The following is a 115,343-nucleotide window of genomic DNA, read 5'->3' as shown; positions in this document are numbered from 1 at the left end:
AGCTGGGCCACCACGCTGTCGGGGCCGAGCCGCACGTAGTCGGTGCCGCACACCAGCCGCACGATGCCGCGGTGCGCCACCGCGACGCCCTTGGGCCGGCCGGTGGAGCCGGAGGTGTAGACGACGGTCGCCACCCGGTCGCCGCCGCCGTGGCCCGCCGCGTCCACCGGGCCGGCCGGTCCGGCGATCTCCTCCAGGGGCATGCCCTGTCCTGCGGCGAGCGGCAGTCCGGCCAGCAGGTGGCGGTGCCCGAGCACCACGCCCGCGTCCGTGTCGGCCAGCATGAACGACAGCCGCTCCGCCGGGTACGACGGGTCGAGCGGGACGTACGACCCGCCGGCCCGCAGGATGCCGACGATGGCCGCGACCAGGTCGGCGGAGCGTTCGGCGCAGAGCCCGACCAGGTCGCCAGGCCGCACCCCCGCCGCGCGCAGCCGGTGGGCGACCGCGCCCGCGCGCTCCCACAGGTCCGCGTAGCTCAGCCGGGTGCCGCCGTCCACCACGGCCACGCTGTCCGGCCGCGCCCGCACGTGCTCCGCCACCAGCTCGTCCAGCGACCGCTCCAGCGGCGCCGGGCGCAGCGTGGCGTTCCAGCCTTCGATCTGCGCCCGCTCGGCCGGGGCGGCCAGCGGCGCGGCGGCGACCGGGGCCCGCGGGTCGGCGACGACCTGGTGCAGGGCGGTCAGGTAGTAGTCGCGGACGCGGCGGATCTGCTCGGGCGCGAACTCGCCGGAGTGGAAGTCGAGCCCCATCAGCAGCCCTGCGCCCGAGCGCGGGTTGCGCAGGAAGCCGCAGACGAACGGGTAGTTGGTCGGCTCGACCCGCACCGTGGTGAAGGCGTCCAGCTTGGGGTCGACGAAGGAGAGCTCCCCGGTGTCGAGCACGTTCTTGAGCACGTGGAAGTGGTTGTAGACGAAGTGCGTCTCGTACAGCGGGCCGCCGCCCGCGAGCTGCTGGATCTGCGACATGGGGAAGCGGCGGTGCGGCAGCAGGGCGTTCTCCTCCTCGAAGACGGCCCTGATGAGGTCGGCCCAGGTGCCGCCGACCCGCGCCCTGATCGGCAGCGAGTTGAGGAACAGGCCGCGCGACTCGGTGCCGTCCGCCTCCTCCAGCCGCCCGTTGAACGCCATGCCGGTGACGACGTCCTCGGTCCCGGCCAGGTAGGCGAGCACGCGCAGGTGCACGGCCAGCAGCACGCTCTTCAGCGGCACCCCGAGCTGCTCGGCGGTCCGCTCCAGCCCCTGGCACAGCCCGGCCGGGATCTTGGTCTCGCGCCAGGCGTAGAACTCGCTGCTGCCCTCGGGAAGGGTCCAGTCCTCCACCGCGTACGCCGGGTCCGTCTCCTCGGCGGGGCAGTCGGCGGGCCAGCGGGGCAGTTCAAGCCGCTCCAGGCCGGCCAGCCGCTCGCGCCACCAGGCCCGCTCGTCGCCCGACTCCACCGCCTGGCGTTCGGCCTCGACGAAGTCACGGTAGGTGGAGGCCGGAGGCGGCCCGGCCGCGGCGGCCGGGTCCTTCAGCAGCGCGAGATACCGCTCCAGGATCTCCGCGATGGTGGAGTGCAGGCTCCAGCCGTCGAGGATGGCGTGGTGCTCGACCAGCGTCCACTGGAAGGTGTCGTCGCCGCGCCGGTGCACGAAGAAGCGCCACAGCGGCGGCCTGGCCAGGTCGAAGGGGCGCTCGCGTTCCCGGTCGACCAGCTCGCCGATGACCCGCCCCTGCTCCTCGGCGCTCAGCCCGCGCAGGTCCGCCACCTCGATCGGCAGCTCGGCGGCGCGGTGGACGAGCTGCAGCATGTCGCTGTAGCCGCTGAGGTGGAAGGAGGTGCGCAGGATGTCGTGGCGCGCCACCACCTGCGCGGTCGCCTCGCGGAACGCGCGCTCGTCCCACGGCGCCCGCAGGTGGAAGCTGTCGACGTTCTGGTAGAGCATGCGGTCGTCGGACTCCATGTGGAAGACCATCCCGACCTGCAACGCCGCCATCGGGTACGCGTCGGCCACGTCCTCGGGCAGCCTGGCCCGGTCCTCCTCCGACACCAGCGCGTACCGCTCCCGCGCCCGCTCCACCGGCGCGGCGGGCGTGATGTCGGTGGCCAGTTGCGCCACGGTCGGCAGCTGGAAGAGCCGCTGCAGCTCGAAGTCGAGGCCGCGCTCGCGGGCCAGCGCCAGCACCTGGACGCTGCGGATGGAGTCGCCGCCCAGGTGGAAGAAGTTGTCCGTGACGCCCACCCGGTCCAGTTCGAGCACCTCCGCCCAGACGCCGGCCAGCACCCGCTCGGTCTCGGTGCGCGGCGCGACGTAGGCCCTGCCCAGCGCGGGCCGCTCCTCGGCGGGGTCGGGCAGCGCGGCCCGGTCGATCTTGCCGTTGCGGCTCTGCGGCAGCTCGTCGAGGATGACCACGACCGAGGGGATGAGATGCGCGGGCAGCCGGGGCTCCAGGAACTCGTGCACGTCCTCGACGCTCAGCTCGCCGCGCGACTCGACGTAGGCGACCAGGCGCCGCTCCGGCGAGCCGTACGCGACCACGACGCACCGGCTCACCCGGGGGTGCTCGCAGACGGCGGCCTCGACCTCGCCCGGCTCGATGCGGAAGCCGCGGATCTTGAGCTGGTGGTCGGCGCGGCCGTGGAACTCCAGGGTGCCGTCGGGCCGCCAGCTCGCCAGGTCGCCGCTGCGGTACATGCGCGCCCCCGGCCGGCCCGAGAACGGGTCGGGCAGGAAGCGTTCGGCGGTCAGGCCGGGCCGCTTCCAGTAACCCCGGGCCACGCCGTCGCCGCTGACGTGGATCTCCCCGATCACCCCGGCCGCGACCGGCTGCCCGTCGCGGTCCAGGACGTGGATGCCCAGGTCGGCCAGGGGCACGCCGATCGGGCTGGTCCGCGACGCCAACAGGTTCCCGGTGAGCGGGGCGTAGGTGCTGTGCACGGTGGTCTCGGTGATGCCGTACATGTTGACCAGCCGCGGCGCGTCCTCGGGATGCCGCTGCCACCAGCGGCGCACCGAGTCCCGGTCGAGCGCGTCACCCGCGAAGACGACCAGCCGCAGCGCCAGCTCGGCGGCCCGGCGCTCGTCCACGCCGACGAACTGGCGGAAGACGGCCGGGGTGGCGTTCAGCACGGTCACCCGCTCGCGGGCCACGAGGTCGTAGTAGGCCTCGGGCTCGCGGCTCTCCCAGTGGCTGACCACGACCAGCCGGCCGCCGGTGCCCAGGCAGTTCCACACCTCCCAGACGGAGACGTCGAAGGAGCTGGAGTGCAGGAGGGTCCAGACGTCCGCGGGGCCGAAGCCGTAGTCGGACTGGGTGCCCGCCAGCAGCCGGACCACGTTGTGGTGGGTGACCATGACGGCCTTGGGCGCGCCGGTGGAGCCGGAGGTGTAGATCAGGTACGCGAGATCGTCCGGGCCGGGTCCGGCGACGGGGTGGCGCGCCTCGGCGGCCGGGGTCTCGGCGGCCGTCGCGTCGGCCAGGACCGTGCGGTAGTCCCCGTCCGGCAGGTCGACGCCGCGCTGCGTGACCACGATCCCCAGCTCTGCGTCGGCCAGCATGAACGCCAGCCGCGCCGCCGGGTAGGCGGGGTCGAGCGGCACGTAGGCCGCGCCGGTGCGCAGGATGGCGAGCATCCCGACGACGAGCTCCGCGCTGCGCCGGCAGGCCAGGCCGACCAGGTCGCCCGGCCCGGAGCCCAGCCGCGCGGCCAGGGCGCCCGACCGCTCCCACAGCTCGGCGTAGGTGAGCCAGAGCGGCCCGTCGGTGACGGCGACGGCGTCCGGCCGCGCCTTGACCTGCTCGGCGACCAGGCCGGGCAGGGTGGCGCCGGGTTCGATCCGGCGGGCCGGGCCGGACCAGCGCCCGATGAGCCGCCGCTCGGCATCCGGCAGCGCGCTGATCCGCGAGACGGGCAGGTGCGGCGCGGCCAGCAGCCCGGCGAGCGCGGTCTGCCACTGCTCGGCCAGCCGCCGCGCGGTCCCGGCGTCGAACAGCGCGGTCGCGTACTCCAGCTCGACGCGCAGCTCGCCGTCGCAGTCGATCACGGTGACGGTGAGGTCGAACTTGGCGGTGCCGGTGTCGGCGGGCAGCTGCGTCGCCTCGGCCGCGCCCAGCCGCCAGCGGGCGCGCTCCTGCCGGTGCAGGCCGAACTGCACCTGGACCAGCGGCGGGTATGACAGCTCGCGCTCCGGCTGCAGCACGTCGACCAGCGCCGCGAACGGCACCTGCTGGTGCGCCTGCGACTGCGCCGACGACTCGCGCACCCGCTCCAGCAGTTCGGCGAAGGTGGGGTCGCCGCTCAGGTCGGCCCGGATGACGAGGGTGTTGACGAAGAAGCCGACGAGGTCCTCCAGCTCGGGGGCCGGCCTCCCGGCCACCGGCGTGCCGATCACCAGGTCGGTGCGGCCGCTCCAGCGGCCGAGCACCAGCGCGAAGGCCGAGAAGAGCACCTCGAACACGGTCGCGCCGGTGGCCCTGGCCAGCTCGCGGACCCGCTCGGGTGCGGGCAGCCGGAAGTGCTCGGTGGCGCCGTCGTACTCCTGGAGCGGCGGGCGGCGGCGGTCGGTGGGCAGTTCGAGCAGCGGCGGGAGGCCCTCCAGGTGCTCGCGCCACCAGGCCAGGCCCTCCTCCAGCGGCCTGGCGCGCTCCCACGCCGCGTAGTCGGCGTACCCGACGGGCGACGGGGCGGGCTCGCCGCCCGCCAGCTCCTTGAGCAGCAGGTCGAGCGACCAGCCGTCGACGGCGATGTGGTGGAAGGAGAGCCAGAGCAGGTGGTGCTCCGCGGTGCGGCTGATCAGTCCGGCCCGCAGCAGCGGCGCCGCCGCCAGGTCGAAGGGCTTCCTGACCCGCTCCCCGGCGAGGCTCGTGGCGGTCTGCCAGTCGGGGGCGCGTTCGTGGCTCCACGGCACGTCGGCCCGCTCGTGCACCCGCGTGCGCGGCCGGCCGCCGGCGTCGGCGACGAAGGCGGTGCGCAGCACGGCGTGCCGGTCGGCCAGCCCCTGCACGGCCTGGCGCAGTTCTTCCGCGTCGGCGGGACCGCGCAGCTCCAGCAGCACGGGCACGTTGTAGAGGGGGGTGCCGGGCCGCCACTGGTCGAGGAACCACAGCCGCTCCTGGCCCGATGACAGCGGATCGTCGCCCGGCCGCCTGGGCGGCACTGTGGGCGCGGCGGCGGCCGGACCGGCGAGGCCGGCCTCGGCGAGCAGCTTGTCGATCAGCAGTTCTCGTGCGCGGTCAGTGTGCATCTGCGATCTCTTCCTCCGCGCCCACACGGGCGTGCCGTACCTGCAGGACGATGGCGGCTATCCGGTCCAGCCGGTCGGGGTCCGGCTCGCGCAACGCGGCGGCCAGCCCCCGGACCGTCTTGTGCCGGAACAGGTCGCGGACCGACATCGAGGTGCGCAGCGCGCGCTCGGCCCGGGTGGTGACCTTGACGGCGTGCAGCGAGTGACCCCCGAGCTCGAAGAAGTCGTCGGTGACGCCCAGCCGGTCCAGGCCGAGCACCTCGGCCCAGATCTCGGCGAGCAGCTCCTCCACCGGACCCGCGGGCGCGACCGTCGCCGCCGCCGAACGCCGCTCCTCCGGCGCGGGCAGCGCGGACGTCTCGACCTTGCCGTTGGGGTCGAGCGGCATCCGGTCCACCAGGACCACGTGCGCGGGCACCAGATGGCCGGGCAGCTCGCGGGCCAGGTCCTCGCGCACCGCCCCGGCCGTCAGCCCGACGTCGCCGCCGGGCTGGACGTAGGCGATCAGCTCCACCGGGCCGTCCTGCGGGCCGCGCGCGACGACGACGCAGGCCCGCACCCCGGGCAGCGCCGACAGGGCCAGCTCGACCTCGCCGGGCTCGACGCGGAAGCCGCGGATCTTCAGCTGCCGGTCGATGCGGCCGAGGAACTCCAGGGTCCCGGCGGGCGTCCAGCGCACCAGGTCGCCGGTGCGGTAGAGCCGTCCCGGCCCGCCGGAGAAGGGATCGGGGACGAAGGCGCGGGCGGTCGCGCCCGGCCGCCGCCAGTAGCCCCAGGCCACGCCGGGACCGCCGAGCCACAGCTCGCCCGGCACGCCCACCGGGGCGAGGTCGCCGGTTTCCAGGTCGACCACCCGGGCGGTGGTGCCGGAGATCGGCCGGCCGATGGGCCCCCGGGTGGTGGGCGGCTCGGTGAGCGGCTGGCAGGTGGAGAAGGTGGTGACCTCGGTCGGGCCGTAGACGTTGTGCAGGGCGCGCGGGCCGCGCCCGCCGCGCAGCACCTCACCCACCCGGGCCACGTCGAGCGCCTCGCCGCCGAAGCAGAGGTGGTCGACGGTGGCGAAGGCGTCCGGCTCCTCGCCGGTGACGGCGTTGAACAGGGCGGTGGTGAGGAAGAGCGTGGTGACGCGCTCGGCCCTGATCAGCTCGGCCAGCGCCGGCGGCGACAAGGCCGTCGCGGGCGGCACGACGACCACCCTGCCGCCGTTGGCCAGCGCTCCCCAGACCTCGAAGGTGATGGCGTCGAAGGAGGCGTTGGACAACTGGGCGAGCACGGTCGTGGTGTCGAGCGGGACGTAGTCGGCGCCGCGCACCAGCCGGACGATGCCGCGGTGCGGGACCACGACGCCCTTGGGGCGGCCGGTGGAACCGGAGGTGTAGATGACGTAGGCGGCGTCCTCGGGCCGGATCGGCACCTCGGGTCCGGCCGCCGGGCTCAGGTCGTCGACGGGGATGGTCTCGATCCCGGTACGAGGGAGCGCGTCCAGCAGGTCGCGGTGGCCGACGACGGTGCCGACGCCGGTGTCCTCCACCATGAAGGCCAGCCGGGCGGCCGGGTAGGAGGGGTCGAGCGGCACGTAGGCCGCGCCGGTCCGCAGGATCGCGAGCATGGCGACGATCAGGTCGGCGCCGCGGTGGCAGGCCAGACCGATCAGCCGGCCGCGGCCGGGGCCGAGCCGCGCGGCCAGCGCGCCGGACCTCGACCAGAGCTCGGCGTAGGTGAGCTTGACGCCGCCCGCCGAGACGGCCACCGCGTCGCCCCGGTCGGCCACCTGCCGCGCGACCAGCTCGGGGACCGTACGACCGGCGTCCGTGTCCGCTGTCTCCTCGGCGCGTGACCAGCCGGTCAGCCGGCGTCGCTGGTCGGCGGGCAGCGACCGGACTCGCGACACCGGCTCACCGGGGGCCGCCAGCAGCCCGCGTACCAGCTCCAGCCACTGCGTCACCAGGCGGTCGGCCGTCGCCGCGTCCCACAGGTCGGCGGCGTACTCCACCTCCAGCAGCATCTCCCCCGGCGCCTCGTGCAGGGTGAACGTGAGGTCGAACTTGGCGGTGCCGGTATCGGTGTGCCGCAGCCGGGCCGCCAGCCCGTCGGCCAGCTCCCACTGGTGGTGCGAGGGCCGGTAGTGCGCGAAGGCCACCTGCACCACCGGCGCGTGGCTCAGCGCCCGTTCCGGCTGCAGCGCGTCCACCAGCAGGGCGAACGGCAGGTCCTGGTGGCCGAGCGCGGCCGTCGCGCTGTGCCGTACCCGCTCGACGAGCTGCGCGAAGCTCGGATCGCCGGCCACGTCCGCGCGGACCACCAGGGTGTTGACGAAGAAGCCGACGAGCGGCTCCAGCTCGGGCAGCGGCCTGGCCGCCACCGGCGTGGCGACGGGCAGGTCGGTCCGGCCCGTCCAGCGGCGCAGCAGCAGCGCGAACGCCGACAGCGCCACGTCGAACACGGTCGCCGACCGCGACCGCGCGAAGTCCGCCAGAGCCTCGGCCAGGTCCGGCGGCAGCACCCGCCGCCGGGTGCCGCCCCGGAAGCTCTGCACCGCCGGGCGCGGCCGGTCGCCCGGGAGTTCCAGCACCGGCGGCAGCCCCGCCAGGTAGGAGCGCCACCACCGCAGGTGGTCGGCGACGGGACGGCCGCGCTGCCAGGCCGCGTAGTCGGCGTAGCCGTACCCGTCGAGCGGCGGCAGCGGCAGCCCGCGGTAGGCCGCGCCCAGGTCGTCGAGCAGGCGGCCCAGCGACCAGCCGTCGACGGCCAGATGGTGGATGCACATGTGCAGCAGGTGCCGGTCCGCCGCGACGCTGACCAGTCCGCCCCTGATCAGCGGCGGCACGGCGAGGTCGAACGGCTCGGCGACGTGCTCGCGCACCAGCCGCCAGGCGTGCGCCCAGTCGCCGGCCTCCTCCCGCCGCCACGGCACCCGGGCGTCGCGGGTCAGCGGCCTCGGCTGCCCGTCCACGCTCTCGAACGCGGTACGCAACGCCGGATGGCGGTCGGCCACCCGTTGCAGCGCCTCGCCCAGCCGGTCGGGGTCGGCCGGGCCGGTCAGCTCCAGCACCAGCGGCACGTTGTGGAGCGCGGTGCCGGGGCGCCACTGCTCCAGGAACCACAGGCGCTCCTGCTCCGGCGACACCACCGCGGGCCCGGCGGCGCCGGTCAGCGGGCGGTCCGGGCCGGCCGCCGCGCGTTCGACGACCTTGGCGCACCTGGCCAGCGTCGGGGCGCTGAACAGCTCGTCGAAGTGCACCTCGACGCCGAAGGCGGCCCGGATCCTGCTCAGGGCCATCGCGGCCAGGATGGAGTGGCCGCCGATGGCGAAGAAGTCGTCGTCCACGCCGACCCTGGGCACTTCCAGCACCTCGGCCCAGATGTCCGCGAGCCTCCGCTCGGTGGGCGTGCGCGGGGCGACGTAGGCGATCTCGTCCCAGTCCTGGAGGGCCGTCACCGGCTCGGCGGCGAGCACCACGTCCGCCAGCGGCGTGTCCGGCTCCTCGGCCAGCAGCCGCAGGAGCGTCTCCAGGCGGTCCAGGTGCCAGCGCATCGCCGGCTCGGTGTAGCGGTCGGTGTCGTAGTCGCACTCCAGCAGCCAGCCGTCGGCGGCGGCGCGCAGCAGGAACACGCAGTCGCAGTCGCGGAGCTCCAGCGACGCCCGCGCGGCCTCGGCCCGCTCGATCCCGGCCGCCACCAGGATCCGGGGCTCGCCGTCCCGGTCCGGCAGGTCGCCCAGCCGGGCGCCGCCGGCCGGGAACAGGTCGCCCAGGCGGGTGCCGTCGTGCACGGCGGCGCGGAGGACCTCCAGTCCGGCGCCCGATGCGCCCACCGTGACCTCGTCCGAGTCCGGTGTGGCGATCAGCGCCAGGGCCGCCGCCGCCAGCCAGGCCAGTGGCGTCCCCGGCGGGGCCGGGGCGGTGAACCCGGCCGACAGGTGACCGCGGACGTAGCCGGGCCGTGCGGTGGGCGCGACGTCGGGCGGGAGCGTGGTCGCGCGGTTCACGACGCGCTCCCCGGCAGCACCACGTGATCGCCGATGATCAGCCGGTCCAGGCCCGCGCGCAGGAAGGTGTCGACCGCCTCGCGCGGCGTGCGCACGATCGGCTGGCCGCGCATGTTGAACGAGGTGTTCAGCAGCATGGGCATCCCGGTACGGGCGCCGAAGGCCTCCAGGAGCCCGTGCAGGAGGGGGTTGGCGTCGGCCCCGAGCGCCTGGACCCGGGCGGTGCCGTCGACGTGGGTGACGGCGGCCAGCCGGTCGCGGTGCTCGGCACGGGTGCGGGTGGTGAACAGCATGTGCGCGTACTGCCGTTCGCGCCCGCGCCTGATCTCGAAGAACTCCGACGCCGCCGCCTCCGTCACCACCGGGGCGAAGGGCCGGAAGTCCTCCCGTTTCTTGATCAGGTTGTTGATGTGGTCGCGCATCCGCGCCTCGCGCGGGTCCGCCAGGATGCTGCGGCAGCCCAGCGCGCGCGGCCCGAACTCCATGCCGCCCTGGAACCAGGCCACGACCTCGCCCCGCTCCAGCGCCTCGGCGGTCTCCGCGAGCAGCTCCGCCTCGTCCGTCACCCGCCGGGCGCGGACGTCCCGCCTGGTCGCCAGGTGCCCGGCGATCTCGTCGGGCTCGTACGCGCTGCCCCAGTACGGCATCCGCATCGGGCGGATAGGCGTCTCCGGCTTGCGCGTCGCGTGCAGGTACAGCGCCGACCCCACCGCCGTGCCGTCGTCGCCCGCGCCCGGCGGCACGAAGACCCGGTCGAACAGGCGGCTGCGCAGGATGAGCCCGTTGGCCGTGCAGTTGAGCGCGACGCCGCCCGCGTAGCAGAGGTCCCGCAGCCCGGTCTGGCGGCGGAAGTGCCGCAGCACGTGCAGCAGGCAGCGCTCCAGCGCCGCCTGCGCCGCCGCCGCGAGGTCCATGTGCCGCTGCTCGATCGGCCCGCCCGGCTCCCTGGCCGGGCCGAACGTCTCCTCCAGCACGGCCAGCACGCCGCGGTGGGTCTCACGCTGCAGCAGGTCGCCGTCGCGGGCCAGCACCGGGAGCGCGAACTCGGGGCCCAGCCGCAGGTGGACCATCCGCCGCAGGTCGCGCTCGTAACGGGTGCGGTCGCCGTACGAGGCCAGGCCCATCATCTTGTACTCGTCGAGGGCCATCTCGAAGCCGAGATACAGGGTGAACACGCCGTAGAGGGTGCCGAGCGAGTGCATGGCCGGGACCGTGTGCAGCGTCTCCAGCTTGCCGCCGGTCCCGGAGAGCACGGTCAGGCTCTCGGTCTCGCCTCGGCCGTCGGCCACGAGCACCAGGCAGTCGTCGAACCCGCTGGCGTAGTACGCGCTGGCCGCGTGGGCGAGATGATGCGGTACGGGCGCGAAACGGGGGCGCACCGCCGCGTCCGGGAAGTGCTCGGCGAACCAGTCCACCTGGCGTTCCGGGTCGTACACCTCCGCGTACCGCCTGGCCAGATAGCCGTCGCCGGTTTCCAGCTCGGAACGCTCGTGGGCGAAGCCGTGGCCGATCAGGTCCAGGTCGTCCAGGCCGAGCCCGCCCCGCTCCAGGCAGAACCTGATGGCGTTGACCGGGAAGCTGCCGGTGGTCTTGTCGCCGGTGAACCGCTCCTCGGCCGCGGCGGCCACGATCTCGCCGTCCACGACCAGGGCCGCCGCCGAGTCGCGGCCCTGGCTGATGCGGTACTCCCGCTCGGAGAGGCCGGGCAGTTCCCGGCGCTTGAACTCCTCGGAGCCGTGCAGGCCGCTGATACCGAGGATTCTCATCGCGCCTCCATGAGGGTTCCCGCGTGCACCTGGAGCGCGGTCCGGTCGATCTTCTGGCTGCCGGTCAGGGGGAGGGCGGGCAGGATGACGACGTGCTGGGGCATCAGCGCGCGCGGGAGCCACTGCTCCAGGTGCTCGCGCAGCTCGGCCCCGCGGGTGCTGTCCGCCTGCGCGTACAGGACGAGCCGCTTGTCGTTGGCGCCGTGCTCCACCACCACGGCCGCCGCCCTGACGACCTGGGGGTGCCGTTCGGCGACGGCCTCGATCTCCTCCAGCTCGATGCGCTGGCCGCGCAGCTTCACCTGGTGGTCGACGCGGCCGTGGTAGGCGAGCGTGCCGTCCGGGCGCCACGCGCACAGGTCGCCGGTCCGGTACACCCGGCCCAGCTCGGGATGCTCCTGGAAGACGGCCGCCGTCCGCGCGGCGTCGCCGATGTAGCCGAGCGCGAGCTGCGGGCCGCTCAGCACCAGCTCGCCGATCTGCCCGACGGGGGCCGCGCGGTCCCACCGGTCGAGTACGGCCGCGCGGATGCCGGGCAGCGGCCTGCCGATCGGCACCGGGTCCGCCGGCGGGTCGGGCACCCGGTGGAGGACCGTGTAGATGGTGGTCTCGGTCGGCCCGTAGCCGTTCCACACCCGGGCCCCGGTGCGCTGGAGCGCGGCGACCAGGGTGGCGCCGAGCGCCTCGCCGCCCGCGATGACGTCCGCGCCGGCCAGGCTGCCCGGCTCCAGGTACGGCACGGTCATCCGCCAGGTCGTGGGCGTGGCCTGGACCAGGTCCAGGCGTCTGCCGGACAGCCGGGCCGCCAGCCGTTCCGGGTCCCGCTGCAGGTCCTCGTCGACCAGCAGGAGGCGGCCGCCGGTCGCCAGCGGCAGGAAGATCTCCATGGTGGACATGTCGAAGGTCAGCGTGGCCATGCAGGTGACGTGCGGGCGGTCCGCGCCGATCAGGTGGGCGATGGCGCCCACGCAGTGCCGCAGCGCTGCGTGCGGGATGGCGACCGCCTTCGGCGTGCCGGTCGAGCCCGACGTGGACAGCGCGTACGCGACCCCGCCGAGCTCCACCGGGAAGCCGGGCGGAGCACCCGCGGCGCCGGAGGCGGGCACGTCGGCGCCGAGAGGCCCGCCCGCGCCGGACGCGTCGGTGCCGGGCGGTGTGCCCGGGGTCGCCGGGACGGTGTCCAGGGTGAGCATGGCGCATCCGGGCACGTCGGCGCCGGGGGGCAGCACCGCGTGGGCCGCGCCCGCCGTCTCCAGCTGGCGGCTCAGCCGCAGCGGCGGGTGCGTCGGGTCGAGCGGCAGGAATCCGGCCCCCAGCGACCACGTGGCCAGCAGCGCCGCGATGGTCTCGATCCGGCGCGGCAGGCCGATGCCGACCAGGTCGCCCCGCCCCACCCCGGCCCGCGCGAAGCCCGCGGCGATGGCCGAGGTGAGCTCGCCGAGCTGCCGGTACGTGACGGTCCTGTCCTCGTGCTCGATCGCCACCGCGTCGGGCCGGGAGACCATGTGCTCCCGGATCATCGAGGCCACCGTGCGGTCGGTGTCCCAGGACCGTCCGGCGTGGGCGCCCGCGACGACGCGCTCGTCCTCGTCGCTCCACAACCACGCCCGCCCCGCCGGTTGCTCCGGGTCCGCGGCGAGCGCCGCGGCCAGGTGCCCGCGCAGCAGGGGCTCCGCCTCGACGGAGCCCGCGCCGAGATCGGCCACGAGCGTCCGCCCGCCCGCCGTCACCGCCACCACCGGGCCGGCCGCCCCGGGCACGGTCGCGACCTGCCCGGCGATCGCGCTCAGCGGCGCCCGCCACGGCAGCCGGACTTCCCGCCCGCAGATCTCGCCGCTCAGCTCATCCGCGCCGTCCTGGCGGGCGAGAACCACCAGCCCGGCCGCCGCGATAACCGCACCGGAAGGGACGTCGAGTTTATCCGCAAGCCGTTCCGCGGCCTCGAATATCTGATTTTCCATGTGGACTACGCCAATTCAGAGAGAGGGAATTCCACGAAACTCCGCGTGCCGAGCAGAAAGCTATAGGCCGGCGAGCCCGGCCACGAGCAGGCAGGCAGCAAGGTGGCAAGTTCGCGCCAGGTTCGGCCAGGCGGCCCTCGGCCGGTGTTACAGTGACGCCCGATAAGCAGCCGCGATGGGAAGAGAGCCGGAAATGGCGCAACTACTCAAGCGTCCGCAGATGCGCTACTACATTCTCGGTGACGTGCTTTCCAACCTCGGCGACTATGCGCTTTTCCTGGCCATGGCCATCTGGGTGAAAACACTCACGGGAAGCACGCCGGCCGCCGGGCTGGTGATGTTCGCGTTCGCCGGCGGCAGCCTGGTGCTGCCCCTGTCAGGTCTCCTGGTGGACCGCTTCCGCCGCCGCCCGCTGCTGGCCGCCTCGTACCTGTCGTCGGCGGCCGTCGTGCTGTTGCTCCTGCTGGTCGAGGACCGGGACGACGTCTGGCTCGTCTACGTGATCATGTTCCTGTACGGCGCGCTGGGCAGCGTCACCGGACCGGCGCAGAATGCCTTCCTGCCCACCGTCGTCCCGGAGGACCAGCTCGGCGACGCCAACGGCGCGGTGCAGTCGATGCGCGGTCTCCTCAGGGTGTTCGCCCCGATCATCGGCGCGGGGGTGTTCGCCTGGCAGGGCGCCCAGGTGGTCGTGGTGATCGACGCGGTGGTCTTCGTCGTCGCGGCCGGGGCCGTGCTCCTCATCCGGGTCTCGGAGCCGCGCCCCACCAGGACCGGTCAGCCGCTGATCGCCGAGACCACGGGCGGCCTGCGCTTCTTGCGCGACGCCGCCGTCCTGCGCAGGCTCGTCATCGCCTGCGCGCTCACGATGCTCGTCATCGGCTTCTTCGAGTCCATCGCCATCGCCGTGGTCACCGACGGCCTGGCGCTGCAGGCCACGTTCCTCGCGGTGCTCGCCGGGGCGCAGGCGGTCGGCACCATCGCCGGCGGCGCGGTCGCGGGCGGGGTGATCCGCCGCGCCGGCGAGCGCGGGCTGGTGGTCATCGCGCTCGTCATGGTCGGGGCGAGCAGCCTGCTGCTGACCGTGCCGATCGTCCCGGTCGTCATCGCGGGCATGCTGGTGCTGGGCGTGGCGGCGCCGTGGATCGTCATCGGCGCCACCACCTCGCTCCAGCGGCGCACCCCGGAGGACCTGCGCGGACGCGTCTTCGCCGCGTTCGAGTTCGGTGTGACGGTGCCGCAGGTCGCCTCCATCGCCGTGGGCGCCAGCTTGATCGCGGCCCTCGACTATCGGGTGATGCTGGGCGTCGTCTGCGCGGTGGTGCTGCTGGCGGCGGTCGTCCTCGGCACCGGCCGCCCGGACGAGCCACCGCCCGCGGAATCACCCGACGCCGAGCCCGGCCCCGAGCAGGACGCCGAGCCGACCGCCGTATCGAACGCCGAACCGACCGCCGAACCGGCCACCGGATCGACCGCCGGATCGACCGCCGGGCAGGACGCCCCCACCCGCTGAGGCGTCCGGCTCAGGGCAGGTCCGCCACCAGCTCGCGGGCCGGCTTGCGGACGCCGGTGTAGAAGGGGATCTCCAGCCGGGTGTGCCGGCGGGCCTGGGCGCCGCGCAGGGTGCGCATCAGGTCGACGATGCGGTGCAGTTCGTCGGCCTCGAAGGCCAGCATCCACTCGTAGTCGTTGAGCGCGAAGGACGAGACGGTGTTGGCCCGCACGTCGGGGTAGTCGCGCGCCATCCGGCCGTGCTCGGCGAGCATCGCCCGCCGCTCGGAGTCCTCCAGGAGGTACCACTCCAGGGAGCGGACGAACGGGTAGACGCACACGTACGCGCGCGGCTCCTCCTCGGCCAGGAAGGCCGGGATGTGTGACTTGTTGAACTCGGCGGGCCGGTGCAGCGCCATCGCCGACCAGACCGGGCGGCTGTGCCGGCCGAGGGCGGTGCGGCGGAAGCGGGAGTAGACGTCCTGCAGGGCCTCGGGCGTCGGCGCGTGCCACCAGAACATGTAGTCGGCGTCGGCGCGCAGGCCGGCCACGTCGTAGAGGCCGCGGGTGACCACGTCCTTGCCCGCGGCCTGCTCCAGGAGCTCCTCGACCTCGGCGCCGACCTCGTCGCGGGCGCCGGTGAGCGGCTCGCTCGCCTGGAACACCGACCACATGGTGTAGCGGATCACCTGGTTGAGATCGCGGGCCTTGGGCCGCGCTGCGTCCTGCGTCATGACTCTGATTCTCCTCGCTGGGACAGGTGGTCCAGGATCCGGGAGGCGGCCGTGCGAGCGGTCGCGATGCAGGCGGGGATGCCCAGCCCGTCGTAGGCCGCCCCGCAGACCGCCAGCGCCGGCTGCCCGGAGACGGCGGCGTGCACGCGCGCCACCCGGTCGATGTGGCCCACGTTGTACTGCGGCAGGGCTCCGCCCCACCGGGTGACGCGGGTGTCGAGCGGGAGCCCGCGCGCTCCCATGACCTCGCTCATCTCGGCCATGGCCAGCGAGACCAGCTCCGCGTCGTCGCGCTGCAACAGGTGCTCCTCGCCGATCCGGCCGATGGAACAGCGCAGCAGCACCAGGTCGCGTGACAGGTGAGGCCACTTGACCGAGCTGAACGTGACCGCCTTGACGACCCGGCCTTCGACCGGGGGCACCAGGTAGCCGCTGCGCGCGGGCCGCTCGGGGAAGGCCGCGGCGGGGTAGGCGAGGGTGACGACGGCCATGCTGGCGTACTGGATGCGCGCCAGCTCGGTCGCGGCGCCCGGCACCTCGTCCTTCAGCAGGCGGGCGGCGGCGGGCGCGGGCACCGCGATGATCACCGCGTCGGCCTCGACGGTCTCCGGCCTGGGCACCGGCCCGGTGACGAGCCGCCAGCCGTGCTCGGTGCGGTGCAGCTCGCGTACGGTGACGCCGGTCCTGACGTCGGCCCCGGACGCCTTGGCGACGGCCTCCGGGAGGCTGCCCATGCCGGCGCGGAGCGTGGTGAAGACGGGGCCGGCGTCCTTGGGCGCCTCCTGCGCGATGTGCCGGGCGGCGGCGAGCAGGGAGCGCTCGGAGCGGGCCGCGGCGGCGACCCGCGGCATCGTCGCCTCCAGCGACAGCATTTCGGAGCGTCCCGCGTACACGCCGCCGAGGAGCGGCTCGACCAGCCGGTCGAGCACCTCGCCGCCCACCCTGGCGCGGATGTAGGCGGCGACGGACACGTCGGTGCGGACCAGGGTGGCAGGGAAGATCTGGTCGAGCGGCACCCGCAGCAGGCCGCCCGGCGACAGGATGCCCGACTTGGCCAGCTCGGCCAGGTCGGACGGCACGCCCATGATCTGGCCCTTGGGCAGCGACCTCAGCACGCCTCTGCTGTAGATGGCCGACGAGGCGGTGCCCGGGTGCACCAGGTCGTCGCCCATGCCCACCGCCCTGGCCAGCTCCTTGCCCTCGGGCCGTCTGGCCAGCATGGCCTCCGCGCCGACGTCGAGGCTGACCCCGGCCACCTCCGTCGCGTACAGCTTGCCGCCGACGCGAGAGGCGCCGTCGAGCACCGTCACCTTGATCTGCTCGCCCGCGCCCTGCTTGAGGTGCCACGCGGCGGCCAGGCCGGAGATGCCACCGCCGATGACGGCGACGTGTGCGCGATTCCCTTCCACGCTTCCTGACGCTACCGCCTCCCGGTCCCGGTCAGGAGATCGGGGGACACGCGGATCAGGGCCCGGCGAACAAGGCCCGCACGGCGGCCGTGCGCTCGTCGTCCCACGTGACGCCGGGGTCGGGTTCGAGGAAGGTGACGCCGATGCCGGCCGCCGCCAGGCCGATGAGCGACCAGTCGGCGGGCGCGGAGGCGCCGGCCGGGTTGGCGGGCACCCGGCGGGTGAGCAGCTCCGGGTCCGGCAGGGCCATCAGGACCAGCCCGCGCATGCTCGCGCAGGCCAGGGTCGCGATGAGCGGGAAGCCGCCGCCGGCCTCCGGGCGCGGCCGGTAGCCCAGGGCGGTCGCGACGAGCTCCCAGCCGCGCGCGACCCGGTCGACGAACCGCGACTCGGACCGCCGCAGCGCCTCCCCCACGTCGGCGCGCAGCTCGCCGTCGGGCAGGCTGAGGAACGTGGCCTGAAGTGCCAGGTAGGTGCGCCACCCGGCGGAGCGGTGGATGGCCTCGAAGTCGCCCGCGGCGCTCACCCGCAGCAACTCGGTGATCAGGTCGTGCCTGCCCCGCGGGGTGGCCAGCTCGGCGGCGCGCCCGTCGAGCACCGAGCCGAGCAGCCGCCGGGTGGCCTCCTCGTCGACCGCGGCGGCGGGCGCGGCGCCGCGCGCCAGCTCGCGCAGCAGGTCGGCGTGGAAGAGGTCCTTGTACGGCCAGCGCCGGTAGACCGCGGTGCGTGACACCCCGGCCCGTTGGATGACGTCCTCGACGCTGATGTGGTCGAGACCGACGGTCAGCCCGTCCTGCTCGACCAGGGCGAGCGCGGCGTCGAGCATCCGCCGCCGCGTCTCCTGGTCGCTCAGGCGCGGCCTGCGGCGGGGGGCGGGCTCCGGCATGGACGCTCCCTGGGCGGCTTGGTACGTTGCTTCGATGAGACATGGTATCCCAAGTTTCTTCGTCTTAATGCTGGTGCTCACCGTGCCCTTCCTCGCCGTGGACGCGGTGAGCGGAGCGCGGATCCTGCCCGGGCTCCCCCTGGCCGCGCTGGCGTTCGTCTGCCCGGCGGTCGCCGCGCTCTGGCTGGAGTACCGGCGGTCCGGGCCGTCGGGCGCGCGGGCGCTGCTCGCCCGGGCGTTCGACGGTCGGCGGGTCAAGGCCACGATCTGGTACGTCCCCGTCCTGCTGCTGTATCCGGCCGTCGTGACGGCGTCGTACGTGGTGCTGCGGCTGACGGGGGCAGGCGTGCCCGACCCCGACTTCTCGCTGACGCTGACGGTGCTGCTCGCGCTCGGGTTCTTCGCCGGGGCCGTGTGCGAGGAACTCGGCTGGTCCGGGTACGCCACCGCGCCCCTGCGGGAACGGTGGGGCCCGCTGGGGGCCGCGCTCGTCCTGGGAGCGTTCTGGGCGGTGTGGCACTGGCCGGCGCTGCTGCTGGTGCAGCGCCCGGTGTCCTGGATCGCCTGGTGGTCGCTCGGCACCGTCGCCATCCGGGTGATCATGGTGTGGTTGTACGGCCGGACAGGGGACAGCGTCTTCGCCATGGCGCTCTTCCACATGACGGTCAATCTCGGCTGGCAGCTGTTCCCCGTGAACGGGTCCCACTTCGACGTGCGGCTCGTCTCGACGATCACCGCCGCGGTCGCCGTGGCCGTCGTCGCCGCCGGAGGCCTGCGGTCGCGACACCGAGACGTGATCGTACCGTGATGGTCCCGATCAAACCCCGGCCCCGGCCGGAGCCGTCTACCGGTCATGAGGACAAAGCAGACGATCGCCGCGCTGGTGGCCGGGTGCGCGGCCCTGCTGATAGCCGGATGCGGTGGCGGCGGCGGGTCGGCCGATTCGGCCGGGTCCGCGGAAGCACCCGCCGCCGCCCCGGTCCAGGAGTCGCAGGCCCTGAACGCCGACGACGGCGAGGCCAAGGACGCGGCGGAGCGTAACCCCGCCTCCGGGGTGGAGGTCACCCGTCAGGAGCGTCAGGTCATCTACACCGGCCGGATGACGGTCCGGGTGAAGGACGTCGCCGCGGCCGCCCAGCAGGCCAAGGACGTCGTCACCGAAGCCGGCGGCCATCTGGCCAAGGAGGAGAGCCGCTCGTCCGAGCACTCCAACGCGTCGGCCGAGATGGAGTTCAAGATCCCGCCCGCGAAGTACCCCGAGGTGCTCACCCGGCTCGGCCGGGACCTCGGCGAGCGGCTGTCGCTGAACCAGCAGACGGAGGACGTCACCCTCAAGGTGGCCGACGTGGAAAGCCGGGTGAAGTCGGCCGAGCGGTCACTGGAGTCGCTGCGCACACTGCTGACCAAGGCGAACACGATCGGCCAGGTGCTGGACGTGGAGCGCGAGATCGCCACGCGTGAGGCGGACCTGGAGTCGCTGCAGGCCCAGCGGAAGACCCTCGCCGAGCAGACCGCCATGGCCACGCTCACGCTGCGCCTGGTGGGCCCGGCCGCGGCGGTGACGACGCCGTCGGACGAGCCTCCCGGGTTCCTCGGCGGCCTGCAGGCGGGCTGGGAGTCGCTGGTGGACTTCCTGCTGGTGCTGGTGACGGTCCTCGGCGCCCTGCTGCCGTGGCTCGTGGTGATCACCCCGCTGGTGCTCCTGGCCATCGTGGCCCTCCGGCGCCGCCGCCGCAGAACCCCCCGCCCCCCGACCCCGGACCCCGACCCCTCCACCGCCTGAGCCACCCACCTACGCCCCGGCACCAGCCCCCACCCTCCTGTCGAAGTAGCCAAAGGGGGTGGGGCGGTCAGCGCCCGACCCGGTAGGGCTGGAACGGTCGGCGCCCGGACGACCGGAGCCTGGGCAGTCAGGGACCGTGGCGGGCAACACCCTGGCGCGCAGCGCTCCCGGCATGCAACACCCCGGCCGCCGGCGCCCGGGTGGCGCGGCCTGGGCAGTCAGCGTCAGGAGGTGTGGATCAGGTCGGTCAGGCGCTTGAGTTGGTCGGGGTCGGTGGAGGGGAGGACGCCGTGGCCGAGGTTGAAGACGTGGCCCTCGGCCGCCGCGCCGCGGCGCAGCACCTCGCGGGCCTTGCGCTCGACGACCTCCCACGGGGCCAGCAGGATGGCCGGGTCGAGGTTGCCCTGCAGGGCCTTGCCGGGCCCGACGCGGCGGGCGGCCTCGTCGAGCGGCACCCGCCAGTCGACGCCGACGACGTCCGCCCCCGACTCGCCGAGCAGGCCGAGCAACTCGCCCGTACCGACGCCGAAGTGGATGCGCGGCACGCCCAGCTCTTCCAGGCCCGCGAAGATGCGGCGGGTGTGCGGCAGGACGAACTCGCGGTAGTCCTCCGCCGCCACCGCGCCCACCCACGAGTCGAACAGCTGGACGGCGGAGGCGCCGGCCGCGATCTGGAGGCGCAGGTGTTCGAGGACGATGCCGGCCAGCCGGTCCATGAGGGCGTGCCACAGCTCGGGCTCGCCGTACATCATGGCCTTGGTGCGGTCGTGGTTCTTGGACGGCCCGCCCTCGATCAGGTAGGAGCCGAGCGTGAACGGGGCGCCGGCGAAGCCGATCAGCGGGGTGTCGCCCAGCTCGCCGACCAGCGCCTCGATCGCCTCGGTCACGTACGGGACGTCGCCGGGCTCCAGCGGGCGCAGCGCGTCGAGCCCGGCGCGGTCGCGGATCGGGTCGGCGACGACGGGGCCGACGCCGGGCTTGATGTCGAGGTCGACGCCGATGGCCTTGAGCGGCACCACGATGTCGCTGAAGAAGATGGCCGCGTCGACGCCGTAGCGGCGGACCGGCTGCATGGTGATCTCGACGATCAGGTCGGGCGTGGCGCACGCGGTGAGCATGGGCACGCCCTCGCGCACCTTGAGGTATTCGGGCAGCGAGCGCCCGGCCTGGCGCATGTACCAGACAGGGGTGTGCGGAACCTCCTGGCGGCGGCAGGCGCGCAGGAAGGCGGAGTCGGCGAGAGTCACCCCTCAAGGGTGCCATGGCGGGCTCGCGGTCCTGCCATCGGCGCGTTGTCGGGAAAATCCCGTCGGCCACCCCCCGATCCATGATCAGATGTGGGGGTGGACGTTTCATCGCCGGCCCTCGGAGTCGAGGCCATCCCAAGGGACGGCTGGTTGCCGGTCCCAAGGGGGCCAATTGTCGGCAAAGGCACCGCGCGGCATCGATTCGGCATCCACTTTCGGGACACGCCGAGCGCGTTGCGCGGAAATGTCAGTCGCTCGTGCCAACGTCGGAGCCACGACCCGAAGAAAGGCCCCGGTTCGATGACTGGTGCGATGACAGCGTTGTGGAGTTCCGCGGAGTGCCGCAGCGGGCACTGCGCGTCCTGCGCCGGAGAGCGGCTGTTCGAGCAGCCCGGCTGCGCCGACGGGCACGAGCCCGGCGAGTGCCCGGAGTGGGCCTGCGTCTCGTGCGGCCACGCCGTCATCCTCGGTTCTGCCCAGACCACTCGCCCGGTCCGCCAGCTGGCGACGGTGTGACCGCGCACGATGAGCACCCCCGTGGTCCCCTTCCGCCCCGCTTCGACCTACTCTTCGACTATGACCCTCGGTGACCGGCCGCCGGCCCCCGCGGCGTTCCGTCGCGCGGCCGAGAGCCTGCGGCTGGCCGAGGTCAGGCCGGAGATCGAGCTCGAGGAGCTGCCCGCCCCCCAGCGCCTGGCCCCCCACTCGGCGGCCATCGGCGCCTCGGTCTACCGCGACGACGACGAGCTCGCGGTCGGCCGCCTGATCCTGCTCTACGATCCAGACGGCCAGCGCGGCTGGGACGGCCCGTTCCGGCTCGTGGCCTACGTACGGGCCGACATGGAGCCGGAGATCACCTCCGACCCGCTGCTCGGTCCGGTGGCGTGGAGCTGGCTGACCGAAGCGCTCGACGCCCATCACGCCGACTACTCCGCCGCCGGCGGTACCGTGACAAGAGCGGTGTCCGAGGGCTTCGGCAACAAGGCCGACGACCCGGTCACCACCGAGCTCGAGTTGCGGGCGTCCTGGTCCCCCGCGCAGGAGGACCTGTCCGGGCATGTCGCCGCCTGGTGCGACCTCATGTGCGTGGCGGCCGGGATCCCGCCGCTCCCCCCTGACGTGGCCGCCATGCCTCGCAGACGCGAAGATCCGGAGAGTGACCGAACGACGTGAGGGCACCAGACAACACAGCAGCGGTGTCATGAGGGTGGTGACCTCGTGACCGAAGAGCGAACCGTCGTCCCGCTCCTTGAGCCGCGCGACGGCATCCCGCCGATCGTCGCCGACCCTGACGCCTACGCGCGCACCGTCGAGGCGTTCGCCTCCGGCGCGGGGCCGGTGGCGGTCGACGCCGAGCGCGCCTCGGGCTACCGCTACGGCAACCGCGCCTACCTCGTGCAGTTGCGCCGCGACGGCGCCGGCACGGCGCTGATCGACCCCGTCGCCTGCCCCGACCTGTCGGCGCTCGACACGGCCGTCGCCGAGGCGGAGATCGTGCTGCACGCCGCGTCCCAAGATCTGCCGTGCCTGCTGGAGCTGGGGTTCCGGCCGCGCTACATCTTCGACACCGAGCTGGCCGGCCGGCTGCTCGGCTACGAGCGGGTGGGGCTCGGCACGATGGTGGAGACCGTGCTGGGGCTGCGGCTGGAGAAGGGCCACTCGGCCGCCGACTGGTCGACCAGGCCGCTGCCCGAGGCGTGGCTGCGCTACGCCGCGCTCGACGTGGAGGTCCTGGTGGAGCTCCGCGACGCGCTCCACCGGGAGCTGACAGAGTCCGGCAAGCTGGAGTGGGCGCGCGAGGAGTTCGAGGCGGTGCTCAACACGCCGCCGCCGGTGCCGCGCGCCGACCCGTGGCGGCGCACCTCCGGCATCCACAAGGTGCGCAACGTGCGCGCGCTGGCCATCGTGCGCGAGCTGTGGACGATGCGCGACCGGATCGCCCGCGAGAACGACCTGGCTCCGGGCCGGGTGCTGCCCGACGCGGCGATCGTGACGGCCGCGCTGGAGGGCCCGCGCACCAAGAAGGCGCTCACCGAGATCTCCGCCTTCACCGGGCGCAGCGCCCGCCGCCACATGAACGACTGGCTGGCGGCCGTGGCCAGGGCCCGCGCCCTGCCCGACAGCCAGCTCCCGCAGCCGAGCACGGCCGGTGACGGGCCGCCGCCGGCCAACCGGTGGCCCGACCGCGACCCCGCGGCGGCCAAGCGGCTCGCGGCGGCGCGCGCCGTGGTCGCCGCACTGGCCGACGAGCACCACATGCCCATGGAGAACCTGTTGCAGCCCGACGCGGTGCGCAGGCTCACCTGGGAGCCGCCCGAGCTGATCACCGACGAGAGCGTCGGCGCCCGGCTGCGCAAGCTGGGCGCCCGCGAGTGGCAGCTCGCCCTCACCGCCCGCCCCCTCGCCACGGCACTGGCCAGGCTGGAGCCCCTGAGCGAGCCCTGACAACCCCTCCAGGCCGGGGCCCCTGAGCGAGCCCTGACAACCCCTCCAGGCCGGGGCTCGTGAGCGAGCCCTGACAACCCCTCCAGGCCGGAGTCCGTGAGCGAGCCCTGGCGGCCTCTACCAGGCTCTATCGAGCTGGAGTTCCGTGGAGCGGCTCTTGACGCCTCAGGCAGCTCCGCCGTACGGTTCGGGAAAGCGCTTTCCGTGAAAGGATCCCCATGAGCGTGCGCACCATCGGCGTCGTGATGAACGGCGTCACCGGACGGATGGGCTACCGCCAGCACCTGGTCCGCTCCGTCCTGGCGATCAACGAGCAGGGCGGCGTGACGCTCTCCGACGGCAGCCGGGTGACCCTGCGGCCGGTGCTGGTCGGCAGGAACGCCGACAAGGTCGCCCGGATCGCGGCCGCCCACGGCATCCCCGACCACACGACCGACCTCGACGCCGCGCTGGCCGACGACGACAACCTCGTCTACTTCGACGCCCAGGTCACCTCGGCCCGGGTCAAGGCCGTGCTGAAGGCCATCGACGCGGGCAAGCACGTCTACGCCGAGAAGCCCACCGCCGAGTCGGTGCAGGAGGCGGTCGCGCTGGCCGAGGCCGCCACGGCCAAGGGCGTCAAGAACGGCGTGGTGCAGGACAAGCTGTTCCTGCCGGGCCTGCTGAAGCTCAAGCGGCTGGTGGACGGCGGCTTCTTCGGCCGGATCCTGTCGGTGCGCGGCGAGTTCGGCTACTGGGTGTTCGAGGGCGACTGGCAGGAGGCGCAGCGCCCGTCGTGGAACTACCGGGCCGAGGACGGCGGCGGCATCGTGCTCGACATGTTCCCGCACTGGCACTACGTGATGGAGAACCTGTTCGGCCGGATCACGTCGGTGTACGCGCACGCCACCACGCACATCCCGGAGCGGGTGGACGAGCGGGGCCGGCGCTACGCGGCCACGGCCGACGACGCCGCCTACGGGATCTTCGAGCTGGAGGGCGGCGCCGTCGCGCAGATCAACTCCTCCTGGACGGTCCGGGTCAACCGGGACGAGCTGGTGGAGTTCCAGGTGGACGGCACGCACGGCAGCGCCGTCGCCGGCCTGCGCAACTGCCGGGCGCAGCACCGCGCCGCCACCCCCAAGCCGGTGTGGAACCCCGACCTGCCGGTGACCGCCCGCTTCCGTGACGACTGGCAGGAGGTCCCGGACAACGCCGAGTTCGACAACGGCTTCAAGATCCAGTGGGAGCTGTTCGTCCGTCACGTGCTGGAGGACGGGCCGTTCCCGTACGATTTCGCCTCGGGCGCGCGCGGCGTGCAGCTGGCCGAGCTGGGCCTGCGCTCGTCGGCCGAGGGGCGCAGGATCGAGGTGCCGGCACTGTGAGGATCGACCTGCCCGGCGGCCCGTACACGCTGCGCGAGCCGGTGACGTGGCCGTCCGGCGGCGGCCCGGCGACCAGCCGCGTGGTGTACGCGGCCGCGCACGTGGTGGCCGACCCGCTGGGTGACAACACCCCGGGCGCGCCGGCCGCCGTCGACTGGGACGCCACCTTGCGCTTCCGCCGCCATCTGTGGTCGTACGGGCTGCGGGTCGCGGACGCGATGGACACCGCGCAGCGCAACATGGGCCTGGACTGGACCGCCACCCGCGAGCTGATCAGGCGCAGCGCCGCCGAGGCGGGCACGCTGGGCGACCCGGCGGAGCTGGTCGCGTGCGGCGCCGGCACCGACCACGCGCCGGACGCGGCCGACCTGGACACGATCACCGCCGCGTACGCCGAGCAGCTGGAGACGGTCCAGGAGACCGGCGCCGGAGTGATCATCATGGCGTCCCGTCAGCTCGCCGCGGTCGCCACAGGGCCGCAGGACTACCACCGGGTGTACGGGAAGCTCTTCGGGCTGGCCGACCGGCCGGTGATCCTGCACTGGCTGGGCGAGATGTTCGACCCGCGGCTGGCGGGCTACTGGGGGTCGCGCGACGTCGCGGCGGCCACGGAGTCGTTCCTGGAGCTGGTGCACGCGCACGCCCCGATGGTGGACGGGGTGAAGGTCTCGCTGCTGGACGAGGCGCACGAGGTGCGGCTGCGCGCCGCGCTGCCCGCGGGCGTCAGGCTCTACACGGGCGACGACTTCAACTATCCGTCGCTGATCAGAACGGGTTCGCACGCGCTGCTGGGCATCTTCGACGCGATCGCGCCGGCCGCCGCCGCGGCGCTGCGGGCGCTGGACGCCGCCGAGTCCGCCGCCGACGAGCGGGACAGGGACCGGCTGCTGGCCTCGTACGAGGAGATCCTGGCGCCGACGGTGCCGCTGTCGCGCAAGATCTTCGAGACGCCCACGTTCCACTACAAGACCGGGATCGTGTTCCTGGCCTGGCTGAACGGTCACCAGGACGCGTTCGCGATGGTGAACGGCGCGCAGTCGGCCCGGTCGCTGACCCATTTGACGGAGGTGTTCCGGCTGGCCGACCGGGCGGGGCTGCTGGCCGACCAGGAGCTCGCGGTGCGCCGGATGCGGGCGCTGCTGGAGGTGAACGGGCTGTGAGCCTGTCGCTGAACCAGTGGACGACGCGGCGGTGGTCGCTGCCCGAGGCGGTGGACGGCTGTGCCAGGCACGGTCTGGAGGCCGTCGGCCTGTGGCGGGAGAAGGTGGCCGAGACGGGCCTGGCGCGCAGCGCCAAGCTGGTGCGCGAGGCGGGGCTGCGGGTCTCGTCGCTGTGCCGGGGCGGTTTCCTGACGGCGGGCGGGCTGCCCGGCGAGGAAGGCCGGCGGGCGTTCGCCGAGGCGCTGGAGGACAACCGGCGAGCCGTGGACGAGGCCGCCGAGCTCGGCGCGGCCTGCCTGGTGATGGTGGTGGGCGGGCTGCCCGGGGTGCGCCCTGGCGAGCCGCTGCCGGCCGGGTTCTCCCGTGACGTGGCCGGGGCGCGCGAGCGGGTGGCCGAGGCGCTCGCCTCGCTGGCGCCGTACGCGGGAGAGCGCGGGGTGAAGCTGGCCCTGGAGCCGCTGCACCCGGTCTACTGTCCGGACCGGGCCGTGCTGTCCACGCTCGGGCAGGCGCTCGACCTGGCGCTGGCGTACCCGGAGGAGCAGGTCGGGGTCGTGGTCGACACCTTCCACGTGTGGTGGGACCCGGCGCTGTACGAGCAGATCGGCAGGGCGGGCCGGCGGATCGCGTCCTACCAGGTGTGCGACTACCTGCACCCGCTGCCCGCCGACGTGCTGCTGGGCCGGGGCATGATGGGCGACGGGGTGATCGACTTCCCGCCGATCAGCCGGGCGGTGGCCGCCGCCGGATACGCCGGTGACGTCGAGGTGGAGATCTTCAACGCCGACGTCTGGGCGGCGGATCCGGACGAGGTGGTGGCCACGATGAAGGAGCGCTACGCGAGCGTGGTGACGGGGTGACGCTCACTCGTCGACGGTGACGGTGCCGGCGGCGCCGTTCATCGTCACCGTGTCGCCGGAGTGGATGCGGTGGGTGGCGTCGGGGACGCCGACCACGGCGGGGATGCCGTACTCCCGCGCCACCACCGCGCCGTGCGACATGGCGCCGCCCATCTCCATGACCAGGCCGCCCGCGGTGAGGAACAGCGGGGTCCAGCCGGGGTCGGTGGACGGGCAGACGAGGATCTCGCCTGGCTCCAGGCGGGCGCCGACCGGGTCGAGCACGACCCGGGCCGTCCCGGTGACGGTGCCGGACGACGCGGGCGTGCCGATGATCGCGCCTTCGGGCACCCCGATCCTGGCCACGGCCTCGGGTTCGGTGCCGTCCGACAGCATGATCCGCGGCACGTGCCTGCGCCGCCGCTCCCGCTCGCGGACCTCCCGGCGGGCGGCGACGGTCTCCCGGAGCCCCTCGCCCGTGCCGGCCACGGCGGCGTCCAGCTCCGCGTAGTCCAGGAAGAACACGTCGTCAGGCGCGTCCAGCACGCCCTCGCCGGTCAGGTGGCGGCCCACCTCCAGCATGCTCGCGCGTACCCCTGCCAGGACCTTGACCAGGTAGAACTTGGGCAGCTCGCGCAGCCCCACGAGCCGGCGGGCCCGGCCCAGGGCGAACCGGACGACAGCGGCCCGGATCCGGCCCCGGCGGCGGGCGGCGGCCACGGCGTCCTCCACGGCCTGCCGGGCGGCCGTCTCGCCCTTGGCGAACAGCGCGTCGGGGGCGAGTCCGGCGCCGGTGTCCATGCGCAGGTAGTTGGAGAGCGCGCCGAGGATGTGGCCGGGCTCGTCCGACCAGCGCGGCACGCCGAGGTCGATCTCGGCGACGCCGCGGTGCCCGTACACGTCGAGGAAGGCCGCGATCTCGCGCTGGGCCGTGGGAGGCAGCGTGCCTGCGCGGTAGCGGCGGACCAGTTCGTCCACCGGCTCGCTGAGGAACGGCTCCGGCTCGATGCGGGTGGCGAGCAGCCACAGCTCCAGGTCCATCTCGGTGGTCGGGTTGTTCGGGACGCTGCGGAGCACCTCCTGCAGCTCGCCCAGCGGGGTCCCGGACAGCTTCGCCGCCAGCCCGTACAGGCCGTAGCCGGTGAGCGCCATCGGCATGATCGACACGATGGCGGGGAAGGCGGTGGAGAGCAGCCGCTCGGCGTGCCGCAGCCGCTCCCCGGGGGTGGCCGTCGCGGGCGGCGCGAGGTGCGCGTCGAGGTCCTGGCCGAGCTTGCGGGTGTACGCGAGCGCCCGCTCCGGGCGGGTGAGCGCCTGGAACACCTTGGCGGGCACCCGCCGCCGGCGGGCGAACCCGGCCACGGCGCGCAGGAACGGGCGGCGCGAGGTGTGCACCATCGACAGCCGCGGGTCCTCGATCAGGTCGCGCACCAGCGCCTCCGCGCGGGCCTCGCCCACCCGCAGGATCCGGGGCGCGATCACCCGGCCGACCCGGCTGCGCAGCGGCGCCGTCATGTCGATCCAGAGCCGCTCCCCCGCCGCGTGCAGCACCGGCGGCCCCTCGCGCGGGTCGGCGGGCGGCCGCCCGAACGCGGTCGCCGCCCCCGCGCCCAGCAGCTTGATCGACGCCACGCCCAGCGGCGTGATCGGCCCCATGACGCCCTGCGCCACGTTGACCGAGATGTACACCCGCAGGCCGTCGCCCCGGGGCTCGGGCAGCGGGTGCAGGGTGGTGATCGGCCTGGACTGGGTGAGCCAGAGCTCGCCGTCCGCGTCGATCGCCCACTCGGTGTCCTGCGGCGCGCCGTAGTGCTCCTCGACCCGCGCGCCGAGCGCGGCCAGCGCCCGCACCTGGTCGTCGGTCAGGCACAGCCCGCCGGGCTCGGGCGTGTCGACCCGCTCGGTGCCGCCTCCCGGCAGCGCCCGGATGAGCAGCCGCTGGTCGCCCGCGCGGCGCTCACGGATCTCTCCGGTGCGGGCGTCGGCGACGAACCGGTCGGGGTTGACCGCGCCCGACACGACGGCCTCGCCGAGACCGCGGGCGGCGTCGATGACCGCCTCCCGCCGCCTGCCGGTCACCGGGTTCGCGGTGAACATCACGCCGGCCACCCGGGCGTCCACCATCGCCTGCACCACGACGGCCAGGCTGACGGCGGCGTGGTCCACGTCGTTGGCCTCGCGGTAGGCGACGGCCCGGTCGGTCCAGAGCGAGGCCCAGCAGCGGCGCACCCCGTCGAGCACCTGCTGCGGGCCGGTCACGTTGAGGTAGGTGTCCTGCTGGCCCGCGAAGCTGGCGAACGGCAGGTCCTCGGCCGTCGCCGACGACCGCACCGCCACCGGAGCCCAGCCGCCCTCCACCGCCGCGCCCGCCGTCTTCGAGAGCTTCTCGTACGCGTCCGTGACGGCCTGGGCGATGTCCGGCGGGACGGGGGCGGCGAGCAGCCGCTCGCGGACCTTCGCCGCGAGCCCGTCGCCGCCCGCGGCGATCAGCCCGTCCAGCCCCGCCTCGTCGGCGACCCGCCGGTAGGCGTCGGTGGTCGCCACCAGGCCCGGCGGGACGGGCAGGCCCGCGCCGATCAGCTCGCCGAGATTGGCGGCCTTGCCTCCCGTCTCCGCGAGCATGCCGCCGTGCACCTGGGAAAGGTCAAGCACCATCGGTCCTCCCGCCCCTCGTCCGGTTGATTCGAGTCTTCACCTTCGGGGCGGGAAATTCAACAATTGATGAACATTCAGATGACCAGAGGAACTCCGTCCAGGTCCCAATCGAGATCCACCGGGATGCCCAGCTCGGCGAGCGCCGTCGGGCCCACGTCCACCAGCCGGGGCCGCACCAGCGACAGCCCGCCCAGGTCCGAGCCCAGCCGGGCGGCGATCACGAACACCCGGCGCTCCTCGTCCGAGGCGCCGCCGTGGCCGCCCTGGTCGACGTGGCCGTGGTCGGTGGTCACCAGCACCGTCCAGCGCTCCTCCCCGTACGAGGGACGGGCGCGGACCGCGTCGACGAAGCGGCCCAGGGCGGCGTCCTGGGCCATCAGCGCGGCGGTGTACTCGGGGCAGAGCGGCCCGAGTTCGTGCGCCACCTCGTCGGTGTCGCCCAGGTAGACGAACGACAGGTCGGGCCCGGCCTCCGCCAGGTGGCGCTCGGCCTCGGCGGCGACCCGCTTGTCGGCGCCGGCGAAGGTGAGCGCGTATCCGTCGAGCACGAGGCGGTGGCCGATCTCGCGGCCGAAGGCGCCGTGCTCGTCGAGCGCGGCCCAGGAGAAGAACGCCGCGGTCGACAGGCCGGGCCGCGCCTCCTGTGCCCGCGTCAAGAAGTCCGGATATTTCGTGAACTGGGCTCCTGCGAACCCGTTGTCCACCACGCCGTGCTTGTCCGGCCACACCCCGCTGGCGATCGACGACCATCCCGGGCCGGAGTCGGTCCTGGCCCTGATCACCCGCTCGCCGGGCGGCGCCGGCTCCGCCGGTGGCTCCGGGACGACCTCGCCGGGGGACTCGGTGCGCGGGGCCGCTTCTTCCCCGTACGGCAGCAGGCTCGTGCCGTACGCGCCCGCGGACATCAGCGACGTCAGGACCGGCGGGCGCAGCGCGCGCAGCCGGTCGAAGCGCAGGCCGTCCATTCCGACGACGAGCACCTTCTTGTGAACCTGGGACATTCCACTATCTAAGCGCCAAATCGCCGAACCCACACGGCGGCCCCCGGCAAGATCTCCTCCACCGGCGCGACCTGCGGATACCAGGTGCGCTCCCACTCCAGCGACACCCAGCCCCGGTAACCCGCCGCGCGCAGCAGCTCGCCCGCCTCGTCCAGCGGCACCGAACCGGACCACATCGGCACCGGGGTCGTGTCGGTGGCCGAGACCGCGTCCTTGATCTGCACGTAGGCCAGGTAGGGGCCGAGCGCGGCGAGCGTGGCGGCCGGCGGCTCGCCGTTGCGCCACGGGTGGAGCACGTCCCACAGCGCGCCGGTCGTCGCGGGCGTGCCGGCCTCGGCCAGCAGGGCGGCCACCGCGGCCCCGGTCGCCATCTGGTCGTGGGTCTCCACCAGCACCCGCACGCCCAGCTCCGCCGCCGTACCGGAGACCGCCTCGATCCGGCGCGCGCCCACGGCGGGGTCGTCGCCGCGCGGGAACACCCGCACCCCCGGCGCGCCCAGGTCGGCGGCGAGCTCCAGGTCGGCGCGGAGCGCCCCGGCCACCGCGTCGTCGTCCCCCGGCGCGCAGACGCCGACGTATCCGGCGAGCGCCGCGATCTCCAGCCCCGCGTCCTCGACCCGGCGCCGCACCGACGCGCGCTCCCCGCGGCCGAGCCCGGCGTGCACCCCGGTGTCGGGGTGCAGCCGCAGCTCCAGCCCCGCGCATCCGGCCCGGCGGCCGAGCTCGATCGCCTCGTCGAGGCCGGCCCCGGGCATGCCCAGGGTGCTGAAGGCCAGTCGCATCACGCACGCTCCCCCGTCATCGCAGGTCTCTCACGCTCTCGCGGAGCACGACCTCGCCGGCCACCTGCTCCACCACCACGCCCTCGTCCGTGGTCAGCGCCAGCTCCAGGGCCCGTGCGCCCATGTCCTTCAGCGGCAGCCGGACCGTCGTCAGCGCGGGCACCTGATCACGCAGCGTGGCGATGTCGTCGAACCCGGCCACCGACACGTCCTGCGGCACCCGGACGCCGCGCTCCCGGTAGGCCGCGAGCGCCCCGACGGCCATCACGTCGTTCACCGCGAACACGCAGGTGGCGTCGCCGGTGCGCTGGGCCGCCGCGTAGCCGCCGTCGCGGTCGAACGGCCCGTGCACGACGAGCGGCTCCGGCAGCCCGAGCTCCCGCAGGGCCGAGGCGAACCCGGCGCACCGGTCGGCTGCCGTCATCAGGTGGGGCGGCCCGGCGAGCACGGCGAAGCGGGTGTGGCCGAGCCCGGCCAGCGCGCGGGCCAGGGCGGCGGCGCCCTCCCGGTTGGCGGGCGCGACGGTGTTCGCGCCCAGCATGTCCTGGCCGACGCAGGCCACCCGCCCGCCACCCGCGCGGTACGAGTCCAGCTCGGCGATCAGGCGGCCGGTGACCTCGGGGTCGGCCACCCGCGACCCGGCGAGCAGGACGGCGCGGACCCGCTGCGCGTGCAGCGCGGACACGTACGCGATCTCCTGCTCGGGGTCGCGGTGGGTGGTGCCGACCATCACCAGCAGCCGCTCGCCCGCGGCGGCCCGCATGGCGCCGTCGGCCAGCGCCGCGAAGTAGGGATCGGTCAGGTCGTGGACCACGATGCCGATCACGTTGCTCGCCCCCCGGGCGAGCGTCTGGGCCGCGGTGTTGGCGCGGTAGCCCAGTTCGTCGGCGGCGCGCTCGACGCGCACCCGCAGCGCCGCGCCCACCTGGCGGGTGCTCCCGTTGAGCACCCGCGAGGCGGTCGCGAGTGAGACGCCCGCCTGCTTGGCGACGTCTTCCAGCGTGACCACGAGACCCCCCAGGAAAGCGGATTCCAGGATGCCCGACGAGCACCCGGAACCGCATCCTTACATGTCTCAGGCCCAGGGGAACAGGATGTCGAACAGGCCCCGCCTGGTCTCCTCCGGCTCCGGCGCCTCGGTCGGGGTTTCGCCGACCGGGTCGCCCGCGGTGTCCTCCTCCGTCTGCCGCGGTTCGGGCCGGGCGCTGGTCTCGGCCTCCTTGATCTCGTCGACCGGCGACCGGGTCTCCCGGCTCGTCGGCTCGGACTGCGGCTCGGCGGTCCGGGTGCGCGTCCGGGTGGGCCGCGGCTCGGGGTCGGTCTCCTCGGCGGCCGTGCGGGTCGGGCGCACCCGGGTCGTCGGCGGGGTGGTGGCCGGGGTCTCGGACCTGGTGGCCGACGGCTCGGGGGTGGCCGTGTCGATCGCCTCGTCGATGGGGGCGTCCGCCTCGGGCTCCTCGTCGGCCGAGGGGGTGCTCAGGTCGCCGACGCCGGCGCACCGCCCGCCCGCGCACGGGTCGTCGGCGGTGGCGCCGGTGAACATCCAGCCCGCGCCCACGCCCAGCACCACCACGGCCGCGGCGGCCGCGAGCAGCAGCCTGGTGCGGCGGCGCACCTCGCCCTCGCGGTGGTCGTCCTCGGTGGCGCCGGTCCAGCCGGAGCCCAGGAAACCGGCCCTGGGCTGCTCCTCCGGCTCCTCGTAGGCCCGGTCCAGCGGCAGGTAGCCGTCCACGTCCTCGCCTCGGCGGGGATCGCTCGGCTCGTCACCGGTGTACGCCGGAGCCTGGGAGTCGTCGTACGAACCGGTCAGTCCCTCCTCGTACACGCCTTCCGCGTACGCGGGCTCGGCCTGCGGCTGGGAGGGGGCGGCGTTGTCCGGAGGCAGGATGTACGTGTCGTTGCCCGCGACCTGGACGGCGGGCTGCTCGTCGGTGTCGTCCGTGCTCCAGCGCGGGGACAGGACATCGCCGGTCAGATCCGGGTTCCCCGGCCGCCCCTGCCCGTCGTCGAAAGACCTGTCGTTCTCATCGCGCGCCACGCTGAAACCTCTCACAAGTACGAATACGGAGTGCAACCTTTCCTAACAGATTTAACCAACATCTGTCCGGAAATTTCACATGTTTCCCGAAGACTACGTAGCGTCACATACGCCCCTGTAGTGCTCTTGTGTCCCTTGTGACGCGGAGGCCCGCCGGTCAGCGGACGGCGGCGAGAAGGGCGTCGAGCGCGGCCTTGACGCGCTCGGGCGTCACGTCCTCGCGCAGCCGGTGCGCCAGCAGCGGCGCGGCGAAGGGGGCGAGCAGCGCGTCGGCCAGCGGGGCGGCGTCGGCCCCCGGCGCGGCCTGGGCGACCAGCATCGCCAGGTGGGCGTGGTGGGCCCGGTAGGCGCCGCCGAACCGGGCCATCGGCGCGGCGGTCTCGGCCATCAGCAGCAGGTCGAGCTGGTCGACCGTACGTTCCAGCAGGGCGTGCAGGAAGGCGCGGATGCGCTCGCGTGGCTCGGCCCCCGGCCCGAGCGGCGGCGGCCCGGCGATGAAGGCTTCCTGGAACTCCCGCTCCCGCGCGTCGATGAGCGCGTACGCGAGCCCGGAGCGGTCGCCGAAGCGGCGGTAGAGCGTGCCGACGCCGACCCCGGCGGCGGCCGCGACCTCGGCCATCGACAGGCCGCCCACCCCCCGCTCGGCGACGATGCCGGCCGCGGCGGCGAGGATCTTCGCCCGGTTGCGGGCGGCGTCGCTGCGCTCGCGTCTCACGGCGTCCATCCTCCCACCCGAGACAAACGGAATGCGTTCCGGCTACTATCTCAAGCGGAACTGATTCCGCTTTATTGGAGGATTCATGGGGCACAAGGTCGCTCTGATCACCGGAGGCAGCCGGGGGATCGGCGCCGCCATCGCTCGCCGGCTCGCCGCCGACGGGTTCGACGTGGCGATCACGTACGCCACCGCGGCGGACCGGGCGGCGGCCGTGACCGCCTCCGCCGAGGCCCTGGGCCGCCGCGCGCTGGCGGTCAGGGCGAGGGCCGAGCACGCGGGCGAGGTGGTGGCGGCCGTCGAGCACACCGTGGCCACCCTCGGCAGGCTCGACGTCGTGGTCGGCAACGCGGGCATCGCCCCGTTCGGGCCGCTGGCGGACGTCACCCTGGAGGAGGTGGACCACGCGCTGGCCGTGCACGCCCGCGCGTCCTTCGTGCTGGCCCAGGCCGCGGCGCGGCACCTGCCGGAGGGCGGGCGCGTCATCACCATCGGCAGCAGCCTGGCCGAGCGTGTCCCGTACCCGGGCTGGACCCTGTACGCGATGACCAAGTCCGCGCTCATCGGCCTCACCAAGGGCCTGGCCCGCGACCTCGGCCCCCGGGGCATCACCGCCAACCTCGTCCATCCCGGCTCCACCGACACCGAGATGAACCCCGCCGACGGCCCGGACGCCGACGGGGAGCGCGCGTACACCGCGCTGGGCCGCTACTGCTCCCCGGAGGACATCGCCGCGACCGTCGCCCACCTCGCCGGCGAGGGCGGCCGCAACATCACCGGCGCGGCCATCCCCGTGGACGCCGGCGTCACCAGCTGACACGCCGGTGTCAGAAGCCGACCGACCTGCCGGGGCTCCAACTCGCTGAAACCGGGACGTCACGGACCGTCGTCCCGCATCATGACGTCCATGCTGCCGACCGAGACCGCGCCCCTCCCGGGCGCTCCCCCGGGCGCGAAGGCCGTGGCCGCGCTGCGGAGGCGGGCGCGGGCCGCGCGGCGCCGCGCCGGTGCCGCCATGACCGTCGCGCTCCTGATCACGCCCGCCGCGCAGTTGCTCGCCGAACGGGCGACCGGCGCGTGGGTCACCCCGTCGGCCGTGCTCGCGCTGGCGTCGTTCACCGGCGCGACGGCCGCGATGGCGGTCACGCAGGCGCTCTGGGGCTCGCGGGCGCGCGCCGCGCGACGCCGGGAGCGCGAGCTGTACGCGACGCCGCCGCCCGCGCCGCTGCGGCCGGCGATCCGGCTGGGGATGGCGTCCGCGTGGGCGGTGGTGCTGCTGCTCGGCGGTACGGTGCCATCCCTGTTCGGCGAGTCCGGTGTCGCCGCCGGGCTGGAGAGCGCGATGACGGCGCTCGGCTGGGCCGCGGCGGGCGCCGGGATGTGCTTCGCCGCCTGGTGGGCCGGGGAGGTGGCGGTGACGGCGGCGCGCGCCGTCCGCCTCGGGACGGCGCCCGGCGACCCCTGGGACCCCGACCGGTCGCCCGGCGGCGGCCGGCACGCGACGCCGAGCGGCCGGACGTGGCGCGCGGCCCTGCGGAGAACGGGGGTCGTGGTGGCCGTGGGCGGGGTGCTGGGGACCCGGGGCCGTGTGTGGGAGCTGGGCCCGGTGGCGATCTGCGCGCTCGTCGCCGTGGGCCTCGCGTGCGCAGTAGTTACTGACGAGTAGCATAGGGGCGGAAGCTGTCCAGCAACGAGGAGCTGATCCGTGCCTTCCTCTCGTGACGTCGTGTTCGTCGACGGCGTGCGCACGCCTTTCGGCAGGTCGGGGCCGAAGGGGCTGTACGCGGAGACCCGCGCAGACGACCTGGTCGTGCGCGTCATCCGCGAGCTCATGCGGCGTAACCCCGGCCTGCCGCCCGAGCGGGTGGACGAGGTCGCCATCGCCGCGACCACCCAGATCGGCGACCAGGGCCTGACCATCGGCCGCTCGGCCGCGGTGCTGGCCGGGCTGCCGAAGACGGTGCCCGGTTACGCCATCGACCGGATGTGCGCGGGCGCCATGACCGCGGTGACCACGGTCGCCGGCGGCATCGCCTTCGGCGCCTACGACGTGGCCATCGCGGGCGGCGTCGAGCACATGGGCCGCCACCCGATGGGCGAGGGCGTGGACCCGAACCCGCGGTTCCTGTCGGAGAAGCTGGTGGACCCGAGCGCCCTGGTCATGGGCATGACGGCGGAGAACCTGCACGACCGCTACCCCAGGATCACCAAGGAGCGCGCCGACGCGTACGCGGCGCTGTCCCAGGAGAAGGTCGCGAAGGCGTACGCGGACGGCAAGATCCAGCCCGACCTGGTGCCGACGGCCGTGCGCACGGCGGAGAAGGGCTGGGGCCTGGCCACCCAGGACGAGGCGCCGCGGCCGGGCACCACGGTGGAGGCGCTGGCCGCGCTGAAGACGCCGTTCCGGCCGCACGGCCACGTGACGGCCGGCAATTCCTCCGGCATCAACGACGGCGCGACCGGCTGTGTCGTGGCCGCCGCCGAGGTCGCCGGGGAGCTCGGCCTGACGCCGAAGATGCGGCTCGTCTCGTACGCGTTCGCGGGCGTGGACCCGGAGGTCATGGGCGTCGGCCCGATCCCGTCCACGGAGCGCGCGCTCCGCCTGGCGAATCTCGAAATGTCGGATATTGGGCTGATCGAGGTCAACGAGGCGTTCGCCGTCCAGGTCCTCGCCTTCCTGGAGCACTTCGGCCTCGCCGACGACGACCCCCGGGTCAACCCGTACGGCGGCGCGATCGCGTTCGGCCACCCGCTGGCCTCCTCGGGCGTGCGGCTGATGACGCAGCTCGCCCGCCAGTTCGGCGAGCGTCCCGACGTGCGCTACGGCATCACCACCATGTGCGTCGGCATGGGCATGGGCGGCACCGTGATCTGGGAGAACCTGGCATGACCGACGTTGACACCTGGCGCAGGCTGCTGACCGAGCGCTCCACGGACGAGGTCGTCACCAAGGCCCTGGTCCGCGACGTGGAGCTGCCGGGCGGCGCGGGCACGATGGCGCTGATCACGCTCGACAACGGCTTCGACCACACCAAGCCCAACACGTTCGGCCCGCACGGACTGCTCGCGCTCAACGGGGCGCTGTCGGAGATCTCCGCGCGTACGGACCTGGCGGCGGTGGGCGTCACCGGCAAGCCCTTCATCTTCGGCGTCGGCGCCGACCTGAAGGGCGCGGCGACGCTGACCACCCGCGAGGAGGCGCTGGCGATCGGCGCCCTGGGCCACTACGTCTTCCGCCGGCTGGGCGAGCTGGACGTCCCGTCGTTCGCGTTCGTCAACGGCGCGGCCATGGGCGGCGGCCTGGAGGTGGCGCTGCACTGCACTTACCGCACCATCTCCTCGGGCGTGCCCGCGGTGGCGCTGCCTGAGTGCTCGCTCGGCCTGGTGCCGGGCTGGGGCGGCACGCAGCTCCTCCCCCGCCTGATCGGCCCGGCGAACGCGATCAAGCTGATCGTGGACAACCCGCTGGCGCAGAACCGCATGACCCGGGGCCGCGAGGCGTTCGAACTGGGCCTCGCCGACGCGCTGTTCGAGCCCGCCGACTTCCTGGAGGAGTCGCTGCGCTGGGCCGCCCGGGTGCTCACCGGCGAGGTGACGGTCGAACGCGCCGACCACACCGCCACCGACTGGGACAAGCCGATCGGCGACGCCCGCTTCCTGGTCGACATGAAGCTGCACGGCGCCGCCCCCGCGCCCTACCGGGCGCTCGACCTGATCGCGCTGGCCCGTACCGCCTCCCGTGACGAGGGCTTCGCGGCCGAGGACGAGGCGCTCGCCGACCTGCTGCTCGGCGACGAGCTGCGGGCCGGCCTGTACTCCTTCGACCTGGTGCAGCGGCGGGCCAAGCGCCCCGCGGGCGCGCCCGACCCGTCCCTGGCGCGCAAGGTGACCAAGGTCGGCGTGGTCGGCGCCGGCCTGATGGCCTCGCAGATGGCGCTGCTGTTCGCCCGCCGCCTGGAGGTCCCGGTCGTGCTGACCGACCTCGACCAGGGCAGGCTCGGCAAGGGCGTGGGGTACGTGCACGCCGAGGTCGACAAGCTCCTGGGCAAGGGTCGCGTCTCGCCCGACCAGGCCAACCGGCTCAAGGCGCTGGTGACCGGCTCGCTCACCAAGGACGCCTTCGCCGACGCCGACTTCGTGATCGAGGCGGTGTTCGAGGAGCTCGCGGTCAAGAAGAAGGTCTTCGCCGAGGTGGAGGCCGTGGTGCGGCCCGACTGCGTGCTGGCCACCAACACCTCCTCGCTCAGCGTCACCGAGATGGGCGCGGAGCTGGCCCACCCGGAGCGGCTGGTCGGCTTCCACTTCTTCAACCCGGTCGCGGTCATGCCGCTGCTGGAGATCGTCCGGGGCGGCGCGACCGACGACCCGGCGCTGGCCACCGCGTTCGCCGTCGGCAAGGCGCTGAAGAAGTCGTCGGTGCTGGTCAAGGACGCTCCCGCGTTCGTGGTCAACCGGCTGCTCACCCGGTTCATGGGCGAGGTCATCGGCGCCGTGGACGAGGGCACCCCGCTGGAGACGGCCGAGCACGCGCTGGACGGGCTCGGGCTGCCGATGACGCCGTTCGCGCTGCTGCAGCTCGTCGGACCGGCGGTGGGCATGCACGTGGCCGAGACCCTGCACGAGGCGTTCCCGGACCGGTTCCGCGTCTCGGCGAAGCTGGCCGCGCTGGTCGCCTCCGGCAAGCCGGGCGTCTACCGGCCGGACTTCTCGCTGGACGAGGAGGCGGTGGCGCTCTTCGCGGGCGGCGACACCCCGTCCACCGCCGATCAGGTACGCGACCGCGTGCTGAAGGCGCTGGCCGAGGAGATCCGGATCATGCTGGACGAGGGCGTGGTGGCCGCGCCGCAGGACATCGACCTGTGCATGATCCTCGGCGCCGGCTGGCCGTTCCATCTGGGCGGGATCACCCCGTACCTGGACCGCGCCGGTTACTCGGCGTCACGCTTCCTGCCGCCCGGGGTCGCGTCGCTCCCGGCTTGACCTGCCCTTGGGGAGGTCCGCCCGGCGGGCCTCCCCTGCCCTCATCACTCTCCGTCGTAGCCTCGGATGCCGTGCCACGAAGGGAGAAGATCATGATGAAGGCGGTGGGCGCGCTCGTGCTGAGCGGAGCCCTGCTGGCGGTCCCGGCCCCGGCCATCGCGGAGAGCGCGCCTGGAGCGGTCCTGCGGGTCCTGGTCGCGGTCAAGGACGGCGCCACGCGTGAGGCCCGGCTCACCTGCAACCCGGCCGGAGGCGACCACCGGTCCCCGCGCAAGGCCTGCGCGCTGCTGCGGCGCGTCGGCGGCGAGCCCGCCCGGCTGGACGTCCACGCCGACGCCGCCTGCACGCGCGAGTACCGGCCCGCGGCCGTGGTGGTCACCGGCCGCTGGCGCGGCCGGCCGGTCTCGTTCGGCCGGATGTACTCCAACATGTGCCTGCTGAAGGCGGCCGGCGGAGCGGTCTTCTCGCCCTGAGCGAACCGGGCGGCCCGGGGGCGGCTCCGGCCGCCCCTCAGGACGGCTGCCGGGGCGGAGCCCCCGCCTCGCGGGCCATCCTGCTGTGGCGGTAGCCGTAGGTGAAGTAGAGCACCGCGCCGACCACCATCCAGACGAGGAACCGCAGCCAGGTCTCGACCGGCAGGTTGAGCATCAGGTAGAGACAGGCGAGCACCGACAGGATCGGCAGCACCGGCACCAGCGGCGCCCGGAAGGCCCGGTGCAGGTCGGGCCGGGTACGCCGGAGGATGATCACACCGGCGGACACCACGACGAACGCGAAGAGCGTGCCGATGTTGACCAGCTCGGCCAGCGCGCTCAACGAGATGAACCCGGCCAGCGCGGCGGCCACCACGCCCACGATCAGGGTGAGCAGCGCGGGCGTGCCGGTCCGCGGGTGGACCTTGGCCAGCGGGCGCGGCAGCAGCCCGTCGCGGCACATCGCGAACAGCACCCGGGTCTGCCCCAGCATCAGGATCATCACCACGGTGGTCAGACCGGCGATCGCGCCGATGCTGATGAGCGCCGCCGCCCAGTTCTGGCCCACGGCGGTGAACGCGTCGGCCAGCGGGGCCTCGGAGCTCAGCTCGCTGTAGCGCTGCATGCCCACCACGACCAGCGAGACCGCCACGTACAGAACCGTGCAGATGGCCAGCGAGCCGAGGATGCCGCGCGGCAGCGCGCGCTGCGGTTCGATGGTCTCCTCGGCGGCGGTGGCCACGATGTCGAAGCCGATGAAGGCGAAGAACACGATGGCCGCCGCCGAGAACACGCCCATGACGCCGAACGCCACCGGCGTGATGCCGAACAGCACCTGGATGAGCGGGGCCTGCACGCCCTCCACGGTCGCGGTCGACTCCGGCGCCGGGATGAACGGCGAGTAGTTGGCCAGGTTGATGAAGAACAGCCCGGCCACGATCACCAGCAGCACGACCGAGATCTTGATGATCACGATGATCAGGTTGACGCGGGACGACAGCTTGATGCCGGCGATCAGGATCGCGGTGAGGATCAGCACGATCACGACCGCGGGGATGTCGACCACGGCGTCCTCGCCCGCGATCGACGCGGGCAGGTCGACGCCGATCGAGCGGAGCAGCGCGCTGAAGTATCCCGACCAGCCGACGGCGACCACGGCGGCGGCCAGCGCCAGCTCCAGCAGCAGGTCCCAGCCGATGATCCAGGCGGGGAACTCGCCCAGCGTGGCGAAGGAGAAGGTGTAGGCCGACCCCGCCACCGGGATCGTGGAGGCGAACTCGGCGTAGCACAGCGCCGCCAGCGCGCACACGACGCCGGCCACCACGAACGAGACCGCCACCGCCGGCCCGGCCATCTCCTTGGCGACCTCGCCCGTCAGCACGAAGATGCCGGTGCCGATGATGACCCCGATGCCGAAGACCGTCAGGTCGACGGCGGTGAGGCGCTTGCGGAGCTGGTGCTCGGGCGCCTCGGTGTCGCGGATCGACTGCTCGACACTCTTGGTGCGAAAGATGTCCACGGTCGGCGATCCTTCCCGGGCCCGGGGCGCTCATGCGCGGAGCGGGATCCGCCAGGGGAATCCGCTCGTCAGCCGTACTCGACGGGTCTTTCCCCCGTATCGCCGACGTAACCCGGGAAGGCCGCGCACCCCTACGAGGGGCTGACGACCGGGGAGCTCCGCCTGGCCACGGCCTCGGTGATCTGGCGGGCGAGGTCCTGGCCGGTGAGCCCGACGCGGCCGAGGATGGCGGCCCGCTTGGCGTGGTCGAGGAAGCGCTGCGGGATGCCGAAGTTACGCACCGGGACGTCCACGTCGGCGTCGCGCAGCAGGCGGGAGACCGCGTCGCCGACGCCGCCGACCCGGCCGTTGTCCTCCACGACGGCGACGAGCCTGCGCCCGGTCGCCGCGCCGATCAGAGCCTCGTCGAGCGGCTTGACCCAGCGCGGGTCGACCACCGTGGCGGTGATGCCCTGCGCGTCGAGCAGGGTGGCGGCCTCGAGGCAGGCGTGCGCCATCGGGCCCACGCCGACCAGCAGCACGTCGGGGTCGTCGGCGCCGGACTCGCGCAGGACGTCCATGGCGCCGAGCTTGCGCACGGGCTCGACGGTCTCGGCGACCGGGCCCTTGGGGAAGCGCAGCACGGTCGGCCCGTCGGTGACGGCCACGGACTCGCGCAGCAGCTCGGTGAGCCGCTCGCCGTCGCGCGGGACGGCGATGCGCAGGCCGGGCACGACCTGGAGGATGGACAGGTCCCACATGCCGTTGTGGCTGGCGCCGTCGTCGCCGGTCACGCCGGCCCGGTCGAGCGCCACGGTGACGGGCAGCCGGTGCAGGGCCACGTCCATGAGCAGCTGGTCGAAGGCGCGGTTGAGGAAGGTGGCGTAGACGGCCACGACCGGGTGGAGGCCGCCCATGGCCAGGCCGGCGGCGCTGGTCAGGGCGTGCTGCTCGGCGATGCCGACGTCGTAGGTGCGGTCGGGGAAGGCGTCGGCGAAGCGCGCCAGCCCGGTCGGGTGGAGCATCGCGGCGGTGATGGCGACGACGTCGTCGCGCTCCTTGCCGAGCCGGACCAGCTCGTCGCTGAACACGTCGGTCCAGATGCGGCCCTTGGGCTTCTCGGCGCCGGTCGCGCGGTCGAAGGCGCCCGGGGAGTGGAACTGGTCCTCGTCGTGGTTCTCGGCGGGGCTGTAGCCGCGGCCCTTCTGGGTGAGCGCGTGCACGATGACCGGGCCGCGGAAGCCGCGCGCCTTGCGCAGCGCCGCCTCCATGGCCTGCTCGTCGTGGCCGTCGATGGGGCCGACGTACTTCAGGCCGAGGTCCTCGAACATCACCTGCGGGGCGATGACGTCCTTGACGCCCTTCTTGAGACCGTGGAGCGCGTCGTAGAGCACGGGAACGTTCCCCAGCTTGTCCTTGACGAACTCCAGCATGTCCTCGTAGCGGCGGTCGACCCGCAGCGACGACAGGTGGGAGGCGAGGCCGCCGATGGTCGGCGAGTAGGAGCGGCCGTTGTCGTTGACCACGATGACGACCGGCAGGTCCTTGACGGCGGCGATGTTGTTGAGGGCCTCCCAGGCCATGCCGCCGGTGAGCGCGCCGTCGCCGATCACCGCGACGGCGGTGCGGTCGCGCTCGCCGCGCAGCTTGAACGCCTTGGCCAGGCCGTCGGCGTAGGACAGGGCGGTGGAGGCGTGGGAGTTCTCCACGAAGTCGTGCTCGGACTCGGCCTGGCTGGGGTAGCCGGACAGGCCGCCCTCCTGCTTGAGCGCCTCGAAGCCGGCCGCCCGGCCGGTGAGCAGCTTGTGCACGTACGCCTGGTGGCCGGTGTCCCAGATGATCGGGTCGCGGGGGGAGTCGAAGACGCGGTGGACGGCGATGGTGAGCTCCACCACACCGAGGTTGGGGCCGAGGTGGCCGCCGAAGCGCGCGCAGGAGTCGACGAGCAGGTCGCGGATCTCACCCGCGAGCCGCGGCAACTCTCCGGCGGCGAGCCGTTTGACGTCGTGCGGTCCTCTGATCGAGCCCAGCAACCCGCTCACGGATCGGACCCCCCTCTGCTCTTGTTCGCCGACGGGTCGAGTCTAGTTCGCGGATGCCGCACCAGACCCATCGACTCAAATCCACACACATTTGTCAGCTCTTGACCTAGTCTTTGGCACATTATGAACACTCTCCCCATGAAGAAACTGGCGTCCCTCACCGCAGCCGGCGTGGTCATCGCGCTGGCCGGCACGGGGACGGCGGTGGCCCAGACGCACGGCGTCCAGGCCGGACAGCAGGTCAAGCAGCAGGTCTCCACCCAGCGGCTCGCCACGCAGCTGGTCTCCACTCAGCAGGCCAACCCGCGGGGCAAGACCGCGGCCACGCGCAACCCGCTCTACCGGTCGGGCCGGCTCACCGGCACGAACTGTTCCCCGGGCGGGATCCAGCGCGGCAGCACCGCCGCGTACAAGCGCTTCCTCCAGCGGATGACGAACTGCCTCAACCGGGCGTGGGGCAACCAGTTCCGCAAGGCCAAGCTGAGCTTCAGCAAGCCGCGCCTGCGGATCGTCACCCGCAAGGTCAACACCGCCTGCGGGCGCTGGGTGTCGGGTGCGGCGGGCGTGTACTGCAGCACCAACCGCACCATGTACATGCTGATCACCAAGCGTGAGCTGCGCGACCCGTACCCGGCGGGCATCGCCAGGCTGATGGCCCACGAGTACGGTCACCACGTCCAGACGGTCTCCGGCATCGGCAGCTACTACTACCCGGCCAGGGCCCGCGCCGGCCGCTCGGCGGGGCTGCTCCTGTCGCGCCGCCTGGAGCTGCAGGCCGAGTGCTTCTCCGCGGTGTTCATGCGGACGATCAGCAACTCGCTGCCGGTGACCCAGCAGGACTGGGACCACATCGTGAGCTGGTTCCGCGAGAACGGCCACAAGGGCTGGGCGCAGAACGACCACGGCAAGGGCCGCAGCCAGGCGTTCTGGATGGAGCGGGGCTTCAACTCCGCCCAGCCGGGCTCCTGCAACACCTGGTCCGTGTCGTCCAGGTACGTCGCCTGACGCACTGACGCGCGGCCGCGCCTCACCGGCGCGGCCGCCCCTGGCCCAGGGCAGGACGAAAGCCGAGATTACGCAAACAAATCACCATGAATTGGTCTAGGATCCGCGATCGTGCGTATTCCCCTTGTCGCAGTGGCTGCTTGCATGATCGCGGGTCTGGGCCTGACAGGTACGGCCGCGGCCGCCACCACGACCCCCGGCACGGCCACCGGCACCGCCGCGACCGCGTCGCTGCCGGCCGTGCTCACCAAGAACAGGATCTACCGGTCGGGCACCGCGGGCCCCCTCTCCTGCCCGGCCCCCGAGATCCGGCCCGGCAGCGCCGCCTCGATCAAGCGGTTCCAGCAGGCGCTGGCCCGGTGCGCCAACCGCTTCTGGGCCACCCGCTTCAAGGCCGCGGGTCTGCGCTACAGCCCGCCCAAGCTGCAGATCACCACGGGAAGCCGCTCGGTCTGCGGGACGATCACCGCCAACGGGGCGCAGTACTGCCCGCAGCAGCGCACGGTCGCGATCCGGATCATGAAGCGTGACCTGCGCGACCAGATCATGATGAACCTCGCCCACTCCGTCGCGCACGAGTGGGGCCACCACGTCCAGGAACTCACCGGCATCCTCGACGCCCAGAACACGCTCTACTGGCGCTCCGGCAAGACCCAGCGCGCGGCGCTCAGCCGCCGGCTGGAGATGCAGGCCGAGTGCTTCGCCGGTGTCTTCTACCGTTCCACCCTCGACTCGCTCAGCTCGGAGATCACCTGGGTCCAGTGGATCGACGGGGTGAAGCAGAGCCGCGAGAGCAAGGTCCACGGCAAGCCGCGCAACCTCGCCTACTGGCAGGACCGCGGCTACGACGCCGCCTCGGCACGCGCCTGCAACACCTGGACCGCGCCGAACGCCCGCGTCTCCTAGCTGCCGGCCCTGGCCAGCACCTCCAGCGGGTCCGCGAGCACGTGGGCGAAGGCCAGCTCGGCCGCGCCCACCAGCGTCGCGTCGTCGGCCAGCGCCGAGGTGCGCAACCGCAGCCGCTCGCGCTGCGGCGCCATCGCGTGCAGGGTGAGCTGGCTGCGCACCCGCGCCGCCGAGCCGAGATAGATCTCCCTGAGCATGCCGCCGAAGATGAGCATCTCGGGGTTGAAGATGTTGATCAGGTTGGCGACGCCCAGGCCGAGCCAGTCGCCGACCCGCTTGAGCGCCTCCTGGGCCACGATGTCGCCCCGGTCGGCGGCGTCGACCACGGCGCGCACCGCCTCCCGGCCGTGCTTGCCGCTCTGCGCGTCGCCGTTCTGCGCCTCGCCGTTCTGGCCGGCCTGCGTCCTTCCGGCCGCCTCCAGCAGCGCCCGCTCCCCCACCTCGGCCTCCAGACAGCCGTGGGAGCCGCAGCCGCAGGCCCGGCCGCCGGGGTTGACGACCATGTGGCCGACCTCGCCGCCGTAGCCGTCGTGGCCGCCCAGCAGGTGGCCGCCGGCGATGATGCCGCCGCCGATGCCGACGTCGCCGTGCAGGTAGATGAGGTCCTTGACGGACACGCCCACGCCCCGGCTGTGCTCGGCGAGCGCGCCCAGGTTGGCGTCGTTGCCGACGCTCACCGGCAGACCGAGGCCGAGCCTGCGGCCCAGCTCCTCGCCGAACGGCACCTCCCGCTCGGGCGTCATCAGGTTGGGGCCGAAGGTGATGACGCCGTCGCCCTTGCGCACCCCGCCGGACACCGCCGCGGCGGCGCCCACGCACACGGTGTCGGGCCTGGTCTTGCGGCGCATCTGCCGGGCGAACCCGGCCAGCACCCCCACCAGTTCCCCGAGCTCGAACGGGCCGCGCGCGCGTGGCAGCTCCCGCCGGTCGAGGATCACCCCGCCCAGCCCGACCCGGGCCGCCGCCAGCCGGTCGGGCCCCACGTCGAACGCGAACACGTACACCCGCGACGACTCGGGCCGCACCACCAGGGAGGGCCGCCCGGCGCGCCCCGTCTCGCGGGGCAGCTCCTCGCGCACCAGCCCGGCGGCCGTCAGGTCGGAGGTGAGCGCCATGATGGTGCTGCGGTTGAGCCCCATCCGGGAGGTCAGCTCGGCACGCGAGATCGGCCCGCCCAGATGGACGTGACGCAGCAGTGCGCCGAGGTTGTGACGCCTGATGTCCTCCTGGGACGGGCCGGCTCGCATCGTCTGTGGTTCCTTCAACGGGTGAAAGTCGCTGATCACCTTAGACCAGCGGCGGAGGCCCGTTTACGCGCGATGGCGTCCACGCCCGCGGCGAGGAGCAGCACGGATCCGGTCACCAGATACTTCACGCTCGCGCCGTACCCCATGAGGCCCATGCCGTTCTCGATCACCGCGACCACGGCGCCGCCCAGGATGGCGTCCAGCACCCGCCCCTTGCCGCCGAACAGGCTGGTGCCGCCGATGACGGCCGCGCCCACCGCGTAGAGCAGCACCGAGCTGCCGCCGGTGTTCGGGTCGACGGAGCTGGCCCTGGAGGCGGCGATGATGCCGCCGATCGCGGCCATGGAGGAGCAGATGACGAACGCGCTGACCTTGATCCGGTCGACCGGGATGCCGGCCCGGCGGGCCGCCTCGGCGTTCCCGCCGACCGCGTAGATGTGCCGGCCGAACGCGGTACGTTGCAGCACGAACGTCCAGAGCACCAGCAGCGCCAGGATCACCGGCACCACGATCGGCACCCCGGTCAGCGAGGTGAGCAGCGGGTTGCGGCTGCGCTCCAGGTTGAGCACCCACACCGCGAGCCCGCCGATGACCACCAGCGCGCCCACCCGGGCGGCGATCAGCGACATCGGGTCGGCGATCAGGCCGCGCGCGGCGCGCCTCCTGGAGCGGAAGAGCTGGATGCCCGCGTAGATCGCCACGCAGAAGGCGAAGAGCGCCCAGCCGAGCCACGGCGGCAGGTTCCTGGTGGCGATCGCGACGATCACGTCGTCCCTGATCGAGATGTTCGTGCCCTCGTCCACCAGCAGCAGCACCACGCCCTGGAAGGCGAGGAAGGCGGCCAGCGTCACCACGAACGACGGGATCCCCACTTTGGCCACCAGCCCGCCGAGCGAGGTGCCGATGACCACGCCGGTGAGGATGGCGGCCAGCACGCAGACGTACCACGGCAGGCCCATGTTGGTGAGCGTCACCGCGAGCACCGCGGCGCAGACGCCGCTGGCGAAGCCCGCCGAGAGGTCGATCTCGCCGATGAGGAGCACGAACACCAGGCCCATCGCGATCACCGTGATGGCGGCGCCCTGGGTGAACAGGTTGGCGAAGTTGATCGCGGTGAGGAAGGCCGGCCGGGCGATGGCGAACACCGTGCAGAGCACGATCAGGCCGAGCACCGCGGGCAGCGCGCCCATGTCGCCGCCGCGCACCCGTTCGGCGTAGGCCCGGGCGCTGTGCCCGATCGACGGCGACTTCGCCGCGGTGGCGATGACGTCTCCGGGGAGTTCCTTGACCTTGTTCATTGCTTGATCCCCAGGTCTCCGCTGCGGCCGGATGTGATCAGTTCGACGACCTGCGCGTGCGTCACGTCGGCGGTGCGGACCTGGGCGGCCATCCTGCCGAGGTAGAGGGCAGCGATCCTGTCGGACACCGCGAACACGTCGTTCATGTTGTGCGAGATGAGCACGACGGCCAGGCCCTTGTCGGCCAGCCTGCGCACCAGTTCGAGCACCTGGGCGGTCTGGGCGACGCCCAGCGCGGCCGTGGGCTCGTCGAGGATGACGACCTTGCTGTTCCACAGCACGGCCTTGGCGATGGCGACGGTCTGGCGCTGGCCTCCGGACAGGCTGGAGACCTGCTGCCTGATCGACTTGACGGTGCGGACCGACAGGCCGGTCAGCGTCTCCTGGGCCAGTTCCTCCATCGCGGCCTCGTCCAGCATGATGCCGCGGCGGCGTTCGCGCCCCAGGAACATGTTCTGGACGATGTCGAGGTTGTCGCAGAGCGCCAGGTCCTGATAGACGATCTCGATGCCCAGCGTGGCGGCGTCGCGCGGGCCGTGCACGTGCGCCGGCTTGCCGTCGAACAGCAGCTCGCCCGCGTCGATCGGGTAGATGCCGCCGATGCACTTGACCAGCGTCGACTTGCCGGCGCCGTTGTCGCCGACCAGCGCGGTCACCTCGCCGGCGTGGGCCGAGAAGGCCACGTCGTGCAGGACTTGTACGGGGCCGAAGCTCTTGTCGATCCCGCGTACTTCGAGCAGGGGGGTCATGGGGCTCCCTCACGAGGGGCACGGCTCGCGCCCCGGGGCGCGAGCCGTGTCCTGTGCCGGTTCTACTGGATTCCCGCCTCGGTGCACTTCTCGGCGAACTCGCCGGTGCACAGCTCTTCCTTGGTGACGTAGCCGTCCGCCACGACGTCCTTGACGTTGTCGGCGTAGATGGCCTGCGGGTCCAGCAGCTCCGCGGGGACGTCCTGGCCCGTCTCGGGGTCCTTGACGCTGCCGCTGGCCGCCGGCTTCTCGCCCTTGGCCAGCGCGACCGCGAGCTTGGCGGCCGCGTCGGCCTCCTTCTTGACGGCCTTGTAGACGGTCATGCACTGGTCGCCCGCGAGGATGTTCTGCAGGCCCTGCACGGTGGCGTCCTGGCCGGTGACCGGGACCTTGCCGTTGAGCTTGTTCTTCTTCAGCACGGTGATGGCCGCGTTGCCGAGGCCGTCGTTCGCGGAGAGCACGCCGGCGATCTTCGGCTCGCTGGTGAGCATCTGCTCGAAGAGCGTGCCGGCCTGGGTGTTGTCCCAGTCGGGCACCGACTGCTCGGGGCCCTTGACGTACTCGCCCGCGTCGAACTTCGGCTTGAGCACGCCGTCGTAGCCCTGCTTGAACAGCGTCGCGTTGTTGTCGGTCGGCGAGCCGTTCAGGTAGGCCACGATGGGCTTCTCCGCGCCCTGGTCGGTCAGGCACTTGACCAGGCCTTCGCCCTGGAGCTGGCCGACCTTCTCGTTGTCGAAGCTGACGTAGTAGGCGGCGTTGCCGCCCAGCGTCAGCCGGTCGTAGTCGATGGTGGCCACGCCCTGCGACCTGGCCTTGTCGATGACGGTCTTGCCGGTGCCGCTGTCGAGGTTGACGATCATCAGGACGGTGGCGCCGTTGGTGATCATCTGGTCGGCGATGGTCTGGAACGCGGTCTTGTCGTTCTGCGCGTTCTGGATGTCGTACTCGACACCCGCGGCTTCGAAGGCCTCTTGCAGATACTTGCGGTCCGCCGTCTCCCAGCGGGCCGACGACTTGCTGTCGGGCAGGATGACGCCGATCTTGCCGGCCGCCTGCTGGGAGGCGGTGGCCTGTGCCGTGGAGGTCGAGGAAGTCTGACCGCTTTCGCCCCCGCAGGCGGTAAGACCGAGAGCAAGCGCGGCCGCCGTGGCGGTCAGGCTGAGGATCCCCTTGCGCATGGTGCAGGGTCCTTTCTTCCGGAGGGGCCCGGATGAATGTTGTTTGCGGCAACGTATTCCGGTACAGCCTGCTTTGGAAGACCTCTCGGAGGGGTAGTTTGTTGTTTCCGGTAACAATCCAGAAACGCCACGGACGCCGAATCGACACCTGCTCGCGACTGTGGGAGCGCCGGCGATGGTCGGCCCCACGTGTCCGCCAGGGAAGGGACGACGTGGCCGGGCGAGAGTGAGAAAGGAAAACGTACGTTCCTGTTCGCTCGCCCATCCCGGCGACGCGTCCGAGTCATTACGCTGGCAAGACGGCGACCGACGATGATGCAGGCGGGTTCCGCCTGGGGCGCGGGCCCGGTCACTGCTCTTCTTCGGGAAAGGAATCACGGTCACGGCGGCGGGGGCGACGGCGGCGCGCCTCATCGACGGCCATGGTCAGCGCGATCACGGCGGCGGACAACTCCGCCAGACGGGTGAGGAGATCGATGACACTCATGCGGCGATCGTGCGACTCCACACCAGCGCTGTTCGGCGGTTCCTTCTCGGCGTCGCGGATGATCCGCAGCTCAGCGAGGTGCTGCCGGGCACAGGAAAGTGTCCGGACCGGACCCGGCCGGACACCCCCGGGCGGCATACGGTGACCGGCCGGCCGGATGACCCTCGCAGTCGGTTCTCCGCACGGTTCCACGAGGCGCTCGGACTCTGTGGCCGGACCGGTTCCGAGATCGCCCAGCGGACCTCCGACATCCTCGCGCAACGGGCGAGCCTCGCCGGAGGCGGTGCCTCCGCACGCACGACGGCCGGAAGGAGGCGGGTCGACCGGAAACGGATCAGCGACTGGTCCAACGGGCGGGACCTGCCAGGTGATCAGGAAACCCTGGAGGCCGTGGTCAAGGCATTGCTCGAAGCCATGCGAAGGCAGCAGACCCAGGGCAGGATCGACCCCGCCGCGCTCACTCCCGGCCTGCTGGAGGAACAGGCATGGATGACATGGTGGCGCGCGGCCCGCGGCGCCCCCAAGCCGGAGCTGTGGCTGACGGATTATCTTCAGGCCGTACGCGAGGCCGCGGAGTCCCATCCCTACCCCGGACTGCTGCCCCACGCCACCCTGCCGTCACTGTCGCAGGTGTATGTCCGGCAGCGAAGCCGGCCGCGGCCGGCCCCCGACCACGCCGGCGTCGGCACCCCGGCCGACACGGGGATCGGCACCGAGACCTCGCGTGCGGAGAGCGCGTCCGACGACGTTCCAGCAGAGGCTCGGCCGGCGGCCGAGGCGATCCTGTCGGCCGATCATGATGTGCTGCTGCTGGGCGGTCCCGGCGCGGGCAAGTCCAGCCTGTTACGCCACGCCCTGATCACTCTGGCCACGGGTGGGCCGGCCACCGGTGTCGAGGAGATCCCGGTCTACGTGCCCGCCTCTTACCTGACCACAAGGGGATCGTCGTTCGCCGAACAGTTGGCCGCCGCGGCTCGCGATGATCTGTCGGGGCGGCGGGTGCCGCCCTTCTCGGCTGAGGTCTTCGACCGGCCGCCCCGCCCCGCGGCACGCTGGCTGGTCCTGGTCGACGGCCTCGACGAGATCACCGACGTACGGCAGCGGGTCCAGCTGAGCCGGCAGCTCCGCGAGAACCGGAGGGGTCCTCATCGGTTCGTCCTGACCAGCCGCCCGCTCCCCGACCGCGAACTGGAGATCCTGGAACAGCACCCGCACCTGCGCACGTACGAACTGCTGCCGTTCGACTCCCAGCAGTTGCGGGATTTCGCCGACAGCTGGATGCGCACCGCCCGGCTTCCGGATCCGCAGGCGAGTGTGCGAGCCTTTCTGGCTCAGGTGGACGCGCCACCGCTGGCCGAGCTGGCCCGCACTCCGTTGCTGGCCACCATCTTGTGCCAGCTCCACGCCGCGCGACCGGACCGAGCCCTGCCCCGGGACCGCTACAGCATCTACGAGAGCTTCCTCGGCTTGCTGCGGCGACGACTGCATGATCCGGAGATTCCCGGTCTGCCTGACGCGATCCTCGCCGCCCTGGCCGACGCCGCCACTGGACAACACCGGGCGAGCGGCGGCAACGCACCGCCTGACCTGCTGACCGCCGTGATGGACGCCACCGACGACCTGTGCCCGTCTCATCTGCGGATGCTGCCGCGCGATTGGGCAGCCCGCCGTGAGGACCTGCTGCGGCGCACCGGTCTGGTCACCGTCCGCGACGGCGGTTACGCCTTCATCCACGAGACGATCGGCGAATACCTGACGGCCAGGCACGTGGCCGTCGACGCCCGGCTCAGCAGGCAAGCCTTCAACGCGTTGTTCGGCCGGCGCGGCACCGTGACCCCGAAGGCGCTGTCCTCCTATCACCTTTTTCTCATCGCTGCCTGGTGCGGCAATCCGCCACCGCCAGGCCGGCCTCCCCTGCTGACGGCTACTTTGAACCGCTTGGCCGCCGGCCGTGACGGTATCTGGTGCGTCGCTCAGCTCGCCGCTGACCAAGTGGCGCTTGAGCCACACGTCGTCGAGTCGGCCACCGGCGCTCTGAAGGCGCTGGCCGCTGACTCCGCGCTGGACGGCAATGACCGTGTGAAGGCGGCTCGGGCGCTGGCGGCGATGGGTGACGCGCGGACCGCCGAGACATGGGCCGCGTTGGCCGCTGACGCAGCATTGGACCGGTTGTACCGCGGCTGGGTGACGAAGGCCTTGGCCGAGGGAGACGTTCCCCAGGGCCGTGAACTGCTCGCCGAGCTGGCCACGAACCCCACCGCGGACGACATCTGCCGCGTCGACGCGGTCGAGGCGCTGGAGAAGGCGAGTGATCCACGGGCCGCCCCGCTATGGAGCAGGCTGGCCGCCGACCCCACTGTGAAGGGCTTTCACCACTTCAGAGCGGCAGCGAGAGTGGCGAGAGCGGGTGATCCACAGGCTGCGGCGTTGTGGGTCAGGCTGGCCACCGACCCCGCCCTGGACGACGACGCCCGCGTCGCGGCGGCTTCGGTCTTGTCCCAAGCGGGCGATCCGCGGGGCCGTGACCTGCTCGCCACGCTGGCGACCGATCCCGCCTTGGAGGGGATGTACCGCGGCCACGCGGTGCGGCAATTGGAGGAGGCAGGAGATCCGCAGGCCGCCACGCTATGGCGCAAGCTGGCCACCGACCCCACCCTGGACGACTATCACCGCGTCAAAGCAGCAGAGGCTCTGGCCGAGATGGACGATCCGCGGATCATCGAGCTCTGGGCCGGGCTGGCCGGCGATTCCACTCTGGACGGCAGTTACCGCGTCGCGGCGGCACGGGAGTTGGATCAAAGAGGCGACCCCCGAGGTCGTGACCTGCTCGCCGCGTTCGCCGGCGACTCCACCTTGGGCGGCCTCGCCCGTGTGGATGCGGCGTATGCCCTGGTCAAAGTGGATGATCCGCAGGGTCGTGACCTGCTCGCCACGCTGGCGGCCGATCCCGCCCTGGATGGCTTCTGCCGCATCTGCGCGCGGTTGCTGGCCAAGGAGGGCGAGACGCGGGCCGTCGAGTTGTGGGCCACGCTGGCCTTTGCCGTCGCCGAACCCGTCCTGGACGACTTCAGCCGCCGGGAAGTCGCCGAGGCGCGGGCAGAGCTGAGCCGGCCGCAGATCGTCGGCCTGTGGGTCGCGCTGGCCACCGACCCCGCTCTGAGCGGCCCTGATCGCGCCTGGGCCGTGCACCTGCTGGGCCAGGCCCATCGGTGGAGCCGGTGGCGCAGCCGCATCACCGCCTGGATCGTCAGATGCACCGGCCGGCTGTGCGCGGTGACTCTGCGGGATTCGCCAAAGCCCTGATCAGCGGGACCGGGCCCGCGGGCGCCTCCGGAGGCGATCAGGAGTCCTGCCAGTACCCCACGAGACCCGCGTACGCCGGTGAGGCGGTGAGCAGGTCCCGGTGGGTGCCGACCTGGGCGCGGGTCCCGTCCAGCATCAGGATCCGCCGGGCGCGGCAGGCCGAGCTGATGCGGTGCGCGATGACGACGAGGGTGCGCCCGGAGGCGGCCAGGGCCTCCTCCGCCCTGGCCTCCGCGGCGGGATCGAGGTGGCAGGTCGCCTCGTCGAGCACGAGCACGGTCGCCGCCGAGAGCTGGACCCGGCAGAGCGCGATCAGCTGGCGTTCGCCCGCGGACAGGGCGGGCCCGCCGACGCCAAGGGCGGCGTCGTACCCGCCGAGCCGCTCCACCAGCGGGCGCATGCCGAGCGCGGACACGGCCCGGTCCAGGTCGGCCTGCTCCGCCTCGGGCCGCAGGTAGACGAGGTTGTCCCGGAGGGTGCCGGTGAACACGTATGCCTCCTGCGGGATCAGCGCCATCGAGCGGCGCAGGTGGGCCTCGTTGATCTCGGCGAGGTCGACGCCGCCGAGCCGCACGGTGCCGTGCCGCGGGCGGGCCAGCCCGGTGAGGAGGGCGGCGAGCGTGGACTTGCCGATCCCGCTGGCTCCCACGATCGCCAGATGGTCCCCCGCCGGCACGGTCAGCGTCAGGTCGTCGATCACCGGCTCGGCCTTGGGCCCGTAGGCGAAGGTCAGCCCGGTCACCCGCAGGTCCCCGGCGTCCGGCCGGGCGTGCCCGCGCCGGGCCGGCGGGGCGGGGAGCGGGCTCGTCTCCGCGATCCTGTGGAGCAGCACGCCCAGCTGCCTGGCCCAGGTGGCCACGGTGCCGGTCAGCGACCGCAGCGCCGGGTCCAGGCTGCCGACCAGGTAGGTGGCCGCGCCGACCAGTTCGCCCGAGGTCAACCGGCCGGAGGCGAGCAGCCACGGGGCCAGCAGCAGGATCAGGATCACCGGTACGGTGCCGCCCACCGCCATGATCACCCCGCGGACCGACGAGGTCCGCGCCATCGCGAGACCGGCCCGCGCCTCCGCCGTGACCGCCCGTTCCACCGTGTCGCGCGCGACCGGCTCGGCGCCGCACGCCACCACGTCGCGCAACCCCTCGAAGACGCCGGTGGCCTCCCGCGCCAGCGTCTCCCCGGCGAGGATCAGCTCGCGCTGCCGTACGGCCAGCACCCTGGTCAGCCAGGCGAACAGCCCGAGGCTCAGCGCCACCAGCGGCAGGGTGATCGCCGCGACGACCGGCGCGAGCGCGACCAGCCCGGCCAGGGCGGCGACCAGCGACGCGACGGTCGGCCGGAGGGTCCGCAGCAGGGCGGCGACCAGGTTGCGCACCGTCTCGGTCTGCACGCCGAGCCGGGCCACCACCGAGCCGTCGCCGGTCCGGTCCTCCTGTACGGCTCGGTGCAGGGCTGCGGTGACCACCCTCCTGACCAGTGCGTCGCGGACCGGCTCGACGATGTCGGCCAGCCACGGGAAGGTGTTGCGGGTGGCCAGCGCCTGCACCGCCATGGCCAGCCCGAGCAGCCCCAGCCAGCCGAGACCGGTCAGCGGTCGCCCGGCCAGGAACCCCTGGTCCAGGGCCTCTGCCACGGCGATGCCCGACAGCAGGACGGGCAGGGATTCCACCACCGACCATCCCGCCAGGAAGGTCAGCGCCCTGCGCCGCCTGGCCAGTTCCCCGGTCAGCAGCCGCCAGCCGTCCCGGCTCACCGTACGCCCCCTCACGCCGACTCCCCCACAGCCGCACCGGACACCGGCCCGGACGCTGTGCCGAGCGCCGCGCCGGACGCCGCGCCGGACGCCGCGCCGGACACAAGGCCGGACGCGGGGACGGGCGCGGGGACGGGCGCGGGGACGGAGGCGGAGGCGGGCGCGGGGGCGGGCGCCGGGCTGGACATCGGGCCGGGTTCCGCGCCGGGCGCCGGGTCCGGTGGTGCGCCGAAGAGGGCTCGGTAGGCCGGGTCCTGCCAGAGGAGGTGGTGGCGGCCGGTGGACCGGACCCGTCCGTTCTCCAGCCAGACGACCAGGTCGGCGCGCGCGGCGGTGGTGACGCGGTGGGCGACGACGATCGTGGTCCGGCCGGCCAGCAGGCGGGTCAGCGTCGCGGTCACCTCGGCCTCGGTCGCGGTGTCGAGGCTGGAGGTGGCGTCGTCGAGGATCAGCACGCGACGCGCGCGGACCACGGCGCGGGCCAGGCCGAGCCGCTGCCACTCCCCGCCGGACAGCGGCGCCAGCTTCGGCGGGGTGTCGTAGGCGGCGGGCAGCCGTCTGATGAAGCCGTCCGCCGACACCGACCGGGCGGCGCGCGTCACCTGGTCACGGGAGACGTCCGGGGACCCGTACGCGATCAGGTCGTGGATGGTCTCCCCCAGCGGGGCCGGCCGCTCGAACGCGTAGGCCACCGCGCGGCGCACCTCGTCGGGGCGGAGGCCGGCGACGGCGGCGCCGTCCAGCAGGACCTCGCCGCCGTCGGGGGCGAGCAGTCCGCCGGCCAGCGCGGCGAAGGTGGACTTGCCGGCTCCCGACCGGCCGACGACGGCGACGACGAGCCCGGCCGGGAGGTCCACGTCGAGTTCGTCCAGGACGAGGTCGTCGCCGTCCCGGACGGTGACCGAGCGGAACGTGATCGCCCCGTCCCCGCCGGGGAGCGGCAGGCTGCCGCCCGGACCGTCCGGCAGGGCGAGCACCTCCTCCAGCCGGGCCGCTCCGGCGCGGATGTGGGCCAGGCCCATCAGCGTGTCCACCACGCCCAGCAGGCCGAGCGCGAGGGAGACGTACCCGGCGACCGCGATCCAGGACCCGGCGGTGATCCGCCCGTCGGCCACGCCGATCCCGGCGACGGCGAGCACCGCGATCTGGGTGAGCGGGGTCAGCAGCCCCGCCTTCCACACGGTGCGGCGCTGGGCCTCCCAGGTCGCCCGGCCGGTCGCGGCCAGTTCGGGCAACGGGGTGAGGACCCGTTCGACCTCGCGTTCGCACGTGCCGCCTGCGGCGATGGTGCGCGCCCCGGCCATCGTCTCCAGCAGGCGCGCCGAGAGCGTGCCCTGGATCTCCTGGTAGCGCCGCGTCAGGCCCGTGGTCTCGGCGATGAACCGCCGGACGAGCACCGCCGCCACCGGCACGCACACCACGAAGGCGGCCGCCAGCCGCCAGTCGATCACCGCGAGCGCCACCAGGCCGCCGACGGACAGCGTCACCGCGCCCGCCACCGACACCACGATCGACACCAGGCCGGAGGTCTCTCCCGCGCCGCTCACCAGCCGGTTGCTCAGGTCTCCGGCGGCGAACCGCCGCTGTCCCGCGATCCCGGCCGCCAGCACCCGCCGGAGCAGCCCTCGCCGGAGCGACGCCTCGACGGCGATGCCGCCCGCCGCGCCCGCCCACACCTCCAGCGCCCCCGCGAGCAGTCCCGCCCCGAGAAGGATCCCCAGCCAGGCCAGTGCCGGACCGGGCGCGCCGCTCAGAGCCCCGTCGAGGGCCAGGGCCAGCGCGGCGGGCACCGCCAGCGTCACCGCGATCCCCACCGCGGCCGCCGACACCGACGCGACCGTCCACCACGGGGCCCGGCGGACCGAATAGAGCAGCACGCGCGCCGGCGTGCCCACCTCACGCGCTGTCAGAGGGGCCACTTCCCACCTCCGCGCCGAGGTACGCCGGGCGCCGGTCGATCCTGGCCCGCACGGCGTCGGAGCCGAAGCGGTAGTCGATCCGCCGGGCGGCCTCCGCCCACTCGCGCATGGTGAACGCCGTGGACAGCGCCTCCACCACGAACGGATCGCTCCATCGGGCCGTGGCCCGCTGCCAGAGCACCTCCGGCGACTCGGTCAGGATGTTGCCCACGGTGCCCTCGTAGATGGGCATCGCCCGTACCTCCCCGTCGGGCTCGATCTGCAGCGCGTCGAAGACGGCGCCGCGCGCGACGAGCACGGGGTGCATCTGCAGGATGCGGTTGTCGGTGGCCGTGACCGTGACGGACCCCGGCGCCAGCTCACGCAGCCGGGACGCGAAGCCGGGGTTGTCGAGGAGGCCGGTCTGCTCCTCGGTGAGCAGTTCGTGCTCGTCGAACCCGCGCCGGTTGGCCAGGCCGCCGGGCACGGCCGCGCCGAAGGCGACGAACCCCAGCTCGGGGAAGCGCGGCGCGACGACCTGGCAGAGCTCGTCCATCTCGGCGAAGTTGCTCTGCAGCAGCACGCAGTCGATCCCGAACGTCAGCGGCTCCCTCCCCTGAGCCCTGCGTTCGGCGGCGACGTCGTCCAGCAGGCGCAGGGCCCGCATCGCGTGCGCGAAGGATCCGTTCCTGCCGCGGATCCGGTCGTGGGTGGCCGGTGTCGCCCCGTCCACGCTCACCGCCACCCGGTCGCAGACCTCGGCCAGGCTCCGTGCCAGGTCCTCGGTCATCAGCCAGCCGCTGGTGTAGAGGGCGACGCTGAGCCCGCCTTCCACCATCCGGGCGATGACCGCGGTGAGGTCCTTGATCAGCAGGGGTTCGCCGCCGGCGATGGCGACGCCCCGCGGGCGCATGGCCACGATGGCGTCGGCGACCCGCAGCATGTCCGCGTGGCTCAACCGCCTGGAGGGCCTTCTGCCGGATTCCGAATAACAATGCAGGCAGCGCAGCGGGCAGGCATAGGTGATGTCCCAGATGACTTCGTCCGGCCTGTTTCGAGCGTTCATTTCTCCTGCCTTCTCCGGTGCGGGGTGACCTTTTCGAGGCCACCCCGCGCCGTTCCTCACTACAGCGGATCGGTATATCCGCACGTACGCCATTCACCGCAGGTGCGCCCGTAACAAGTCACCTGACACGGCCAGAGTCCTCTGGTCTCGTCGGGGAGCAGGTCGAGCGCGCTGATGTCGACGGCCATCGCCATCACCTCCTTCCGGCGTCGTGGCGTCGATGCGTCAGTCGGCGCACGAGCACTGGCATGAGACGAACTCACATGTCAGCCCGCGGCAGGTCTCCCAGCACGGCCAGAGTCCCTTGGCCTCGGCCGGCAGCAGGTCGAGCGCGTTGACGTCGACGGTCATGTCCTTCACCTCCTCGGTGCGTCCGCCCGGAGTTCTCCCGGCGTGTCACTTCCGCTCGGTGTCCTTGCACGTGGTGATGCACGAGACGTTGCAGGTGATCCCGCCGCACGGCCAGAGTCCCTTGGCCTCGGCCGGCAGCAGGTCCAGCGCGGTGATGTCGATCGACATGTGTGTCACCTCCTTCCGGGTGGAACGGGCCGGGTTCAGCCGCTCGTCTCTTTGCAGGAATTGCCGCACGACGGAAGGCAGGAGAACGTACAGGTCACCAGCCAGCCGCACGAGTCGTGGCACGGGAAAAGCCCTTCGGTCTCGGCCGGGAGCAGATCCAGCGCGCTGATGTCGACAGCCATCTTCTTCACCTCCTCTCGGTCCGGTCCGGAATTACCGGGGGGATTTCGGTCCGTCGGCGAGCAGGAATCGCAGAAAGGACTCCATCGCCTGGCCGGACAGCAGGTCGTGGCCGCCGGTCGGATATTCGGAATAGACGAAGTCGCGGCCTTCCCGGCGCCCGGCGGAAAGCAGGCGGGCGCGTAGTTCGCGCGACTGGCCGACCGGGATCACCTCGTCGTCGCGGGCGTGCACGATCAGCAGCCGGGCGGTGATCCGGTCGCAGAGCCGGGCCACGTCCCTGGGGCCGAGCCGGTCGTCGATGACGACGCGGCCGCCGAGCCGGTCCAGCAACGCCCGGACGCCGGGGGCGCCTTCCTCGTACAGGCGGGGCCCGGACAGGAACGGCGAGACGGCGACGCAGTGCGACCACAGGTGCGGGTCGGCGCAGGCGGCCAGGAGCGCCAGGTACGCGCCGTAGCTGGTGCCGTGCACCATGAGCGCCAGGCCCGGCCGGGCCAGCTGCCGCGCGAGCTCCCGGACGTCGGCCAGGTCGGGCCCGCCCCAGGCGCCGGTCAGCGCCCGCTGGTGCGCCGCGCCGTACCCGGTGCTGCCTCGGTAGTTGGGCGCGACGACGGCGATCCCGGCGCCGGCCATGGCCTGCATGAACGGGTCGAAGCCCAGCTGGGTGGCGGCCTCGGGGCCGCCGTGCAGGGAGATCAGCAGGCGGCGGGCGCGGCGCGGATCGCCGTAGACCACGGCCTCGATCGGCCCGTCCGGCCCGGCGAAGCTCTCGGCGCGGGCGTCGGCCCAGGCGTGGTCGTCGTCGGCGGGGGTCGTCTCCCACCGCCCGGTCGCGGGGTCGACGGTGGCGATGCCGCCGGGCCGGCTGGGCGAGGAGAACGGGAAGCGCAGCCCCCGGGCGCCCCAGGCGCAGGCGTGGCCGATGACGCCCGGCGGGATGGGGATCTCGCGGATCCGTTCCCGCCGGGGCGTGTAGACCATGAGCCGCGACCGGGCGCCGTGGTTCACCCGGAGCGCGACGTCCTCGCCGGTGGGGTCGGCGGCCATCGGGGCGACGCTGCCGTCGATCTCGTCCAGCACGCCGGGGAACCGCGGCTGTCCGGCTTCGGCGTGGCCGAGGCGTAACCGCTGCCCCGCGGTCCCGGCCAGGATCAGCCGGCCCGTTCCCGGGGCGCTGAGCAGCAGGTGCTGCCCCGGCGCGGTGCCCGGCAGGGGCGTCACCGCGCCGGTGCGCGGGTCCAGCGCGATCGGCCTGACCATGCCGTCCAGCCGCTGGTTGAACCCGAGCCCGCCGCCGGCCAGCGGGTGGCCCCCGGTCAGCAGGCCCGGCAGCTCCGCCGTCCGCTCCGGCGCCGACCCGTCGCCGGGGATGCGCCAGATGGCCGACCGCTCGTCGGCGGTGCCGACCGCCAGGGCCAGGGCCCGGCTGTCAGGCGAGGCGATCAGGCGTACCGAGGGGCAGTCGATCGTGAGCAGGGTCCGTTCCGCGAGGCCGTCCGCGGCCGGCTCGGCCAGCACCAGCCGGTTGTGTCCCGCTCCCGGCCGGGTGAACAGGATCCGGCCGTCGGTCAGGGTGAGCAGCTGGGTCCAGATCGAGCGGCCGCCGTCCAGGGTCGCGCGGCGCGGCGCCGGTCCGGTGAACGACCATCGTTCGACGCGCAGCGGGCCGTCGTCCTGACGGGCCAGGCACGCGGCGTGGCGGCCGTCGGCGGCGAACGAGAAGCTGATCCGGGTCAGGATGGCTCCCGGCATGGTGTCACACCGTCCCGGGGCTCGCGTGCCGCGACTCGTCGCGGCGGGAGTGCAGGAGCTCGTCGAGCATCCACCAGCGGGGGCCGCCGTGGCGCAGCCTGAGGAGGAAGGCCACGGCCCCGCCGAGTCCGGTGTTGTAGCCGGCGTGCACCTCGACGCCGGACTCGTCGGGCAGCACCATGAGCCCGTCGCGCAGGGTGTTGCGCGCGTACATGGCGGTGGCCAGGTCGGCGGCCCAGCCGCGGAACCGCTGCTCACCGGTGAAGTCCGCGAGGTCCAGCAGGAAGTCGGCGTCTCCCGGCAGCCCGTGGCAGGCGCTGATGCCCGAGTACCACCGGCTTTCGCGGACCGCCGTGCCCGCCGCCTCCGCCAGGTCCCGGTACCGCTGCCGCCCGGTCGACGCCCAGAGGCGGATCAGGAAGGTGCCGACCCCGGAGGAGCCGCTGCACCAGTGGCGCGTCCGGTCGTCGGCGAGGTCCGCCTGCTCGCCGCTGGGCCACCAGGCGGCGTCGCCCTCGACGACGGCGACCTTCTCCAGCGTGTCCGCCGCGCGGTGGGCGGCCTCCAGGTAGTCGGCGCGGCCGGTGGCCAGCCAGGCGTACAGCATGAAGGTGCCCGCCCCCGCCACCCCGTGCGCGAACCCGTAGTGGACCAGCCCGGCCAGCACCGTGTCGAAGGTCGCCGGGATCGGCCAGACCAGCGCGCCGTCCCCCCGTTCGCGCGCCGAGTGCAGCACGCTGTCGGCCGCCAGCACGAACCGGTCCATCAGCTCGGGGTCGGCGGTCGAGCGCCACAGGTGCATCTGCAGCATGCCGGCGCCGGTGGCGCCGTGGCAGATGTCGTGGTTGGGCCACTCCACGGGCACCTTCTTGGCCAGCTCGACCGCCTGCGCGGCCAGTTCGTCGTCGCCCAGCAGCCGCGCCGCGTCGTACAGCGCCCAGGCCGTTCCCGAACGGCCGAAGTACAGGCCCGGCAGCAGGCGCGGGATGGTGAACAGGCGGGGCCGGATCCAGCGGGCCACGTCCGCGACCCCGGCGAGCAGCTCCGCGTGGCCGAGTACCTGGGCGCCGCGGGTGAGCACGCTCAGGACGCCGCCGGCTCCGTGCTGCACGTTGAGCGGGTCGGTCGTGCCGCCGAACTCGCCCGCCGTCCACAGCCGCGGGCCCGCCGGGTTCATGGTGCGCAGGATGTGGGTCAGCCCGTCCTCGATCAGCCGGTCGGTGCGCGCGGTCGACAGGCCGCCGTCGGGCGCGGGGCCGGGCGTCTCACCGCCGCCGGCCAGGAACTCCCGGGCGCGGCTCAGCGTCCACCGCTGGTCCGGGTCGTCCACCGTGAGGCCGAGCACGAGCGGGGCCAGGCGGCGCAGCGCGGGCATGTCCGCGCCGAGGAGCTCGACGAACTCCGCCATCCGCTCCTGGCCCGGCCGGGCGGTGGGCTCGTCGGCGGGCAGCAGCGGATCCACCGCGCTGGCCAGGAAGGCGATGACGGCCCCCAGCGCGTACAGGTCCGCGCGCTGCGTGGGCACGGAACCCGACCTGGGGACCGCGATCTGCTCCGGCGCGCCGTAGCCGGGGGTGTAGGCCCTGCGCACGCGGGTGCCCGCCGGGACGACGAACTCCAGGTCGATCAGGCGGATCCGGCCCTGCGGCGTGACCATCACGTTGTTGGGTGTGAAGTCGCGTAACACCTGGCCCTGTCCGTGGACCGCGGCCATGGTCTCCACGAGCTGCCCGGCCTTGTCCAGCACCTCGTCCTCCGGCAGCCCGCGGCCCTGGCGCCCGGCGGCGCGTTCGGTGGCCCAGGCGCGCAGCGTGGTGCCCGGGATCCGTTCCTGGACCAGGAACAGGTTGTCCTGCTGGGACACGAGCGCCACCTTGCGCGGCGTGAACCCGAGCGGAGCGAGCAGGTCGAGCATGTCCGCCTCGTGGCGCAGCCTGTCGCGGGCGTCCTTCCCGTCCAGCAGGCCCATCACCTGCGGCCGGGCCTGCTTGAGTATGACCTCGTCGTCCGTCTGCCGGTCGACGCCGCGGTAGACGCCGCCGCGGTAGGACTGGCGTACGGCCTCGCGCACCACGAACCGGTCCCCGATGAGCACGCTCTGCGGGGCGGCAGGCGACGCGGCGGGCTCCGGCTCGGGCAGCGGCGACGCGGCCCACGGCGGCGGGCTGAACCACGCCAGCCGCTCGTCCTTGCGCCGCTCCCCGTCCGGGCCCACCACGACCGACTCGAAGCTGCCGTCGTTGGTGAACACCGGCTCGGCCCCGAAGACCCCGTAGCGATAGTGCACGAGGCTGCCGGGGCGCAGCCGCCGGTCCGAGAGGATCACCGGCCCCGGGAGTCCGTCGGTCACCCGGTCCAGCTCGGCGGCGAGCCGGCGGAACTGCTCGTCGTCGGACGGATAGGCGGTGATGAACTTCCCTCCGCTGCCACGGTCGCAGTTGACCGAAAGCAACGCGTCGAGCTGGTCCAGCCCCTTGGCGAACTTGAACGAGCAGCCTTCCCGGACGAGCACCTCGGCGGCCCGGGCCAGCACCACCGGCGCCGACAGCAGCGTCGCCGAGACGTGCAGCTTCCAGCCCTGGCTGACGCGCCGGTGCCGGGGCGGCGTCAGCAGGCACCAGAAATCACCCGGTTCGACCTGCCACGCGCCGCTCTCCTCCCGTGCCAGCACGGCCCTGGCGATGTCGAGCAGCAGGCGTGAGTCGTCCACTTCGCGCATCAGGTTCTCCCCCATCGAGATGACGTACGGCACATCCTCACGACCGCCGTCGACATCCCGTCGACATCTCGTCGACACCCGTCGACATCGGGGGCGGGGGTGCTAAGGCGCCCGGCCGAGGCAGGCCGCGATCCTGACGCGCAGCGGGTCCGTGTCCGGCAGCCTGAGCTCGTCGGCGATGGCCAGGGCGCGGGTCCAGGCGTCGCGGGCGGCGGCGGGCTCGCCGGCGGCGGCGTGCGTGTCGCCGAGGTAGCCCAGCCCGATGGCCGTGCTCCGGCGGTCGCCCGTCCGCCGGAACAGGTCGAGGGCCCGCCGATAGCAGCCGATGGCCTTCCCGTGGTCGCCGAGCAGGTGGTGGATGTAGCCGACGCTGTCCCAGTTGTGGGCCTGGCTGTTGACGTCGCCGATCTCGATGGAGAGGTTGAGCGCCTTCCGGCAGTTCCGGAGGGCTTCGGTGTGGTCGCCGAGGTGGGCGTGGAACCAGCCGATGCAGCCCAGGGCGGCGGACTGCCCGCCCCGGTCGCCGACGGCCATGTAGTGCTTGAGACTGTCGTACGCGTGCGCGAGCGCCTCCTGATGGCGGTGCTGAACCCCCAGCACCCGGGAGAAGGCCTGATGGGTGCGGGCCTGTCCGACATGGCTGCCGAGCCGTTCGAAGATCTCCAGGGCGCGTTCGAAGTGGCCGATGGCCGTGTCCTGGTCGAGCGCGGCGTACGCGAACCCGAGGCCGAGTCGGGCGCCGGCCTGCCCGGCCTGGTCGCCGTGGCGTCGGGCCGCGTCCAGCGCGATGGTCTGCACCGCGGCCAGCGACGGCCAGTGTCCCTGCCGGTCGAGGAACGTGGCCAGCGTCGAGGCGAGCTGCCAGGTGTACGGGTCGAAGTCCTCGGGGGTGCTCTCGACGAGGGCGACGAGCACCGGGTGCTCGGCGGCGAACCAGGCCAGCGCCTTGCCGCTGTCACCCGGCAGCGCCAGGGCGGTGCCGGGGGCGGCGGGGCCGGGGTCTATCAGGCTCCGCTTGCAGGTGATGAGGGTGCTGGCCTGGTCGGCGGTGTGCAGGTAGTGGTCGAGCATGCGCCGCGTCGCCGCGCGCCGGGCGTCCTCGCCCTCCTCGGCGGCGGCCAGTTCCGCCGCGTAGGCGCGGAGCAGGTCGTGCAGGGCGTAGCGGCCCGCGGCGACCTCGTTGACCAGGTGCACCCGGACCAGTTCGGCCAGCAGGGTTCGGGCGCGCGCCGGGGGCACGCCCGCCAGGCTGGCCGCCGCGTGCAGGGAGACGTCGCGCTCGGGGTGCAGGCCCAGGAGCCTGAAGAGCCGGGCGGCGGCGTCGCCGAGCGCGTTGCGTGAGCTGGCGAAGACGGCCCGGATCTCGGTGACCGCGTCGCCGCCGTTCAGGGTGTCCAGACGGCCGTCGATCTCCTCCAGCTCCCGGGCGAGCGCGGTGAGCGGCAGGTGGGGTTCGGCGATGGCGCGGGCGGCCATGATGGCCAGCGCCAGCGGCAGCCCGGCGCAGTGTTCGACGATCGACGCCACGGCTACGGGCTCGGCGGCGACCCGGTGGGCGCCGAGCCGGCCGGTCAGGAGGCTCTCGGCCTGGGAGGCGGTGAGCAGGTCGGCGATGAGGAGGTGGGCGCCCTCCACCGCGGCCAGGCTGGCGAGCCGGTTGCGGCTGGTGACCAGCGCCATGCATCCGGGCGCGGCCGGCAGGAGCGGGCGGACCTGCTCGGCGTCGCGGGCGTTGTCCAGCACCACCAGCATCCGGCGGTCCTTCAGCAGGCTGCGGTACAGCCCTGTCTGCGCCTCCAGGCTCGGCGGGACGCCGCCCGCGGGCACGCCGAGGGCGTCCAGGAACCCGCGGACGGCCTGCGCCGGGCTGACCGCGGCTCCGGCCGGGTCGAAGCCGCGGAGGTTCACGTACAGCTGCCCGTCGGGGAAGCGCTCCGCGACGCGGTGCGCCCAGTGCACGGCGAGGGTCGTCTTGCCCACGCCCGCGGTGCCGGACACCGCGCAGACCACGGCGCCCGCCGGGTTCGCGCCGGCCAGGACGGTGTCGAGGGCGGCGAGCTCCCGCTCCCGGTCGGTGAAGCCGGCCACGTCCGGCGGCAGCTGGGCCGGTCGCGGGACCCCGGCGGGCGGCGCGGCGGCCCGGACGCCGAGCAGGTCGGGGTCGTGCGCCAGCACCCGGCGGTGGAGCGCGGCCAGCGCCGGTGACGGCTCCATCCCCGACTGCTCGACGAGGGCGGCGCGGGCCCGGACGAACGTCTCCAGCGCCTCGGTGTGGCGGCTCGCCCGGCACAGCGCGATCATCAGCTGCCCCCAGAGCCGCTCGTGCCCGGGGTTGCGTTCGGTCAGCGTGAGCAGTTCCCCGACCAGCGCCTCGCCCTCGCCGATCGCGAGTTGCGCGTCGACGCGGTCCTCGACGGCCCGCAGCCGCAACTGGTCCAGGCGGGTCGCCTCCGGGCGGAGCATGGGGACGGCCGCGAACTCGCCGTAGGCGTCCCCGCGCCACAGCTCCAGGGCGGCGGACAGGCAGGTGAGCGCGCTGGAGGGCCGTTCGGCCACCAGGGCGCGGCCTTCGGCCGTCAGCCGCTCGAACCTGGCCGCGTCCAGCGCGCCGGCCGCCAGGCGCAGGGCGTAGCCGGCCGGATGCGTCGCGATCATGCGACCGTCGTCCCGTCCTCCGCCGGCGGGCGACAGCAGCCTGCGCATCCGCGACACGTACGTCCGCACCGTCCGGTGGGCGTCCTGCGGCGCGTCCAGCCCCCACAGGCCGTCCGCCAGCGCCCGCACCGTCACCACCCGGCCGGCGTTGGCCGCGAGCAGGGCGAAGAGCAGCCGCAGCCGCTGACCGCCCAGATCCAGTGGCCTGCCGGCGACCCGTACGTCCAGCGGTCCCAGGACCCGGACCTCCACCCCGTCGACACCGTGACGCGTCGTCTCGTCTTCCAGCACGTCTACCCCCGCGGAGTCCGATGTGCGAAATACCCCCATCCCATAGGGTTCGTCCGGGGAACTCCTGATACCAATGGATCCGTACGAACCGCGGCAGGTTTGCGGGAAGGCCGTGGGGCATGCGCCCGGTATGTCAACCATCGCGTCTGAACTGCTCATCGAACGCCTGGCCGACTGGGGCGTGGACACGGTCTACGGGATGCCCGGCGACGGCATCAACGGCATCATGGAAGGGCTGCGGCGGCACGCGGACAAGGTCCGGTTCGTGCTCGTCCAGCACGAGGAGGCGGCGGCGTTCATGGCCGTCGCGCACGCCAAGGCCACCGGCCGGATCGGCGTCTGCCTGGCCACCAGCGGCCCCGGCGGCATCCACCTGCTCAACGGCCTGTACGACGCCAAGCTGGACCACCAGCCGGTCCTGGCGATCACCGGCATGCAGGAGAGCAGCGTGCTCGGCACCGGCTACCAGCAGGAGGTCCACCTGGACCAGGTGTTCGCCGACGTCGCCGAGTACAACCTGGTCGTCGGCAACCCGGCCCAGCTGCCCGGCGTCGTGGACATCGCGATCAGGACGGCCTACGCCCGGCGCGGGGTCGCGCACCTGAGCCTGCCGAACGACGTGCAGATCGCCGAGGCGGGCGCCGACCCCTACCCGCAGGTCGCCCCGGCGCGCCCGCCCGCCACCGCCGCCGTCTACCTCCGCCCGCCCGCCGTGCCGCCCGCCGAGGACCTGCGGGCCGCCGCCGACGTGCTCAACCGGAGCGAGCGGCCGGCGATCCTGGCCGGGGCCGGGGCGCTGCACGCCCGCGCCGAGGTGCTGGCGGTGGCCGAGGCGCTGGGCGCGCCGGTGATCAAGACGCTGCCCGGCAAGGCCGTCATCCCCGACGACTCGCCGTACGCGGTGGGCGGGATCGGCCTGCTCGGCACCCGCCCCGGCGAGGAGCTGATCGAGGACTGCGACACGCTGTTCATGATCGGCACCAACTTCCCCTACACCAGGCACCTGCCCGAACCGGGCCGGGCGCGGGTGGTCCAGCTGGAGGCGGACCCGGCCAGGGCCGGAGTCCGGATGCCCACCGAGGTGCCGCTGATCGGCGACGCCAAGGAGGGGCTGCGCGCCCTGCTGCCGCTCCTCGGCCGCACCGGTGACCGCGCCCACCTGACGGGCTACACCGAGCGGATGAACGCCTGGCGCGCCGACATGGCGGCGCTGGAGTCGCCGCGACGCCACCCCATCGCGCCGCAGTACCTGATCGGCTGCCTCGACCGGGCCGCGACCGACGACGCCATCCTCACCTGCGACTCCGGCACCATCGCGACGTGGGCCGCCCGGCACTGGACGATCCGCGGCGAGCGCGGCTTCTACCTGTCGGGCAACCTGGCCTCGATGGCGCCGGGTCTGCCGTACGCGATCGCGATGCAGCACGCCTTCCCCGGCCGTCAGGTGATCGCGTACGTCGGCGACGGCGGGTTCGCGATGCTGATGGCCGAGTTCATGACGGCGGTCCGGCACGGCCTGCCGGTCAAGGTGGTGATCAACAACAACAACTCGCTCGGCCAGATCCTCTGGGAGCAGATGGTGCTCGGCTATCCGGAGCACGGCGTCCGCTACGCCGAGCCGGTCGCCGACTTCTCCGCCTGGGCGCGTTCGTGCGGCGGCCACGGCCGGAAGGTCACCGAGGCGGGCGAGCTGGACGAGGCCGTCCGGCAGGCGCTCGCGCACGACGGCCCCGCCCTGGTGGACGTGGACGTGGACCCCGACGAGCCGCCGATGCCGGGCAAGGTCTCCTATGAGCAGGCCAAGAACTTCGCCCAGGCGTTCCTGCGCGGCCAGCCGCGCCGGGCGTCGATCGCCAGCACCCTGTTCAAGGACAAGATCTCCCAGTTGCGGTCCGGCTGAGCCCCGGTCAGCCGGACGACGACAGGTCGATCAGGGTCAGGCCGGTCTCGGGGTCGTGGCGCTTGCGCAGCCAGGCCGGCGACTCCTGCATGACGACCTCCAGCGTGGGCCACACGCGCGCCTCCAGCAGGTGGCCGCCCCTGGTGGTGCCGTCCCGCAGGCCGACGACCACGTGCGCGTGGACCTGCGGGCGCCCGTCGGCGACCGCGATGTCGCCGGTCAGGCTCAGCACCTCGACCTGCTCATCGACCGGGATGCGCAGGTAGTCGCCGTGCCCGGGGTCGAAGTAGCCGAGCGTGGCCTCGCGGAAGGCGCCGATCGCGGTGAACGCCGCCGCTCCCACCTCGTGCTCCTCGGCCCAGCGCCGCAACTCGGTCATGGGCTCGTCGCCCTTGTCCATGACGATCGCGTGCGCGGTCATGCCGTCGGACCTGTTGAGAACGCGTGAATTCATGCGGGCCCGTCTGCCCGTGCCCGGCCCGGCTACTCCTGTCATATCGATCCCGATATCGACGTACGAGGGATATCGCTATTGGACACCGCGCGGAATCCTCTGCTTTGCTCGTCGGCATGCCGCAGCACACGAGGAAGTTCCGCACGACGCTCACGATCTCCTTGCTGACGATGTCCGCGCTGGTCGCGGGAGGCGCCGCGAACCCGGCGAGCGCGGCGACCGGCCGCGAGGACGGCGTCCGCGCCGAGCTGCGCCGGCTTGAGGCCTCCTACCAGGGCCGCATCGGCGCCTTCGCCATCGACACGGGCACCGGCAGGACCTTCGGCCACCGGGCCGGGGAGCGGTTCCCCGGCAACTCCACCTTCAAGGCCATCCTGTGCGGCGCGATCCTCGACAAGGCGCGCACCGAGGACCCGAGCCTGATGAAGCGCGTCCTGCGCTGGACGAAGAAGGACGTCGTCGCCCACTCCCCCGTCTCCGGCCTGCCGCGCAACGTCAGGAACGGGATGACCCCGGCGCGGCTCTGCCACGCCGCCATCACGCAGAGCGACAACACGGCCGCCAACGTGCTGCTCAAGCAGATCGGCGGACCGGCGGGGATGACCCGCTACTACCGTTCGCTCGGCGACCGGACCGGCCGGCTGGACCGCTGGGAGACCGAGCTGAACGACTGGAAGCCGGGCGAGAAGCGCGACACGATCACGCCCCGGCACATGGCGGGCAACCTCAGGAAGCTCACCGTGGGGGACGCCCTGGTGGCGGCCGACCGCGAGCGGCTGACCGGCTGGCTGCGGGCCACCGAGACCGGGAAGGCGCGCATCCGCGCCGGGCTGCCCCGGGGCTGGACGGCGGGCGACAAGACGGGCACGGGCGGCGTGTACGGGACGGCCTCCGACATCGCGATCGCCTGGCCGCCCTCGGGCGCCCCGGTGATCCTCGCCGTGTACGTGCGGCGCCCGGCCGCCGACGCCGCGGTGGACGAGGCCGTCATCGCCAAGACAGCGGCTCTCCTCGTACGCGGCCTCGGCAAGGCGTCCTGAGCCGCGGGACTGTCACGTGCTCGCCAGGCTCTGCGCGATCAGGACGACGGCCGACAGCGCCGCCACGCCGAGGACGGCGACGCGGACCTTGCCGCCGTCGAGATAGCGGCGCAGCGGCCCGGAGACGAGGAAGCCGGCGACCATCGGCAGCACCAGGATCGCCCCCGTGCCCAGCGCGCGGGCCGGCAGGTGGTCGACCAGGGCCAGGATGCCCAGCGACTGGGCGGCGCTCAGGCAGAAGAACATGGCCAGCGTCGCCCGGATCTGCGGCCCCTTGGCCGTCTGGTAGACGAGGGCGATGGGCGGCCCGCCGATGCCGGTGGCGGTGCCCGTGATGCCGGAGACGAACCCCGCCGAGGTGATCGTGTACCCGTTGCGCGGCAGGCTCACCGCCCGCGCCGTGAGAACCACCGCGGCGAGCACCATGGCGCCCACGAAGACGCCGAGGTAGTTGATGGAGATGTAGACCACGATGGCGCCGCCGATGACGCTGCCCGGCAACCTCCCGAGGACCGCGAACCCCAGCCCCCGCCAGTCGACCCGCCGCCACTCCGCCGCCAGCGTGAACAGCGGCAACGTGAAGTTCACCACCTGGATCGCGCCCGGCATCAGCGAAGGCTCCAGCAGCGTCAGCACGGGGGCCGCCACCAGGCCCAGGCCGAAGCCCACGCTGCCCTGGACCACCGCCCCCACGAAGACCGCCAGCCCGCCCACCGTCAGCACCACCGTCAGATGATCCATAGGGCTACACCCCACCACATGCACTCTCGGTTGCCACATCCGGGCACGAGAGTGACGAAGCCCACCACCAGCCATCACAGCGGGGCGAATCACCCGCCTTCGCGGAGGGCGACGGTCTTCAGCAGGTCCTCGGTGTACGCGGCCAGCCGGTCGGCGTCGTCCGGATCCAGCGTACGGAGCGTCAGCGGGACGGGCTTGCCCCGGTCGACGGCGGTCAGCGGGGCCGGCGGCGGGGCGTCGATCCACGACACCACCGGGCGCACGGCCTCGGCCACCGGCCGCGCGAAGAGCCGGCCGAGCGCCTTGAGCGCGACGCGGACCAGCGGGTTCTCGTGCCCGTCGGCCCCGCTGCGGGTGAAGCCCGGGTGATAGAGCACGTACCTCGCCCGGCTCCCGGCGTGCCGGGCGAACGCCACACCGAGCAGGTCGTTGGCCCGTCCGGCCTGGAGCTGGGCGCGCACCTGGCCGTAGCCGCGGGTGAGCTGCGGATCGTCCCACAGGATCCGGCCCGCGGTGGTGCCGACGCCCGCCACGTTCACCACGACCGGCTCCGGCGCGGCGTCGAGCAGCGGCAGCAGGCCGTGGCTCAGCAGGTGGCGGCTCAGGTAGTACAGGGCGAAGGTGGACTCCAGGCCCTCGGCGGTCTCCACGCGGCGCGGGTTCACCCGGTTGGCGAACAGCAGCAGCGCGTCCACCGGCTCGGACCGCCCGGCCAGTTCCGCGATCACCCCGCGCACCTCGGCGATCGACGACAGGTCGGCCCGCAGGAACCGCAGGCGATCGGCGCCCGCCCCGTCCAGCAGCGCGCGGCCCTTGGCGGCGCTGCTGCCGATCACGGTGACCCGGTCGCCCATGGCCAGCCGGGCCAGCGCGGTCGCGCGGCCCATCCCGTCCGTGCCGCCGCTGATGATCACATTCTTCGGCATTCCGCGTCTCCCCCGTAAGGTCAGGTCATGGCCCGCCCATCCTGGGCGGAACCGGAGAGAGGGCGAAAGAAGGCAGTTTCATGTCCGATACGCACACCGGTGTTCCCTCCGTGCTCGCGTACGAGCTGCCGCGCCCCGTGCCGGCCGACGAACTGGCCGCCTGCCCGGCCGGTGACGTGTTCCGGCGCGTCGGCGACAAGTGGAGCGTGCTCCTGGTCGTCCTGCTCGGCGCGCGGCCGCACCGGTACAACGAGCTGCACCGCGCCGTCGAGGGCATCAGCCAGCGCATGCTCACCCGTACGCTGCGCGGCCTGGAGGGCGACGGGCTGGTCCGCCGTGAGGTGCTGCCGACGGTGCCGCCGAGCGTCGAGTACAGCCTGACCCCGCTCGGCCGGTCGCTGCTGGTCCCCCTCTCGGCGCTGGCCGACTGGGCGGTACGGCACGAGGGCGACATCAGGCGGGCCAGGAGCGCTTCCACCGGGCGATGACCCCCACGCCGTGATCCTCTAGGCTGCCTGATCGTGCGTGTCCGATCTTTGTTCCTGGGGCTGTGCCTGGCCGTCGTGCCCGCCTTCCCCGCGCAGGCGGCCCCGTACGCTGATCCGTTCGCCGGGAGCGGGAGGCTGGGGAGGGCGGCGTGCCCGGAGCCGGCGATCACGTACGGCGGGATCCCGCGGACGCGGGAGTACCTCGACGCTGTCGTGAAATGTCTGGACAAGGCGTGGAAGGGGCGCTTCGCCGCCGACCGGAAGCCCTTCCGCCGGCCCGCCGTCCGCTTCTACGACGAGCCCGAACGGCGCGTGTGCGGCGTGCCCTGGCCCGAGAGCGCCGCCGCCTTCTACTGCACCAACCGCCGCGTCCTGGTGTTCCCGCTCTCCGGCGAGTGGATCGAGAACCGCACGGACCTCTACCCGCTCAAGGTCGCCGCCCACGAGTACGGCCACCACCTGCAGTCGCTGACCGGCGTCAGACGGCACTACGAGGCCCGGGTCAAGGCGAGCCCGAGCCGTCAGGCCGAGCTGGGCCGCCGCTACGAGCTGCAGGCCGACTGCCTGTCGGGGGTGTTCCTGGGCGCGGTGTGGCGGTCGCTGGACCGTACCGCTGACGACTGGGCGGCGCTGCTCGACGCCACCCGGGCCAGCGGCGACGACGAGCACCGGCGCAGCCACGGCAAGGGCGCCACCCGGGTCAGGTGGCTCAAGCGCGGCTATCACGCCGTCTCCCCCGCCGCCTGCGACACCTGGTCGGCCTCGCGCGCGGCGGTGTCCTGAGAGGGCGTCGCGGTCGGCTGGCCGCGCGCCGGAACGGAAGGAGCCGCCCGGCGATGGGTGGTCGCCGGGCGGCTCCTCGGGGCACGGGTGATCCCCCGATGGCGGGCGTGACAGGATCGCGCCCTGGCCCGCGCCCCCGGCCGGCTGGTGGCCGGGCGGAGGCGCGGAAGGCTTACTTGGCCAGCAGGTTGCGCAGCACGTACTGCATGATGCCGCCGTGCCGGTAGTAGTCGGCCTCGCCGGGCGTGTCGATGCGCACGACCGCGTCGAACTCGACGTCACCGGCCTTGACGTGGACGGTGGCCGGGATGGAGCCCTCGTTGAGCACCTCGACGCCGGTGATCTCGAAGGTCTCCTCGCCGGTCAGCCGGAGCGAGTCGGCCGTCCGGCCCTCCGGGAACTGCAGCGGCAGCACGCCCATGCCGATCAGGTTGGAGCGGTGGATGCGCTCGTAGGACTCGGCGATGACGGCGCGGACGCCCAGCAGCGCGGTGCCCTTGGCGGCCCAGTCGCGCGAGGATCCGGAGCCGTACTCCTTGCCCGCCAGCACGACCAGGGGCGTGCCCTGGGCGGCGTAGTTGACGGAGGCGTCGTAGATGAACGACACCGGCCCGTCGGGCTGGGTGAAGTCGCGGGTGTAGCCGCCCTCGGTGCCGGGCGCGATCTGGTTGCGCAGCCGGATGTTGGCGAACGTGCCGCGGATCATCACCTCGTGGTTGCCGCGCCGCGACCCGTACGAGTTGAAGTCCCTGACCTTGACGCCGTGCGCGCGCAGGTATTCGGCGGCCGGGGTGCCCACCTTGATGGAGCCGGCCGGGGAGATGTGGTCGGTGGTGACCGAGTCGCCGACCTTGACCAGCACGCGGGCGCCGGAGATGTCGGTGACGGGCTCCGGGTCGCGCGGCATGCCGTCGAAGTAGGGGGGCTTGCGGACGTAGGTGGACTCGGGGTCCCACTCGAAGGTGTCGCCGGTCGGGACCGACAGCGACTTCCAGTGGTCGTCGCCCTCGAACACGTCGGCGTAGTCGCGCTCGAACAGCTCACGGCCGATCGAGGAGTTGACCACGTCGGCGATCTCGTCGGGCGCCGGCCAGATGTCGCGCAGGTAGACGGGCTGCCCGTCGGAGCCGGTGCCGAGCGGCTCGTTGTCGAGGTCGATGTCCATGGTGCCGGCCAGCGCGTAGGCGACCACGAGCGGCGGCGACGCCAGGTAGTTCATCTTGACGTCGGGGTTGATGCGGCCCTCGAAGTTGCGGTTGCCGGACAGCACGGCGGTGACCGCGAGGTCGTTGTCCTGCACCGCCTGGGAGATCTCCTCCGGCAGCGGGCCGGAGTTGCCGATGCAGGTGGTGCAGCCGTAGCCGACCAGGTTGAAGCCGATCTTGTCGAGGTACGGCTGGAGGCCGGAGCGCTCGAAGTAGCCGGTGACGACCTGGGAGCCGGGCGCGAGCGAGGTCTTGACCCACGGCTTGCGGGTCAAACCCTTCTCGACCGCGTTGCGGGCCAGCAGGGCCGCGCCGAGCATCACGTACGGGTTGGAGGTGTTGGTGCAGGAGGTGATGGCGGCGATCGCCACGATGCCGTGGTCGATCTCGAACGAGGTGCCGTCGGCGAGCGTGACGGGCACCTTGTGGTAGGGCCGGTCGCGGTCGAGGTGGACGGAGTGCGGCTTGTCGCCGTTGCCGTCGCGGCTGACCGCCGGGGAGTCGGAGGCCGGGAACGACTCGGCGGACGCCTCGTCGGCCGGGCCGAGGATGGTGGCGGCGTAGTCCTTGACCGCGGAGCGCCAGGCCCGCTTGGCGTCGGAGAGCGCGATGCGGTCCTGCGGGCGCTTCGGGCCGGCGATGGACGGCACGACGGTGGCGAGGTCGAGCTCCAGGTATTCGGAGAACTCCGGCTCGCCCGCCGCCGGGTCGAGCCAGAGGCCCTGGGCCTTGGCGTAGGCCTCGACGAGCGCGATCTGCTCCTCGGAGCGGCCGGTGAGGCGGAGGTACTCGACGGTCTGGCCGTCGATCGGGAAGATCGCGCAGGTGGAGCCGAACTCGGGACTCATGTTGCCGATCGTGGCCCGGTCGGCGACCGGCACGGTCGACACGCCCTCGCCGTAGAACTCCACGAACTTGCCCACCACGCCGTGCTTGCGCAGCATCTCGGTGATGGTGAGCACCAGGTCGGTGGCGGTCGCGCCGGCGGGCAGCTTGCCGCTCAGCTTGAAGCCGACCACGCGCGGGATGAGCATGGAGATCGGCTGGCCGAGCATGGCGGCCTCGGCCTCGATGCCGCCGACGCCCCAGCCGAGCACGCCGATGCCGTTCTCCATCGTGGTGTGGGAGTCGGTGCCGACGCAGGTGTCGGGGTAGGCCTTGCCGTCGCGGGTCATCACCACGCGGGCGAGGTGCTCGATGTTGACCTGGTGGACGATGCCGGTGCCGGGCGGGACGACCTTGAACTCGTCGAAGGCCGACTGGCCCCAGCGCAGGAACTGGTAGCGCTCGCCGTTGCGTTCATACTCGCGCTGGACGTTGCGCTGGAAGGCGTCGGGGTGGCCGAAGTAGTCGACGATGACCGAGTGGTCGATGACCATCTCGGCCGGGGCCAGCGGGTTGATGCGGGCGGCGTCGCCGCCGAGGTCGCGGACCGCCTCGCGCATGGTGGCGAGGTCGACCACGCAGGGCACGCCGGTGAAGTCCTGCATGATGACGCGGCCGGGGGTGAACTGGATCTCCACGCTCGGCTTGGCGTTCGGGTCCCAGCCGCCGAGTGCCCGGATGTGGTCGGCGGTGATGTTGGCGCCGTCCTCGGTGCGGAGGAGGTTCTCCAGGAGGATCTTCAGGCTGTACGGGAGGCGTGCTGCGCCTTCGACGGCGTCCACCCGGAAAATCTCATAAGACGCGTCGCCGACGCGCAGCGTGTCACGGCTGCCGAAGCTGTTCGCGGACACGGTGATTCGCCTCCTCCATTGACGGTTGCTCACTAAGAATCCTGCCGCACCACGGAAGCGTTCTTCACGTTAGGTGAGCCTAAGTCATGCCGACGGCCGGATGTCTCGATATCAAGATATCTCCAAAAGTATCTCGACATCAAGTTAAAGCGGCGCGAGCCGCCAGAACAGCAGGCCGACGATGGCGACCGAGAGCACCGGGGCCAGGATCTTCTGCTCGAACTTCTTGCCGGTCTTGATGCCGATCTTCCACGGCAGCACGAACTTGGCCGACAGCGGCCAGAGCACCGGACAACCCCGCTCGGTCATGCAGTCGCCCACCACGTGCACCAGGGAACCGATGCCCACGACCAGGCCCAGCCACGCGTATCCGACGTCCATCGAGAGGAAGACGGCGTAGAGCCCGGCCGTCATGCCGATGTTGACCATGGCGGAGGCGAGCTTCTTGCCCGGGATGCCGATGCCGATCGCGCGCAGGGACAGCCCGATCAGCAGCACGACCATGATGTCGCGGCCGATCGGATAGGTCGTGGCCAGCCAGTGGGCGCCGAACCCGGCGGCGACCGCGAAGGCCAGCGAGTGGGTGGCCCCCCGGTGACCGCCGCTCAGCCACGACACGGCCTTGCTCAGCATCCAGGTGACGGGGCCGAACGTCTGGGCGATGGTGGCGCTCGGGTGGTCGAGGTCGGGCAGCATGGCGGCGCCCGCGCAGATGATCGCGCCGGCGATCAGCTCGGCGGGACTCAGCGCGGTGGCCATGATGCCGGTCTCGATGAACCGGGACGACTCGTTCAGCAGCGGCAGCGCGGCCAGTGGCGGCGCGAGGCCCAGCCAGGCGATGGCCCCGGTCAGCGCGTGCGTGTGCCCCATCATGATCGGGATGCTAGCGCCCCGCGCCCGTGGCCGCCCCGACCGCCCCGGTCAGGTGTCCGTGACCCTTAGAACGTTCCGGAAATGCAGACGAGGCCGCTTCCAGCGGCGACAGCACCCCCCAGCCCTGCCGACGCGGAACGACCTCGTCTGATGGGTTCAACGACAGGTGCCCGGATCCTGTTCCCGCTCTTCCGAGACTTTTTGGTGATCTGGGTCACGTGCGCGGATTTCTTGTCAACGACATAGTGTCGATATATCTTTGAAGCATCGAAGAACAATCGAGAGGAGTACGACATGACATCCGCATACGCCATGGGTGGCCCGTGGCCCGACGCGCGCGAGCTGAAGAAGGCCCTGCGCGAGACCGTGAAGGCCGTGAGCGAGGCGTTCGAGCAGGAGCAGCCGCACCGCCACCACCATCACGAACACCGGCACCGCGGGCGCAGAGGGCCCGGACCGTTCCCGTTCGACCTGGGGCGCGGCCCGTGGGGTCCGGGCGGCCCGTTCGGCGGCCACCGCGGCTGGGGCGGCAGGAGCCGCAAGGCCAAGCGCGGTGACGTGCGCGCCGCGATCCTCGCGCTGCTGTCCGAGGAGCCGAGGAACGGCTACCAGATCATCCAGGAGATCGCCGAGCGCAGCGAGGGCGGCTGGAAGCCCAGCCCGGGCGCCGTCTACCCGGCGTTGCAGCAGCTCACCGACGAGGGGCTGATCATCGCGGAGGAGAACGAGGGCCGCAAGACCTTCCGCCTCACCGACGAGGGCCGCGCCTACATCGAGGCGCACGCCGACGAGGTGCGCGCCCCGTGGGACGAGATGCGCCCCGACATCGACGACAACACGGCCGATCTGTGGGACACCGCGCGCCAGTCCGCGTTCGCGATGATGCAGATTCTCCAGTCCGGGAGTGACGCACAGATCCGGGAAGCGCGTAAGACTCTGGTTGAGACCCGGCGCAAGCTCTACCAGATCCTGGCCGACGGCGACCCGGACGAGGAGTAAGAGATGACCCGGCCCGGCGAGAACGAGGCATCCGTGATGGACCGTGACGACCTCCGCATCGGCGATGCCGAGCGTGAGCAGACCATGGCCGCGCTGCGTGAGCACTTCGCGCAGGGCCGGCTCACCCACGAGGAACTCGACGAGCGCCTCGACCAGGCGCTGACCGCGCGCACCGCCCGTGATCTCGCCCGGATCACGAGCGACCTGCCCGGCCACGGGCCCGCCCGGTCGGAGACCTCCCCCGGATATCCCTCAGCGCCTCTGATTCCCCCGATGCCTCCGATGCCCCCGATGGCCCCGCCCTTCCCCGGCCACGACCTGGGCTCGTGGCAGGAGGCGATGCGGGCGCACCGCAAGCAGATGCGGGCCTACCACCACCAGATGCGCGACGCCCGCCACCAGGCGAAGGCCCACCGGCACGGGCCGCACCGCCGCCACGGCCACCGGGGGCCGGGGCCGATCGTGCCGATCCTGTTCGTGTTCCTCATGGTGGGGCTGTTCGCGGGCGGCTTCGGCGTGCTGAAGTTCGTCTTCGTCCTGGTGATCGCCGGGGTGATCTTCAAGATCGCCGCCGACCGCGTCAACCGCCGGCGCTGACGGCCGCTCCCTGCGCTCCCGGGGCCCTCCCCAGGGCCCCGGTTCCAGGGGCCGCTAGCCCATCTCCTCCAGCCTCCGGCCCTTCGTCTCCTTGATCCACTTGGTGACGAAGAGGAACGACAGGACGGCGAACGCCGCGTAGATGGCGTACGTGAGCGACAGGTTCCACTCCGACATCGCCGGGAACGTGACGGTGATGACCCAGTTGGCGAGCCACTGGGCGGCGGCCGCCACGCCCAGCGCGGCGGCGCGGATGCGGTTGGGGAACATCTCACCCAGCAGCACCCAGACCACCACACCCCACGACAGGGCGAAGAACAGCACGAACAGGTTCGCCGCGATCAGCGCGATCGTGCCCTGCGGGTTGGGCAGCGCCATCGTGCCCTCGATCGGCCGGGCGAAGCTGAACGCCCAGGCGGCCGTGCCGAGGGAGACGGCCATGCCGGCCGAGCCCAGGAGCAGCAGCGGCTTGCGGCCGATCCGGTCGACCAGGGCGATGGCGATGAACGTGCCGACGATGTTGATGATCGAGCTGGAGAAGCTGATCAGCAGCGAGTCCGCCTGGTCGATGCCCACCGACTGCCACAGCACCGACGAGTAGTAGAAGATCACGTTGATGCCGACGAACTGCTGGAACACCGAGAGGATGATGCCGATCCAGACGATCGGCAGCAGCCCCAGCGCCCCGCCGCGCAGGTCCTTGACCGTCGGCCGGTGCTCGGTCCGCAGCACGTGCTTGATCTCCTGTACGCGCGCGTCCAGGTCGTCGTTGTCCCCCTCGACCTCGGCCAGCACCTCCTTGGCGCGCTCCGGCTGCCCCGCCATGACCAGGTAGCGCGGCGACTCGGGGATGACGGAAGCGAGCCACAGGTAGGCCAGCGCGGGCACGACACAGGCGCCGAGCATCCACTGCCACGCCTGCAGCCCCCACAGCTCGTTGTTCACGTCGCCGCCCGCGATCCGCGCGAACACGTAGTTGACCAGCTGCGACGTGGCGATGCCGAGCACGATGGCGAGCTGCTGGAACGATCCCAGCCGGCCGCGGTAGGCGGCCGGGGCCACCTCGGCGATGTAGGCCGGGCCCAGCACCGAGGCCATCCCGATCGCGACCCCCGCCAGGGCGCGCCACATCGTCAGGTCCCAGACGGCGAACGGCAGCATCTGGCCGATGGAGCTCACGGCGAAGATGATCGCCGCGATCTGCATCGTCCTGGTGCGTCCCCACCGGTCGGCGAACCCGCCGCCGAACCAGGCGCCGACCACCGACCCGAGCAGCGCGACGGCGACCACGAAGCCGATCTCGACGCTGCCCACCTGGAAGTGGTTCTGGATGCCCACGACGGCGCCGTTGATGACGGAGCTGTCGTAGCCGAACAGGAAACCACCGACGGCCGCCGACGCGGCGATGAAGACGACGCGCCCGAGTTTCTGCTGGCCGGTGTGCTGGCGTACCATGCGAGCCCTCCCCTGGACGAGGAGGCAACTACCCGCGAACGCCTCTTCTAGCGTCTTGATTACGCTTTCTTCGGCAAACCCGATCTATCCGCCGAGAAAGCGCCAGGCCGGGATCACAGCCTCGGGATCACAGCCTCGGGATCACAGCCTCGGGATCACAGCCTCGGGATCACAGCCTCGGGTCCACGGGCTCCGACTCCAGGGCGAGGACGGCGAACACCGGCTCGTGCACCCGCCAGCCCGGCTCGCCGTCGGCCAGCCGCGCCAGCGCCTCCAGGCCGAGCGCGTGCTCGCGCAGCGCGAGCGAGCGCTTCTTGCCGAGGAAGCGCCTGCGCAGCACGTCCAGCGACTCGGTGTAGTCGGGGCCGTAGATGATCCGGAGATACTCCCTGCCCCTGACCTTGACGCCCGGCTGCACCCGCCCCGCCACGTGCGCGGCCGGCTTGACCACCATGCCCTCGCCCCCGGCCGCGGTCAGCGACTCCCACCAGTCCACGGCCTCGGCCCTGGACTGGGCCGAACCGAGCGTGACGAACACATGCCGGGTCTGGGCGATGATCGGGGCCGTGAGCGTGGCCAGCGTCTCCAGGTGCCAGGCGTGCGGCTCCAGCGCCGTGGCGCGTCCCTGGCACGCCAGGATCTGGAAGGGCGCGACCCGTACCCCCTCCAGGCCGTCGACCGGCCAGCAGTAGCGCGCGTACGCGTCGCGGAACAGCGCGGCGTTGCCCGCGCGGCGGCGGGTGCGGTCGAGCAGCCCGGCCACGTCCAGCCCGCGCCCGGCCGCCGCCTCCAGCGCGGCGACCGCGTCGGGCAGCGCGGCGCGGGCGGCGGCGCCGACCGAGGCGTACTGGCTCCTGATCAGGTCGCCGGCCTTGGCGGACCAGGGCAGCAGCTCGCAGTCGAGCGCCACCCAGTCGGAGCCGAGCGCGTCCCACAGCGGCTCGCAGGCCGCGCGCAGCCGGTCGACCAGCGGCGCGGTGTCGGCGAAGAACGGCCGGCCGGTGCGGGTGTAGACGGCGCCGGCGCTGCCGTCGGTGACGCCGAACCGCTCGGCGGCCACCTCGGGCGTCCTGGCGAGCACGGCCACGGCACGCGAGCCCATGTGCTTCTCCTCGCACACCACCTGCTCCACCCCGGCCGCGGCGAACTCCTCGAACGCCTCGTGCGGGTGCTCCAGGTAGCCGTCGAGCCTCGATGTCTCGGGCGGCGCCATGGTCGGCGGCAGGTAGACCAGCCAGCGCGGGTCCACCGAGAACCGGCTCATCACCTCCAGCGCCGCGGCGGCGTTCTCCTCGCGCACCTTGATCCGGCCGCCGAACCTGGTCTCGACGTGGCGGGTGCCGCGCACGTCGTCGATGGCGAGCAGCTCCGGGTCGCGGGTGGGGGCGGGGGCGGTGAGCGGCTTGACCGGCTCGTACCAGACCTGCTGGGCGGGGACCTGGACCAGCTCGCGCTCCGGGTAGCGCAGCGCGGTCAGCGAGCCGCCGAAGACGCAGCCGGTGTCGAGGCAGATCGTGTTGTTGACCCACTCGGGCCGCACGGTCGGGGTGTGGCCGTAGACGACCATGGCGGTGCCGCGGTATTCCTGCGCCCACGGGTAGCGGACCGGCAGGCCGTACTCGTCGGTCTCGCCGGTGGTGTCGCCGTACAGCGCGAAGGCCCGCACCCGGCCGGAGGCGCGGCCGTGGTAGGACTCCTTGAGCCCGGCGTGCGCCACCACCAGCCGCCCGCCGTCGAGCACGTAGTGGCTGATCAGCCCGTCCATGAAGGCCCGTGCCCGCTCGGTGAACTCCGGCGGCTGCGCGGCGAGCTGGTCGAGCGACTCGCGCAGGCCGTGCGCGACCGTGACCTTGCGGCCGGCCAGCGCGCGCACCAGCTTGGCCTCGTGGTTGCCCGCGACGCAGATCGCGGTGCCGGCCTCGACCATGTCCATGACCAGGCGGAGCACGCCCGGCGTGTCGGGCCCGCGGTCCACCAGGTCGCCGACGAAGACGGCGGTGCGGCCCTCGGGATGCGTCGTGCCCTGCCAGCCGAGCTTCTCCAGCAGCGCCTCCAGCTCGGCCCGGCAGCCGTGCACGTCGCCGATGACGTCGAACGGGCCGGTCAGCTCGCGCTTGTCCGTCCACGCCTTCTCGTGGCCGACCTCGGCGGCCTCGATCTGCTCGACGCCGCGCAGCACGTGCACCTTCCTGAAGCCGTCGCGGGAGATCTTGCCCAGCGAGCGGCGCAGCTCCTTGCGCTGGCGGATGACGACCCGCGCGCCGAAGTCGCGGTCGGGCCTGGCGGCGTTGCGCTCGACCGCCACCTCCTCAGGCACGTCCAGCACGATCGCGTCGCACAGCACGTCGTGCTTCCTGGCCAGGTCGATGAGGCTCCTGCGGGCGGCGTACTGCACGTTGGTCGCGTCCACGACGGTGAGCAGGCCGCGCGCCAGGCGCACGCCGACGATGTGGTGCAGCAGGTCGAAGGCGGCCGGGGTGGCGCCCTGGTCGTTCTCGTCGTCGGAGACCAGCCCGCGGCAGAAGTCGGACGAGATGACCTGCGTCGGCTTGAAGTGGCGGGCGGCGAAGGTCGACTTGCCGCTTCCGGAGACGCCGACGAGCACCACCAGGGACAGCTCAGGAACGCTGATCACGGGTGAACACTCCCATCTGGGTGGGCGGGCCGAGCTCCGGGTCCTCCTCGCCGACCGGCCGCAGCTCGACGCGGTAGCCGTGCCGCCCGGCCACGCCGTCGGCCCAGGCGGCGAACTCGGCGCGGGTCCACTCGAAGCGGTGGTCGGGGTGGCGCAGGCCGGTGAGGAAGGCGTAGCGCGGGTTGTACTCGACGTTCGGAGTGGTGACGACGACGTGGCCGGGCTTGGCGTGGCCGAACACGACCTGTTCGAGCGCGGCCAGGCGGGGCGGGTCGACGTGCTCGATCACCTCCATCAGCACGGCGGCGTCGTAGCCGGCCAGGCGCCTGTCGGTGTACGTGAGCGCGCCCTGGAAGAGCGTGAGCCTGGCGCGCTTGGCGTCGGGCATGCGCTCCAGCTTGAGCTTGCGCGCGGCGATGGTGAGCGCCATCGCCGAGACGTCCATGCCCGCCACCCGGGCGAAGCGCGGCCTGGACAGCAGCGCGCCGACCAGCTCGCCCTGGCCGCAGCCGAGATCGATGACGCTGGTCGCGCCGAGCTCCTCCAGGGTCTCCAGCACGGCGGCCCGGCGCTGCAGGTTGAGCGACACCCGCTTCTCCGGCCGGGCCCCGGTCTCACCCTCGTCGCCGGCGGTGGTGCCGGTGGCGGTCTCGGGGGTCGCGCCCTGGGCCTCGGCCTCGGCGGCGGCCGCCTCGTCGGCCGCCGTCTCCCCCGCCCCCGCCTCCTCCGCGAGCGCGGGCTCCAGCCGCTCCTCGGGCTCGTCGCCCAGCTCGGCCAGCCGGGCCAGCGCGGTGCGCGCCAGGGCCCAGCGCCGCCCCAGGTAGCGGCGGGTGATGAAGGTCCGCTCCGGGTGCCCGTACAGCCAGCCTTCCCCGGCGCGGATCAGCTTGTCGACCTCGTCGGGCGCGACCCAGTAGTGCTTGCCGTCGTCGAGCACCGGCAGCAGCACGTACAGGTGGTTGAGCGCGTCGGCCAGCCGGACCGTGCCGGACAGCTCCAGCCGCACGTACCGCGAGTCGCCCCACTCGGGGAAGCCCTCGTCGAGCGGCACCGGCAGGGCGCTCACCTGCCAGCCGAGCGGCGCGAAGAGCCGCTCGGCCAGCTCGGGGGCGCCCCTGCAGGGCAGCGCGGGCAGCCGGATCTCCAGCGGCAGCGGCGACGCCGCCAGCTCGGGCCTGGCCGTGCAGCGCCCGGCCCGCGCGGTGCGGAACACGTCACCCAGCGCCACCGCCAGCAGCGACGACGCGGCGTACGGCCGGTCGTTGACGTACTGGCCCAGGCTGAAGTCCGGCGTGGCCTTGCCGCGCGACCTGGTCAGCGTGACCGAGTCGACGTCGAGCAGCAGCGCCGCCGTGCACCGCTCCTCCCCCGCCTCCGGATAGAACACGATCGCCTCACCGAACGACTGGCCGAACCGCTGCACCCGCTCGGGATGCTTGTGCAGCAGGAAGCCCAGATCGGTGGCGGGACGGGCCGTGGTGGAGATCGTCAGGAGCACGGGGACAAGTGTGCCCCAGCCCGGCGAAACGCCGCCATCGACTTTACCGCCGCACAACGTCACACGTGGGGCAGCACCTCGGCGGCGATGAGCTCCAGGTGGTCCAGGTCGGTCAGGTCGAGGACCTGCAGGTAGATCCGCTCCGCGCCGAGCGAGCCGAACGCGCTGATCTTCTCCAGCACCTCGGCCGGCGTCCCGGTCAGCCCCTCTTCCCGCAGCCGGTCCAGCGGCGTGCCGATGGCGGCGGCCCGGCGCTCCAGCTCGGCCTGGTCGCGGCCCACGCAGACGACCTGCGCCGCCGACATGAGGATGTCCCTGCCGGTCTCCTCGGCCGCCCTGCGGACCCGGTCGAAGGCCGTGCCGGTCTCCTCCACGGTGTGGAAGGGCACGTTGTACTCGTCGGCGAAGGCGGCGGCCAGGCGCGGCGTGCGCTTGGCGCCGAACCCGCCGATGATGATCGGCGGGCAGGGCCGCTGCGCCGGCTTGGGCAGCGCGGGCGAGTCGACGAGCCGGTAGTAGGCGCCGTCGTAGGAGTACGCCTTCTCCGCCGTCCACAAGCCCTTGATGATCTCCAACTGCTCCTCGAACCGGCCGAACCGCTCGGCCGTGGGCGGGAAGGGGATGCCGTACGCGGCGTGCTCGCCGTCGTACCAGCCGGTGCCGAGGCCGAGCTCGACCCGGCCGCCGCTCATCTGGTCGACCTGGGCCACGCTGATCGCCAGCGGCCCGGGCAGCCGGAACGTGGTCGGCGTCACCAGCGTGCCCAGCCTGATCGAGGAGGTCTCGCGGGCCAGCCCCGCCAGCGTGATCCAGGCGTCGGTGGAGCCGGGGCCCTGGTCGCCGTCCCCGATGCGCTGGTAGTGGTCGGAACGGAAGAAGGCGTCGAAGCCGAGCCTCTCGGCTGTCTTGGCCACGGTGAGCAACTCGTCGTAGGTGGCACCCTGCTGGGGCTCGGTGAAAATCCGCAACTTCATGTCGCCCATTATCGATCCAAAGCGGACGTCATCCGGAGATTGACCGCGCGCCACCCCGAACGCTTGCTAACGTCCACACTCGACCGCGTTCCGTAGCTACACGATCACAGGGAGTGGCTCATGTCGGCTTCACGGCGCAGACGACCCACCGGTACGCTCCCGCGCCCGCTCGCCTTCCTGGCCGCGGCCGTCCTGGCGGGGGCCACCGGGACGGCGATCTCCCTGCTTCCCGCCCAGGCCGTGCTCCACCAGGCGGCGCCCGTGCCCCCGCCCAGCCGGGCCGCCACCCCGTCGCCGTCCTCCTCCCCGCCCTCGTCGCCCGCCCCGGCCGGGCCGTCCGGGTTCGTCACGTTCGTCGACACCGCCGCCGACCCCGGTTTCGACCTGCCCGCCGACGCGCGCCGCACGGGTGTGCGCTGGTACGCGCTCGGCCATCTGCGGGCCGCGCCCGACGGCTGCGCGCAGCGGTGGGCGGGACGGCTCGCGTTCGGCCACGACCCGGTGGCCAACCGGATCGGCCGGCTGCGGGCCCTGGGCGGCGACGCCGGGCTGGTCTTCGGCGGTCCGGCGGGCGAGGCCGCCGCCACCTGCGTCCAGCAGGGCGCGCTGACCGCCGCGTACCGCCGGGCCGTCGGCGCCTTCGGCGCCCGCTACGTCGACTTCGAGCTGCCCGTGCCCGGAGACCGGGCGACGGTGCTGCGACGGGCCCGCGCGATCAGGGCCCTGCAGCGGGAGCGGCCGCTGCGGGCCGGTTTCACGCTGCCGCTGCGGGCCGACGGACTGGCCGGGCGTGACGCCGAGATGCTGCGGCTGACCCGGGAGGCGGGCGCCGACGTGGCCACCGTGAACGTGCTGGCGGAGATCGACTCGCCGGGCGCCCCGGAGGACCGCCTGCGACGGCTCGCGGTCGCCCTGCGGGCCGCCCGCGTCCAGGTCGCGCGCGCGTACGGGCTGGCGAGCCCGGACGAGGCGTGGCCGCGGCTCGCGGTGACGTGCGTGCTGACCGGGCCGGCCGGCCTGAGCGTGACGGAGGCCCGCAAGCTGGCCGGGTTCGCCGCCCGCCACCGGCTGGCGTGGTTGTCGCTGAGGGGGGCCGCGCCCGATCCGGAGGTGGCCCGGATTCTGCGAGGCTGACCACTCCAGCCGCTCCGGGCGACTTATAGGCTTTTGCCTGGAAAGCGGCCGAAGAGCGGTTAGGGAGTCAGGGTGGCCACCAGGCCGGACACGGCGAAGAAGATCCTCCTTTACTGGATGGACGGCATGGTCCTCCTGATAGGGGCCGTGCTCGCTCTCCGGATCGTCGTCACCGTCCAGGAAGGCGTGCTCGGCTGGCCCACCGCGGCCGCGTCCACCGTGTGCCTGGTGGTGATCCTCCTCACCTTCTCCCTCATCATGCGGAGCGCCTTCGACGACCGGCCGCGGCCCACGAGGAAGCTGCTCGTGTCCGGGGCGGCGGTGGCGGTCCTCCTGCTGCTGCCGAAGCCGCCCGGCGACGCCTTCCTGACCTCGGGGGTGGTGTACTTCTGGGTCAGCGTCGTCGTGCTCTACCTGCCGCTCTGGGTGACCGTCGTGGTGGGGATGACGCTGGTCACGGTCACCACGTTGCTGAACGTCGCGGCCGGTGTCCCGTGGCAGGTCGCCCTGTTCGCCCAGTTCGTCAGCATGGTGACGTTGCCGCTGGCGATGTGGTTGTGGCGCTGGCTGTGGTGGACGATCAGGGACGCGCACGACAGCCAGGAGGCCAAGGCCAGGCTCGCCGTCGCCGAGGAGCGGCTGCGCTTCGCCCGCGACCTCCATGATCTGCTCGGCCACAGCCTGTCGGTCATCACGCTGAAGAGCGAGCTGGCCGCCAAGCTCGCCGCCAAGGACGCCGGCAAGGCCGAGGCGGAGATGGCCGACGTGCGACGGCTGGCCGGAGAGTCGCTGATGGAGGTCCAGCTCGCCGTGGACGGCTACCGGTCGCTGGATCTGGACGAGGAACTGGCCAGGGCCCGCACCGCGCTGGAGGCCGCGGGCACCCGCTGCGTCGTGCACACGGCCGCGGACGAGCTGACGCCGGCCGCCCGCGCGCTGCTCGCCTGGGTGGTGCGCGAGGGCGCGACGAACGTGCTCAAGCACAGCTCCGCCTCCCGCTGCTCGATCACCTTCGCCGACGGCGAGCTGGAGATGTGCAACGACGGCGCGCCGGGCCCGGCCGGCGGCGAGGCCGATCACGGGGCGACCGACACGGTCGGGAGCGGGCTGCGCGGCCTGGCCGAGCGGATGACCGCGGCGGGCGGCACCCTGTCCGCCGGGCCGGCCCGCGACGGGGAGTTCGTGCTGCGGGCGCGGGTGCCCGCATGAGGCGCGCGACCCGGCTGGACAAGGTCCGGTGGCTCGTCGTCTACTCGACCGACATCGTCTTCCTGCTCGGTCTGTCCGGGCTGCTCATGATGTACGCGGCGTGGCAGGGCGGCATGCCGGGCCCCTTGGCCGCCGGCGGCGCCGTGCTCGCCGTCCTGCTCGTGGCGATCGGGATGCGGGTGTTCCGGCTGGCGGTCAGAGGGGCGCCCCGGCCGACCGCGCTGCTGGTCGTCGCCGGGGTGGCGGGGCTGCTGCTGACCCCGTTCGTCGCCATCATGACGATCCCGATCTGGCCGGCCACGATGACGCCGTGGGTGCGCAGGCGCACCGTCCTCCTGATCGCGGCCGTCTCGCTCGTCCTGCCGAACGTCCTGCTCGCGGTGAACGGCCAGTTCGAGCCGCTGGTGCTGGTCACGCAGGTGTTCTTCACCGCCCTCATGGTCGCCGGGGTCCCGGTGAACCTGTGGCTGTGGCGCATCACCAAGGAGGCGCACGAGGGCCAGGAGGCCAGGGCCATGCTGGCCGTGTCGGAGGAGCGGCTGCGCTTCGCCCGCGACCTCAACGACCTGCTCGGCCAGAGCCTCACCGGCATCGCGGCCAGGACCGCCGAGGCGGAGGGCCTGCTCCGCGCCGACCCGGAAGCGGCCGGGCGGGAGATGTTCGAGGTACGCGACCTCGCCCGGCGGTCGCTGCGCGAGGTGCGCGCCACCGTGCAGACCTACCGGGCGCTCGACATCGACGAGGTGCTGGCCAGCGTCCGCGCCGTCCTGGAGGCCGCCGGCGTGCGCTGCGCCGTGGAGTGCGACGCCGGCGCGCTGCCGCCCGAGACCCGCACCCTGCTGGCCACCGTGGTCCGCGAGGGCGCGACGAACGTGCTCAAGCACAGCAAGGCCGAGCACTGCACGATCACCATCAAGGAGGGGATCCTGGAGATGACCAACGACGGCGTCATCGGCCCGGTGGGCGAGCACGCGCCGAACGGACTCGGCGGGCTGGGCCAGCGCGTCCGCGGCGCCGGCGGCACGCTGACGGCCGGGCCCACGTCGGGCGGGGACTACGTGCTGAAGATGGTGGTGCCGGCATGACCACGCGGGTGCTGCTGGCCGACGACGAGCACCTCATCCGGGGCGCGCTCGCCGCGCTGCTCGACCTGGAGGCCGGCATCGAGGTCGTGGCCCAGGTGGGCAGGGGCGACGAGGTGGTGGCCGCGGTCGCCGAGCACCGGCCGGACGTGGCCGTGCTGGACATCGAGATGCCCGGGATGGACGGATTGAGCGCGGCCGAGCAGATCAGCTCCCAGTGCAAGATCGTGATCCTGACGAGCCTGGGCCGGCCCGGATACCTGCGCAGGGCCATGGCCGCCGGGGTGAGCGGGTTCCTGGGCAAGGACGCCTCCGCCGAGGAGCTGGCCATGGCGATCCGCAAGGTGCAGTCGGGCGGGCGCTATCTCGACGCCGAACTGGCCGCCGCCGCGATGGCCGCGGGCGACAGCCCGCTGACCGACCGGGAGCGCGACGCGCTGCGGCTGGCCGGCGACGGGTACACGATCGCGCGGATCGCGGGCGAGCTCCACCTGACGGAGGGCACGGTGCGCAACTACCTGTCGAGCGCGATGACCAAGCTGAACGCCCAGAACCGTCTGGAGGCCATCAGGACGGCCCAGCGCATGGGCTGGCTCTAGGACCGCACGCGTACCGGTTGACGTCGAGCACGCCGGAGTAGTACAAAACCACATGGTTATGAAACTCCAAGGTTATGGATGAGCGTGCTCGACGACACCTTCGCCGCCCTCGCGGACCCGACGCGGCGGGCGATCCTCGCCCGGCTCAGGTCCGGCGAGGCCACCGTGACAGAACTCGCCCGCCCCTTCGCCATGAGCCAGCCGGCCATCTCCAAGCACCTCAAGGTGCTCGAACGCGCCGGCCTCATCACCCGGGGCAAGGACGCCCAACGACGCCCCTGCCGGCTCCAGGCGGAGCCGCTCAAGGCCGCCACCGACTGGCTGGAGGGCTACAGCCGGTTCTGGGAGGACCGCTACCGGCAGCTCGACGACCTCCTGGACGAACTCAAGGACGAAAGGGGCGACGATGGGTGAGATCGCCGGCCGCTACCGGCGGCGCGCGGACGCCTTCGACCGCAAGGTCGCGGCCGTCCGCCCTGGCCAGTGGGACGACCCGTCCCCGTGCGAGCAGTGGACCGCCCGTGACGTGGTGCGGCACATCATCGACATGCACGGCGTGGTCCTGCGCCCGCTCGACCGCGCGCTGAGCGCCGCGCCGTCCGTGGACGAGGACCCGCTCGCCGCGTTCCGGGCCGCGCGGGCCGACGTCGAGGCGATCCTGGACGACCCCTCGCTGGCGGGCCTCACGTGTGAGACGCCCACCGGCCCGATGACGATCGAGGAGCACATCGACCAGGTCCCGAGCGCCGACCTCCCGCTGCACGGATGGGATCTCGCCCGGGCCACCGGCCAGGACGACACCATGGACCCCGACGACGTGGCCTACCACTGGGCGGCCATCACCGCGCTGCCGGCCGGCCTGCTGGAGAAGTACCGCACGCCCGGCGCGTTCGGTCCCGGCGTGGAGGTGTTCGGCCCGGAGGTGCGGGTCGAGGACGACGCCTCGCCGCAGGACCGGCTGCTCGGCCTCATCGGCCGCGATCCGCGGTGGTCAGCGTGACGGCCGGGGTCACCGTCCTGACGCCGTCCGACAGGACCGTGGTCATGGTGCGGGTCTTCGGCGCACCCCGCCGGCTCGTCTTCGACGCCTGGACCAAGCCCTCGCTGCTGGTCAGGTGGTACGGAGCGGACGGCTGGAATCTGGTCGTGGCCGAGGTCGACCTCCGGGTCGGCGGCGCGTGGCGCTTCGTCTGGGACGGCCCGGACGGCGCCTCGATGGCCTCCGGCGGGGTCTACCGGGAGATCGCCCCGCCCGCCCGCCTCGCGTACACGGAGTCCTTCGACGACCACTGGTATCCGGGCGAGTCGCTGGTCGGCCACGACCTCGCCGAACAGGACGGCAGGACGACGCTGACCACCACCATGGTGTTCGACTCGCGGGCCACCCGCGACCTCGTCGTCGCCTCCCCCATGGCCCGCGGCGTGGCCGAGGGCTTCGACCGGCTGGACGCGGTGCTGTCGGCCGCCGGGGAGGCCCCGTCCTAGGGGGCTCTGACCAGGAAGGCGACGCACTCGACGTGGTGGGTCATCGGGAAGGCGTCGAAGGCGCGCAGGTCGGCCAGCGGGTAGCCGTGCCCGGCCAGCCAGCCGAGGTCGCGGGCCAGCGTGGCGGGGTCGCAGGACACGTACACGATGCGTGACGGCTCCAGGCCTGCGATGCGGGCGACCACCTCGCGGCCGAGGCCCGCCCGGGGCGGGTCGACGACGACCAGGTCGGCGCGCTCGATCGCGTAACGGTCGAGCGCGTCCTCCACCCGGCCCCGCTCCACCCGCGCCTGGGGCAGGTCGCGGAGGTTGGCGCGGGCGTCGCGCACGGCGGTGGCGTCGGACTCCAGGCCGAACACGGCGCCGTCGGGACCGACCGCCTCGGCCAGCCCGGCGGCGAACAGCCCGGCGCCGCAGTAGAGGTCGAGCGCCCACTCCCCCGGCTCGGGGGCGGCGTAGGCGAGCACGGCGTCGAGCAGGGTCTCGGCGGCGCCCGGGTGGACCTGCCAGAAGCCGCTGCCCGCGACCCGGAACTCACGCCCGCCGGCCCGTTCGTGCAGCACCCCGGAGCCGCGCCGCGCGGCGGTGCGGCCCTTGCCCTCGTCGAGCAGGATCGCGGCGGGCGCGTCGAGGTCGGGCACCACGGCGGGACGGCGGGGCCGCGGGGTGACGACGACGGCCCGCTCGCCGCCGGACGAGGCGATCACCTCGACCGCGCGGGCGCCCGGCCAGTCGTGCGTCTCCGCGCCGACGGCCTCGACCTCGGGGTGGGCGATCAGGCAGGCGTCGATCGGCTGGACCTCGTGGGAGCGGTGCCGGCGCAGGCCGAGCCGGCCGTCGGGGCGGGCGGCGAACTGCACGCGGGTGCGCCAGCCGAGCCCGTCCTTCGCGCCGGGCACCTCCTCGACGACGACCTCGCGGTCGATGCCGGCGAGGCGGCGCAGCTGCTCGGCGACCACGTCGGCCTTCAGCCGGCGCTGCGCCTCCAGGGTGGCGTGCTGCCAGTCGCAGCCGCCGCACAGGCCGGGGCCGGCGTACGGGCAGGGCGGCACGACCCGGTCGGGCGAGGCCTCGATGATCCGCACGGCGTCGGCCCGCAGGAAGCGGCTCGTCTCCTCGGTGACCTCGGCGACCACGCGCTCTCCCGGCAGCGCGTGGCGGACGAAGACCACCCGGCCCTCGTGGCGCGCCACACACCAGCCGCCGTGCGCGACCGGCCCCACCGTCAGCTCGAATGATGCCTGTTCCACATCCGACACCCTATGCCCGCCAGGATCCCGCCCGGCCCGGTCGACTACCGTTGGTGATCGTGACGGGGTCGCGGCGGGTGGTGCGGCGGCGGCTCGGCTTCGCCGGGACGCTGCTGGCCACCCTGTTCTTCTGCGCCTCGATGACGCCCTCGCTGCTCCCGCGCGCATGGGAGTACCAGGGGGTGATGGGGGCCGTCACGGCGATCATCGGGTACGGGACCGGCGCGTCGGCCGGGGCCGTGTGCCGCGCGGTGATCCCCTACCGGCCGCCGGCGCGATGGGTGCGGTGGGCCTGGCAGATCATGCTGGGGGTGTGCGCCGCGCTGACGGTGGCGGCGCTGTCCTACAGCTACGGCTGGCAGCGCGACCTGCGGGCGCTCATGGGCATGGACACCGAGATCACCTGGTATCCCGCGGTCATCCTGGCGGTGGCGGCCGTGCTGTTCTGCGTGTTCCTGGTGCTGGCCCGGCTGGTCCGGCTGGGCGGCCGCAGGCTGATCGACTGGCTCGACCGCTATGTCCCGAACCTCGTGGGGCACGCGGTCGGCGGGCTGGCCGTGGCCCTCCTGGTCGTCGTGTTCTTCAACGACGTGCTGCTGTCGGGGTTCGTCGCGGCGATGAACAACGTCTCGTCGGTGGCCAACGAGACCACGCCGCCGGGCGTGCGACGGCCGGCCGAGGCGGCGCTGTCGGGGTCGCCGGCGTCGCTGGTGGAGTGGGACCGGCTGGGCCGGGAGGGTCAGGTGTTCACCGGCGACGCGCTGAGCCGGCGGGCCCTGGAGACGTTCTCCGGCAGGCCGGCCGAGCAGCCGATCCGGGTGTACGTCGGCCTTGAGGCGGCGCCGACCCCGGCGGCGCGGGCCGAGCTGGCGGTGCGCGAACTGGAGCGCACCGGGGCGTTCCAGCGCCCGGTGCTGGCCGTGCTGGGCACCACCGGCACGGGCTGGGTCGACCCGGGCATCTGCGAGGCGCTGGAGTACATGTACAACGGCGACACCGCCCTGGTCGCCGTGCAGTACTCGTACCTGCCGAGCTGGGTGTCGTTCCTGGTCGACCAGGAACGGGCGGCGGTGGCGGGCCGCGCGCTGTTCGAGGCGGTCCGGGCGCGCTGGGAGCGGCTGCCCGCCGACGCCCGGCCGCTGCTCCTGGTGGGCGGGGAGAGCCTCGGCTCGTACGCGATGGAGAACGCGTTCGACGGCGTGGACGACCTGGTGGCCCGGACCGACGGCGCGCTGTTCGTCGGTTCCCCTTACGCCAACGCCATCTGGTATGACGTCACCAGCCGGCGCGACCCGGGCAGCCCGGTGTGGCGGCCGGTCTACGAGTCGGGCAAGGTCGTGCGGTTCGCGCAGCGGCCGGCCGACCTGGCGGGCGAACCGCGCCCGCAGGTGGTCTACCTGCAGAACTCCTCCGACCCGGTGGTGTGGTGGACACCCCGGCTGATCTTCGAGCGGCCCACCTGGCTGGAGGAGCCGCGCGCGCCGGGGATCAACCGGCAGATGAACTGGTTCCCGCTGGTGACGTTCTGGCAGGTGCTGGGCGACATGACGGCCGGGCTGGGAGTGCCGGCCGGCCACGGCCACCGCTACGGCGCGCTCATCGTGGACGGGTGGGCGGCCGTCGCCGCGCCGCCCGGCTGGACCGCCGAGGACTCGGCCCGGCTGCGCGTCCGCATCAGCGGCGGGTGACGTCCTTGTCGGCGGACGTGCGCTGCAGCGGGCGGCGCACCCCGCCCGGGGCGAGCGGCTCGGGCCGGCCGGACAACCGGGCCGACGAGTGGAGCTGCCACGGCACGCTGGTCACCATGACGCCCGGCTTGAACAGCAGCCGCGCCTTCAGCCGGAACGCGCTCTGGTTGTGCAGCAGGTGCTCCCACCAGTGGCCGACCACGTACTCGGGGATGAAGACGGTCACCACGTCGCGCGGTGAGCGGCGGCGTACGGACTTGACGTAGTCGAGGATCGGCTGGGTGATCTCGCGGTAGGGCGAGTCGAGCATCTTCAGCGGCACCTGGATGCCGAGGCGCTCCCACTCCTCCTGCAGGCGGCGCGCGTCCGCGCCCTCGACCCCGACCGTGATCGCCTCCAGGGTGGAGGGGCGGGTGGCACGGGCGTACGCGAGCGCCCGCATGGTCGGTTTGTGCAGCTTGGACACCAGCACGATCGCGTGGTTGCGGGCGGGCAGCGTGGACATGTCGATGTCCTCGGTGAGCTCCAGCTCGGCCGCGATGTTGTCGTAGTGGCGGCGGATGCCCTTCATCATGAGGAACAGCAGCGGCATCGCGATGCACACGATCCACGCGCCCACCGCGAACTTGGTGACCAGCACGACCACCAGCACCAGCCCGGTCATGACCGCCCCGACGAAGTTGATCATCCGGGAGCGGTGCATCTGGTGGCGGGCCTTGAGGTCGTCCTCGGTGCGCAGCCGGCGCGTCCAGTGGATGACCATGCCGGTCTGGCTGAGCGTGAAGGACACGAAGACGCCGACGATGTAGAGGTTGAGCAGCCGGCTCACGTCGGCCTGGAACCCCCACAGCAGCAGGCACGCCATCAGGGCCAGCATGATGATGCCGTTGGAGAAGGCCAGCCGGTCGCCGCGGGTGTGGAGCTGGCGGGGCAGGAACCGGTCCTGGGCCAGGATCGACCCGAGCACCGGGAAGCCGTTGAACGCGGTGTTGGCGGCCAGGAACAGCACCAGCGCGGTCAGGCCGGAGATCACGTAGAACGGCGCGGAGCCGCCGCCGAAGACCGCGTCGGCCACCTGCGAGATGATCGGCTGCTGGTGGTAGCCCGCGCCGACGGGGGTGCCGTCGGGCCGCAGCAGGTCGGTGCCGGCGACCGACGGCTCGGCCACCTTGACGCCCGAGGCCAGGCCGAGCGCGATGATGCCGCCGAACATGGCCACCGCGATCAGGCCCATCATGAGCAGCGTCTTGGCGGCGTTGCGGCTCTTGGGCTTGCGGAAGGCCGGCACGCCGTTGCTGATGGCCTCGACACCGGTGAGCGCCGCGCAGCCGGTGGAGAACGCGCGCAGGATCAGGAACGCGGTGGCGAAGGCGGTCAGGTCGCTCTGCTCGGCCACGATGCCGAAGTCGGCGGTGGGGGCGCGCAGCTCGATGCCGAGGAAGACCAGTTCGTACGAGCCGATCGCGACCATGCCGAGCACCGTGATCACGAACGCGTACACCGGCACCGCGAACGCCAGCCCCGACTCGCGCAGCCCGCGCAGGTTGACCAGCGTGAGCGTGATCACGATGGCGATCGCCACGGCCGGCTTGTGCTGGGCGACGAACGGGATCGTGGCGCCCACGTAGTCGACGCCGTTGGCCACCGACACCGCGACCGTGAGCACGTAGTCGACCATGAGCGCGCTGGCCACGGTGAGACCGGCGTTCTGCCCCAGGTTGGTGGAGGCCACCTCGTAGTCGCCGCCGCCGCTGGGGTAGGCGTGCACGTTCTGCCGGTACGAGGCCACCACCGTGATCATGACGACGATGACGGCGATGGCGATCCACGGGCTGTAGGAGTAGAAGGCGACGCCCGCGAGGGAGAGGATGACGAGGATCTCCTGGGGCGCGTACGCCACGGAGGAGAGCGCGTCGCTGGCGAAGACCGGAAGCGCGAGGCGCTTGGGCAGAAGCTGCTCGTGGAGCTGGCCGCTGCGCAGCGCCCGCCCCACGAGCAGTCGTTTGACGAGATCCGATGCTTTCGCCACGTTACGGAATGCTAGCTGTCCGCCTGACGCTGCTCGACGGCGCGCTCCCCGCGCCCGCCATACTGGTGTCGAGCGACCAGCGGACCGCGGAGTGCGGGGGAGTATGCATATTGTGATCATGGGGTGTGGCCGGGTCGGTTCGACCCTCGCCCACATCCTCGAGGACAACGGCCATTCGATCGCGATCATCGATCGTGATCCCCAGGCGTTCCGCCGCCTGCGCGCCGGCTTCCGCGGCCGCCGGGTGACCGGGGTCGGGTTCGACCGCGACGTGCTCACCGAGGCCGGCATCGAGTCCGCCGCCGCCTACGTGGCCGTCTCCAGCGGCGACAACTCCAACATCATCTCCGCCCGGGTGGCCCGCGAGACGTTCGGCGTCGACAACGTGGTCGCCCGCATCTACGACCCCCGGCGGGCCGAGGTCTACCAGCGGCTCGGCATCCCGACCGTGGCGACCGTGCGGTGGACCGCCGACCAGATCCTGCGCCGCATCCTGCCGGAGGGCGCCGAGCCGCTCTGGCGCGACCCGACCGGCACGGTCGTGCTGGCCGAGGTGACCGTCAACCCGTCCTGGATCGGCACCCGCGTGGTCGACCTGGAGGATCAGGTGCGGGCCAGGGCGGCGTTCATCAACCGGATGGGCGAGGCCGTGGTGATCACGCGCACCACCGTCGTGCAGGAGGGCGATGTGCTGCACGTGATCGCCGCCGAGCGCGACATGGACCGGATCAACAAGGTGCTGGCCGTGGCGCCGGAGGAGGACGAAGACTGATGCGGGTCGCCATCGCCGGAGCGGGCGCCGTCGGCCGCTCCATCGCCGCGGAGCTCCTGGAGAACGGCCACCAGGTGTTGCTCATCGACAACAACCCGAAGGCCATCAAGATCGACAGTGTGCCGCGGGCGGAGTGGCTGCTGGCCGACGCGTGCGAGATCGCCTCGCTCGACGAGGCGGGGCTCAACAACTGCCACGTGGTCGTCGCCTCCTCCGGCGACGACAAGGTCAACCTGGTCGTGTCGCTGCTGGCCAAGACCGAGTACGGGGTGCCGCGGGTGGTGGCCAGGATCAACCACCCCAACAACGAGTGGCTGTTCAACGAGTCGTGGGGGGTCGACGTGGCCGTCTCGACGCCACGCCTGCTGAGCGCGCTGGTCGAGGAGGCGGTGAGCGTCGGCGACCTGGTGCGGCTGATGACGTTCCGTCAGGGCCAGGCCAACCTGGTCGAGCTCACGCTGGCCGAGGACGCGCCGGTGGTGGGCCAGCGGGCGGGCTCGGTGCCGTGGCCGACCGACGCGGCGCTGGTGGCGATCCTGCGCGAGGGCCGGGTGCTGGTGCCCACCGCCGACGACCCCCTGGAGGCGGGCGACGAGCTGCTCTTCGTGGCCAACCAGGAGGTGGAGCAGGAGCTCGCCCACCTGCTCTCCCAGCACTGACCGTACGGGCGCGGCCCGTGCGGACCCGGGGCCGGGGCGGCGGGTCAGGCCGGGGCCGGGGGTTTGATCGGGGTGCGGCCGCGGCCGAGCACCCAGACCATCGCCATCAGGGCGGCCACCTGGAGCGGCCAGCCCATGACGATCTTGGCGAAGCCGAGCGCGGCCACCGCCTGGTCGCCGCCGCCGAACAGGTAGACCGGCAGCTGCACCGCCACCCGCACCACACACGGGATCATGAGCAGCCAGGTGAGCCTGGTGCAGAGCCTGACGATGCCCGGATCCTTGTGCCACCCCACCGGGTCGCTGGTGACCGAGCCGATGAGGAAGCCGACGACCGGCCACCGGGTGACGATCGAGACCAGCATCCCGATCGCGTAGGCGCCGTTCCACAGGATGCCGGGCAGGAAGTAGTCCTTGGCGTCACCCGTACGGCTGGCGAAGAACGCGCCGATGGCGATGCCGATGAGGCTGTTGATGACGAACTGCGGCGTGGACCGCTGCACCAGCCTGACGATCAGGAGCAGCACCGCGAGCGCGATGCTGACGATCAGCGACGTGCGCAGCTCTTCGGTGGTGATCCAGGTCAGGGTGAAGGCGATCGTCGGCACGGCCGCCTCGATGATGCCCCGGGCGCCGCCGAACGCCTTGGCGAGCTGGGCGCGCACCGCCGCCTCGACCGTCTCGTGGGCGACCTCTTCAGCCTCGGCACTCACCTGATCAACTCCCTGGTCGCAGCTCGTATCGCGGGTTGAACATCACCTTGCGTCCATCTTGGACGCTGACCAGGCCTTCGGCCTTGACCGGGCGGCCCGGCTCGATGCCGGCGATCTTGCGCCGGCCGAGCCAGACCAGGTCGATCACGTCGGAGCCGTCGTAGAGCTCGGCCTCGAGCGCGGGCGCCCCGCCTCGCGGACGGAGGGTGACAGTGCGTAGCGTACCGGCGACGCAGAAGCGACGGCGGCCGCCACACGCGGCGATGGGGGTGGCGCCGACCTCGTCGGCGTCCTCGCGCAGCTCCTGAGCCTCGATCTCGGACTGACTGGTGGTCAGCCTGCTGAGGAGACCGCGCAATCCCCCGCGTTTGGGAGGCTCTGCCGTACTCATGATGAATCAGCCTATGTGATGGAAGGTCCTCAGCGAATCTCGCTGATTTCCGGCCCTCGCTTGAACGGGTTGAGACTCTGCGGCTCGCCCTGTTCGGTGGGCTGATCGCTGGGGCGGCGCAGCGGGATCGACTCCTCGCGGGCCATCGGCTCGTCGCCGCGCACCACCACGATGTCCTTGATGAAGTCGGTGAACGCGGCGGCCAGCTCCTCGTCGATCGCGGCCCGGCCGTTGACCACGCCGAGCAGGAACCAGCGGGGCCCGTCGACGCCCAGGTAGCGGGCGGGACGGTCGGCTCCCTCGACGGTCACCTTGCCCGCCAGCTCGACGCCGAACGGCCCCTCGCGCTCCTCCAGCGTCTTGGCGGCGCCGCGGATCTTGGCCCTGATCTCCTCCCACAGCCCTGACGACTTGGGCGCGGCCAGCGCCTGGAGCTGCAGCGAGCTCTCCTCCCAGAGCACCACCACGCCGACGTGCTTGTCGCCGACCGAGGCCAGCCGCACGTCGAAGGCCGGATTGTGGGGCAGGCGCAGCCCGCCCAGGTCGATCCGGTCGGTGTCGGGGTGGGGCTCGTCGGCGTCCCACGGGCCGGACTCGCGCGTGGGCGCCGCGGGGGTCACCTCGGCGACCTGCTCCGCCTGCTCACCACGTCGACGACGTCGGAACACTATGTCTCACTCTCCCTGTATCAACGTCCTGTGGAACCGTGACCGCCCGTGCCCCGCACGGACTCCGGCAGCTCCGCGGCCTCGCGGAAAACCGCCCGCTCCACCCGCTGGATGACGAGCTGGGCCATCCGGTCGCCGCGCCGCAGCCGGAAGGGCTCCTTGGCGTCGGTGTTGATCAACGTCACCTTGATCTCGCCGCGGTAGCCCGCGTCGACCGTGCCGGGGGCGTTCACCAGCGTGACGCCGTGGCGCGCGGCCAGCCCGGACCGGGGATGCACGAAGGCGGCGTAGCCGTCGGGCAGCGCGATCGCCACGCCCGTCCTGATGACGGCCCGCTCCCCCGGCAGCAGCTCGGCGTCCTCGGCGGCGCAGAGATCGGCGCCGGCGTCGCCCGGGTGGGCGTAGGCGGGCAGGGGCAGCCCGGGGTCGAGCCGCTGGATCAGCACCTCCGGCTCGCTCACGGGTTCACCTCGAAGTCCTGGTGTTCGGCTTGCAGCGCGGGGAAGTCGCCGTGCTCGGCGAAGTGCGCCATGTCCACCTCGATGAACAGCGCCGCCGCCCGGACGGCGACCGGGCCGTCGGGGGCGCCCATCCGCCCCTCAGCCTCAAGGTACGCCTTCCTCCCCCGGATCCCGGTACACCAGGCGCGCAGGTGGAGTGTCGTGCCCACGGGAACGGGGAGAACATAGTCGGTCTCCAGCCGTGCCGTGACATAGGGCTTACGGAGCAGCCAGATGGACATTCCGATGACCTCGTCCATGGCGGCGCCGAGCACCCCGCCGTGCGCCAGCCCCGGGGCGCCCTGGTGAGACCCGCCCACGGTGAAGGTGGCCTCGACGGTGGTGCCGTCAGGGGTGACGGCGTCGATGTGCAGGCCGGTGGGGTGGTCGGCGCCGCAGCCGAAGCAGCGGCTGAAGTGGGAGCCGAGCGCCTCGCCTGGCGGCGGCCCTTCAGGATGCGCGTCCGGCACCTCGGCGCCGGGCGGCGGGGTGGTCAGGGTGGAGCGGGTCACGGGTGATGAGATTACTCGCTGTCAGCACCGGCCCGTCCCGCACCACCGGATTTCCCGGCGTCCGGCGCGTCCCCCGGATCGGGCGCGGCTGAGGGCAGCTCTCCACCCACGTCCGGCGCGGCGGCGACGGCCACCGTGGACGGTGGTGGCAACGCGGGCTGGTCGGTCATCAGCTCGGGCAGCGCCCGGTAGATGACCGCGGCCACCGGCACCGCCACGACGGCCCCCGCGATGCCCGCCAGGATGCCGCCCACCGACAGCGCCAGGATGATCGCCAGCGGGTGGAACTTCAGCGCCCGCCCCACGATGAGGGGCTGCAGGACGTGGTTCTCCAGCTGTTGCTCGACGACCAGGATGCCGACGAACACCAGCGCGTAGACGATGCCCTTGGCGCCGAGCGTGACCAGGGTCGCGACGGTGCCGGCGAAGAAGATGCCGACGATCGGGATGAAGCTGGCCAGGAAGATCAGCACGGCCAGCGGCGCCCAGAGCGGCACCCCCATGCCGGCCAGCACGATGCCCATGACCACGCCGTGCACCGCGGCGACGAGCACGCTGCCCTGCACGTAGTGGGAGAGCGTGGCCCACGCGGCGCGGCCCGCCCGGTCGACCCGCGGCGACATCCGCCCGAAGCCCTTGAGGAACCAGGCCCAGATGCGCTCCCCGTCCTTGAGCAGGAAGAACGTGACGAACAGCAGCAGCACGATCGAGGCGAGCACCTCGACGGCCACCGCCCCGGCGCTGAGCACCGTGCCGGTGATGGCCGTGCGCTGGGCCTGGATGTAGTTGGTGACTTCCGTGAAGTACTGGGTGATCTGCGTCTGCTGCAGGTGGAGCGGGCCCGTGACGAGCCACTCCTGCACGTCCGAGATCGTCGCCTCGACCTGCTTGACGAGGTTGGGGAACTCCTCGGTCGCGCGGGCCCCGACGAGCCAGCCGGTGCCCGCCAGCACCGCCAGGGCGGCGAGCATGGTCAGCCAGGTGGCGTAGATGGGCCGCATGCCGGCCTGGCGCAGGCTCCGGGTCATCGGGAAGAGCAGCGCGGTCAGCAGCAGGGCGATCGCCACGGGCAGCACCACGAAGCTGAGCCGGGCGATGACCTGCACGAAGTAGAAGACGACCACGCCGGTGAGGATCAGGCACAGGCTCCACGCGGCCATCTTGGCCAGCACAGGCGGCACGAGTTTGGTGGGGCGGTCGTTCAACACACTCCAAGACTGGCACGTCCGCGGGCGGGGCGCGTAGGGATATCGATCCCGGCGTCCTTCGACGGCGGGCGCCGTGTTTTCCCGCCGGGGCACGGCCCCGTACGGAGTATCCACAGCGCCGTGGCCGAAACCCGCGACCACGACCGATCACGGAGCGTGACCACGCGAGGGAGGTGGGCCGGACGCCCCGCAGAGCGGGCGCCCGGCCCGCCGGTCAGCTCAGCCGCACCTCGATCGAGGTCTCCTCGCCGTGCTCCAGCACGAACTCCTCGACGTGGCCGGCCCCGCACAGGTCGTCCTGGGCCAGCCTGATCAGGCCGGCCCGCGGCGAGGTCACGGTCAGCAGGGACACCTCGGCCCGCATCGACTGCTTGGCCTCGGACTTGGCCTTGCGCACCTGGCGGAGCACCTCGGACGCGGCCTCGAGCACCGCCGGGTCGCCCGCGCCGGGGACGGGCTCCGGCCAGGCGGCCCGGTGCACCGACCCCTCGCGCCACCAGGACCACACCTCTTCGGTGACGAACGGCAGGAACGGCGCGAACAGCCGCAGCAGCACGTCGAGCGCCCGGCGCAGGGCCTCGTGCGCCGACGCCGCGGCCGGGCCGCTCTCGTAGGCCCTGGCCTTGACCAGCTCCAGATAGTCGTCGCAGAACGTCCAGAAGAACCGCTCGGCGGCCTCCAGCGCCCGCGTGTGGTCGTAGCCCTCGAACGCCTCGGTCGCCTCGCGCACCGCCGCCGACAGCCCGGCGAGCATCGACAGGTCGACCGGTTCGGTGACCTCGCCGCCGCCCTCGCCGAGCCCGAGCACGAACTTGGACGCGTTGAGGACCTTGATGGCCAGCCGCCGCCCGACCTTGAGCTGGCCCGCGTCGAAGGCGGTGTCGACACCGTAGCGCCCGTTGGCCGCCCAGTAGCGGACCGCGTCGGAGCCGTGCTGCTCCAGCAGGTCCATCGGGGTGACCACGTTGCCCTTGGACTTGGACATCTTCTTGCGGTCGGGGTCGAGGATCCACCCGGAGATGGCCACGTCGCTCCACGGCAGGCCGCCGAACTCCAGGTGGGACCTGACCACGGTGGCGAACAGCCAGGTGCGGATGATCTCGTGGGACTGCGGGCGCAGGTCGGCCGGGTAGACCCGGCGGAACAGGTCGTCGTCGGTCTCCCAGCGCCCGGCGATCTGCGGCGTCAGCGACGAGGTGGCCCAGGTGTCCATGACGTCCGGGTCGGCCATGAACCCGCCGGGCACGCCCCGCTGGTCCTCGGTGCAGCCGGGCGGGGTGTCGGACGACGGGTCGACCGGCAGCGCCTCCTCCGGCGGGAGGATCGGCTCGTCGTAGACGGGCTGCCCGTCCTGGCCCAGGGGATACCACACCGGGAACGGCACGCCGAAGAACCGCTGGCGGGAGATCAGCCAGTCGCCGGCCAGGCCGCCCACCCAGTTGTCGTAGCGGGCCCGCATGTGCGGCGGGTGCCAGGACAGCTCGCGCCCGCGCGCCAGCAGCCGCTCGCGCAGCTCCTCGTCGCGGCCGCCGTTACGGATGTACCACTGGCGGGTGGTGACGATCTCGAGCGGCTTGTCGCCCCGCTCGTAGAACTTCACCGGCCGCCGCACCGGCCGCGGGTCGCCCTCCAGGTCTCCGGACTCGCGCAGCAGCTCCACGATGCGCTCGCGGGCGCTGTGGACGGTCTTGCCGGCGATCTCCTTGTACGGGTCGGTCTCGACGCCTTCCGGCGGGTCGGGGAGCATCCGGCCGTCCCAGCCGATGACCGGCCTGGTCGGCAGGTTGAGCTCGCGCCACCAGGTCACGTCGGTGACGTCGCCGAAGGTGCAGATCATCGCGATGCCGGTGCCCTTGTCGGGCTCGGCCAGGCGGTGGGCCAGCACCGGCACCTCGGCGCCGAACAGCGGGGTGAGCACGGACGTGCCGAACAGCGGCCGGTAGCGCTCGTCGTCGGGGTGGGCGACCAGCGCCACGCAGGCCGGGATCAGCTCCGGCCGGGTGGTCTCGATCCAGACCGGCCCGCGCTCGCCGTAGAACGAGATCTTGTGGAAGGCGCCGGGCCACTCCCGGTCTTCCAGCTCGGCCTGGGCGACGGCGGTGCGGTAGGTGACGTCCCACAGCGTCGGCGCCTCGGCGAGGTAGGCCTCGCCCCGGCGCAGGTTGCGCAGGAACGCCCGCTGCGAGACCCGGCGCGACTCGTCGCTGATCGTGGTGTAGAGCAGCGACCAGTCGACCGACAGGCCGACCCGCCGCCACACCTCCTCGAACGCCTGCTCGTCGATCTCCGTCAGCTTGTGGCACAGCTCCACGAAGTTGCGCCGCGAGATAGAGATCTCACGTTTGCCGGGCTTGTCCGGTGGCACGAAGTCGGGGTCGTACGGCAACGACGGGTCGCAGCGCACGCCGTAGACGTTCTGCACGCGGCGCTCGGTGGGCAGGCCGTTGTCGTCCCAGCCGATCGGGTAGAACACCGACTTGCCGATCATGCGCTGATAACGCGCCATGATGTCGGTGTGCGTGAAGGAGAAGACATGACCCACGTGCAGGGAGCCCGAGACGGTCGGCGGCGGCGTGTCGATCGAGTAGACCTGCTCACGCGGCGCGGACCGGTCGAACCGGTAGGTGCCCTGCTCGTCCCAGCGGGCTACCCATACCTGCTCCAAGCCGTCGAGAGTCGGTTTCTCGGGCATGGACGGATGGCGTAGTCGCTGTTGAGTCATGCCTCCAAATGGTACGGCTTGCCGAGGCCGCGCCGCGGTACAGACTAGGGTTCGTTACAAAGGGGAAGGAGAAGATCGCATGGCGGATGACAAGCCCGACGTCGCCTGGCGAGTCGTCGGGGGGCTGGTGGGTCTGGCGACAGCCTGGGCCGCCAGAAAGCTGCTCGGGTTCGTCTGGGTGAAGGCGACCGGCAAGGAGCCGCCCGTCGACCCGGACTCCCCCGAGGTCAGCATGGGTGAGGCGATCGGTTACGCCGTCGTGATGGGCGTCGGCATGTCCGTCGCGCAGATCGTCGTCAACCGGACCGCCAAGAAGCGCTATGACTCATGGCGGGCTCTGAAGCAGCAGGTGACTCCAAAGAGCTGAGGAACTCGCTGGCCCAGCGGTCCACGTCGTAGGTGGCGACCCGGCGGCGCATCGTACGCATCCGCCGGGCCAGCTCGTGCGGCGTGGCCCGCATGGCGGCCAGCATCTGGCGCTTGACGTCCTCCACGTCGTACGGGTTGACCAGGAACGCCTGGCGCAGCTCGTCGGCCGCCCCGGCGAACTCACTGAGCACCAGCGCCCCGTGCAGATCGTGGTGGCAGGAGACGTACTCCTTGGCGACCAGGTTCATCCCGTCGCGCAGCGGCGTGACCACCATGACGTCGGCGGCCAGATAGAGCGCGGCCAGCTCGTCCTTCGGATACGACTGGTGGAAGTACTGGATGGGCTGGGTGCCGAAGTCCGAGGTCTCGCCGTTGATCCGGCCCACCTGCAGCTCGATGTCGTCGCGCAGCCTGCGGTACTCCTCCACCCGCTCCCGGCTGGGCGTGGCGATCTGCACGAACACCGCCTCGCCCGGCGTGATCAGCCCGTCCTTGAGCAGCTCGCCGAACGCCTCCAGCCGCTGCCCGATGCCCTTGGTGTAGTCGAGCCGGTCCACGCCGAGCAGCACGTGCTCGGGGTCGCCCAGCTCCATCCTGATTTCCTTGGCCCGGGAGACCACCTCCGGCCTGCGTACCATCTCGTCCAGCTCGCCGAAGTCCACGCTGATCGGGAACGCCTGCGTGCGGACGACCCGGTCCTCCAGGAAGATCTCGCTGCCCTTGTACGGGACGCCGAGCAGCCTGCGGCACAGCCGGCGGAAGTTCGCCGCGCCGCCGGGCAGCTGGAAGCCGACCAGGTCGGCGCCGAGCAGGCCCTGGACCAGCTCGCGCCGCCACGGCAGCTGCCAGAACAGCTCGACGGGCGGGAAGGGGATGTGCAGGAAGAAACCGATGCGCAGGTCGGGCCGGAGCTCGCGCAGCATGGCGGGCACCAGCTGCAGCTGATAGTCCTGCACCCAGACGACCGCGCCCTGCTCGGCGTGCTCCGCCGCCGCGCGGGCGAAGCGCTCGTTGACCGCCCGGTACGCCTCCCACATCGACCGCTCGAACACCGGCGGCGCCACCACGTCGTGGTAGAGCGGCCAGAGCGTCGCGTTGGAGAATCCCTCGTAGTAGAGCTCGATCTCCTCCGTCGACAGCGGAATGGAGATCAGGTTCATCCCGTCCTGCTCGAACGGTTCGAGCTCCTCGTCCGGTGCTCCCGGCCAGCCCAGCCAGGCGCCATGACGGCGCTGCATGACCGGCGCGATGGCGGTGACGAGCCCACCGGGGCTCCTGCGCCACGAGGCCGTTCCGTCTTGCTCGACGACCCGGTCGACCGGCAACCGGTTCGCGACGATCAGAAACGAACTACGGCCAACCACCCAAATCCTCCTAGGGCTCACTGTCACGAAAGGCGCGACGCGCGCCTCACAGCGACCGCCACCGATTCCGGCCCCGCTTGGGGGATGGTCGCGGCGATATGAGCGTCGGGCCTGATGACCCAGGCCTCATCGGGTCCGACGCCGAGCGTGTGAGCGAGCCTGCCGGACCCATCTATCTCCGCGAGCTCGCGGACGGCGAGCGGTGCCGTACAGACCTTGCCCAAGACCTGCGCAAACAAACCCGAATCGCACATTCCGCCCAGGAGTATCAGGAAACCTTCACGGCAGAATTCGCGCAGCCGTCCCCCCGGCACCGGCACGTCCGGAAGGATCACCCCGGGCGCGGGATCGCACAGGGCGCCCTTGGCCGGCCTGCCGCCGAACGGCCGCCGGGGGTCAGGGGTGGTCAGCGGCGAGTCCACGTACCAGAAAGGCTCGGCGAACCGCCCCGAGTCGACCCCGGCCGCCTGCCCGGTGGCCAGCGCGCCCTCCAGCGCGGCCCGCCTGCGCGCCCGCTCCTCGTCCGTACGGGGCGCGAGGAAGCGCATGGTCGCCGCGGTGATCTCCAGGTTCTCGCGGGCGGCGGCGTGCCGCTCGTCGTGGTACGTCTCCAGCAGGTCCTCCGGCGCCCACCCGTGCAGCACGAACGCCAGCTTCCAGGCGGCGTTCTCGGCGTCGGGCACCCCGGAGTTCAGGCCCCGGGCCCCGAACGGCGCGACCAGATGGGCGCAGTCGCCGGCGAGCAGCACCCGGCCGACCCGCATCCGCGAGGCGAGGCGCGCGTGGAAGCGGTACGTCGTCCGCCAGATCAGCTCGTGGTCCCGGTCCCCGATGATCATCCGGATCTTCTCCGCCACCTCCTCGTCGGTGGGCTCCGCGTGCGGCGGGATCTGCCAGTCGATGCGGTAGGTCGAGCCGGGACACGGATGGATCAGCACCTGACGGCCCGGGTTCCACACCGGGTCGAAGTGGAAGTGCCGCTCCAGCTCCCAGCCGGGCAGATCGGCGCGGATGTCGCAGATGAGGAACCGGTCGTCGAACGACTCACCGTCGAACGACACCCCGAGCGCCCGCCGCAGCCCCTCGGCGTGCGCCCCCGCGCAGACCACCGCGTACGCGGCGCGCAGCACCCGGTCGCCGCAGCGCACGGTGACGCCCGCGTCGTCCTGCTCCAGGCCGGTGACCTCGTGATCCCAGCGCACCTCGGCCGACGGCCGCGCGGCCAGGGCCTCGTCGAGGATCTGCTCCGTCCTGGTCTGGGAGATGTTCACGCACGCCGGCAGCGCCCGATCGCCCGGCAGGCCGCCGAACGACCACGAGAACAGCTCCTCACCCCGGTAGTAGGTGCGGGCCGTGGTCCAGGCCAGCCCCTCCTCCGCGATCCGGCCCGCGCCGCAGGCGGACCAGACGTCGAGCACGTCCCGCTGCTGGCAGATCGACCGCGACCCCGCCGACTCGCGGCCCCGCCGCCGGTCCAGCACCAGCACCCGCACCCCCCAGCGGGCCAGCAGCAACGCCGCCGTCTGCCCGACCGGCCCGGCGCCGACCACGATGACCTGCGCGTCCATGCGTCTGCTTTCACCTTCCGGATGCGCCGCTCCCCGCTCAGCCCTGGAGCTGCTCCCACACCTCGCGGTCGCGCTCCGCCGTCCACACGCGCGGCCGTTCCACCCCGTCCAGCTCCTCCCACAGCCGCGAGACGTTGAACGGCAGGCAGTGCTCGAAGATCGGCCAGGCGCCGTAGCGCGGAGCCAGCGCCCGGTGCGTGCGCTCGAACGCCTCCTTGAGCGTGCCGCCGCGCTCGCGCACCCCGCCCGTCTCACGCAGCATGACCCGCAGGAAGTCACGCGTCTGGGCGACGGCCGCGTCCACCTCCGCCCGGCCGCGCGCCACCGCCCCCCTGCCGCCCACCAGCGTCTCCGCGCCGAACGAGGCCACCCGGTCGAGCGTCGCCCCCGCCCAGTCACGGTGGAAGGCGTCGCCGGTGTAAAGGGCGGCCTGCGACTCCACCAGGTCGCCCGCGAACATCACCCGCCGCTCCGGCAGCCACGCCACCAGATCGCCCTCCGTGTGACCGCGCCCGCAATGGTGCAGTTCGAGAGTCCCCCGGTCGCCCCCGAGGTCGATGGCCACCCGGTCACCGAACGTGAGCGTCGGCCAGGTCAGCCCGGGAATCGACGCGGGCTCCTTGAACAGCCGCGGCATGCGCGCGTACTCGCTCGCCCAGTCCTCCACCCCGCGCTCGGCGATCAGCTCGCGGGTCTTCTCGTGCGCCACGACCACGTCCGCGCCGAACGCCGACGCGCCCAGCACCCGCACCGCGTGATAGTGCGACAGGACGAGATAGCGGACCGGCTTGCCGGTGCGCTCACGCAGCAGCGCCAGCCACTCGCGAGCGGCCACCGGGGTGGCCATGGCCTCGAAACAGACCAGGAAATCCTCCCCCTCGACGGCGCCGACATTGGGGTCACCCTCGGCGGTCAGCGCGTAGACACCCGGGGCGAGTTCCTCGAACGATCGTGCCTTGTCGGCGAGATCCGCCGACGAGGCGAACGGCTTGCCCATGCCGCCAGGGTACCCGGGGAGCGATAGATCCAAGATCAAAGTCAAGAGCATAAGGTCAAAGGCTTTTGGGAACCCCCTCGGGCTGAGCGCCGTTACGCGTGCCCCTGGCCCGCTCACCCCAAGGTCAAAGGCTTCTTCCGGGAACCCCCTCGGGCTGAGCGCCGTTACGCGTGCCCCTGGCCCGCTCGCCCCGCCGTAGCCCAGATCAGACCCTCTTCCACCACCCCTCGCACGCGGAGTCAACCCCGTACTGTCTTCGCCACGTCCCTGGGGGCGGAACCGTGCTCTGGCTTGAGGCCGGGACCGTTCTTGACTTGGGGGTGGGTGGGGGGTGGAGTGAGGGGCGGGAGGGTTCGGTGGAGAGTGCGCGGCGGATGATGGAGGCCGATGCCGCTTCGGCCGCGCTCGGGATCGAGTTGGTCGAGTTGCGGCAGGGCGGGGCCGTGTGCCGGATGACGGTGACCGACCGGATGATCAACGGGCATGCGCTGTGTCACGGCGGCTACGTGTTCCTGCTGGCCGACACCGCGTTCGCGTGCGCGTGCAACACTCACGGGCCCGTCACGGTGGCGGCCGGTGCGGACATCGTCTTCGTGGCCCCGGCCCATGAGGGCGACGTGCTGGTGGCCGAGGCGGTGGAGCGCGCGGTGCACGGGCGCAGCGGCGTCTACGACATCACCGTCAAGCGGTCCGACGGTCAGGTGATCGCGGAGTTCAGGGGGCGTAGCAGGCAGCTCGGATGAGGGAGGGGGTCACGGGGTGAGCGGGCGCTGTTGCCCGTCGGGCGGAAGGGGAGTCTTGACGCGCAGGTCGTTGCGGATGGCGGCGCCGAGCTTCTTGGTGGCCATCCGGTTGAGGGTGCCGCCGGCCACCGCTCCGGTGAGGAACGGGCCCAGCGTGGTGAGGTGACGGCCGAGGACCCGCAGCAGGCGGTTGCGCAGCGCCGTCTTGGTCGCGGCGCCGAGCGCCAGCGTCACCGAGCTGGGCGCGAGCGGGTCGATGCCGCGCTGCTTGGCCCACGCCGCCGTGAACGCGACCGCGCGCTGGGTGCCCGTGCCTTCGACGTGCACCCCGTACACCTCATGAAGCTCCGCGAGGAGCTTGACCTCGATGGCGGCCACCACGATGGTCTCGGCGACGAGCTGGGCGGGGGCGGAGAGAAGGAGGGGAGGAGCGGCGAACTCCGCCGCCGCGAGCGCTCCGCCGATGGCCCCGACCGTCATCGTGGCCTTCATGGCGGTGCGCACCAGGTCGTCGGCGAGCTCCTCGCCGGTCAGGCCCTGGTGGTGCTGGGAGAGCGTGTGCAGGTCCCTGATCGGGATGCGGGGCGCGATGTTGAGGAAGACGTCGGCGAGCCAGCGGCCACGGCCGACACCGGACTTCTTCGCCTTCGCCGCGCCCGCGGTGAGCGCACGTGTGAGTCGGCCGAGCAGCCTGCGCCGCTCGGCCGGCTCAAGCTCACCGGGCTCGGTGAGCCTGCCTACGAGTTCGCCGACCTCCTGACCGGGGTCGGCGGCCTCGTCTTCTGAATGTCGATCAGGTGAAGCCACGCGTATGCCTCCTCGAATCAGGCGGCGCACTCCCGGCAGATCTGCTGACCGTTCTTCTCCGAGGCCAGCTGGCTGCGGTGATGCACCAGGAAGCAGCGCGCGCAGGTGAACTCGTCAGCCTGGCGCGGGATCACGCGCAGGCTGAGCTCTTCGTTCGACAGATCCGCACCGGGCAGCTCGAGCGACTCGGCCAGATCGGTCTCGTCGATGTCGATGCTGCCAGACGACTTGTCGGTGCGCCGCGCCTGCAGCTCCTGCAGACTGTCTTCGCCGAGGTCGTCGTCGGTCTTACGCGGGCTGTCGTAGTCGGTAGCCATCGTGCTTACTCCATCCCCCTCATCAATATGTCGTCGCGCTCGTCGCGCGTCTTTCAACGTCCGGGAAGCTCATCTTGTGCCCGTTCCGCCGGGGAGATTTCCTCTCGGTACCCCGAGGAAACAGGCGACGAACCTCCCAACACGTCAGGGCCTGCTGCCGACGGCAGTGGTTAGCCAAATATGGCGAAACCCACAGCCTTGGCGCCATGCACCACCGTGTTCGACGGCACATCCAACCACATGTGCGACGCGAACGAGACGCCCACCGTGGGGCAACACGCCGATCAACGCCGCGGCAGCCTGATGGTCACCACAAGTCCGCCACCCTCCCGCGGCACCGCGTTGACGTTGCCGCCGTGAGCCTGCACCACAGCACGGACGATGGACAGCCCCAGACCCGCTCCCTTGGCCGAGTCCACCCGGTCGGCGTTGAGCCTCCTGAACGGTTCGAACAGGCTGTTCACCTCGTACGCGGGGACATGCTGCCCCGTGTTGGCCACCTGAACAACCAAGGCCCCGTCTACCATTCCCGTACGAATCCAGACTTTTCCGTTTTCTGGAAGGTTGTACTTGACGGCGTTCTCCAGAAGGTTGCTGATCGACCGTTCCAGGAGCACCGGATCACCGATGGTAGGCGCGCTTACCAGTTCGGTGGTGAGCGTCACTCCATGTTCATCGGCGAACGGCGTCACCTGGTCGACCGCCGTCTGCGCGACCTCCTTGACGTCCACCGGCTTGCGCACCGCGAGCTCGCGCTCGCTCCTGGCGAGCAGCAGCAGGCCCTCGATGAGCTTCTCGTTGCGCGCGTTGACCTCCAGGAGCGTACGCCCGAGCGCCTTGAGGTCGCCTGACGCCTCCGGATCGGACAGCGCGATCTCCAGCACGGTCCGGTTGATGGTCAGCGGCGTGCGCAGCTCGTGGGAGGCGTTGGCGACGAACCTGCGCTGGGTGTCGAAGGCGACGTTGAGCCGGGCGAGCATGTCGTCGAAGGTGTCGGCCAGCTCCTTCAGCTCGTCGTCCGGCCCCTCCAGGCCGATGCGCTGGTGGGCCAGCGTGCTCTCGGAGAGCTTGCGCGCGGTGGAGGTCATCTGGGTGACCGGCCGCAGCGCCCGGTCGGCCACGAAGTAGCCGAGCATGAGGGCCAGGATGCCGATGCCCAGCATCGCCAGCACCGACTGCCTGACCAGGGTGTCGAGCACCTCGTTGATCTGGTGCACCTGCAGCAGCTTGACCTGCTGCTCCAGGTCGGCGGCGAGCTCCGGGGAGATGTAGCCGGGCACCTGCAGCCGGTACTCGAAGCCGGTGTAGAGAGTGGACCGGACGATGAAGTACATCACCACCAGCAGCATCGCGCCCGCGGCGAAGAACATCGCGCCGTAGGTGAGCGTGAGCCGCCAGCGGATGCTGACCTTCCCTGTCAGCCCCTTGATGCCGGCCCCCGGCCCGCGCGCCGAGGAAACGTACTCGGGCGGCGGCGGGCCGTCCCAGACGGGCGGCCCGCTCGGCGGCGGCGGGCTTGCCCCCGGGCCTCCCCCCGGGACCCCCGCCGGCTTCCCCGCGGGGCCGCCGCGCGCGCCCTTCCCGGCGGCCCGCGCCGCCCTCTCCGAGTGCGGGCTGATCATCGGGTGCGTCGGCACCGACTCCCGATCCGGCTCCCGATCCGGACGTTCCGTCACAACTTGTACCCCACGCCGGGCACGGTCTCGATCACCTGCGGCTCGCCCAGCTTCTTCCGCAGCGTCATCATGGTCACCCGCACCACGTTGGTGAACGGGTCGATGTTCTCGTCCCAGGCCTTGTCGAGCAGGTCTTCCTGGCTGACCACCGCGCCCTCGGCGCGCATCAGCTCCTCCAGGACGGCGAATTCCTTCTTGGTCAGCACGACCTCACGGCCGTCGCGTTCGACGAGCCGCTTGCCCGGGTCGAGCCGGATGCCCGCGCGCTCCAGGACGGGCGGCAGAGCGGGCGCCGACCTGCGCCCGAGCGCCCGCACCCGGGCCACCAGCTCGACGAAGACGAACGGCTTGGCGAGATAGTCGTCGGCGCCCAGGCCGAGGCCCTCCACCTTGTCGTCCACGTCGCCCGAGGCGGTCAGCATCAGGATGCGCGAGGAGCTGCGCTGCTCCACCAGCCGCCGGCAGACCTCGTCGCCGTGCACCACCGGCAAGTCACGGTCCAGCACGATCACGTCGTAATCGATGTAGGAGGTGCGCTCCAGCGCCCCGCCGCCGTCGTAGGCGACGTCCACGGCCATGGCCTCGCGCCGCAGCCCCGTCGCGATCGCGTCGGCGAGCACCTTCTCATCCTCGACCACCAGTACGCGCACGCCGCCACACCTTCCTCCGCTTGTGATGACTCATTGTGCCCCCCACTTCGATAAGCGCACGGTAAGCCATGTCCAGCGCCAGGTGACGCAGACCACAGGCAAATCCATGTTTCGGACGACGAAGGGTCTGGGTATGCCTGCTGAACACCCATGCGCCCGTGTCCCTCTGGGCTTGGCGCGGGCGGGTGGGCCTCCGCGCCCGCAAGGGCCGTACCCCTGAGAGAGTAGGTGAGATGGGCGAGTTCACGACCACGATCGAAAGCCGCCTCGACCAGGCTTACAAGGGTCTCCGGGAAGCCAGGAGCTCCGGTGACGAGTACCTCGCCGACACCCTCACCGCCGAGATCGAGGACCTGCGCCGCCTGGCCGACGATCACGGCATACCGCTGCCCCGATGACGTGGCCGCACTGACGCTGTAACGCTGACGCTGTAACCCGACGGCCGGTGCCCGCGAGGGCCCCGGCCGTCGGCGTGTCCGGCGGGAAGTGACCGCCGCAAGTGCGGGTCGGACGTCAGGAGTCGCGGGCCGGGCCGAGCGACGCGAGCAGGTCGTGCATGTCCTCGAACAGTCCCGGCGCCGCGCAGAGCGTCAGCTCGCTGTCGTGCGGCCTGCCGTCCAGACCCCCGATCACGGCCCCGGCCTCGACGGCGACCAGGCCGCCCGCCGCGTAGTCCCAGTAGTTGACGCCCCGCTCGTAGTAGGCGTCGACCCGGCCGCAGGCCACCGAGCACAGGTCGACGGCGCACGACCCGCCGCGCCTGATGTCGCGCACCCGCGGCAGCACCCCGGTCAGCACCTCGGCCTGCGCGGCCCGCCGCGCCGCGTCGTAGCCGAACCCGGTGGCGACCAGCGCCTGCCCGAGCGGCACCGCCGGGTTGCAGCGCAGCCGCTCGCCGCCGAGCCAGGCCCCCTCCCCCGCCGCGGCGGTGAACACCTCACCGCGCGACGGCACGTTCACCACACCCGCCACGACGCGCCCGCGCACCTCCACCGCGATGGAGACCGCCCAGTCGGCCAGCCCGTACAGGAAGTTGACCGTGCCGTCGATCGGGTCGACGACCCAGCGCACGTCGGTCTCGCCGGGCCGGTCGCCCTCCTCCTCGCCGAGGATCCGGTCGCCGGACCTGACGGCCAGGATGCGCTCCCGGATGAGCTGCTCGGAGGCCCGGTCCAGGACGGTGACCACGTCGGTGGGGCTGGACTTGGTCTGGATGTCGGCGGCCCCGGTGGACATGGCGGGCCGCTTGGCCAGCAGCATGTCGCCGGCCTCCCGGGCGATGTCCTCGGCGAGCCGCAGGAATCCGCCGGCCGTCATGGCATCGGGCATCAGGCCACCGACTCCGGGCGTTTCCACTCCTCGCCGAGCACGTGGTGGCCGAGGAAGGCCAGGACTGTCTCGTACCAGGCGACGACGTTGCCGGGCTTGAGAATCCAGTGGTTCTCGTCGGGGAAGTACAGGAACTTCGACTCCACGCCGGTGCGCTGCAGGTCCCACCAGAGCCGCAGTCCCTCGCCGATCGGCACCCGGTAGTCCTTGTCGCCGTGGATGACGAGCATCGGGGTGGTGATCTTGTCCAGCGCGAGGTGCGGGGAGAGCAGGCCGTAGCGCTCGGAGCCGGGCGGGCCGAACTCGCGCTGCCAGAACATGGCCCCGTCGGTGGTGCCGGCGAACTGGTCGAGGTGCCACAGCGAGGCGTGGGTGACGACGGCGCGGTAGCGGTCGGTGTGGCCGGCGACCCAGTTGGCCATGTAGCCGCCGAACGAGCCGCCCATCGCGGCCGTGCGGGTGGCGTCGAGGTCGTCCCTGGCCAGCGCGGCGTCCACGATCACTTCCAGGTCGGCCATGGTGCGCGGACCCCAGTCGCCCCAGCCGCGGTCGATCATTCCCTGACCGTAACCGGTGGACAGGGCCGGGTCCGGCATCAACACGGCGTAGCCGTGGGCGGCCATGATCCACGACTGCCAGCGCCACTGCCAGTCGTTCCAGGAGGCGACCGGGCCGCCGTGGATCCACAGCAGCAGCGGCGCCGGGTCGGCGGCGGAGGCGCCTTCGGGCAGCACGAGCCAGCCGCGGACGGTGACGCCGTCGTCGGCGGTGGCGGTGACCTCGGTGAGCGTGCCGGGGGCCTCGGGGCGCGGCGCGGGCGAGGGCAGGTCCGTGACGTCGCCGGTGACGTCGATCCTGGCCGGGCCGGGAGCCAGCGCGACCCCGCTGCGCAGCGCGTACAGCGAGCCGCCGTCGGCGGTGGCGTTGAGCGAGAGGTAGGAGGCGTCGTCCTCGGTGAGCCTGACGGCCTCCCCGCCCGCCAGCGGGACGCGGAAGATCGGCCGGCGGCCCTGGTGGTCGGCGGCCATGTACACGGCGGAGGAGTCGGGCGCCCACTCGACGTCGGCGGGGAACAGGTCCGGCGCGTAGGCCCGCGCGTCGCCGGTGGCCAGGTCGCCGATCCACAGCTCCATCCGGATCGGCAGGTCGGGGCGGGCGAGCCGCTCGCGGAGGCAGGCGATCCTGGTGCCGTCCGGCGAGACCGCGAGCGGGCCGCAGAAGTCGTGGCCCTCGTCGCTGAAGAGCGTGCGCCGGACCCCCGACTCCACGTCGATCGCGACCAGTTCCACGCGGCGCTCCCCGCGGGGCTGCGGGGGCCGCCAGGTGGTGATCACCGTGCGGCCGTCGGGGGTGAGGGTGAAGTCGGCTTCGCGCAGCGCCTCGCCCGGGTCGGGGGTGAGGTCCCGGACGTCTTCCAGGCCGTCGGGCCCGAGCCGGCCGGCGAACAGGCGGGTGCGGCCGGGGCCGAGGTCGTGGTCCCAGTAGCGGACCGGGTAGCTCTCGTGCAGGATCGCGCTGATCCCGGCGTCCTTGCGGGCCCGGCGCCGCTCGGCCTCGTCGGCCTCCTCGCCGTCGAGCACGTCCGAGGCGAACACGACCGTGCCGCCCGCGGTCCGGAAGGCGCCGATGCCGCCGGGGCGGTCGGCGATCCGGCGGGCCTCGCCGCCGCTCGCGGGCAGCAGCCAGAGCGCGGCCGCCTCCTCGTCGCCGTCCTTGGTGGTGGGGTCGGGGCGGGCGCTGGTGAACAGCAGGTCGCCGGAGGCGGTGAAGTCGGCCGCGGTCTCGCCCTTGGCCGACCGGGTCAGGCGGTAGGGCTCGCCGCCCAGGGGGGTCGCCCACAGCGCGGTGCCGTACGACTTGCCGTCCGGGTTGAGCGCCTGCACCACGGAGACGAGCCGGGAGCCGTCGGGGGAGAGCTTCAGCGAGATGACTCGTGGGATGGCCACATAGTCGCGGATGTCGTCAAAGGGGCTCACTTATCCGAACTTACCTCTTGGCGGGACCACGGGCACGCCGCCATAGGCTGGTTCACGTGGCAGATTATGACGCGTTGCTGGTGCTGTCGTTCGGCGGTCCGGAGGGTCCCGACGACGTGATGCCCTTCCTGGAGAACGTGGTGCGCGGCCGGGGCGTCCCGCGCGAGCGGCTGCTGGAGGTCGCCGAGCACTATCAGAGCTTCGGCGGCGTCAGCCCGATCAACGGGCAGAACCGCGCGCTGGTCGAGGCGCTGCGGCAGGTGGCGGGCGTGCCGGTCTACTGGGGCAACCGCAACTGGCGGCCGTTCGGCGAGGACACCGTGCGCGAGATGGCCGCCGACGGGGTGCGCAAGGCCGCGGTCTTCGCCACCTCCGCCTACGCGGGCTACTCCAGCTGCCGCCAGTACTACGAGGACATCGCCAGGATCTCCTTCGACGGCGGCCCCGAGCTGGTCAAGCTGCGCCACTACGGCGACCATCCCGGGTTCGTGGCGGCCATGGCCGACCACACCCGGCAGGCCCTGGAGCGGATCGGCGACCGGGCCGGCCGCGACGACGTCCGGCTGGTGTTCACCGCCCACAGCATCCCCGTCTCGATGGCCGAGACCGCCGGGCCGTCGGGCGGCCTGTACGAGGCGCAGCTGCGCCGCACGGCCGAGCTGGTCAACGAGGCGCTGGGCCGCACCCTGCCGTGGGACCTGGTGTGGCAGTCGCGCAGCGGCCCGCCGCAGGTGCCGTGGCTGGAGCCGGACGTCTGCGACCACCTGCGCGAGCTCGACGCCAAGGCCGTGGTGCTGGTGCCGATCGGGTTCGTCTCCGACCACATGGAGGTCGTCTACGACCTCGACACCGAGGCCAGGCAGGTGGCCGGGGAGCGCGGGCTGCCGATGGAGCGGGCGGCCACGGCCGGCACCCACCCGGCGTTCGTGCGGATGGTGCGCGAGCTGATGGACGAGCCCGAGCCGACGCCCTGCCCGCTCACCTGCTGCCCGGCGCCGAAGCGCCGTCCGGCCCCGGCGTCCGCTCAGGCGTAGGAGCGGGCGTAGGCGTCGGCGATGCCGAGCACCTTGTTCACGTAGTCCCACGAGTGGTTGTAGTGCCAGACGGCCTTGCGCAGCTTCTCGCCGCCCT

95 protein-coding genes (2 of these 95 cut by a window edge) are annotated in these 115,343 nt (G+C 72.7%); 37 read left to right on the top strand and 58 right to left on the bottom strand.

Going from position 1 to position 115,343, the window contains the following annotated elements; translation table 11 throughout:
- The 4 genes in view from ACGFI7_RS08020 to ACGFI7_RS08005 are tightly spaced (each overlapping or abutting the next) and all read right to left on the bottom strand, a layout consistent with a single transcriptional unit that may run on beyond the window.
- Positions 1-5,228, bottom strand: the 5' portion of a protein-coding gene (locus ACGFI7_RS08020) for an amino acid adenylation domain-containing protein (protein WP_393400662.1). Its footprint begins 1,213 nt before the window's first position; the window shows 5,228 of its 6,441 coding nt (coding positions 1-5,228); its start codon is at positions 5,226-5,228; its stop codon lies beyond the left edge, outside the window.
- Positions 5,218-9,216, bottom strand: a complete 3,999-nt coding sequence (locus tag ACGFI7_RS08015; protein ID WP_393400660.1) for an amino acid adenylation domain-containing protein — start codon at positions 9,214-9,216, stop codon at positions 5,218-5,220. Before ACGFI7_RS08015 ends, ACGFI7_RS08020 begins: the two co-directional genes overlap by 11 nt.
- The gene (locus ACGFI7_RS08010; RefSeq protein ID WP_393400658.1) at positions 9,213-10,982 is read right to left on the bottom strand and encodes a carbamoyltransferase; all 1,770 of its coding nucleotides are present in this window, start codon (positions 10,980-10,982) and stop codon (positions 9,213-9,215) included. The genes ACGFI7_RS08015 and ACGFI7_RS08010 overlap by 4 nt, the downstream gene beginning before the upstream one ends.
- Complete coding sequence (locus ACGFI7_RS08005; RefSeq protein WP_393400656.1) at positions 10,979-12,943, bottom strand: amino acid adenylation domain-containing protein; 1,965 nt, start codon at positions 12,941-12,943, stop codon at positions 10,979-10,981. Before ACGFI7_RS08005 ends, ACGFI7_RS08010 begins: the two co-directional genes overlap by 4 nt.
- Before the next feature lie 193 nt (positions 12,944-13,136).
- Here ACGFI7_RS08005 and ACGFI7_RS08000 point away from each other — a divergent pair, with 193 nt between their 5' ends.
- Positions 13,137-14,456: an MFS transporter gene (locus ACGFI7_RS08000; RefSeq protein WP_393400654.1), complete on the top strand. Its 1,320-nt coding sequence runs from the start codon at positions 13,137-13,139 to the stop codon at positions 14,454-14,456.
- Between the two features lie 10 nt (positions 14,457-14,466).
- Here the strand turns inward: ACGFI7_RS08000 and hemQ are convergent, their stop codons facing one another.
- From hemQ to ACGFI7_RS07985, 3 genes are read right to left on the bottom strand one after another with little or no spacing between them, the layout of a single operon-like run.
- Complete coding sequence (gene hemQ / locus ACGFI7_RS07995; protein ID WP_393400652.1) at positions 14,467-15,168, bottom strand: hydrogen peroxide-dependent heme synthase; 702 nt, start codon at positions 15,166-15,168, stop codon at positions 14,467-14,469.
- The gene (gene hemG, locus ACGFI7_RS07990; protein ID WP_393400650.1) at positions 15,165-16,577 is read right to left on the bottom strand and encodes a protoporphyrinogen oxidase; all 1,413 of its coding nucleotides are present in this window, start codon (positions 16,575-16,577) and stop codon (positions 15,165-15,167) included. The genes hemQ and hemG overlap by 4 nt, the downstream gene beginning before the upstream one ends.
- 55 nt (positions 16,578-16,632) lie before the next feature.
- Positions 16,633-17,463, bottom strand: coding sequence for a TetR/AcrR family transcriptional regulator (locus tag ACGFI7_RS07985; RefSeq protein ID WP_393400647.1), 831 nt, complete (start codon positions 17,461-17,463; stop codon positions 16,633-16,635).
- A 67-nt stretch (positions 17,464-17,530) separates the two neighbouring features.
- Here ACGFI7_RS07985 and ACGFI7_RS07980 point away from each other — a divergent pair, with 67 nt between their 5' ends.
- Entirely contained in the window at positions 17,531-18,271 is a 741-nt protein-coding gene (locus tag ACGFI7_RS07980) for a CPBP family intramembrane glutamic endopeptidase (RefSeq protein WP_393400645.1), read from the top strand.
- A gap of 45 nt (positions 18,272-18,316) precedes the next feature.
- Positions 18,317-19,246: a DUF4349 domain-containing protein gene (locus tag ACGFI7_RS07975; RefSeq protein WP_393400643.1), complete on the top strand. Its 930-nt coding sequence runs from the start codon at positions 18,317-18,319 to the stop codon at positions 19,244-19,246.
- A gap of 224 nt (positions 19,247-19,470) precedes the next feature.
- Here ACGFI7_RS07975 and hemE read toward each other — a convergent pair whose 3' ends face one another.
- Positions 19,471-20,469, bottom strand: a complete 999-nt coding sequence (hemE, locus tag ACGFI7_RS07970) for a uroporphyrinogen decarboxylase (protein WP_393401892.1) — start codon at positions 20,467-20,469, stop codon at positions 19,471-19,473.
- 336 nt (positions 20,470-20,805) lie between these two features.
- Here hemE and ACGFI7_RS07965 point away from each other — a divergent pair, with 336 nt between their 5' ends.
- The 6 genes from ACGFI7_RS07965 (at position 20,806) to ACGFI7_RS07940 (ending at position 26,322) form a co-directional block, all read left to right on the top strand.
- On the top strand, positions 20,806-21,009 hold the full coding sequence (locus ACGFI7_RS07965) for a hypothetical protein (RefSeq protein WP_393400641.1): 204 nt from the start codon (positions 20,806-20,808) through the stop codon (positions 21,007-21,009).
- Positions 21,010-21,069: 60 nt separating this feature from the next.
- Positions 21,070-21,666: a DUF3000 domain-containing protein gene (locus ACGFI7_RS07960; RefSeq protein WP_393400639.1), complete on the top strand. Its 597-nt coding sequence runs from the start codon at positions 21,070-21,072 to the stop codon at positions 21,664-21,666.
- A 45-nt stretch (positions 21,667-21,711) separates the two neighbouring features.
- Positions 21,712-22,938: an HRDC domain-containing protein gene (locus ACGFI7_RS07955; RefSeq protein WP_393400637.1), complete on the top strand. Its 1,227-nt coding sequence runs from the start codon at positions 21,712-21,714 to the stop codon at positions 22,936-22,938.
- Between the two features lie 218 nt (positions 22,939-23,156).
- Positions 23,157-24,302: a Gfo/Idh/MocA family protein gene (locus tag ACGFI7_RS07950; RefSeq protein ID WP_393400635.1), complete on the top strand. Its 1,146-nt coding sequence runs from the start codon at positions 23,157-23,159 to the stop codon at positions 24,300-24,302.
- Positions 24,299-25,462, top strand: coding sequence for a dihydrodipicolinate synthase family protein (locus ACGFI7_RS07945; protein ID WP_393400633.1), 1,164 nt, complete (start codon positions 24,299-24,301; stop codon positions 25,460-25,462). Before ACGFI7_RS07950 ends, ACGFI7_RS07945 begins: the two co-directional genes overlap by 4 nt.
- Positions 25,459-26,322 carry a sugar phosphate isomerase/epimerase family protein gene (locus ACGFI7_RS07940; RefSeq protein WP_393400630.1) on the top strand — a complete coding sequence of 288 codons (864 nt, stop codon included), beginning with the start codon at positions 25,459-25,461 and terminating at the stop codon, positions 26,320-26,322. Before ACGFI7_RS07945 ends, ACGFI7_RS07940 begins: the two co-directional genes overlap by 4 nt.
- Before the next feature lie 3 nt (positions 26,323-26,325).
- Here the strand turns inward: ACGFI7_RS07940 and ACGFI7_RS07935 are convergent, their stop codons facing one another.
- The 6 genes from ACGFI7_RS07935 to ACGFI7_RS07910 form a co-directional block, all read right to left on the bottom strand.
- Positions 26,326-28,956 (bottom strand): PEP/pyruvate-binding domain-containing protein, encoded by a 2,631-nt coding sequence (locus tag ACGFI7_RS07935; RefSeq protein ID WP_393400627.1) that lies wholly within the window; start codon positions 28,954-28,956, stop codon positions 26,326-26,328.
- A gap of 74 nt (positions 28,957-29,030) precedes the next feature.
- Positions 29,031-29,957 carry an alkaline phosphatase family protein gene (locus tag ACGFI7_RS07930; protein WP_393400624.1) on the bottom strand — a complete coding sequence of 309 codons (927 nt, stop codon included), beginning with the start codon at positions 29,955-29,957 and terminating at the stop codon, positions 29,031-29,033.
- An 8-nt stretch (positions 29,958-29,965) separates the two neighbouring features.
- On the bottom strand, positions 29,966-30,739 hold the full coding sequence (locus tag ACGFI7_RS07925; RefSeq protein WP_393401890.1) for a sugar phosphate isomerase/epimerase family protein: 774 nt from the start codon (positions 30,737-30,739) through the stop codon (positions 29,966-29,968).
- A gap of 16 nt (positions 30,740-30,755) precedes the next feature.
- A complete protein-coding gene (locus tag ACGFI7_RS07920; RefSeq protein WP_393400621.1) occupies positions 30,756-31,748 on the bottom strand; it encodes a LacI family DNA-binding transcriptional regulator in 993 nt (330 codons plus the stop codon).
- A gap of 66 nt (positions 31,749-31,814) precedes the next feature.
- On the bottom strand, positions 31,815-32,777 hold the full coding sequence (locus ACGFI7_RS07915; RefSeq protein ID WP_393400618.1) for a hypothetical protein: 963 nt from the start codon (positions 32,775-32,777) through the stop codon (positions 31,815-31,817).
- A 157-nt stretch (positions 32,778-32,934) separates the two neighbouring features.
- The gene (locus ACGFI7_RS07910; protein ID WP_393400616.1) at positions 32,935-33,501 is read right to left on the bottom strand and encodes a TetR/AcrR family transcriptional regulator; all 567 of its coding nucleotides are present in this window, start codon (positions 33,499-33,501) and stop codon (positions 32,935-32,937) included.
- Between the two features lie 76 nt (positions 33,502-33,577).
- Between ACGFI7_RS07910 and ACGFI7_RS07905 the strand changes: the two genes are divergently transcribed.
- From ACGFI7_RS07905 to ACGFI7_RS07885, 5 genes are all read left to right on the top strand, one after another.
- Positions 33,578-34,309, top strand: a complete 732-nt coding sequence (locus ACGFI7_RS07905; protein WP_393400614.1) for an SDR family NAD(P)-dependent oxidoreductase — start codon at positions 33,578-33,580, stop codon at positions 34,307-34,309.
- A 90-nt stretch (positions 34,310-34,399) separates the two neighbouring features.
- Entirely contained in the window at positions 34,400-35,158 is a 759-nt protein-coding gene (locus ACGFI7_RS07900) for a hypothetical protein (protein ID WP_393400611.1), read from the top strand.
- Positions 35,159-35,218: 60 nt separating this feature from the next.
- Positions 35,219-36,382, top strand: coding sequence for a thiolase family protein (locus ACGFI7_RS07895; RefSeq protein ID WP_393401888.1), 1,164 nt, complete (start codon positions 35,219-35,221; stop codon positions 36,380-36,382).
- Complete coding sequence (locus ACGFI7_RS07890) at positions 36,379-38,472, top strand: 3-hydroxyacyl-CoA dehydrogenase NAD-binding domain-containing protein (protein WP_393400608.1); 2,094 nt, start codon at positions 36,379-36,381, stop codon at positions 38,470-38,472. The genes ACGFI7_RS07895 and ACGFI7_RS07890 overlap by 4 nt, the downstream gene beginning before the upstream one ends.
- A gap of 92 nt (positions 38,473-38,564) precedes the next feature.
- Positions 38,565-38,945 (top strand): SSI family serine proteinase inhibitor, encoded by a 381-nt coding sequence (locus tag ACGFI7_RS07885; RefSeq protein ID WP_393400606.1) that lies wholly within the window; start codon positions 38,565-38,567, stop codon positions 38,943-38,945.
- 37 nt (positions 38,946-38,982) lie between these two features.
- On the opposite strand, the gene ACGFI7_RS07880 is transcribed toward ACGFI7_RS07885, so the two are convergent.
- Positions 38,983-40,464 (bottom strand): amino acid permease, encoded by a 1,482-nt coding sequence (locus tag ACGFI7_RS07880; protein ID WP_393400603.1) that lies wholly within the window; start codon positions 40,462-40,464, stop codon positions 38,983-38,985.
- Between the two features lie 131 nt (positions 40,465-40,595).
- Positions 40,596-42,476 carry a 1-deoxy-D-xylulose-5-phosphate synthase gene (gene dxs / locus ACGFI7_RS07875; protein ID WP_393401885.1) on the bottom strand — a complete coding sequence of 627 codons (1,881 nt, stop codon included), beginning with the start codon at positions 42,474-42,476 and terminating at the stop codon, positions 40,596-40,598.
- A gap of 147 nt (positions 42,477-42,623) precedes the next feature.
- Here dxs and ACGFI7_RS07870 point away from each other — a divergent pair, with 147 nt between their 5' ends.
- Together ACGFI7_RS07870 and ACGFI7_RS07865 are read left to right on the top strand one after the other, a co-directional pair.
- Positions 42,624-43,490: a neutral zinc metallopeptidase gene (locus tag ACGFI7_RS07870; RefSeq protein ID WP_393400601.1), complete on the top strand. Its 867-nt coding sequence runs from the start codon at positions 42,624-42,626 to the stop codon at positions 43,488-43,490.
- A gap of 144 nt (positions 43,491-43,634) precedes the next feature.
- Entirely contained in the window at positions 43,635-44,396 is a 762-nt protein-coding gene (locus ACGFI7_RS07865) for a neutral zinc metallopeptidase (protein ID WP_393400598.1), read from the top strand.
- On the opposite strand, the gene ACGFI7_RS07860 is transcribed toward ACGFI7_RS07865, so the two are convergent.
- The 5 genes from ACGFI7_RS07860 to ACGFI7_RS07840 all read right to left on the bottom strand — a co-directional run bounded on the left by ACGFI7_RS07860 (position 44,393) and on the right by ACGFI7_RS07840 (position 49,355).
- Positions 44,393-45,643 (bottom strand): ROK family protein, encoded by a 1,251-nt coding sequence (locus tag ACGFI7_RS07860; RefSeq protein WP_393400596.1) that lies wholly within the window; start codon positions 45,641-45,643, stop codon positions 44,393-44,395. The genes ACGFI7_RS07865 and ACGFI7_RS07860 overlap by 4 nt on opposite strands.
- Positions 45,644-45,678: 35 nt before the next feature.
- On the bottom strand, positions 45,679-46,941 hold the full coding sequence (locus ACGFI7_RS07855) for a sugar ABC transporter permease (protein WP_393400593.1): 1,263 nt from the start codon (positions 46,939-46,941) through the stop codon (positions 45,679-45,681).
- Positions 46,938-47,690: an ATP-binding cassette domain-containing protein gene (locus ACGFI7_RS07850; RefSeq protein WP_393400590.1), complete on the bottom strand. Its 753-nt coding sequence runs from the start codon at positions 47,688-47,690 to the stop codon at positions 46,938-46,940. Before ACGFI7_RS07850 ends, ACGFI7_RS07855 begins: the two co-directional genes overlap by 4 nt.
- A gap of 62 nt (positions 47,691-47,752) precedes the next feature.
- The gene (locus tag ACGFI7_RS07845; RefSeq protein WP_393400587.1) at positions 47,753-48,868 is read right to left on the bottom strand and encodes a sugar ABC transporter substrate-binding protein; all 1,116 of its coding nucleotides are present in this window, start codon (positions 48,866-48,868) and stop codon (positions 47,753-47,755) included.
- Between the two features lie 349 nt (positions 48,869-49,217).
- Positions 49,218-49,355: a hypothetical protein gene (locus tag ACGFI7_RS07840; RefSeq protein WP_393400584.1), complete on the bottom strand. Its 138-nt coding sequence runs from the start codon at positions 49,353-49,355 to the stop codon at positions 49,218-49,220.
- A 9-nt stretch (positions 49,356-49,364) separates the two neighbouring features.
- Here ACGFI7_RS07840 and ACGFI7_RS07835 point away from each other — a divergent pair, with 9 nt between their 5' ends.
- Positions 49,365-52,658, top strand: coding sequence for an NACHT domain-containing protein (locus ACGFI7_RS07835; RefSeq protein ID WP_393400581.1), 3,294 nt, complete (start codon positions 49,365-49,367; stop codon positions 52,656-52,658).
- 37 nt (positions 52,659-52,695) lie between these two features.
- Here ACGFI7_RS07835 and ACGFI7_RS07830 read toward each other — a convergent pair whose 3' ends face one another.
- The 9 genes from ACGFI7_RS07830 to ACGFI7_RS07790 form a co-directional block, all read right to left on the bottom strand.
- A complete protein-coding gene (locus ACGFI7_RS07830; protein ID WP_393400578.1) occupies positions 52,696-54,423 on the bottom strand; it encodes an ATP-binding cassette domain-containing protein in 1,728 nt (575 codons plus the stop codon).
- Positions 54,420-56,327, bottom strand: coding sequence for an ABC transporter ATP-binding protein (locus ACGFI7_RS07825; RefSeq protein WP_393400576.1), 1,908 nt, complete (start codon positions 56,325-56,327; stop codon positions 54,420-54,422). The genes ACGFI7_RS07830 and ACGFI7_RS07825 overlap by 4 nt, the downstream gene beginning before the upstream one ends.
- Positions 56,305-57,372, bottom strand: a complete 1,068-nt coding sequence (locus ACGFI7_RS07820) for a radical SAM protein (protein ID WP_393400573.1) — start codon at positions 57,370-57,372, stop codon at positions 56,305-56,307. The genes ACGFI7_RS07825 and ACGFI7_RS07820 overlap by 23 nt, the downstream gene beginning before the upstream one ends.
- 225 nt (positions 57,373-57,597) lie before the next feature.
- Positions 57,598-57,723 (bottom strand): ALQxL family class IV lanthipeptide, encoded by a 126-nt coding sequence (locus tag ACGFI7_RS07815; RefSeq protein WP_393400570.1) that lies wholly within the window; start codon positions 57,721-57,723, stop codon positions 57,598-57,600.
- A gap of 45 nt (positions 57,724-57,768) precedes the next feature.
- Positions 57,769-57,891 (bottom strand): ALQxL family class IV lanthipeptide, encoded by a 123-nt coding sequence (locus tag ACGFI7_RS07810; protein WP_393400568.1) that lies wholly within the window; start codon positions 57,889-57,891, stop codon positions 57,769-57,771.
- A 35-nt stretch (positions 57,892-57,926) separates the two neighbouring features.
- Positions 57,927-58,073, bottom strand: coding sequence for a hypothetical protein (locus ACGFI7_RS07805; protein WP_393400565.1), 147 nt, complete (start codon positions 58,071-58,073; stop codon positions 57,927-57,929).
- 31 nt (positions 58,074-58,104) lie between these two features.
- On the bottom strand, positions 58,105-59,826 hold the full coding sequence (locus ACGFI7_RS07800) for an alpha/beta hydrolase family protein (RefSeq protein ID WP_393400563.1): 1,722 nt from the start codon (positions 59,824-59,826) through the stop codon (positions 58,105-58,107).
- A 4-nt stretch (positions 59,827-59,830) separates the two neighbouring features.
- Complete coding sequence (gene lanL / locus ACGFI7_RS07795) at positions 59,831-62,545, bottom strand: class IV lanthionine synthetase LanL (RefSeq protein ID WP_393400560.1); 2,715 nt, start codon at positions 62,543-62,545, stop codon at positions 59,831-59,833.
- A 102-nt stretch (positions 62,546-62,647) separates the two neighbouring features.
- Positions 62,648-65,491, bottom strand: coding sequence for a BTAD domain-containing putative transcriptional regulator (locus ACGFI7_RS07790; RefSeq protein ID WP_393400557.1), 2,844 nt, complete (start codon positions 65,489-65,491; stop codon positions 62,648-62,650).
- Between the two features lie 130 nt (positions 65,492-65,621).
- On the opposite strand from ACGFI7_RS07790, the gene ACGFI7_RS07785 reads away from it, so the two are divergent.
- Complete coding sequence (locus tag ACGFI7_RS07785) at positions 65,622-67,391, top strand: thiamine pyrophosphate-dependent enzyme (protein ID WP_393400555.1); 1,770 nt, start codon at positions 65,622-65,624, stop codon at positions 67,389-67,391.
- Between the two features lie 7 nt (positions 67,392-67,398).
- On the opposite strand, the gene ACGFI7_RS07780 is transcribed toward ACGFI7_RS07785, so the two are convergent.
- A complete protein-coding gene (locus ACGFI7_RS07780; protein WP_393400553.1) occupies positions 67,399-67,845 on the bottom strand; it encodes a PPC domain-containing DNA-binding protein in 447 nt (148 codons plus the stop codon).
- 116 nt (positions 67,846-67,961) lie between these two features.
- Between ACGFI7_RS07780 and bla the strand changes: the two genes are divergently transcribed.
- Positions 67,962-68,885 (top strand): class A beta-lactamase, encoded by a 924-nt coding sequence (gene bla / locus ACGFI7_RS07775; protein WP_393400551.1) that lies wholly within the window; start codon positions 67,962-67,964, stop codon positions 68,883-68,885.
- A gap of 12 nt (positions 68,886-68,897) precedes the next feature.
- Here bla and ACGFI7_RS07770 read toward each other — a convergent pair whose 3' ends face one another.
- Together ACGFI7_RS07770 and ACGFI7_RS07765 are read right to left on the bottom strand one after the other, a co-directional pair.
- Positions 68,898-69,626 carry a TSUP family transporter gene (locus ACGFI7_RS07770; protein ID WP_393400549.1) on the bottom strand — a complete coding sequence of 243 codons (729 nt, stop codon included), beginning with the start codon at positions 69,624-69,626 and terminating at the stop codon, positions 68,898-68,900.
- Between the two features lie 89 nt (positions 69,627-69,715).
- The gene (locus ACGFI7_RS07765) at positions 69,716-70,552 is read right to left on the bottom strand and encodes an SDR family NAD(P)-dependent oxidoreductase (RefSeq protein WP_393400547.1); all 837 of its coding nucleotides are present in this window, start codon (positions 70,550-70,552) and stop codon (positions 69,716-69,718) included.
- 80 nt (positions 70,553-70,632) lie between these two features.
- Here ACGFI7_RS07765 and ACGFI7_RS07760 point away from each other — a divergent pair, with 80 nt between their 5' ends.
- A complete protein-coding gene (locus tag ACGFI7_RS07760) occupies positions 70,633-71,040 on the top strand; it encodes a winged helix-turn-helix transcriptional regulator (protein ID WP_393400545.1) in 408 nt (135 codons plus the stop codon).
- Positions 71,041-71,073: 33 nt separating this feature from the next.
- A complete protein-coding gene (locus ACGFI7_RS07755; RefSeq protein ID WP_393400543.1) occupies positions 71,074-71,823 on the top strand; it encodes a neutral zinc metallopeptidase in 750 nt (249 codons plus the stop codon).
- A 172-nt stretch (positions 71,824-71,995) separates the two neighbouring features.
- On the opposite strand, the gene acnA is transcribed toward ACGFI7_RS07755, so the two are convergent.
- Positions 71,996-74,770, bottom strand: coding sequence for an aconitate hydratase AcnA (acnA, locus tag ACGFI7_RS07750; RefSeq protein ID WP_393401882.1), 2,775 nt, complete (start codon positions 74,768-74,770; stop codon positions 71,996-71,998).
- Positions 74,771-74,908: 138 nt separating this feature from the next.
- A complete protein-coding gene (locus ACGFI7_RS07745) occupies positions 74,909-75,637 on the bottom strand; it encodes a metal-dependent hydrolase (protein ID WP_393400541.1) in 729 nt (242 codons plus the stop codon).
- A 294-nt stretch (positions 75,638-75,931) separates the two neighbouring features.
- Here ACGFI7_RS07745 and ACGFI7_RS07740 point away from each other — a divergent pair, with 294 nt between their 5' ends.
- On the top strand, positions 75,932-76,636 hold the full coding sequence (locus ACGFI7_RS07740; protein WP_393400539.1) for a PadR family transcriptional regulator: 705 nt from the start codon (positions 75,932-75,934) through the stop codon (positions 76,634-76,636).
- A 3-nt stretch (positions 76,637-76,639) separates the two neighbouring features.
- The gene (locus ACGFI7_RS07735; protein WP_393400537.1) at positions 76,640-77,233 is read left to right on the top strand and encodes a DUF1707 domain-containing protein; all 594 of its coding nucleotides are present in this window, start codon (positions 76,640-76,642) and stop codon (positions 77,231-77,233) included.
- 54 nt (positions 77,234-77,287) lie between these two features.
- Here ACGFI7_RS07735 and ACGFI7_RS07730 read toward each other — a convergent pair whose 3' ends face one another.
- From ACGFI7_RS07730 to ACGFI7_RS07715, 4 genes are all read right to left on the bottom strand, one after another.
- A complete protein-coding gene (locus tag ACGFI7_RS07730) occupies positions 77,288-78,688 on the bottom strand; it encodes a sugar porter family MFS transporter (protein WP_393400535.1) in 1,401 nt (466 codons plus the stop codon).
- A 169-nt stretch (positions 78,689-78,857) separates the two neighbouring features.
- Positions 78,858-81,323, bottom strand: coding sequence for a polynucleotide kinase-phosphatase (locus ACGFI7_RS07725; RefSeq protein WP_393400533.1), 2,466 nt, complete (start codon positions 81,321-81,323; stop codon positions 78,858-78,860).
- Positions 81,307-82,821, bottom strand: coding sequence for a 3' terminal RNA ribose 2'-O-methyltransferase Hen1 (locus tag ACGFI7_RS07720; protein WP_393400530.1), 1,515 nt, complete (start codon positions 82,819-82,821; stop codon positions 81,307-81,309). Before ACGFI7_RS07720 ends, ACGFI7_RS07725 begins: the two co-directional genes overlap by 17 nt.
- A gap of 59 nt (positions 82,822-82,880) precedes the next feature.
- Positions 82,881-83,795: an LLM class F420-dependent oxidoreductase gene (locus ACGFI7_RS07715; RefSeq protein ID WP_393400528.1), complete on the bottom strand. Its 915-nt coding sequence runs from the start codon at positions 83,793-83,795 to the stop codon at positions 82,881-82,883.
- Between the two features lie 120 nt (positions 83,796-83,915).
- Between ACGFI7_RS07715 and ACGFI7_RS07710 the strand changes: the two genes are divergently transcribed.
- The 7 genes from ACGFI7_RS07710 (at position 83,916) to ACGFI7_RS07680 (ending at position 89,304) form a co-directional block, all read left to right on the top strand.
- On the top strand, positions 83,916-84,929 hold the full coding sequence (locus ACGFI7_RS07710; protein WP_393400526.1) for a hypothetical protein: 1,014 nt from the start codon (positions 83,916-83,918) through the stop codon (positions 84,927-84,929).
- A 72-nt stretch (positions 84,930-85,001) separates the two neighbouring features.
- Positions 85,002-86,138, top strand: coding sequence for a sensor histidine kinase (locus tag ACGFI7_RS07705; protein WP_393400523.1), 1,137 nt, complete (start codon positions 85,002-85,004; stop codon positions 86,136-86,138).
- A complete protein-coding gene (locus tag ACGFI7_RS07700; RefSeq protein WP_393400520.1) occupies positions 86,135-87,223 on the top strand; it encodes a sensor histidine kinase in 1,089 nt (362 codons plus the stop codon). The genes ACGFI7_RS07705 and ACGFI7_RS07700 overlap by 4 nt, the downstream gene beginning before the upstream one ends.
- Positions 87,220-87,819, top strand: coding sequence for a DNA-binding response regulator (locus ACGFI7_RS07695; RefSeq protein WP_393400518.1), 600 nt, complete (start codon positions 87,220-87,222; stop codon positions 87,817-87,819). The genes ACGFI7_RS07700 and ACGFI7_RS07695 overlap by 4 nt, the downstream gene beginning before the upstream one ends.
- 78 nt (positions 87,820-87,897) lie before the next feature.
- Positions 87,898-88,233, top strand: a complete 336-nt coding sequence (locus tag ACGFI7_RS07690) for an ArsR/SmtB family transcription factor (protein WP_393400516.1) — start codon at positions 87,898-87,900, stop codon at positions 88,231-88,233.
- A complete protein-coding gene (locus ACGFI7_RS07685) occupies positions 88,226-88,819 on the top strand; it encodes a TIGR03086 family metal-binding protein (protein WP_393400514.1) in 594 nt (197 codons plus the stop codon). The genes ACGFI7_RS07690 and ACGFI7_RS07685 overlap by 8 nt, the downstream gene beginning before the upstream one ends.
- Positions 88,816-89,304, top strand: a complete 489-nt coding sequence (locus tag ACGFI7_RS07680; protein WP_393400511.1) for an SRPBCC family protein — start codon at positions 88,816-88,818, stop codon at positions 89,302-89,304. The genes ACGFI7_RS07685 and ACGFI7_RS07680 overlap by 4 nt, the downstream gene beginning before the upstream one ends.
- Here ACGFI7_RS07680 and ACGFI7_RS07675 read toward each other — a convergent pair.
- Positions 89,301-90,554, bottom strand: a complete 1,254-nt coding sequence (locus ACGFI7_RS07675) for a class I SAM-dependent RNA methyltransferase (protein WP_393400509.1) — start codon at positions 90,552-90,554, stop codon at positions 89,301-89,303. The two genes, ACGFI7_RS07680 and ACGFI7_RS07675, sit on opposite strands and share 4 nt — an antisense overlap.
- Positions 90,555-90,613: 59 nt before the next feature.
- On the opposite strand from ACGFI7_RS07675, the gene ACGFI7_RS07670 reads away from it, so the two are divergent.
- Positions 90,614-92,242 carry an alpha/beta hydrolase gene (locus tag ACGFI7_RS07670; protein ID WP_393400506.1) on the top strand — a complete coding sequence of 543 codons (1,629 nt, stop codon included), beginning with the start codon at positions 90,614-90,616 and terminating at the stop codon, positions 92,240-92,242.
- Here ACGFI7_RS07670 and ACGFI7_RS07665 read toward each other — a convergent pair.
- The gene (locus ACGFI7_RS07665) at positions 92,229-94,271 is read right to left on the bottom strand and encodes an APC family permease (protein ID WP_393400504.1); all 2,043 of its coding nucleotides are present in this window, start codon (positions 94,269-94,271) and stop codon (positions 92,229-92,231) included. The two genes, ACGFI7_RS07670 and ACGFI7_RS07665, sit on opposite strands and share 14 nt — an antisense overlap.
- 103 nt (positions 94,272-94,374) lie before the next feature.
- Here ACGFI7_RS07665 and ACGFI7_RS07660 point away from each other — a divergent pair, with 103 nt between their 5' ends.
- On the top strand, positions 94,375-95,043 hold the full coding sequence (locus tag ACGFI7_RS07660) for a potassium channel family protein (protein ID WP_393400502.1): 669 nt from the start codon (positions 94,375-94,377) through the stop codon (positions 95,041-95,043).
- Positions 95,043-95,702, top strand: a complete 660-nt coding sequence (locus ACGFI7_RS07655; protein WP_393400500.1) for a potassium channel family protein — start codon at positions 95,043-95,045, stop codon at positions 95,700-95,702. Before ACGFI7_RS07660 ends, ACGFI7_RS07655 begins: the two co-directional genes overlap by 1 nt.
- 44 nt (positions 95,703-95,746) lie before the next feature.
- On the opposite strand, the gene ACGFI7_RS07650 is transcribed toward ACGFI7_RS07655, so the two are convergent.
- The 7 genes from ACGFI7_RS07650 to valS form a co-directional block, all read right to left on the bottom strand.
- A complete protein-coding gene (locus ACGFI7_RS07650) occupies positions 95,747-96,415 on the bottom strand; it encodes a DUF3159 domain-containing protein (RefSeq protein ID WP_393400498.1) in 669 nt (222 codons plus the stop codon).
- 4 nt (positions 96,416-96,419) lie between these two features.
- On the bottom strand, positions 96,420-96,806 hold the full coding sequence (locus tag ACGFI7_RS07645) for an OB-fold nucleic acid binding domain-containing protein (protein WP_393400496.1): 387 nt from the start codon (positions 96,804-96,806) through the stop codon (positions 96,420-96,422).
- Positions 96,807-96,835: 29 nt separating this feature from the next.
- Positions 96,836-97,474, bottom strand: coding sequence for a DUF3710 domain-containing protein (locus ACGFI7_RS07640; RefSeq protein ID WP_393400494.1), 639 nt, complete (start codon positions 97,472-97,474; stop codon positions 96,836-96,838).
- Between the two features lie 20 nt (positions 97,475-97,494).
- A complete protein-coding gene (dut, locus tag ACGFI7_RS07635) occupies positions 97,495-97,935 on the bottom strand; it encodes a dUTP diphosphatase (protein ID WP_393400492.1) in 441 nt (146 codons plus the stop codon).
- Positions 97,932-98,486, bottom strand: a complete 555-nt coding sequence (locus ACGFI7_RS07630) for a PaaI family thioesterase (RefSeq protein ID WP_393400489.1) — start codon at positions 98,484-98,486, stop codon at positions 97,932-97,934. The genes dut and ACGFI7_RS07630 overlap by 4 nt, the downstream gene beginning before the upstream one ends.
- 11 nt (positions 98,487-98,497) lie before the next feature.
- Complete coding sequence (locus ACGFI7_RS07625) at positions 98,498-99,694, bottom strand: AI-2E family transporter (RefSeq protein ID WP_393400486.1); 1,197 nt, start codon at positions 99,692-99,694, stop codon at positions 98,498-98,500.
- 214 nt (positions 99,695-99,908) lie between these two features.
- On the bottom strand, positions 99,909-102,386 hold the full coding sequence (valS, locus tag ACGFI7_RS07620; RefSeq protein WP_393400483.1) for a valine--tRNA ligase: 2,478 nt from the start codon (positions 102,384-102,386) through the stop codon (positions 99,909-99,911).
- 109 nt (positions 102,387-102,495) lie between these two features.
- On the opposite strand from valS, the gene ACGFI7_RS07615 reads away from it, so the two are divergent.
- Positions 102,496-102,783 carry a DUF4235 domain-containing protein gene (locus ACGFI7_RS07615; RefSeq protein ID WP_393400480.1) on the top strand — a complete coding sequence of 96 codons (288 nt, stop codon included), beginning with the start codon at positions 102,496-102,498 and terminating at the stop codon, positions 102,781-102,783.
- Here the strand turns inward: ACGFI7_RS07615 and ACGFI7_RS07610 are convergent.
- Genes ACGFI7_RS07610 through ACGFI7_RS07600 form a run of 3 tightly spaced genes read right to left on the bottom strand, consistent with a single transcriptional unit; the run spans position 102,713 to position 106,714 of the window.
- The gene (locus ACGFI7_RS07610) at positions 102,713-104,149 is read right to left on the bottom strand and encodes a trehalose-6-phosphate synthase (protein WP_393400477.1); all 1,437 of its coding nucleotides are present in this window, start codon (positions 104,147-104,149) and stop codon (positions 102,713-102,715) included. The two genes, ACGFI7_RS07615 and ACGFI7_RS07610, sit on opposite strands and share 71 nt — an antisense overlap.
- 23 nt (positions 104,150-104,172) lie before the next feature.
- Entirely contained in the window at positions 104,173-105,717 is a 1,545-nt protein-coding gene (locus tag ACGFI7_RS07605) for an FAD-dependent monooxygenase (protein WP_393400475.1), read from the bottom strand.
- A 37-nt stretch (positions 105,718-105,754) separates the two neighbouring features.
- Complete coding sequence (locus tag ACGFI7_RS07600; RefSeq protein ID WP_393400473.1) at positions 105,755-106,714, bottom strand: MBL fold metallo-hydrolase; 960 nt, start codon at positions 106,712-106,714, stop codon at positions 105,755-105,757.
- 374 nt (positions 106,715-107,088) lie between these two features.
- Between ACGFI7_RS07600 and paaI the strand changes: the two genes are divergently transcribed.
- Positions 107,089-107,457, top strand: coding sequence for a hydroxyphenylacetyl-CoA thioesterase PaaI (gene paaI, locus ACGFI7_RS07595; protein WP_393401880.1), 369 nt, complete (start codon positions 107,089-107,091; stop codon positions 107,455-107,457).
- 9 nt (positions 107,458-107,466) lie between these two features.
- Here paaI and ACGFI7_RS07590 read toward each other — a convergent pair whose 3' ends face one another.
- The 4 genes from ACGFI7_RS07590 to ACGFI7_RS07575 form a co-directional block, all read right to left on the bottom strand.
- A complete protein-coding gene (locus ACGFI7_RS07590; RefSeq protein WP_393400471.1) occupies positions 107,467-108,264 on the bottom strand; it encodes a hypothetical protein in 798 nt (265 codons plus the stop codon).
- 17 nt (positions 108,265-108,281) lie between these two features.
- Positions 108,282-108,581, bottom strand: coding sequence for a DUF4193 domain-containing protein (locus ACGFI7_RS07585; protein ID WP_148030302.1), 300 nt, complete (start codon positions 108,579-108,581; stop codon positions 108,282-108,284).
- A gap of 284 nt (positions 108,582-108,865) precedes the next feature.
- Positions 108,866-110,257: a sensor histidine kinase gene (locus tag ACGFI7_RS07580; protein WP_393400469.1), complete on the bottom strand. Its 1,392-nt coding sequence runs from the start codon at positions 110,255-110,257 to the stop codon at positions 108,866-108,868.
- Positions 110,254-110,907: a response regulator transcription factor gene (locus ACGFI7_RS07575; RefSeq protein ID WP_393400467.1), complete on the bottom strand. Its 654-nt coding sequence runs from the start codon at positions 110,905-110,907 to the stop codon at positions 110,254-110,256. Before ACGFI7_RS07575 ends, ACGFI7_RS07580 begins: the two co-directional genes overlap by 4 nt.
- A gap of 233 nt (positions 110,908-111,140) precedes the next feature.
- On the opposite strand from ACGFI7_RS07575, the gene ACGFI7_RS07570 reads away from it, so the two are divergent.
- A complete protein-coding gene (locus ACGFI7_RS07570; RefSeq protein ID WP_393400464.1) occupies positions 111,141-111,305 on the top strand; it encodes a hypothetical protein in 165 nt (54 codons plus the stop codon).
- 115 nt (positions 111,306-111,420) lie between these two features.
- Here ACGFI7_RS07570 and ACGFI7_RS07565 read toward each other — a convergent pair whose 3' ends face one another.
- Both ACGFI7_RS07565 and ACGFI7_RS07560 read right to left on the bottom strand, forming a co-directional pair.
- Positions 111,421-112,236, bottom strand: a complete 816-nt coding sequence (locus ACGFI7_RS07565) for an inositol monophosphatase family protein (RefSeq protein ID WP_393400462.1) — start codon at positions 112,234-112,236, stop codon at positions 111,421-111,423.
- On the bottom strand, positions 112,236-114,212 hold the full coding sequence (locus tag ACGFI7_RS07560; RefSeq protein ID WP_393400459.1) for a S9 family peptidase: 1,977 nt from the start codon (positions 114,210-114,212) through the stop codon (positions 112,236-112,238). Before ACGFI7_RS07560 ends, ACGFI7_RS07565 begins: the two co-directional genes overlap by 1 nt.
- 56 nt (positions 114,213-114,268) lie before the next feature.
- Between ACGFI7_RS07560 and ACGFI7_RS07555 the strand changes: the two genes are divergently transcribed.
- Positions 114,269-115,246 (top strand): ferrochelatase, encoded by a 978-nt coding sequence (locus ACGFI7_RS07555; protein ID WP_393400456.1) that lies wholly within the window; start codon positions 114,269-114,271, stop codon positions 115,244-115,246.
- Here the strand turns inward: ACGFI7_RS07555 and ACGFI7_RS07550 are convergent.
- A protein-coding gene (locus tag ACGFI7_RS07550; RefSeq protein WP_393400453.1) for a lytic transglycosylase domain-containing protein crosses the window boundary here: on the bottom strand, positions 115,237-115,343 show its final stretch. 1,066 nt of this gene lie beyond the right edge of the window; the window shows 107 of its 1,173 coding nt (coding positions 1,067-1,173); the start codon falls outside the window, past its right edge; its stop codon occupies positions 115,237-115,239. The two genes, ACGFI7_RS07555 and ACGFI7_RS07550, sit on opposite strands and share 10 nt — an antisense overlap.

The sequence above is a fragment of the Nonomuraea sp. NPDC048826 genome (assembly GCF_043198225.1).
Lineage (GTDB): Bacteria > Actinomycetota > Actinomycetes > Streptosporangiales > Streptosporangiaceae > Nonomuraea.
The sequence above is the reverse complement of the archived record's forward strand: the minus strand, read 5'-3'. Positions and strand labels throughout refer to the sequence as shown.

Excerpts from the sequence above, each read along its gene's own strand:
- ACGFI7_RS08010 (WP_393400658.1), bottom strand. The coding sequence starts at position 10,982 with ATGAGAATCCTCGGTATCAGCGGCCTGCACGGCTCCGAGGAGTTCAAG.
- ACGFI7_RS08005 (WP_393400656.1), bottom strand. The coding sequence starts at position 12,943 with ATGGAAAATCAGATATTCGAGGCCGCGGAACGGCTTGCGGATAAACTC.
- ACGFI7_RS08000 (WP_393400654.1), top strand. The coding sequence starts at position 13,137 with ATGGCGCAACTACTCAAGCGTCCGCAGATGCGCTACTACATTCTCGGT.
- hemQ (WP_393400652.1), bottom strand. The coding sequence starts at position 15,168 with ATGACGCAGGACGCAGCGCGGCCCAAGGCCCGCGATCTCAACCAGGTG.
- ACGFI7_RS07985 (WP_393400647.1), bottom strand. The coding sequence starts at position 17,463 with ATGCCGGAGCCCGCCCCCCGCCGCAGGCCGCGCCTGAGCGACCAGGAG.
- ACGFI7_RS07980 (WP_393400645.1), top strand. The coding sequence starts at position 17,531 with ATGCTGGTGCTCACCGTGCCCTTCCTCGCCGTGGACGCGGTGAGCGGA.
- ACGFI7_RS07975 (WP_393400643.1), top strand. The coding sequence starts at position 18,317 with ATGAGGACAAAGCAGACGATCGCCGCGCTGGTGGCCGGGTGCGCGGCC.
- ACGFI7_RS07965 (WP_393400641.1), top strand. The coding sequence starts at position 20,806 with ATGACAGCGTTGTGGAGTTCCGCGGAGTGCCGCAGCGGGCACTGCGCG.
- ACGFI7_RS07960 (WP_393400639.1), top strand. The coding sequence starts at position 21,070 with ATGACCCTCGGTGACCGGCCGCCGGCCCCCGCGGCGTTCCGTCGCGCG.
- ACGFI7_RS07950 (WP_393400635.1), top strand. The coding sequence starts at position 23,157 with ATGAGCGTGCGCACCATCGGCGTCGTGATGAACGGCGTCACCGGACGG.
- ACGFI7_RS07935 (WP_393400627.1), bottom strand. The coding sequence starts at position 28,956 with ATGGTGCTTGACCTTTCCCAGGTGCACGGCGGCATGCTCGCGGAGACG.
- ACGFI7_RS07930 (WP_393400624.1), bottom strand. The coding sequence starts at position 29,957 with ATGTCCCAGGTTCACAAGAAGGTGCTCGTCGTCGGAATGGACGGCCTG.
- ACGFI7_RS07925 (WP_393401890.1), bottom strand. The coding sequence starts at position 30,739 with ATGCGACTGGCCTTCAGCACCCTGGGCATGCCCGGGGCCGGCCTCGAC.
- ACGFI7_RS07910 (WP_393400616.1), bottom strand. The coding sequence starts at position 33,501 with ATGGACGCCGTGAGACGCGAGCGCAGCGACGCCGCCCGCAACCGGGCG.
- ACGFI7_RS07905 (WP_393400614.1), top strand. The coding sequence starts at position 33,578 with ATGGGGCACAAGGTCGCTCTGATCACCGGAGGCAGCCGGGGGATCGGC.
- ACGFI7_RS07900 (WP_393400611.1), top strand. The coding sequence starts at position 34,400 with ATGCTGCCGACCGAGACCGCGCCCCTCCCGGGCGCTCCCCCGGGCGCG.
- ACGFI7_RS07890 (WP_393400608.1), top strand. The coding sequence starts at position 36,379 with ATGACCGACGTTGACACCTGGCGCAGGCTGCTGACCGAGCGCTCCACG.
- ACGFI7_RS07885 (WP_393400606.1), top strand. The coding sequence starts at position 38,565 with ATGATGAAGGCGGTGGGCGCGCTCGTGCTGAGCGGAGCCCTGCTGGCG.
- ACGFI7_RS07870 (WP_393400601.1), top strand. The coding sequence starts at position 42,624 with ATGAAGAAACTGGCGTCCCTCACCGCAGCCGGCGTGGTCATCGCGCTG.
- ACGFI7_RS07865 (WP_393400598.1), top strand. The coding sequence starts at position 43,635 with ATGATCGCGGGTCTGGGCCTGACAGGTACGGCCGCGGCCGCCACCACG.
- ACGFI7_RS07860 (WP_393400596.1), bottom strand. The coding sequence starts at position 45,643 with ATGCGAGCCGGCCCGTCCCAGGAGGACATCAGGCGTCACAACCTCGGC.
- ACGFI7_RS07855 (WP_393400593.1), bottom strand. The coding sequence starts at position 46,941 with ATGAACAAGGTCAAGGAACTCCCCGGAGACGTCATCGCCACCGCGGCG.
- ACGFI7_RS07850 (WP_393400590.1), bottom strand. The coding sequence starts at position 47,690 with ATGACCCCCCTGCTCGAAGTACGCGGGATCGACAAGAGCTTCGGCCCC.
- ACGFI7_RS07845 (WP_393400587.1), bottom strand. The coding sequence starts at position 48,868 with ATGCGCAAGGGGATCCTCAGCCTGACCGCCACGGCGGCCGCGCTTGCT.
- ACGFI7_RS07840 (WP_393400584.1), bottom strand. The coding sequence starts at position 49,355 with ATGAGTGTCATCGATCTCCTCACCCGTCTGGCGGAGTTGTCCGCCGCC.
- ACGFI7_RS07820 (WP_393400573.1), bottom strand. The coding sequence starts at position 57,372 with ATGAACGCTCGAAACAGGCCGGACGAAGTCATCTGGGACATCACCTAT.
- ACGFI7_RS07815 (WP_393400570.1), bottom strand. The coding sequence starts at position 57,723 with ATGACCGTCGACGTCAACGCGCTCGACCTGCTGCCGGCCGAGGCCAAG.
- ACGFI7_RS07810 (WP_393400568.1), bottom strand. The coding sequence starts at position 57,891 with ATGTCGATCGACATCACCGCGCTGGACCTGCTGCCGGCCGAGGCCAAG.
- ACGFI7_RS07805 (WP_393400565.1), bottom strand. The coding sequence starts at position 58,073 with ATGGCTGTCGACATCAGCGCGCTGGATCTGCTCCCGGCCGAGACCGAA.
- ACGFI7_RS07800 (WP_393400563.1), bottom strand. The coding sequence starts at position 59,826 with ATGCCGGGAGCCATCCTGACCCGGATCAGCTTCTCGTTCGCCGCCGAC.
- lanL (WP_393400560.1), bottom strand. The coding sequence starts at position 62,545 with ATGCGCGAAGTGGACGACTCACGCCTGCTGCTCGACATCGCCAGGGCC.
- ACGFI7_RS07785 (WP_393400555.1), top strand. The coding sequence starts at position 65,622 with ATGTCAACCATCGCGTCTGAACTGCTCATCGAACGCCTGGCCGACTGG.
- ACGFI7_RS07780 (WP_393400553.1), bottom strand. The coding sequence starts at position 67,845 with ATGAATTCACGCGTTCTCAACAGGTCCGACGGCATGACCGCGCACGCG.
- bla (WP_393400551.1), top strand. The coding sequence starts at position 67,962 with ATGCCGCAGCACACGAGGAAGTTCCGCACGACGCTCACGATCTCCTTG.
- ACGFI7_RS07770 (WP_393400549.1), bottom strand. The coding sequence starts at position 69,626 with ATGGATCATCTGACGGTGGTGCTGACGGTGGGCGGGCTGGCGGTCTTC.
- ACGFI7_RS07765 (WP_393400547.1), bottom strand. The coding sequence starts at position 70,552 with ATGCCGAAGAATGTGATCATCAGCGGCGGCACGGACGGGATGGGCCGC.
- ACGFI7_RS07760 (WP_393400545.1), top strand. The coding sequence starts at position 70,633 with ATGTCCGATACGCACACCGGTGTTCCCTCCGTGCTCGCGTACGAGCTG.
- ACGFI7_RS07745 (WP_393400541.1), bottom strand. The coding sequence starts at position 75,637 with ATGATGGGGCACACGCACGCGCTGACCGGGGCCATCGCCTGGCTGGGC.
- ACGFI7_RS07740 (WP_393400539.1), top strand. The coding sequence starts at position 75,932 with ATGACATCCGCATACGCCATGGGTGGCCCGTGGCCCGACGCGCGCGAG.
- ACGFI7_RS07735 (WP_393400537.1), top strand. The coding sequence starts at position 76,640 with ATGACCCGGCCCGGCGAGAACGAGGCATCCGTGATGGACCGTGACGAC.
- ACGFI7_RS07730 (WP_393400535.1), bottom strand. The coding sequence starts at position 78,688 with ATGGTACGCCAGCACACCGGCCAGCAGAAACTCGGGCGCGTCGTCTTC.
- ACGFI7_RS07715 (WP_393400528.1), bottom strand. The coding sequence starts at position 83,795 with ATGAAGTTGCGGATTTTCACCGAGCCCCAGCAGGGTGCCACCTACGAC.
- ACGFI7_RS07710 (WP_393400526.1), top strand. The coding sequence starts at position 83,916 with ATGTCGGCTTCACGGCGCAGACGACCCACCGGTACGCTCCCGCGCCCG.
- ACGFI7_RS07700 (WP_393400520.1), top strand. The coding sequence starts at position 86,135 with ATGAGGCGCGCGACCCGGCTGGACAAGGTCCGGTGGCTCGTCGTCTAC.
- ACGFI7_RS07695 (WP_393400518.1), top strand. The coding sequence starts at position 87,220 with ATGACCACGCGGGTGCTGCTGGCCGACGACGAGCACCTCATCCGGGGC.
- ACGFI7_RS07690 (WP_393400516.1), top strand. The coding sequence starts at position 87,898 with ATGAGCGTGCTCGACGACACCTTCGCCGCCCTCGCGGACCCGACGCGG.
- ACGFI7_RS07685 (WP_393400514.1), top strand. The coding sequence starts at position 88,226 with ATGGGTGAGATCGCCGGCCGCTACCGGCGGCGCGCGGACGCCTTCGAC.
- ACGFI7_RS07660 (WP_393400502.1), top strand. The coding sequence starts at position 94,375 with ATGCATATTGTGATCATGGGGTGTGGCCGGGTCGGTTCGACCCTCGCC.
- ACGFI7_RS07655 (WP_393400500.1), top strand. The coding sequence starts at position 95,043 with ATGCGGGTCGCCATCGCCGGAGCGGGCGCCGTCGGCCGCTCCATCGCC.
- ACGFI7_RS07645 (WP_393400496.1), bottom strand. The coding sequence starts at position 96,806 with ATGAGTACGGCAGAGCCTCCCAAACGCGGGGGATTGCGCGGTCTCCTC.
- valS (WP_393400483.1), bottom strand. The coding sequence starts at position 102,386 with ATGCCCGAGAAACCGACTCTCGACGGCTTGGAGCAGGTATGGGTAGCC.
- ACGFI7_RS07615 (WP_393400480.1), top strand. The coding sequence starts at position 102,496 with ATGGCGGATGACAAGCCCGACGTCGCCTGGCGAGTCGTCGGGGGGCTG.
- ACGFI7_RS07605 (WP_393400475.1), bottom strand. The coding sequence starts at position 105,717 with ATGGACGCGCAGGTCATCGTGGTCGGCGCCGGGCCGGTCGGGCAGACG.
- ACGFI7_RS07600 (WP_393400473.1), bottom strand. The coding sequence starts at position 106,714 with ATGGGCAAGCCGTTCGCCTCGTCGGCGGATCTCGCCGACAAGGCACGA.
- paaI (WP_393401880.1), top strand. The coding sequence starts at position 107,089 with ATGATGGAGGCCGATGCCGCTTCGGCCGCGCTCGGGATCGAGTTGGTC.
- ACGFI7_RS07585 (WP_148030302.1), bottom strand. The coding sequence starts at position 108,581 with ATGGCTACCGACTACGACAGCCCGCGTAAGACCGACGACGACCTCGGC.
- ACGFI7_RS07570 (WP_393400464.1), top strand. The coding sequence starts at position 111,141 with ATGGGCGAGTTCACGACCACGATCGAAAGCCGCCTCGACCAGGCTTAC.
- ACGFI7_RS07565 (WP_393400462.1), bottom strand. The coding sequence starts at position 112,236 with ATGCCCGATGCCATGACGGCCGGCGGATTCCTGCGGCTCGCCGAGGAC.